The organism is Phycisphaerales bacterium (assembly GCA_016716475.1).
Taxonomy (GTDB): Bacteria; Planctomycetota; Phycisphaerae; order UBA1845; family Fen-1342; genus JADJWG01.
In genome coordinates this window covers 692,057-807,399 of record JADJWG010000004.1, presented here as the reverse complement: position 1 = coordinate 807,399, position 115,343 = coordinate 692,057, and the positions used below count along the sequence as shown (strand labels likewise).

Sequence of the window (115,343 nt, the reverse complement as noted above, 5' to 3'; positions counted from 1 at the left end):
CGACGATCGACTTCAACAGCACGATCCCATCCGGCCGCAAGCTCGGACGGGACGTGTTCCTCGTTTTCTGCCTCTACGAGGGCCGGGGGCAGGATCGGCCCGTGCATAGCCTGAGCCTCGCGCATGGCGATCTGATCAACTGCGACCACGAACTCGCCGATGAGCACCTGAACGTCGCGGTGCACGATTTCGGTTCGTTCGCGGACGGCTTCATCCGCAACCGCAAAATGTACGTCTTTCCGCACCCGATCGCGATTGACGAGAGCGGGCTCGGCCGCCAGCGACTGATCGTGCCGGCTGGTTGGGAGCTTGCGGATTCTCGCCTCCGGCGGGTCCATCGGATCTCGCGCCGGATCGCCGCCGAGACGATCGACCGCTACAGCATCCGGCTGCGCGGGCGCGGCGAAGCGGAAGTAGAGAAGACCCCCGCGCCAAACGCCGGGCGCGTGCTGGAATTCGACGTGTTCGAGGCGGCGTAGCCGCTACGGCTGCTCGGGATCGCTGAACAACGCGAGTTGCCGGCCTTCTTGTCGAGACGAGGCGGCGGGTTTCGTGTCCACAGCCTGCGACTCCCAGACCGTCTCGATGACCGCCTGCGCGTCGGAAACGAGGACTGCGAAGCTGTCCTCCAAATCCCGTGCATCCCGGCCCGCCGACAGATCGACCAGCAGTTGGCTCAGCAGGACAATGCGCACGTCTCCCCGCGAGAGCCGCCGTCCTGCGCTATTGAACCGCGCGACGCTCGCGGCGGTGCTGCGTTGTGCGGCGGCAAGTGCCGCGGCCGGCTTGGCTCGCTGGCGCGCGTCCCGACCTCGTTTTACGCACACCAGCAGCACGTCGAGATCGATCGGCTCCTTCGCCTGACTCTTCGGCGCGGCCACCGACATCTCGGACTTCACCGGTTGGCTCTGGATCAGCGCGAAGCCGGCGCCGGCAATCGCGCCGGCCAGTGCGGTCCACCCCTCTTCCCGCGAGTGGTGGTAGCTGAACACGAGTCGCCCATCGTCGCGCAGCACGCGGCAGCACTCCGTAAAGACGGCCCGCAGCTTGGTCGCGAAGGCGGCCGGGTCGGTGTCCTGCACTTCCGCCACGGCGCGCGTCGTGCCGTTCGTCTTGCCCCCGCGCCGATCGAACAGCGTCTCCTGCCACACATGGAAGAAGTCAGCCAGCTCCGAGTAGTGCACATTGTCGAAAAAGGGCGGGTCGGTCACGACGAGGTCAACACTCGCATCCGGCAAGTCGGTCTGCGCGGAGTCGCCACAAGCGAGATAGAGAGCGCCCGGCGGCAAGCCGGCCGACGGCCAGCGGTCATACACGCGCCCGCCCATGGGTGGACTGAGGCGGAAGACCTTCGAGCCTCGCGCGGCACGGCCGTCGTGCGCCACCGCGACCTCGAACGGCGCCTCGCGGTAGTGGATCGCTCGCAGCACCCGGGAACGATACAGCGTCGAGAACGCTCCCGAACTGGCCGGGGTGCCCCAGACGTTCGCCTCGATCGGCATGCGCTCCGGCTTGAGAACATGGTGCGAGAACATGTGCCGAACCGCACCCGTCCCCTCGCCCTTGTAGGAGGCGAACATGTTGTTGAACTCGAGCACGCCGGAGAACAGGAGCGCCAGCACGTCGCGTTCCGCCCCCGCCGGCAACTCGCGGATGCCTTGGGCCAGTGTGCCCAGCGCCAGGAGCTGCCGATCGTTGAACAGCTCGTGCCAGTAGCGATATCCGTAGTTGAGAATCTGCTTGGTGTTGTAGCCCGCTTCGATCGGCACGCGCGGGATCGGCAGGCCCGACGAACGCAGTTGCGCGGACGCACGCTCGTAAGCCGCAAGGTCGTCGGGCGTGGCTGGCAGGTACTCCTTTTCGCCGTTCTGCCGCAAGACGAGCTTCGCGTAGAGCCGATGTGCGGGAGGGCGTCCTGCCGCCCGCGCCGTGGCGGCCAGAGGAAACTCGTGCGTGCAGGCTCGGCAAACCGCGGTCGTGCGGCGCGCGGGGCCGGCGAGTGGGTCGAACCCCCCCTTGCACTTCGGGCAGCGTGCCCGCTGATCTTGTGCCCCGATCGCGAACACCGCGCCGCAGTCTGGGCACAGGCAATGCACCGGCGCGGTGCGTGACATGGCATGTCGTGTAAACACGTACCGCGGAAACAGATCCACGGCTGCCGCGCATGCCGGGCAGTCCAGCACCTTGACCCAGAAGTAGTACAGCACGTCGCACGGCTGACCGCGTCGATCGGTGCTGCGATACAGCCGTTGCAGCTTCGGAGCGACCGATCGACTGAGGCAGTCGAAGTGCCGGGCGAGCTGCTCCCGGTCGATCGGTCCCAGCGCCGTACGCACCAGACGGTAGGCGACGGGGTTGATGTCGCGGCCGATCGCCGTGCATCCAAGCTTGTGCGCCTCGCCGATCGTGGTGCCGCTCCCCATGAAGGGGTCGAAGACGGTCAGACCGTCGAGCCGTGTCGGGCGGTAGAACCAATCCAGCACCGACTCGCCGCGTGGCAAAGCCGCGGCGAGGATTGCCGCTCGAAACACCGATCCCAGTCGCTGGGCCCACCACTTGTGCAGGTGGTAGACCGGCCGGTATACCTCCTTGCGCCAGCTTTCGGCTTCGGCGATGTCGCTGACTTCCTCGAACGGGAAGCCGTCGTCGATCGCCCGGGGCTGGCCGGCCCTCACCGTCGGGGGTCGCACGATCGCGATGGCATTGTCCGCCGCCCAGCCGAGCTGCTCGCGCAGCGCGATCGCGGCGGCGTGTGGCCGCTTCGCCAGCGCCTCCCGAAGCTGGTCGGGCAACCGGCCCGCCAGCAGCCGAAGCTCGGCGTCGTCGCACACCAAGGCGGCGGCGAGTTTGCCCAGAATCTCGTCCGACGGTGCGATCTTACCCGTCTCCACGCGCGACAGGTACGCCACGTCGCAGCCGACCGCCTGGGCCAGGGCGCGGAGCGATACCGCCGCGGCCTGCCGTCGTTCGCGGATGAAGGATCTGAGTTCCATAACGGGCGCTTGTACCGGGCGTTGATCGAAGAGTCAACGCGGTGGCTGGCGGGTCCGCGTGGGGCGGGTCGGCAGCGCTGCAACATACGTCCGGGCCGCACTTCCAGAATGTGGTCGCTCTCAGCGAGATCGCCCGCGGAGTCGTGGTGGACGCGCTCGGCTCTCCGCGCACGTTCAGAAACGCCGGCGGATGAAGCGGTCGAGGGCGAGTAGAGGATCGGTCCGGCACGCCTTGACCCAGGCGAGGAACTCGGTCACGTCGACCCGCCGATTGGCGGTTTCGCAATTGTAGACGTAGCTCTGCGGCTTGCGGAGCCGCTTGCCCAGCGCGCGCTGCGTCAGGCCCGCCTCTTCCCGCAGCGTTCGCAGGAACGCGGGCAGCGAGCGGTAAGAGGTGGCGTGCTGGGACTTCGTGGCCATTCTGACCCGATCTTGAGGTCAGGCTTCCTTGACACGAGTTCCGTGTCACGAGGTAGAATGGTCACGGCGTCCCTCGATCACGCTCGGCGCCATCGGGGCGTTCCCGAATTGGCGGTAACGGCAGGGCCGGGCGGGAGTCGGGGCAGAATGGCGATTCGCGGCGTCCTGCGAACCGGTTCAACGTCGTCCGCGGAGCCGGGAGCCGCCGGAGCTGCCCGGTTGGGCCGCTTGGTGAAGGCCCGCGATTCGCGGGGACGTAACGCAACACGAACGCGATCTTGGCTTGGATGGCCGGCTGGATCGCGGTAGACTATCGGGCGTCCGAGATGAACCTGCCTACCAGCGTCTCCGCCGCAAGGCAGCGCTGGCGCAAGAGCAAACGGAGGTGGCGCGATGAAATGCAAACCTTGGCCGAGTGCAACGATCCTGTTGGTGGTAGTGGCTGCGTTGAGTGTAACGGGGGCTTGGTCACGCGCCGACGATCGAGGCCCTCTCAAGGCGAGCGAGTTGGGGATCGATCTCAGCACGTTCGCCCCGCAGCGGGCGATGGTCGAAGCCGAGCTGACCAAGGACGAGAGCGGCCGGTTCACGCGGGCCGATTTGTTGGCCATGCTTGGCCGTTCCAGTGCTGCAAGCGGCAACTTCGAGCTGAGCGCTGCGGCCTACGTGACATTCCTGGACGAATTCGGCGCGGATCACCCGTACAGCGAGCAGGTCGCACTACGGTTGATCGACAGTCTGGCGCCGCTCGACACGGAACGGAGCGGCCTCGGCTGCACGTCTCACGGCCCGGAGTTCATGCCTGCTTGGAAGGGGGATGTCGTCGTCGAACGGGCTCAAGTGGCACGAGCGGTCCAGGTGTGCGAATACATCTGTAACGCGAATGTCAGTGCGACAACGAAGCGAGATGCACTGCTGAGGGTGGGTTGGTTGCATCGGGCCCTTGGCGATTGGGTTGCCTCGACCCGCGCCTGGGATCGTTGTGCCGACGCAGGCGCGGGAACAGCAACGGGCGCACGCGCTCGCTGGTTGGCGGCAGAGAATCTCGAACTGCTCGGCGACGTTCAAGGCGGCGTCAGTCGGTTACGGCTTCTGCTCAAAGATGGCGTAACTGGCGCTCGGGCGACCGCGATTGAGCGGAGGATCGCGCAGCTTGAGCTTGAGGCGCGCTGGGGCGCGCAGGAAGGGGGGGATCCAATTGACGTCCTCCAGCAACAGATCAGCGCGGCATCGACAGCGGACTCGCCTCAGCGAATGTACCGGTTGTACCTGGACTGGCTGCGACGTAGAGGTGACGCACAGGCGCAGGCGCGACTGGCACAATGGGCCCTGACGCAGTCGACGTGGTCGAATGAGATGCGAGCGGAGTGCGGCCGGGATCTGGCGCTGGCCCTAGCTGCTGAGTCCGCGGCCCCGCGAGATGCGAAGCGCGCGGCAGCCGTGGCGCTGCAGGTGGCGATAGGCCTGGAACCGAATGCCGAACGCGCCAGGCGTGACGGCTTCCGGCGCATCCAACTGCTGCGAGAGAGCGGCGACATCGACGAGGCGACGAGGGAACTGGCGGGCCTGCGAAACGCGGTGCCTGGCGATGCCCTGTGGGAGCCATTGCTGCTGGCTGAGATGGTGCGGTTGGCAGTAGCCAAGCGTGACTTCGTAGACGCAGCGGACGCACTCCGGCAGGTACGGTCGAAGTACCCGGAACTGCCGACACTTGCAGAGCTCGACGCACTGCTGAGCACCGCAGGGGAGGACAAGTAATGAACACCGCACGTGCATACCTGGCAGCCCTGCTCTTCTCGCTGCTTGCGATAGGGTACTCTGCAAAGGCCCAGATTCACGGCGTCGAAGGCGACGATGTGCTGAACGCGCCCTATCGGGGCACCATTGATTCGCTGCGCGAAGCCACGATGGACATCGGCTACGGTGAGGTCATCAGCCACATCGAGGCGGTCTACTCGAGCCTGAACATTGACAGCACCTACCCACTCTATGTGTGGCATGACCCAGTCGCGGGCGAGCCGTGGGACCGCAGTGTGCTGCGGCTGTACTCTGGCGTAGATGCTTCGGGCATCGAGATCGATTTGACGAATCGTACGGATCAGGCATCGGCCTACCAGATTCAGTCTCCCCTGACGGCCGAGCGGTTTTCCTTCCGCGCCATGAACACGAAGACGCTGGCGCAGCAGCATTTCGTGCTCAAGTTCCGGTATAAGCTGGGCACTGGCAGTCCAACAACGTTCACACGCCATGTGCGCGTTGCACCGACGACGGCGACGTTCTTGAACGTGCCTGCTGAGAGCGAGGCGTTTCACTACGGGACACCGCTGCTGACGGTGGCTGTTGGCAACGCGCGTCTCGTCGTTCGTAGCGGTGTCACTGCCGACATGATCGGGGCCGCGTACGTATACCGGCGCACTATGAGCTCTGCGGTGGCGCCACGTTACGACGTCGTCTTGCCTGGCGCTGCGGAGTCGCTTTTCATTCAGGACGTGCGGCAGTTTCGAAGGGGATCCGATAGCAATCCGTACTCCAAATCGGCGTACGGTACGCCCTGGCCCGGTCACTGGATTGGCTATCGCGTGTGGTCCGGTGATGTCTTCGGTCGGGATGCGACGTGGTTCGACGTGGGTAGCTACCCAAGCGCTACCAGCACCGGCTGGATCGCGCGAATTTGCCCCCTTAATCTGTCGGCTACGCACCCGGCAGCACAGCAATACACGTATGACCAGAACAACCGCGTCACGAGCATCCGCGACGGCGGAACGCCGAACAACACCATCACGCTGACGCGGAATCCAACCACGGGTCATGTGGAGTCGATCTCGACGTCTGATGGACGAAGCTGGGCGGTCCAAAGCGACACCGAAGGGCGCGTTACGGGCATTGTTCCGACTACTTCAGGCAACGGTGCCCGCTACTTCAAATACGTGAACTCCACTGACCCGGCCACCATGTACCGGATCACGCAGGTGCGTCTCGGAGCGGGCACGGGCGGCGACCCCCACGACCCGGATCTCGGTGACGAGATCATGTACAAGTTTGTCTACGATGCCGATGGTGACCTGCGTGAAGAGTGGCGCCACGTCGATGGTGCGCTTCGGAAGGTGGTCGAGCATGTGGTTGCCGACGATCATCATCGATATCGCAAAGACTGGTTCGGCACGGGCGGCAGCTCATATCGCCTCCGCGACTTCCATTACGAAAACACCGGCGATCCGAACCGACCGCTGGCTCACCGCCTAGCTAGCATCACAACCTACTCCGAGCCGGCGGGTGGTGGGACTTCATACACGACGACATTCGTTCATCAGGTTGGGCAGCCCACTGATCCACCGAATTCGGCTGGCACGATGGTGTTGGACCATGTTGATCTTCCGGACGGCACGACAGTCGGGTACGAGTACAACAGCCACATCGGTACGCAGTCCTGCAATTTCGGTTTGAGAAGCAAGGCCATTCACACCGGTAGCAGCGGCACGTTGGTAACCTACGATATCGACTACGAATTCTTCTATTCCGTCGGCTCGAACACGCGTCTGTTCTACGCGCCACGCGTAGTCCGCGAGCGCGACGGACGCGGAGCCGCGACGGAAATTGTGAGTGATTACGAGAACGGCGATAGCGACGAGAATAACGACGGCTTGAAGGGCGAGGACTCAAACCACCTGCTTCGTCGCACCGGTCCGACAATCACGTTGGGTTATTCTGGCACGCGCACGCCCGAGACTCGTTACTTCTATTATGACGACAGTGATCCTGATCCACATGTGAAACGGGTGCTGAAGCGCGTCGAGACCGACTACGCATCGGGCGCCCTCCGCGACGTCAGCTACCAGTACGACTCCTTGCTCCGTCGAACATTCGAGACGGTTGCGCCGGGCGGCAGCGCCCTGGTCACCGAGTACCAGTACGTCGATGACGCCTCGACACAGGATCGGATCGTCATCGATCCGGATGATTACTGGACGAAGACTCAGTTTGATCCTGACGGTCGTGTCTGGAAGATCATCCGGTATCTGAGCCCGGGCGGCGCAACCGGGAACTACTACCAGATCGAGCACGTCTACGATGCCAACGGTCGACTTGATCAGCAGTTAGTCGACAACAAAGACCAGAGTGGTGTGGCCATTTCGGGCGAGACGAACCCGATCGTTACGGAGTACACGTACGATCGGCTGGGCCGTCTCACGCAGATGGTCGTGGACCCCGCGAACATCGGCACGACCAGCCACTTCGCGTACAACTGGTTGGGACAGACGACGCGGCTGTACGACACGTCTGGGCGCGGCGTGAAACGCGTCTTCGACGGTCGGGGGCTGGTCGAGGAGGAGATCCCGCTGGCTGCGGGCCAGGTGGAAGTGCCGGCGCTGACCACGACGTTCACGTACGACGCGGTTGGCCGCCTGCGCTTCACCGATCGGCCTACCGGCGCCCAGGAGGAGATCGCCTACGATGATTTTGGCCGAGTGGACAAGCGGATCAGGCACCCTGGCCCCGACGGTGGCGCGACGATCACGACGGACCACGATTACGATGCCGCCAGCCACCTGACCCGCACCTACGTGTCCGAGTTCGATGGTTCGACGACGTACGGCCTGTCCGACACGACACACCAGTACGACGAGGGTGGGTTCCGGTACGAGACCCGCCAGCGAATCGTAGCCGGCGTGGACAATGGAACCGATCCGATCACCGGACGCAGTGGCGACCCGCTCATGCAATGGAAATTCGACTGGGCTGGCAACGTCACCGAGGAACGGTCGCTCGGCGACGCCACGACGGGTGGCCAGGACCGCGTCATCACGACGACCTACGACGATGCCAACCGCGTCGAAGAGACCACCGATTCGGAGAGCGGCCAGACCATCTACGCCCGTGACGATCGCGGCAATGTGGAACAGCTTCAGGTCAAGCTCGCCGGCGCCGCCTACGCGCTGACCGACACCGTGTACGACGCCCTCAGCCGGCCGACGCGCGTCACCGACCCAGAAGACGCCAGCGGGCTGCGCCACTATCACGAGCGCTTCTACGATTCGCGCGGCAACCTGCGGCGCGAGACGGCGAAGGACTCCGCTGGCACTCCGATCCAGACGACGATCTTCAAGTATGACGCCGCCGGCCGGATGCAGTATCAGGCGGTGCTCGCTGACGCCACGCGCACGACGCTCCAAAGCCGCGCCGTGGATCGCGTTGTCGATTTCGTGTACGACGCCGACGGCCGGCTCCAGATCCGTAAGACTTACAGCGCGAATTCGCCGATAGCGCTTGAGGCGGCAACCGCCTACGACGACCTGGGCCGCGTCGAGTACGTCTACGATGCCAGCCTCGGTTACACGAAGAACCTGTACGACGCCGCCAACGGCCGGCTCGCCGCGCGCGAGATTCGCGACTGGTTGGGCGCCGGTGGCCTGCGGACCGTCACGTTCGACTACGACGGCCATGACCGAATCATCGAGCAGACGGCTGCGGGCGCTGCCGGTGTGGGTGATCTGGTCACTACGTTACAGCTTGACGGACTGAACCGGACCATCCGGGTCACAGACCCGAAGGGAGTCACCACGCGGACCGATTACGACCTCACCGGTCAGCGCGTGGCGGTCGTCGAAAACGAAGGCGGCGACGAGCTCAAACGCAGCACGTCGTACAACTACAACCGGCTCAACCAGCTCATCACGCAGACAGCCGCCAACAAGGCGTCCGACGGCACGGCGCTCGCGGACCAGGTGACGCACTACCGCTACGACACGCTGGGTCGTCTGCTGCGCGCCATCTTCCCCGACAGCAGCGACGATCCGCAGAACGCTGCGTGTACCGACTGCGTCCGGATGACCTACGACGATGCCGGCCGCATGGACACGCGGCGCGACCAGCGCGGACTGGTGACGTCGTACGATTACGACGATCGCGGCCTGCTGCTGAGCCGAACCACTGGCGGAAACGTCGATTCGTTCGGATACGACGCGCTCGGCCGCATGCTCTCCGCCGATCGCGGCAGCGCGCAGGTTGACCGCGACTACACCGACCTGGGCGATATCGATTACGAGACGCAGACCTACGCCGCCGGCACGCCGCGCACCGTGGATTATGCCCACGACCAGGCCGGCAACCGCACTCAGCTTACCTATCCGAACAGCGTGGCCATCGACTACACGCACACGCGCCTCAACGGCGTGAAGACGATGGATATCGGCGGCTTGTTCGACGTCGCGTACAACTACCAGATCAGCGGCGTCTCGGGCGGCCTGCAACCCTACGAGGGCCGCTGGCCGGAGACCCGCCGCACGACCACCGATGCCGCCGGCGGCAACACGGTCTACGAAGTCGGCCTCGGCTTCGACATTCACCGGCGCTCCTCGCGGCAGAATAACCGCCTGGAAGTCGCCGGCTCGCCAACGACGATCGCCGACTACACGTACACGCACGATCTGGCGGGCAACCCGCTGACGCAGAGCACCAGCGGCATGAGCGCGTTTTCCGCCGACGATCGCACGTTCGCGGTGGACGACCTGGATCGGCTGATCGCGACGACGTATGCCGAGACCGCGGTCGACGAAGAGAGCTGGTTCGACCTGCTCGGCAACCGCGAGGCCCACATCGACCGTGCGCGGCAGACGTTCACGTACGGCGCGGTCAACGCCGCGAATGAGTATGCGTCGATCGACGACAACCCGCTGACGTATGACGCGGCGGGCAACCTGACCGTCGATGAGGACGGCCGGCAGTACTTCTACGACGAGTTCAACCGGCTGACCGAGGTCCGCACGAGCGGCAACGCCGTGCTGGTGCGGTACACCTACGACGCCCTGGGCCGACGGGTGCTGAGCGAGTTTTCGCCGAACGATCCGCCGAATGCGTACACGATCCGCTACGTGTATGACGGCCAGCGGATCATCGAGGAGCGCGATGGGGCCGATGCGCTGACGTTCTACCACGTCAACGGGGCGCAGTACATCGACGAGCGGATCGCGACGTACACGGTCACGGGCACGCGCTCGGGTGAGTTCACGTACTACCTGGCCGGGAGCAATTACTCGGTCACGGGCAGGGGCAACAGCGACGGCAGCGTAATCGAGCGGATCGACTTCGGCTCGGGCGGCGACTTCGCCAAGGGGCCGGCGGGCAGCTTCGCGCACGATGCCGAGCCGGACCTTGATATTGACCTGGCCGACTTCGCGAGCTTGCAGATCTGCTTCGGCACGACCGATCCGACCTGCCTGGACATCCACGATTTCGATCTGGACGGCGTCGCCGACGGCGTGATCGATATCGACGACTTCGACGCGTTCGCGCAGTGCATGAACGGGCCGGAATTGCCGCCGCAGCCGGGCTGCGCCGTGGTGCCGACGCTGCGGAACGGCACGCCGCCGCCGACGGGCACGTTCGCCCTGCACGGCCGGCCGATCGACGTGCTGGCGGACGGCAAGGTGCTGCTCTACGTCCGCGCCCGCTTCTACGACCCGCAGCACGGCCGCTGGTTCCAACGCGACCCAGCGGGGTTCATGGGCGGGCTCAACCTCTACGAATCGTTCGGCAGCAACGCAATCGCTCAGACGGACCCGCTTGGCCTGTTCGACCCCGAGTTGATGCGCTATTTCTTCGAGCTTCGGTATGGCCCACATGCCTCGGCGTTCTTGCGCCATCTCGAAGATCGCAGCGTATTCACGGTGTCCGGCTACCAGGATCGCTGGTGGTGGTGGGATCCAGACTGGTCTGTATCTCAGTGGGGTACAGCCGTCGGCACGATCTGGATTCGCGATGCGCTGCCGGATTGGGATGCGGCTGAGGCCCTATTCAACGCGCTGAATGACTCGGACATCCAGTGGCATTACCGCCGATGGATGCAGGAACAAGCGCTCGACGCGGGCGACCTCGATGCGTACGTCGCAGCCTACCAGGAGCATATGCGGGTAGGACTGCAGCAGGGCGCCGCCTTTGCGGCGATGGCTGCGGAACTGTATCTGGCGGGCATCAGCGTCGCGAGCGAGGGCGCCGACTGGGTTGTCACGATCTCGGACATTTCAGCGGGCAAGGCGAACTGGGCGACCGCGGCCGCCTTCCTGCCCTTGGTCAGCGCCGGCACGGTGAAGGTCGTCGGCTCGTCCGGCGAGCTTCTCGGCCGATTCGACACGGGCTCAGGCGCTTTTCGCGCGCTGAGCCGTCAGGGTGAGGAGTTGGGTGAGGCAGCGCGAGGGTTCCACGCAGCCCGAAGTGCCGATGTTGCGCAGAGCGTGCTGAGGGGTATTGATCCAAAGTACTTCGATCCTAAAGCCCGCTTCGGAGCGGCGTTTTACTTGGCGGAGCAACCGGGTACAGCGGTCGCCGAGTTAGCCAGTCGCGGGATCAATGCCACGCACGGCATCAGATACGCGCTCAGAGCACAGGCAATGAGGGTTCTGGACCTGACCGATGCCGCCACTGCAGCGCGGTGGGGTTACGCTGGTGGTGAGATCAGTGAAGCGACTATCGGCATTGGCAAACGAGCCCGAGAAGCTGGCTTCAATGTCATCAGATTTCCGTCCGTGCGCGGCGAGGGTGCGAATCTCGCCATATTTGCGAATTTCGATGACATCCTCGTCCCTCAAATGGTCAGTCCGGTGGCGCCGTGAGATTACCGCTGTATTTATTTAAGTGCGCAAACTGCGGCAATGAAGGCATTGCCCCGGAACTGACGGAAGTCTACGGGATGTTCGTTCTTCGAAGCGACAAGAGTGATCATAGCGCTTACTGCGATGCAATTCAGGATCCTGTATTCGAAGAATGCTCAGAACTCGTCAAGAGCTTCCTATCGGACACGGACTGTACTGACGCGATTCAATACGCATTTGGAGCGACCTGTGATCCTGCGCCAGACAACACGCTCTTTCGCATCGGCCGCCTTCCCCAGTGCCCCTCCTGTGGTCGTCACTATGCATCCTGGAGACCAGCCGACCCTCCGGCGACTGCAGAGGTTCCATTAGTTACGCATGATGAGTGGTTGCGCTTGAACCCCGAGGAGCGACGTGCACGCATTCGCGAGGATCTTCACAAAGGAGGATATCTACGTTCTCCATGATATCGTGAGCACGGTGAAGCCGACTTGTATCGGCATGATATTCGGGAACAGGCGATCAGTGCGCAAGCTCCATGCTCGGTTCGTACTCGTTGGCGTCATCGCCTTCGGCTTGGCCGCGAACGCCGAAGCGCACATCGACCGTGCGCGGCAGACGTTCACCTATGGCGCGGTCAACGCCGCGAACGAGTATGCCTCGATCGACAGCAACCCACTGACGTACGACGCGGCGGGCAACCTGACGGTCGATGAGGACGGCCGGCAGTACTTCTACGACGAGTTCAACCGGCTGATCGAGGTGCAGGACAGCGGCAACGCCGTGCTGGTGCGCTATACCTACGACGCGCTGGGCCGGCGGGTGCTGAGCGAGTTTTCGCCGAACGATCCGCCGAATGCGTACACGATCCGCTACGTGTATGACGGCCAGCGGATCATCGAGGAGCGCGATGGGGCCGATGCGCTGACGTTCTACCACGTCAACGGGGCGCAGTACATCGACGAGCGGGTCGCGACGTACACGGTTACGGGGACGCGCTCGGGCGAGTTCACGTACTACCTCGCCGGCAGCAACTACTCGGTCACGGGCAGGGGCAACAGCGACGGCAGCGTAATCGAGCGGATCGACTTCGGCTCGGGCGGCGACTTCGCCAAGGGGCCGGCGGGCAGCTTCGCGCACGATGCCGAGCCGGACCTTGATATTGACCTGGCCGACTTCGCGAGCTTGCAGATCTGCTTCGGCACGACCGATCCGACCTGCCTGGACATCCACGATTTCGATCTGGACGGCGTCGCCGACGGCGTGATCGATATCGACGACTTCGACGCGTTCGCGCAGTGCATGAACGGGCCGGAATTGCCGCCGCAGCCGGGCTGCGCCGTGGCGCCGACGCTGCGGAACGGCACGCCGCCGCCGACGGGCACGTTCGCCCTGCACGGCCGGCCGATCGACGTGCTGGCGGACGGCAAGGTGCTGCTCTACGTCCGCGCCCGCTTCTACGACCCGCAGCACGGACGTTGGTTCCAGCGCGACCCCAGCGGGTATGTCGACGGCGGGAATCTGTATGAGTCCTTCCGCGGGAATGCTGCACGCCACGTGGACCCGTCTGGCAGGGACGTGTGGGTCACTACCGACGCGCGCGAACTCACCGACGCCACCGGGCGCGAGTGGTGGGAGATCACCTACACGCGGCACCGCAACAAGCTCGACGTGGGCTACGTGTTCACGTTCTACCAGTGGTGGTGGGGCGATTGGAACAACGAGAACTTCAGCGAGAGCGAGCGGATCGTCGAGTACTTCCCGCGTCGGGAAGGTATCAACATCTGGAATCGCATTGCGGCCGAGCAGGAACGGCTGGTTGATGATTTTACAGCCAACGCCGATGCGAAGGCGTATCGCGACGCGATCGTAGTGGCCGCATCAGCCCCGATTCAGATCGCGACTGCCGGAACGGCCCAGACCCTTGTCGCGTCAGGTGCCGCCAAGATTGGTGTAAGCTCATCCACAGCCCTCGGTCGCGTTGCGATCTCGTCGGCAACCAACGCGCTTGTCACCGGTGCTGGCGAGGCGGGGGGCACCGCAGTCCTCGTCCCGTTCGGCGAAGCCACGCTCGGCGAGGTGGGTGAGGCCGGGCTTCGCGGGGCAGCATTCGGTGCGGTTACCGGCGGTGTCGGGCAGGGCATATTTGAACTATCTCCGACGCTGCGGAACGCGACGATGTCGCTTTCTCGCTCAGCGACCAGTCCCGCTGACGAACTGGCAGCCGCCCGATCATACGACCGATTCGCGGGCGTTCGTGAGGCGTCAGCGTATTTGCGGTCGCAAGGGGTCTCACGTGTGCGGCGGGTAGAGATTCTGCAGGCTTTCGAGCGCGGCACCATCAGTTTCCGGCAAGCGGGATCGTCCGAGTTCGGCCTCCGGTACTTCAGCGACCCAGCACGACCTGGAGGAAGCTGGCTATTTGAGACGTTCCCCGCCTCGCGTGCCACGCTGGCGCTGAAGCCTGAATGGAATGCCATGACCGGGTTCCGGCAGTTCCAGATCAGAGCCGGCACACCGATCATCCAAGGCAGAGCTGCACCGCAAGGCCCATATCTACCCGGTGGTCAGCCACAGAAGTTCATTCTGGACTGGCGGGCGAATCTGGTCGAGCCATGAGCACATCGGAACAGATTGCTAAGGTACGGAGTAAGCTCCTGACCGCCCTTGACGCCGTTCGGCAGGAGCTCGCTAAGTTCCGCGCGGGTGAGCCCGCCGTCGGGTCGGAGCGCGAACTGCTCGTTGTTATCGACGGCCTTGAGGAGATGCTGTCCGGATTGACCAATGCTCAACGCCCCCAAGCTCCGGGAGTAGGCCACATTGTCGTTGACACGTGGCCGCTCCACTCGCCTGTGGGCGAGCGAGTTCTGGAGGCTGAGTACGCCTATGAGAGGCTGAAGTAGTGGGGTCCGCTCAGGAGCCGCTCAGACAGCGAGCCTTCTGCGGCTACCGCCCAAGACCGTGTTGTTTCTGTCGGAAGCGACCGTTCCACTGAGCCCTGGAGGCTGGTAACATGGCATCACCCAACCTCCATCTTGCAGCGAACGGAGTTGGCCTACTGGCTATCTGGGGCGCGAGCGCATGGCTCGTTTGGGCGTTCGCCCCCTGGGGCTTTGTCGCACGCGGTGTGTGTTCGTTACTGGCATTCGTGCCTGCAGCGTACATTGCCCATCGCATCCTGCCACGTGTGACTGGGCCAATCCTCGATCGGGTGTTTCCAGATGCGAGTTGACTTGCCTCATTGGCCAGCGAAAACCGGCTGTACGGCTCGACCCAGTGATCGCTGACCCGGCGAGGTAGCATGCGAGAGCCAGTCGGAGTGCGCGTGGAGGCGGCAACCAGCACTGTATATGTTCCGATGCATTCCGTCAGCGATCCACTGCTGGCGCCCGGTGGTTGCTGGATGACCTTCGTGCCGGGGGGAGGCAGACCGTGAGGTTGAGGCGGATCGGCTTCTTCAACGACATGCCTTTGGAGGTCGCTTCCAAGACCTTGGCCGAACTGGTGCGGCCGGTCGCTGCACCGGATGAGGATCGCTGCATCACGTACCTTGAGAGCGGACACATCTTCCTACTATGTCCGGGCATCGCGCGCGATGCAGTTGATGCAGGTCACCCCATCATTGGTCCGCCCAACGTCCTCACTGATGGCACGTGGGCCTGGACGGCGGACGTGCCACACTATGTGCGCCGGCACCACATGCGGCTGCCGGAAGACTTCATAGAGTGGATGGAGCACGTGGGATGGCAAGTGCCAAAGGAGATAGATTTCAGCGCCCTGGAGCTGTAACGACCGTTCGACGATGCGTGCGGCAGCAAACGCCATGACCGGTTCCCGGCAGTTCCAGATCAGGCATGGCACATGCTGCGGTGGCAGCCGTAGCCGGAGGACCCTCGGATACGGGCGCGGCGTAGGCCGCCGCTATTTACCGCACCCCTTGCAGCCACTTCGAGCCGGCGCCGCCTCCGGACGCGCAGATGGGGCCAAGCCGTGCAGTGTCGACAGCAGGACAGCTGCGCCGGAGTAGGCGGCGGCGGAGAAGAACCAGGCCGCCGGGGCGGTGATGCCAGCCGTGGCGGCATACGTCAGGACCGCCGTCCAGAAGGTCTGGCAGGCCCAGCAGCCGAGGAGGTATTGAAGGGCGCGCCACGGCAGCGACGTTCGTGACAGGCGCTGGAGTTCGGCACGGCGGGCGCCTCGCATTCGTCGCTGCACTTGATTCCCAATTCATCCGTTGCAGCCTCCGATGGCGCGGCGCTCCTGCGTGATGGCCGGTCCATCCTGATCGCGGATTTTCCACAGCCCCCAGCCGCACTGCTGCACCGCCTGGCGGGCCGCCACGCTCGGGTAGCTCGCGAAGGTCACCGGCCACAGCCAGCGCGGGATCGACAGGCACGCCTCTCCGCGACACCCGCAACGCCTCCGCTTCGCGGCCGGCTGGTTGCGCTGTGTGCTGTGCTGTCGGTTGTCCTACGCTTGGCGATCCTGAAGAAGAGTAGCCCGTTCCAGTGCGAGCCGGTGATGATCTTGGCGATTGCACTCAGCGAGCGGAAGTGTTGGCCGTCGTACTCGAACCCATCGTGGCGGACTCGCACATGGTACGCCTGGCCGCGATACCGTCGTGTCAGAACCGTGCCCGGTGGCGGCACGCGCTCGTCGAGGACGGCGGGCGCGGGCCCCGGTTCGCCCCCACCGTTCCCGCCTACCGCGACGTTTACGCCGTTTCCCGCGTTGGCGACCGGCGTCCGTGGCGCGGTGGTCCGGAGGTCGGCGTCCCGGGCCAGAAACTCCGCCCGCCGGAGCGCACGCTCGGACAGGTCGCCCTCGGCCAGCGCCTGAATCCGCCACGCGATCCGCTTGAACAGCCAGTCCTTGTTCCCGGCCCGCGTAGGCTCGCCGAAGACGGATTCATACTTCTCGCGCAGTTCGCGAACGCTCATCTCGCGCAGGTCCGCCAGCTCTTTTCCGACGTTCATCGCCATGCGTTCTCTCCGTAACCCTTGCTCTCGCAAGTCGTTAACCACGCCGGCCATCAGGGCTACTTCGGCGGGAAAGCTCAAGGTGAGTTTCGCCAGATTCTGTCGAAATCTGCGACATGCATGCGGCGTGTGGCACGTCCGAATGATGCGGCTCGTCCGCCCGGGCCTGCTGGCCGGACGCCCGCGCGCGGGCGCTGAACGCTGCGCGCATGCGAATCATGCCGGCGGCGAGAATCGCTGCGACTTCGTGTAGCCGTTGCTCGGGTTGGAGGGTGGTAGAGTCAGTCGGATCGAACCGCGCGCGGCGAGCGGCCATGAGCATCTCCATTTGGACGATGCCCACGACGACCTTCGCTTTGCGACCGGCGCGTCGTCTGGCGGGAGCGGGTCAGCACAGCCCGCTATTGGTTACATACGCGGCGTGTTTACAGAATGGTGCGGGGAAAGGGCCGAACCGCGGCGGGCCCTTGCACCACACTACGCTCGGAGGGAATACAGCCAGCGATGGGCGCGGCCAAGCCCCGCTTCCACAGCGTCTTCACCGACCATCGTCGCGCCCTCGACGGCAGCTTCAGTGAGCAGAGATCCGCCCGGAACAAAGACGCTAGCGAGCGCCCCCAAAAAACGAAACCGCTTCATTTTCCTCTTGACTCCAAGCTCATGCTCCAAGACCTCAGCTAGCAATCGCCTACCGAGCTCTGCATCGAATTTCTCACCTCTGCCAAGACTCGACGTGATATCTGCCCGAAGTGATTCGACGTTCCTGTTGTTCCGAATGAACCTAATAACACTGTCAACATTCTTGGGTCGCAGCTGGGGGAGCGATAGCGTAAACAGGCTCCTGGCATGGTACGCGAGCAGGTGGTCCTCTTGGCTATCCCATCTTGCGGCGTACAGACGCTCGTAGTATGGTTGGCTATCATCCCAATCGAGAACCGCTCCTTGGGTCTTGCATCTGAACAAATCCTGAATCACTGTGTGACACACCAGCGGGCGCAGCACCTCCTTGATATAGACAGACTCCTTAGCGTCGAAGGTCTTTCGCCTTGAGTTGATGATCTTCGTGATTGTGCTAACAAGCGTAGCATTGAGCGAGCCATCGATCTTCATGGCCGCATTGACAACCGAAAAGTGCTGTTCGTTTATCGCACGCTTCTCTTGGCTTCCAAATCTCTGGAGAAACGTCTCGCGGTCCGCCTTGAGCACACTCCACTGAGCACGCACAGGACCAAGCCACCCCACAATGTCCTCGCAAAGGGATTCGGTCTTGGTACGTATCTTGTCAATGTTCTCCCCGATGATCGCCTTCCCATCAAAGGTCTCGAGCAGGCCTTCTGCCTTCAGCTTCAAGATGCTCTCAACAAGGGGCGCCAGAAAGCGCAGACGAGATCGTTGTGCTACGAGATAATCCAACGCTTGCTGGTCAAACAGAAAGCCCGTCCCGACCAGCAATAGTGAATAATCTAAATCAATGAAGTCCGATCCTTCGATCCCGATAGGATACACGAGGCTATCTCAAAACCTCTGAAAGCAAGAGAAGCGTACAGGTCATATGCAAGAAGCCGCTGAACAGGCAGCTCGACTTCTCCCAACGGATGCAGAGCCGACGGTAGTTCTGGATCCAGGAGATCGTCCGCTCCACCGTCCAGCGCCGCTTGCGCTGCAGCGGCCGGCGGTCCTGTGTCACATTCTCCGGCTTGCGGTTGCCGCGATGCGGCGCGATCATTTCCATGCCGCGCTGTGCGAGCTCTTCGTCGAGCTTGTCGCTGTCGTACGCCTTGTCGCCGATCACGCGCGGCGGCGTCTCGCGTCAGCACGAAGTCGAACAGCCGCCTGCACGCAGCGGCTCTCGTGGGCGTCCGCCGCGCGGTATCGATCGCCACCGGCAACCCGCGAGCATCGACCAGAACCATGATTTTCACGCCTTTTCCGAGGTGGCCGCGCTGATCCCATCACCGCCGCCCCGGGCCTTGGCGAAGGTGCCGTCGATGAAGCATTCGTACACGCGGTACGCGCCGCGCCGTTCGACCAGGCGTCCGGCGGCCCGCATGGCCTGCTCAAAGAGCCCTTCGCGCGTCCAGCGCTGGAACCAACGGTGCACCGTGGCCCGCGCGCCGAACTCGCGCGGCAGGTCCTTCCACTTCGCGCCGTTGTCCAGCATCCAGAAGATGCCGCGCAGCGTCCGCCGCTTGTCCGCGACGGGCCGTCCGCCCTTCGGACTCTTCGGCCGATCCGGAATCCTGTCCGCCAGCCAATCCAATTGCTCATTTGTGAGTGTCAACATGCATCATTGTACAAAGTCAACAGGTGTCCCGGTTTTGAGATAGCCTCACGGCATGATCTGGTATGTCAGTTATGATGTACGGATTTCCAAGTCCATACGATGATAGCAGGTACCTCATGGCTATTGATCCGTCAGGAACAAAGGATTCTGAGCGAGCCTCCCTCGCCATTGTGAGTAGTGGACGATCTGGTTCACGCCGTACGCAATGTGGTACGGCGGAAGGGTACGTGTCAAGGTGGCGCCCGCACACACATAGGCATGCGGGCCGACGTCAACTCCGCCGATCACTAGGGCATCATGTCCAATGAATGATCGGCGTCGAATGACAGGGCTTGGTTCTGGCTCCTCTCGGTCATCCCAAGGCGATCGTGAATCCCAATGCGTGTGGATAAGCTTACCAAAGGAAGTGCAGTCGTCCTCGACCACTGTATGTTCCGAAACCGAGCCTCCGACGACACATCGTTTGCCAACAAGTGCCTGCATTCCAATAGTCCCACGATACAGGACCAGCGAATCCTCGCCGAGCTGCGCCAAGGGCTCAACTCGGCAGTATGCATCAACAACGCACCCATTACCTAGAACCGCACCGCAACCGATCACCGCAAAGGGTCCGACATAAATGAACTCCGGGAGAACGACAGGACGGTTGAACTCGGCTTCGGTCGGCCAAGGCCGCGCCCCTTGCAAAAACCTCGGGGCGCAATTGAGAATGGCCGTACTATCGACGAATTTGGCCCGCGCGGGCGTCATCGCAATGCCTTCCGAAGAATTGCGCGCAGATTGTGCTGACTGCGCTCGCTCTCTCCGGTCTCGTCATTATGATCCATGTACCCGTGATCCATTTCAGGGATAATTGTGAGATCGATGCCGGCATATCGTGCCGCTAGATCGCGCGAGAGTTCGTGAGGCACCATCGAATCGGCCTCACCATGAAGGATGGCCGTGCGGCTCGCGATGGCCGATAGCTGGTGACCAAGGTCACACATGGCGAACTCGATTGCATTGCGCCAATTCAGCGCTGCACGATCGGATACTGGGACAGTTGCCCCTTCAAGAACGGCGCGCCGATAAAAATCACTATACTTTGCAGTACGCAGCGGATGAGCAGGTTCTATGTACAGTTCACGGTAACTGATCGCCGGGGCCAGCAGAGTCGCATTCCGCAGCGAGCTCTGAAAAAAGCTTGCTGCCATGATGGCGGGGCCCGCTCCAAAACTCGTCCCGAAAACGTGCAGTCGAGAACTGTCGATCTCCTGCAGCAGGAACTCAGCCGCCACTATTGCATCTACGGCACAGTTCCGTAGTGTAAAGCTACTCGCGTTCGCCTTACTCTCGCCGTGGGCTGGGAAATCGAATCGAAGCACGTCGAATCCTGCTTCGGCAAGTTTGGGTGACAGCGTGCGATAGAACCCGAGATACTCATCTTTGTCTACACCAAGCCCGTGTAGCAACAGAAAGCCACCTGTCCGCGGTTGTCGACGCGACCGCTCGATAATGTAGGGAATTCTGTAGCCACCCGGTGAGGGTAGCTCACCTGTGCTACATTGCGCGTTGATGCTCATAGTGCTCTAACACCTCACTTTCAAAGCGCGCGGCAAAAGTGCGAACATCGTCCGACGATACGTCAGCCAATGCAGCCAGCGCCGCCTCGACGGTGTGTTCGTGGCCAGGACATTGAAGTAGCCCTTGAACCCAATCGCGATATTCCTCCATGCAGCCTGCAACAAAATCAGCGTCTTGAAGCATGGACAGGTCCGCGTGGCTATTCTTATGGTGAAATAGCATGGATACAATCAACTCCCCGAATTGCTCCATTGGCACGAGCGCCACTCGTTCCTTCCGTGGCGCGCGCTGCACGACAGTCTGCAGCGGGGTCACCACTGCGCCGCCATGCTTAATCGATGACCAGAAGAATAGCCAGTCTTCGTTGTATATGTAAGGAAAAATACCGAGCCGTGGACTAATCTTGAGAATTACGGCATTGCCGCTAATGGACACGTGTGGCGGTGTGCCTGTCATTGCGCTATACACGCGGTCCAGCGTCGAAACGTCGGCGTGAATCAGCGAATAGGTGCAGGCGATATCAGTCCCATTGCAAAGCACGTGTATAGCTGAGGGGATCAAGGACTGCCGGAAGATGATGTCATCATCGATGAGGAGGATTATGCTGTAGCCAGCGCGTGTGGCGTGCTCCAAAGCGTACATGCGTTTCGACGGCAGATCGAACCGTTGGTTCCACCGACGCGTCGGATTCTTCGAAGAGGGCCGATTCATCAGTTGATGATGAAGGTCAGCCCGAAATAGAACGAACTCCACGCCCTGAAAGCGAGCATCCGTTGCGGCTAGGCATGGGACCGTGTGCAGAACGACCACGTGATTGGCGCAGCGCGACATACGGGCAAGCTGCGTCGGGATATGAGGGCTGTCACCGATGGTTACAAGGTAGGCGCAGTCCACTTTTTCTTGGCCGTTACGGGCCACGTGCGTGTAGTCCGCCGTCTGAAGAATGCTGTCACGGACGACTCCTTTCAACGCTGATACTCCCTCCTGTCACGAGCGGGCGCCGTAGAGATGAGCCGAGAGGTCGGCCCCGCTTCATCGGTGCCAACGGTCCATGCTCTCGCGAGACTATCGCTTCGAACAGCCTCCGCGCGTTCGAATCGAGCTCGTCGAGGGCGAGCAGCAGCATCGAAGGCGATTGGCGAGTGAATTGTCCGTTTCACGTCCATGACGACGATATTCTAATCAAGCCTCGTCCCGATGGGTGATTATCAACCACCCCGCTCTTTGGAACGCCTATCGACCGGGGGGTAGGCCACAGCGCGATGAGACCGGAGTCTGGGTCGAGACTCATGGCTACGGCGTTGCGCCCGGGACGTCGCTGTAAACTCGGCGGTCGGCTGTTAACGAGAAAAACCGAGAGCGCCGGGATCGGAAGGACGCTCACCACGCCGACCGGTCGCGCCCGGTGCCGGGAAACGCACTCTCTCGCCGCCCGGGCCGCTCCGGCCGCATCCGTAAACCCTTGCGAATCCTCGCGTTAAAACGAGCAACCCCGGGCGCTCTCTGGCCCGGGGTTTCGCGTTAACTGGTCGGTCGCCAGACTCGCGACCGTTCGTCGATCTCCCCGAGCAGGACTCGAACCTGCAACCTAGCGGTTAACAGCCGCTCGCTCTACCATTGAGCTATCGGGGACTGGATTCTCTTCACACCGGCGCCTCTGCTGCCAGCATCGGCCACCGGTACCGCCGGGTTGAGCCCGGCTGGCACGGTCGAATCTAGGAAGCGTACCCTTGTTGGGACCAATGTCAAGCCGCCCCCACTTCCCGTGCCTTCAGAACCGGCCGATAACGGGCGCACCGGAAGTCCCCGGGCGGCTTGCTGCGACGGAACGAACTACCCGGGTTGTGGGCGGCCATTCTCCTCTTGCTCCCAAGGGCGTTATCGGTGTTTACCCCCCAAATCCAAGTGCAGGATGAGGCACCCGCCGATATGTTGGAACCGGCGGTCCCCGTGTTCTTCACCTGAACGGGTTGACTTTGTTGACGCACCCACCGAACCCATTCGCTCGCAGAGGCCTGCAGGTATCCGCCCGACCGCGTGCCCTGTGCCCGCCTACTGGCACAACGACGTGAAAATGTTGCCAAGCTCAATGCGGCCGTCGCGTTGGCGACTGTTGAGGGCCACGATGTTGACGCCTTTCGGGATGACGAAAATGAGACCCAACACGGCGGTGTTGTCGTTCTGCAACTGCCGCATGAGGCCGGTGTCGCTGAAATTGAGCATCTGGTTGTAGCCGGCGTCGAGCGGGTTGGGCTCGAAGAAGAGCTCGAAGTACTGGTCATTGTTGCGTGTGACAACCGCGTAATAGCCGGCGAGGGGGTAGAGCTCACCCACATCGTCCGCGGCGTAGTACTGGTTGGTGGTCCCCGTAACGAAGTTCATGATCTGCCCCGGGAGGGAGCGGGCCTGCTGGAGATTCAGGCGGAATTGCATGATGCACATGCCGTCGGGGATGCGCAGGACGGAGACATTGCCGTCCGTCAACGTGCCCGGCGGCGACCAGGCCGACATATCGCCGGTCAGGCGGCCGCGCACGAGCGCGTTACCGGAAACTTCAATCTGGCTGGCGGCCCGGGCGCGATCCATTGCCAGCGGAAACGGCAGACGGTGTTCCGGCCCGGTGAGTGCATAGTCGAGCACGTCGCGCAGGTTGGTGGCCCCGGTGGGCGTTTCCGGCGCGGATTCGCCCGCGGCGAGGCGCGTGCCCGGCGGGGTTTTGGCCTGGTGGTCGGCGACGACCGCGGCCCGGGCATGGCGGCGATACTCGACGAAACGCGGGACGAAATCGGTCGGGACTTCGAAGTAGGCATCAATCTTCGCGGTCGCCGGCAGACTGAGGTTGTTGTCAAAATCAACGACACGCAGGTTGTCCGCCAGCGCGGGCGGATTTACACCGCCGAGAACGACCGGCGCAAACTGCCGCGGAAAACGCAGGTCTTCCGACTGAACGACGTCTCCGACAAGGCGGATCATGGTCGGGCGGAAGAGGTGAATGGCGGTGCGATCGCGATCCCCGGCCGCCGGACGCAACGTAAGCCGCACACCGAGCAGGTGATGGCCTGCTTCTGGCCGGTACTCGAAGGGGGCAAAAGCCGGTGTCGGGCGATCCTCGCTCGGTGCGAGGTTGCGGTAGCGGGTGTAGGCGGACGAAAGCGGCGTAGACTGCGTCCACCAGGACTCCACGGTGATACCATCCTTGAAGCCATCACCCGTTTTGGGATCGCGATAGGGGGCGGGCGTTGACTCGGGCTGAACCGTGTTTCCGGTCCATGCAAGCCATTCCGTGAAGTTGGGATAAACGGCCGCCACAGTTGTTTCGCCCCGCAGACTGCCACCACTGAGGAACTTTCCGAGGCCGGCCGTGAAGTCGTCAGAACGGAGCCAGATGCGGTTGCGATCGATCCGGGCGCGCTCGCCGGGCCGCCGCTCCTCGCCGCGCTGCTCCTCCTCGCGGTTGCGCTCGATCGGCTGGTACATCATGATGCGGCCCCCCCAAGGCAGCATGAGGAAACAGATCAAAAGCATGCCAATGCTGAGCTGCGCGATGATGACGCCGGCCACAGCACCACCAATCCAGTCGGCGAGCATCGGCACGCGCACGTTTCCGCGCAGAAAAGTATCCGCCAGGAAGCGCAGCCCACCGTGCGTCACCGCGAAGAGCAGCAGGTACGCCACGGCTTCCGTGTAAGCCGGGTGCAGGCCGAATTGGCCGGTGGCCCAGAAAGTGAGCGCTTCGCCGAACCCGAAGGTGACCGCGACAGCGACGATGCAGCAGAACACGTTCAGGATGCCGCTGTACAGGCCGAACAGCGAATGCATGAACGTGATGCCGATGACGAAGAGGAGCACGAAGAGATTCAGAATCATCGGGTCGCTCCGTTTGCTGCGACACGTCGTCCGGACCAGGTCGATCTACTTCGCCGAAGCCGGCGGGCGCGACTGCGGCTTCGGTTGTGGGGCGGCAGCGGGAGCACTGTTCGCCTTCACAACCCGCGCGACTTCCTGAATGCTCGTCTGGCCGGCGAGGACCTTCTCGAGGGCCTGGGCCTGCAACCCGATGCCGCCGCGCTTGATCGCGTACTTCTTGACCTCGGCCAGCGAATCGGCAGAGCGAATGAGCTGCCGCAGCCCCTCATCGATCACCAACCAGTCAAAAACGGCGGTGCGGCCGGTATAGCCGGTGCCCTGGCAGGCCTGGCAGAGGATCGGATTGCCGTGCTTGTCGTACTGCGGTTCGGGCGTGCGGAACAGCACCTTGTCCTCGGGCAGGTTGAGGCGGCGCATCATGTTCGAGTCAGGTTTGTAGGCCTGCTTGCACTCCGGGCAGAGCAGGCGGATGAGCCGCTGGTTGCCGACCCCGAGCAGGGCCTTGGTGGCGAGGTTCTTGTCACCGACCAGCTTGAGCCAGCGCGCCAGGCCGTCAAACACGTCGAGCGCCGGCAGGGAGACGTAGACTTTCTGCTTCTCGGAGGCGGACTTGGCGGCAATGGCGGCCGCCTCCCGGTCGCGCAGATCGGGCAGGACAATGATATCGGGATCGGACCGGACCACCTTCATCAGGCGCTCGCCGAAGGTGGTCGTCTCGGTAGGGGTGACCACCTGCTGTGTCACGTTGTCGATTTCGAGCTCGATCTCGGTCTCGAGCATCTGCACATTCTGGAGGAAGCGGTCGTGGTTGCGGACGAAGCTGTAAATCGTGGTTGTCAGGCCTTCCTTGGGCGGGGCCGTCAGCACGATCAGGCCCTTCGAGTCTTCCTTGGTGGCTTGCACGATTTCAAGCTGCCGGGGCGTGAAGCCGAGATCGGGCACCTTAAATTCACCCTCGCGCCGCAGAATCTGGAACGACAGCCGCTCTCCGGCCGTGGACCCGTCCGACCGGACGAAAATGCGGTGCTTGTTGTCGCCGATGGCCGCGGTGATCTGCCCCTTCTGTGGCTTGCGCCGCTCCTCGAGATCGAGACCAGCGATCTGCTTGAGGAACTGGATCATCGCGTCCCCATCGGCGCGTGCGATGGGGTCGCCTTCGATCGGCATTCCATCGACGAAATAGGTGATCTTGGCGGCCTGCGGGCCGGCGGGTGCCACCTCGACCACCGTGGCCCGCCGCCAGAAGGCGTTGAAGAGCAGATCCTGCGTGAGGCGGAACTGCTCGCGCGGCACCTCGTCGGTGGGTATGGGAACGGGTTTGCGGTCAGCCCCGGCCAGACGCACCCGCTCCTTGACTTCGATAACTTTCTTCCTGCGGCTCAGCCCCTCCTCACGAAGCCGCCGGAAGTGGGCCGCCGTGAGCACCTTGTCCACCTCGGGGACAAGGGCATTGCGGTGCAGGACGTAGGCCAGACCCGCTCCCATGACCACGACGAACATGCTGGGAAAGCCAACCCAGAAGATCGGGATGAAGAGCCCCACCAGCAAACCCACCACCCCCGCGCTGAGCGTGATCAAGTTCCAGAGGATGCGGTAGGTGTTGACCGCGACGGCATCCTTGTCGACCCACTGGGCGATAGCCGCCCACGCAGTGAAGACCAGGACCAGCGCCAGCAGCTTGAACGGCTGTATGAGGATGGCGCCCTGCGGAACCTGAGCGAGCAGATCGAGGGATACGATCACAGGCAGCTCCTGCGGCCGCGTGGCACGCGGCCCCGCGATGTCCTACTAACCCAGAATGCCGGCGGAGGCCGACTTGATGCCCTTGAGCGCCATGCGGAGCTCGTCAGGGTTCGGCGCCGCCTCGTAGGCCGTGGCGTGATCGATGAAACCGGAATCGACCAGGCGCCGTATGTGTTCCGTGAAATCCACCATGCCGTCGTTGTACGAAGCGCGGATGACGTCGATGATCTCGTTGTCCCGTTCTTCACGGATCAGCTTGCGCACCGAGGCGTTCGTGATCATGATCTCAACCGCCGGGACGATCGGCACCCCCTCTTTCACGCTCGGAATCAGTTTCTGGCAGATGATCGCCTTCAGGTTGAACTCGAGGGCCTGGCGGATCGAGCGCCGCTCCTCCGCCGGAAACAGGTCGAGCAGTCGCGAGATGGTCTGGGCCGAGCTCGACGCGTGAATCGTGCCAAAGCACAGGTGCCCGGTCTCGGCGGCGTGGACGGCGGCGGAGAATGTCTCGACGTCGCGCATTTCGCCGATCAGCACCACGTCGGGATCTTCGCGCATCAGGTACTTCAGGGCATCGTGGAAGGTTTGGACGTCAATGCCGATCTCACGCTGGTTGATGACCGCCTTCTTGTCCGTGAACAGGTACTCGATCGGGTCTTCGACCGTCACGATGTGGACGGGGAAGCGCTCGTTGATGTAATCGATCAAGGCGGCAATCGTCGTACTCTTGCCCGAACCCGTGATGCCCGCCAGCAGCACCATCCCCTGGTTGAACAGGGCGACCTTCTCGATCGAATCCGGCAGGTAGAGCTGCTTGAAGTTCTTGATGTCGCGCGCCACGCGCCGGGCCGCAACCGACATCTTGCCACGCTGCTGAAAGGCGTTCACCCGGAACCGGTCGGCATCCCCCTGGATGCCGACGTCGTAGGCGAAGTCGATCGCGCCGCGTTCCTCGTACAGCTGCCGCTGCTTGTCACTCAGGAGCTCGAAGATCCCGTCGCGGATCTGCTCGCCCGTCAGCGCCCCCCCCTGCAAGGGCCGCAAATCACCCTTCGAACGAACCATCGCCGGCAAACCGGCCTTCAGGTGCAGGTCGGACACCTGCAGCTTGATCACCGCCTTGAAGTACTTGATGAGCATGCCCCCCCGTTTCTTCGAGTCCTCATCCGCGGGCGTCTCGATCGGCGTCACGCTGTCAGCCATCAGCTTACTACCTCCGGACGGTACGCCCACAGGGGCCAACCACGCGCGCCCGCGCACCGCCGCCGAGCCGAAAAAACGAAGCGGCAGTATAGCATAAGCCAGCGCCACCCGGCCACCCCGGGACTGCCACCCACGCGCGGCTCAGAAAGCGTCCCGCATCCACGGCAGCGGTCCGCCAAACACGGCGGCCGCCGCGGCCAGCTCCGCTTCCGGCGCGCGGAGCAGCCCCGCGAGCACCAGGTCGCTCGGTGACTGGTAACCCGAATACAGCGCTGCCAACCCACGCACATCGATCGCGAGACTCCCCCGGCCGCCGCGTGTCACCTGCGCGGTACCGGCTTCAACCCGCAACGTCCACCGGCCGCCGTTCTCGGGTAGCACGTCATCGGCCACGTCGAAGTGCAGTTCGGCCTGCACCGCCGGGGCATAACCGCGGGCGGCCAGTGCGTTCGCCACATGCACGATCCGCAGCATCCACGGACGGGCACGCGTGAATTCGTAGCAGGGCTCTCCCAGATGCAGAAGCAGCGGGTCGGCCGGGCTTGACTTCCACGAGGCGAATTGCCGGATGGTCCGGTGGTCGGCCAGGAAAGTCAGCAGCCGCCGCGCCGCGGCCGGTGTCAGTGCCACGATGTCGCGCACATCCATGTTCCAGAGCTTGGGTTCCGTCGTGGTCACGAAGTAGACGTACCCGTCGATGCGGTCGCCGTTCGTGACGACATACCCGGTCGCTTTGGAACCCCGCAGGTCAAGGATCCGGTTCCAATGAAACTCCGTGCGATCGACGTTGCCGGGGTGTCGGGCCGCCCATTGCTGGTAGGCCGCGTGCAGCACGGGCTCATCCTCCGGTCGTACCGGCCGCATCGGTGCTTCCCGATCCCGGCAGGTGATCCCATCGAGGTTGACCTTGAGCAGGGCCTCGACGCCGGCACATTCGTAACCGGCGCGGCGATAGAGCTTCACCGTGGCCGGATAGAGTGCGGACAGCGGCATTCCGGCGGCGTGCTGTTCGCTCAAGGTCTGGCGCATCAACTCGCTGGCCGCGCCGCCAGCCCGCTGCGTGGGGTCCACGCAGACCGCGGCCACGCCCACCATGGGAATACGGCGTCCGCCGAAATACTGCCCCTTCGGCAACAATGCCAACCCACCCACCGGCTGGCCGCCGACACGCACAAGTCGGACCTGGTCTACACCGACGCTCTGGAGGTATTCCGCGGATCGCTCGGGGGGGGAGACAAACGTCTCGGCCATCAGAGCGACATAGTAGGCCTCTTCGGACGCATTGGCTGGGGGTGCAACACTGAGGTCATGTTTCACGGTGAAATCCCGCCGGGGACGACCCGTTGTGTGGGGTCCGTGCGCGGCGGCGCTCGCCGCCGACCGGCGGCTAGTATACCACCGTTCTCGGTAGCCCACTCCGCGAGCGCTGCTGCCCGGTTGCGGCTATGATGCCGTTCTATGAAACTGCCCCTGATTGTCATTGTCGGTCGGCCCAACGTGGGGAAGAGCTCTCTGCTCAACATGCTCGCCCGGGACCGCATCAGCATCGTGGATGCGCGCGCTGGGATTACACGCGACCGTGTCAGCGCACTGGTCGAGCACCAGGAGCGCTACTACGAGGTGATCGACACCGGCGGGATCGGGATCGTCGATGATGACAACCTTGAGAGCCACGTTGAAAACCAGATTCGATTCGCGATTGAGCGCGCGGATGTGATTCTCTTCACCGTGGATGTGGCCGAGGGACCCGTGCCACTCGACCAGGCCGTGGCGGAACTGCTGCGCCGGGCGGAGAAACCCGTCATTCTGGTCGCCAACAAGGCGGACGACCCGAAGCACGAAGCCGGTGCCGGCGAGTTCATGCGCCTGGGTTTTGGCGAACCCCTCTGCATCGCGGCCCTGCACAACCACGGCCGCACGGCCCTGCTCAGCCGCGTGGCGGCCCTGGTGGGCGACCTGGCTGGTGATGAGCCGGGACTACCGGTGATGAAGCTGGCGATCGTGGGCAAACGGAACGCCGGTAAAAGCACTTTCGTCAACGCGCTCGCGGGGGAAGAGCGCATGATTGTCAGCGAGATTCCCGGAACCACGCGCGATGCGGTGGATGTGCGGTTTGAGAAGGACGGCCGACAGTTCGTCGCGATCGATACTGCGGGTGTGCGGAAGAAGGCCCGCATGAACGACATCGACTTCTACTCGTACACGCGGGCATTGCGGTCGATTCAACGGGCTGACGTCGTGCTGCTGCTCATTGATGCGCTCGTGCCAATCGCAGAGGTGGACCTCAAGCTCGCCAGCGCCATTCTGGAGGAGCACAAACCGGTCATCCTGACTGTCAACAAGTGGGACCTCGCCCAGGCGCGGGAGGCGAGCATGGATGACTTCCAGGCGTACCTGACACGTGTCCTGCCGATGCTGGAACACGCCCCGATCGCCATTACGACCGCAACAACCGGAAAGAACATTGACGCTGTCGTGGACCTCGCGCTGAGTCTCCACAAGCAGGCCCACACCCGGCTCTCGACTGCGAAGCTCAATGGCGCCCTGCGCGAAGTGCTCGCACTGCGGGGTCCGAGTGCGAAGCACGGCACACGACCGGTGAAAATCTACTATGCCACACAGGTCGCGGTCGCGCCGCCGACGCTGGTCCTGTTCTGCAACGATCCCGAACTGGTGCGTGAAGAGTATCGCCGCTACCTGCTGCGGCAGTTACGCAGCGTGACCCCGTTCACCGAAGTGCCGGTGCGGCTCTGGTTCCGGCCGAGCGGCGCCCCACGCGCGTAATCGCGGTGGCACGCGTGCCGCAAACTCCACGGCCGCGCAGCGCTTGCCCTTGTGCCCGGCTCGTGGATAATGGCCCCGGGTGAGGTGTGGCCCCGCTGCCCGCAAGGAGCACGCATGTCGATTGAGTTTCATTGCAGCCACTGCGGCAAGATGATCAAGACGTCGAATGATGCGGCCGGCGGCAAGCGGGGCAAATGCCCTTTCTGCCATAACACCGTGTACATTCCCATGGCGGAGGCCGAGGTGGAGCCACTGCGGCTGGCGCCGTCCGATGAAACCGCCGAACGTACGCGGCAGCAACTTGAAGAGGATGCCCGCCTGCTCGCCCGTACACTCCGGAGCGAGACCGACGATGTCCCCGACTTGGCACCGCGCCAAGCATTTCCGGTGTCGGACAATGACGCCCGGTTGCCCAGCGACGTAGAAACGCTGGTGATTGAATACGTACTGTCCATGGCGGACGGACGGCTTGATGAAGCCGAGCAACTGGCCGAGGAAATTCGACGCGAACCGGAGCGTGCGGCCGAGGTCGTCCAGCGCTTGACGATGGATGAATTACCGCCGAAGCGGCTGGCCCGGGTGCCGCGGCCCCTGATCCAGGGGTTCGTTAAGCAACTGCACGTCTAGCACCTTCCCGCGGCGGCCGCGCTCCGCCGGCTCAGCCGCCCCGGCAACGGAAGCGGCACCCTACACCCGGTACGATTCCATGGCCGCCTTGAGCTTCGGCCGATCCTGCTCGATGTTGACAGCGGGTCCGGCGGCCTCGAGCAGGTGAATCCGCTCCGCCAGCACATACATGCCCACGAGATAGCGGACCTCGCCCTGCCCGACACCGATCGAGAACTCGAACAGCACTCCGGGGCGACCGCTGCCATTCCGCAGGTCTTCGCGCGCCAACAGCTTCATTCCGTCGAGGTCGACCTTCTGGTGCTCGACCGCGGCCGACCAGAAAGCGAGATCACCGCCGTCCGTCTGGTTGGCGACGGTGCGGGTTGCAAGTACCGCGCCGGCCGCCGAAACCGCCCGGTAGTCGTACCGGAACCCGGCATCACGCAACTGCACGTAACCCTCCGGTGTCTCCAACGCTCGACAGCCGCCCGCACACGCCAGCAGCGCACCGCACAGCGTCATTCCTAGCATCGTTCGCCGCATGGTTCTACTCCCAGAGCTGCGCTGGATCGAGTGAGCGCAGCCAGACGAAGGGCAACTGCCGGAAGTTCTGCACCGAGGGGATCTGCCGGGCGATGCGCTCGAAATACACCGTGATCGTGCTGAACGCAATACGGCTCTTGAGCACGTTGAGCTTACCGATCAGTTGCTCGATCTCGGTATTGACCCGGGCGAGCTCTTTCTCGATCGTCACCGTGTCCTGCACGCTGGCGGCTTTCTCCAGCAGCGCTTCCAGCCGCTTGGCGGTGGCCTGGGCCGTCCGCAGACGGGCCTCCAGGTCGACGTACTCCTCCGTCACGTCGAGCGCATCGATTTCCCGTTCGATCACCGCACCAAACTTGATCAAGGTTTCGAGGGCCGATTCGAACTGGTCCGCGGGTACGCGGATGACAATCGCATCGCCGCGAATCGTCTGCATGTAGCCCCCCCACCGCGCGGCGACGGCCTGCGCATCCTGCAAGGCCTGTGCAACATCGACCACCACGATACGAAGCCGGGCGTTGTAGATCACAAAGCGCGTTGTCAGTTCGACTGGGCGATTTTCCGCGGCGGCGGCGGGCAGCACCGTCGGAGCGTCCGCGGGGGTGGCCATCAGCTCGCGGCCGAGGATCACATTCGGCGTCGCTGCACTCTCATATTCGCCCGGCATCAGGTACGACGTGGATCGAACCGCACAACCCGCGACCATGCCGGAGAGGCACGCAACCAACGCGAGCCGCCCCAGCAAGGCCGCAGCACACTTCCGTTTCCACATGGTGTTGACCTCCCGGGGCGTACCTGCCCTTGTGCAGAAGATACCCGTGCCGAGGCCGCCGGTACAAGTACGTGCTGTCATATTCGGTTGACAACTCCGCGCCAAGGGTCACAGGTCGGTGAAGGAGCAGTGCGCCCCTTTGCATGGCCGTGGCGCCGCACTACACTCCGCCGCTTCGCGAGGCCAAAGGGGCCGACCAAGAATGCCAACTGGTTCGCGACCCGCTGCAGGTCGCGCTGGAGGGTCGACGCGGATGGGTCCGCACCCGCCCACCACCGTCTACCGCCTCGTCATCCGTCACCCCGACTACGACGCTTTCGTAGTGGCACCTCTGTTTACGAATGCGAAGTGCGCCATCGCGGCTGTGGCAACGACCGTTCTCTGCGAAGCGGCACTTGGTCCCATCGTGAGCGTGGTCCTGCAACGCGGCATTGCACGGGCAGAGGCGCGCGGCAGCTACCACTGGGCTCCGGTTGAACGGTGGGATCGTGCGGTCGTCACCCGAATCCTCGAGCAGGTCAGCGCGCCACTGTCCGAGGGCTGTGTGGTGCGGATGCAACGGGCTGTCACCCAGGAGAAACAACCGTTGGTTGCAACGGTCGTGGGTCGGTCCAACCACGAGGTCTCCACGGCCTCGTTTGCATTGGCTGCGCCAAGTAAGGACCTCTCCGCCACGGCCACCCGGCACGCGGCGCGCCACCTCGGCAACACACCCCACCCGGTGAATAACACGCGCGCCCGAGCCACCCGCTCCGGACACCCAGCTATCTTCCCGGCCACGACAAGTGCAGCCCAGCCGCTCCGCTCCGCATCCCAACGAATCGCTGACGGTCTCGTGACGACACCACCAGCCACAGCAGCCACAAGCCCGATGCGGCGCGCTTCGGAGCCGCTTGGGAGTAGCGCCACGGATCCGACAGCCATCGGTTCTGTCGTAACGACCACGGTCGAACCACGAGCCGCGACATCCGTCGTGGTGCTACCCGATCCGGCATTGCACCCCGGCCCCCGGCGCCGACACCGTACGTACGTGGTTCTTGCGGCTGGACTGCTGATGCTGGCATGGGCGGGGATGGCAATGGCTCTTTCGGGTGGCCGCCTGCTGGACCTTGTACGGAGCCCGGGAGACGGGAGTGGAACGGTGACCTCAGTCCCGTTTGAATCGGTTACGCTGGAAGACGCGCCGGCCGCTCCCGTGGGTGAGCCGTCAAACGGACGGGCGGGCATCAGCCCACCCACACGATTGAACCCGGGCACCCTGCAACTCGAACCCGCCTACCGGAATTAAGATTGGCATCATCCTTCCAGCCGGTAAGTATCAACGGTTATCAGACCTCCTTGCTGGGGTAGCACGAATCCACGTGTGGTACCTCCCTGCCAACCCCAGCGTCGCTCGGCTATACCAGGAATAATCGACCAACGTGTGAATACTCCAACCGGTCTATACGTCGTAACAGGTCAGAACCCCGAGGAGAATCGCGATGCGCACAAGAACTTCCGTCTATGCTGGCGTTGCTGCCGCGGGCGGGCTGGCCGTAATGGTCGTGGGTTGCGGCAGTGGCCTGGTGCTTTCGGTGGATGATCTCGGGCTCGGCCGGGTGGAGCGCCCGTGTCGAACCTGCCCCGGCACAGTGGTCGTCGAAGACCGTGTTTACGTTGAATCAGCGGGTCTGTTCGGTAGCGGTTGGCTCTTCGGGGGTGATTACTACGACGTCGGGTACGACACGTACGATGACGGGCCGAGCTACAGCTATGGCGGGGCGTATGAGGACAGTTACTACTCTGACTACGGCGCCCCGACCTCTTACGACGACTACGGTTACTACGACGATTACTACTATGACGGCGGGTATTACTACGACGCCGGTTACTGGGGCGACGACTACGGTGATGCAAGCTGGTATGACGATGATGACTGGTGGTGGTGGTAGCTGCGGCGGTGCCGTTAGGTTCGGCTGAGCCCTGCCTTCAGGCCGCTTCGACTGCCAGTGCGACGGCGTTGCCGCCGCCGAGGCACAGCGACGCGACTCCACGTCGACTCCCCGTACGCCGCAAGTTGTGCACCAGCGTGACGAGCACTCGAGCACCACTTGCCCCGATCGGGTGCCCCAACGCAATGGCTCCGCCGCTGATGTTGACACGCTCCGGCGGCAGTTCCAGACCCTTCAGACAAGCCACCATCTGTGAAGCGAACGCCTCGTTGATTTCCCAGAGGTCCACACTGCCTAGCTCCCACCCGGCCCGTGCGCAGACTTGCTGACAGGCCTTAATGGGCGCGAAGAACAGTTCTCGCGGTGGACCGCCCGCAGTCGCCGTCGCGACTATGCGCCCCAGTGGCGTGCCGCCAGCGCGACGCAAACCGGCCTCGCTCGCAACGAGCACCAGCGCCGCTCCATCCGAGAGTGCTGAGGCATTCCCCGCCGTGACCGTGCCATCCTTGGCGAAGACCGGTTTCAGTGCCCCGAGGGTCTCCATGCTGGTGTCGGCGCGGACTGTTTCGTCGGTGTTGAAGGGGGGTGCGCCCGCCTTGCCCAGGATAGCCACCCGTTCGGCGGCGAAGTGCCCGGCCCGCTCGGCGGCGACGGCTCGTTGGTGGCTCTGCACCGCCCACGCATCCTGTTCGGTGCGCGTCGCTTTGGCACGTGCGGCCGTTTCCTCTGCAATCACACCCATGACGGCCTGGTCATAGACGTTCGTCAAACCATCGTAGAGCATCGAATCGACCAGCGGCACATCCCCAAACTTATGACCGGTCCGCATGCCACGCACCAGGAATGGAGCGTTGGTCATGGATTCCATGCCGCCGGCGAGCACCACCTCGGCCTCGCCGGCGCGAATCACACTGTGCGCGAACATGACAGCCTGTAATCCACTACCGCAGACTTTATTGACAGTCGTCGCTGAAATCGTGTTCGGCAATCCGGCCGCAAGCGCTACCTGCCGGGCCGGATTCTGCCCGGCGCCGGCCTGGAGCACCTGGCCGATGAATACCTCGTCCACCGCAGCGAGGTCGGTGCCCGCCTCCGCGAACAACGCTCGCGCCACATGGCATCCGATCTCGGTCGCCGACATCTTCGTGAGTCCGCCGAGGAACTTGCCGATCGGACTGCGCTTCGCCGCAACGAGATGGGCAATGGGTGCTGGCATGCTGAGCTCCGGCAGAAACGGCCGCCCGGCCCGGCGGCGGATAGTGGCCGCGAACGAGCACGGCGCCCGGCATCGTACGCCTGCGCCACGTGAATGCAACCGGTGAACGGGCCGGTGGGTACGGTGCGGGCGCAGCTATCGGACGTACGACTGCGCGGGTACCCGTTACAGGCGTGTCGCCGTGCGAAAATCGCATTGGGTGTGCAGGGGTCTTACCTTATGATGGAGCACAGCCGAACCCTTTGTCGCTGCCGATGAGTCGCATACGCATCCGGAGTCCCTCATGGGCCTGAAGCTGCACCTGTACTGCGCGGTAGGTATCCTGTTCTTCACGCTCCCGGCCACCCCCGCCCGCGGTGAAGATGATGCCCCACCGGACCTGCCGAACTTCGAAGTCCGCGTGCCCTTGGCCATCGATTCCGGCCCGCTGCGCGCGGACGATCGCGGCGAAGTACTGCTGCTCCGCTTCCAAACCATTGTACGGGTGGCCGGAGCGGATTCGGTGCGGTTGTCACTCACGGGCACAGAGTTGGCGGCACCCGCGGCCCAACTCCTGATCACGTCACTTCTGGACGGCGCGACGCAGATGCACAACGCGGCCACGCTCGCGGAATGGCGTGCGACCAGCGCGTACTTCAACGGTGACGCCGTGCTCGTGCAGCTCTTCGCACCCGGCGAAGAAGCGACGCACCGCATTCTGATCGACGCCGCGCGCGTCGAGTTTCCCGGCGGGGACGATCGTTCGATCTGCGGCTCGAATGATGAGCGCGTGCTGAGCGGCGACCCGACCTCCGGCCGACTGCTGCCGATCGGTTGCACGGGCTGGCTCATCAACGGTCGATCCAACGCGGGGATGACGGCCGGACACTGTACCGACGGTATCGAGGTCATGCAGTTTCACGTGCCCTTGTCCACCTCAAACGGAACAAAGGTGCATCCCGGCCCCGAACACCAGTACGCAGTGCAGCAGAATTCGATCGTGATGAACTCATCACCCACGGAAATCGGCAATGACTGGGCGGTGTTCGGGATGTTTAACAACAGCGTCACCGGGTTGCCGCCCGCGGAAGCGCAAGGGGCGACGGTCCCGCTGCAACCGGTCATCGGAACCGGTAGCAATACCCCGGCCATGATCCGGATCTCGGGCTACGGTACGCGCGCCGAACCGAACCCGCGGACATGGAACCAGGTTCTTACCACGCACGCCGGCCCGTACATCACCCGGCAAATCTACCGCCTGCGCTACCGAGCACACACGACCGGCGGAAACTCCGGCTCAGCGGTGTGGGATGACGACCGTGGTTGGGCCATCGGCGTGCATACGAATGCCGGCTGCACTGCAACCAATGCGACCAGCAGCAACAGCGGTACTGCGATCGATCATCCCAGTATCGTGCAAGCCCTCAGCAATCCGGTGGGACTGGCCGGCCCGCGGGCCTTGCGGCTCATGCTCTCACCGCATCGCCCGCCCGCGGCCCTTTCGCCACGCTCTGCGAAGGTCAATGCCACCCTTGCACCGGATTATGGCAACCTGCCGGCGGCCGGTTCCGGCACACTTCATTACAGCATCAATGGCGGCAGCTTTGCGGAGGTGCCACTCGCGGACCTGGGTTGGACTCTGCACCGCGGCACGCTACCGCCGCTGCCTTGCCTGGCGCAGCTCAACTACTACCTCCGTGCCGAGGACATGGACGGCCGCGCGGTGACGTTGCCGCCGGGCGCTCCGCTGCACACATTCGAGGCCGTCGTGGCGACGGGCTTCGCGCCGGTCGTTTCATACGATTTCGAGGAGGCCGCGGGCTGGACGGTCGTCAACACGGCGTTGGCGGCCGGTGCCTGGGAGCGTGGAACCCCTGTCACCTACACCGTGGGATACGGTCAGCCACCACCGCACGACTTCGATGGATCGGGACAATGCTGGTTGACCGACAACCGGAACGCGGAGTCCGATGTGGACGGTGGCCCTACGACCCTTTACTCGCCGGTGTTCGACCTGAGCACGCTGGTCGACCCGCGCGTGCGCTACGCCCGGTGGTTCGCCAGTGAGTTCGGCCGGACCGACCGGATGCACGTCGAGATTTCATCGAATGGTGGCGCGACGTGGAGCACACTAGAGGACATCCGTCACACGCCCGCCTGGGTGGTGTCCGAGTTCCGACTGCGCGACTTCGTGCCACTGACCAGCGCTGTGCAATTCCGCTTTGCGGTGGCCGACTCGCCCAACGATTCCATGACTGAAGCCGCCCTGGATGCGTTCGCGCTGCTGGACGCAGTCTGTACCCCGTTGGCGGGCGACTTCGACGGCGACGGCGTGCTGACAGGCGCCGATTTTGTCGTCCTGCTTGCTTGCTTCACAGGTCCGGACGTGTTGACGGGCGCAGAAGACGGCGGCTGCGCGGCCGTGTTCGACTTCGACCAGGATGGGGATATCGACCTGCATGATGTCGCCGCATTGCAGCACCGCATGTAGGGGTGGACCAGAAGCTGTTCCAGAACTTCCCTGCCCGCACAGGGAGGGGCAGGATGTATTGGGATAGCTCCTACCGCTCCGGCGTGAGCGCCGCGACGCGCCGTCGGATGCGATACAGGTCCGCCCACAGCCCCACCACCCACGGGCCGATCCGCAAACGCGAGTCCGGCGCATCACACCAGGTGATGCCGATCTCGGCCAACCGAAAACCGTAGCGGGTGGCAACGGCCAGCAGCTCTACATCGAAGAGCCAACCGTCCTCACGACACAAGGGCAGAATGGCGCGCGCAGCAGTCCGGCGCAGCAGTTTGAAGCCACACTGGGTGTCTTCCAACTGTGGCAGCAGGACCCGTCGCCGTGCACGGTGAAAGAGCGCCGCCGCGATGCGCCGCGGCCACGGCTGCGCCCGCTGGAGGACGGCACCCGGAGCACGCCGCGAGGCGAACGCGATGTCGGCTCCGCCTTGCAGCGCTGCGGCGAGCTTGCGCAGTTCACCGAGGTCCGTGGCGAGATCCGCATCACACATCAGCAGCCAATCCCCCGTGGCTGCGAGCAACCCCCTCCGCACACTGAAGCCCTTGCCCCGGTTGGTCGGATTTCGGAGCAGGCGCAGCCCCGGCAGCCCCGCGCGGCGCGCGGCGCGCACAACGGTCGCGGTGTCATCGGTACTGCCATCCTCGACCACAAGGATTTCGATAAGCCGGATGGCCTGCGACTCCTGCTGCCACCATGTCTGTACACGGGCCAGTGTCGGGCCCAGCCGGAGTCCCTCGTTCCAGGCGGGAATGACGATCGAGAGCGTTGGAACCATCGCCGTGCAGCGTAGCGGGCGAGGCACTGGTGGACAATCGGGGGGCTTGAGTTGCGCCGCAGGCGCTCAAATCCGGGGGTGCATTGACGCGCCCCCGCCATGCGATAGAGTGCGATTCCCGGTACCCCCAGCGGGCCCCGGAACTCAGGAGTACCCGTCCGATGAGTCATCACCCCACCCCGCCGCCACAGGATTTGCACTGGACCCGCCGGGACTTTCTCCGTACAGCCGCCGTTACCGGCGCCGGTCTCATGGTGACGCTGCCGACCTGGGCCCAGGAAGTCGGCGCCGCCGCCGGTGGCAACACGGATGAGCTGCGCATTGCCATCATCGGGCCGGGCAGCCAGGGGCGGAACCTGCTCACCAACTGCCTGAAGATTCCCGGGATTCGCTTTACCGCGGTGTGTGACATCTGGCCGTATCACCAACGCTACGCTGCGAACATCCTGAAGCGTTATGACCAGGAGGTGAACGTCTACGCCGACTACGCGGAGATGCTTGCAACGGAGCGGGACCTCGATGCGGTCCTTATCGCCTCGCCCGATCATGTGCATGCCGAGCAGACGCTCGCCTGTCTCCAAGCCGGCAAGCACGTGTACTGCGAGAAGGAAATGTCGAACACGCTCGAAGGTTGCCGGCAGATGGTGCGGGCCGCGCGCACGAGCGGCAAGCTCCTGCAGATCGGGCACCAGCGGCGCAGCAATCCGCGCTATTGGCATGCCCTGAAGATGATCGAGAATGACAAAGTGTGCGGGCAAATCACCAACTTCCAAGGACAGTGGAACCGAGCGCAGCGTTTTGAACTGGGCTGGCCCGAGGGCCAGGAACTCGACGCCGACACCCTGAAGAAATACGGCTACGACACGATGGATCGGTTCCGGAACTGGCGCTGGTACAAGCAGTACTCGGGTGGGCCGATGGCCGACCTCGGCTCGCACCAGGTCGATGTCTTTAACTGGTTCCTGCGCACGCCGCCGGCGAGCGTGATGGCGATCGGCGGACGCTTCTACGACGACCGCGAGTGGTACGACCACGTCCTCGCCCTCTATGAGTACCCATCCGGCGAGAAGCGGATCCGCGGTGCCTACCAGGTTCTCAGCACGACGAGCCACGGCGGTTTCTTTGAGACCTTCCAGGGTACGGAGGGATCACTCGTCGTTTCCGAAGATCCCCGGCAGGGACACGTCTTCCGCGAAGTCACAGCCAAGCGGCGCGAGTGGGAAGACGAGGCCTCCAAGGTTGAGACCATGGGGCGGGAGGCCATTGAACTCAAGATCGGAGAGACCCTCGCACCGGACGGGACACGGACTCCTGAAGCCGAGAGAATGCTGGCCGAGAGCCAGAAACCGATCCACCAGCTTCACCTGGAGAACTTCTTCAGCGCCATCCGGAACGGCACACCGCTGTCATGTCCGCCCGAGGTCGGATACGAGACCGCCGTTGCCGTGCTCTCTGCGAACGACGCGGTCGAGAAGGGCGCCCGGATCGAGTTCAAGCCCGAAGATTTCAAGGTCTAAACCGTGCGTCATCGGCATTGCAGCACGGGGCGTCGGTTCACGGCCTGGGTTCGACTGACGCTGGTGGCCGCGGGGCTCGCCGGTGCGGCGGCACTCAGCGTAGCCGACGAGCCCGGCAGCGATCTGCTGCGGACCGACAGTCAGGCCCCGTACGTGCATCGCATCACGCTGTACGATCACAGCGGCAAAGCCATCGACCCGCGCGCTACGCCCGCGCTGCCCTATTCCCCGATGATGACGTGCGGCAAGTGTCATGCGGTCGGTCAGATCGCCCACGGCTGGCACTTCAATGCCGGGATAACCACGGTTCCGGCCGGGCGCCCGGGTGAGCCCTGGTTTTACCACGACGCCGCGGCCGGGACACTGCTACCCCTGACGGAGCGCCACTGGCCCGGTGCCTGGCGTCCGTCCGACGTTGGACTCGAGAGTTGGGACCTGGTGAAGCGTTTCGGCCGTCACCAACCGGGTGGTGGGGTCGGCACACCCACATCGGCCGAGCAGGAAGCGGCCCGCGTTTTCCCGCGGTGGAATGTATCTGGCACATACGAAGTGGATTGCATGGTCTGCCACAGTGTCGATCAGCAGCATGATCCGGCTGAACTGGCACGCCAGGTGGAACGTGAGAACTTCAAGTGGGCTCCCACCGCTGCGCTGGGTCTGGCGGTCGTACGCGGGGAGGCCCGGCGGGCTCCCGACGAATGGGACCCCTTCACCCCGCCGCACCCCGATTACCCCGACCAGGCCGGTCCCATTCTCATCTATGACCGTACACGCTTCGATCCCGACGATCGTGTGTTCTTCAACGTCACCCGTCGCGTGCCGAACGAGCGCTGCACGTTCTGCCACACGCTGCGAACGGTCGCCGTACCGCCGGCGCCACCAATCGAGCGCTGGCACACCGAGAATGATGTCCACCTTGCGGCGGGGCTGTCGTGCGTTGATTGTCACCGCCACGGCCTCGACCACGCGACCACGCGCGGCTATCCCGGTGAAGTCGATCCACGGAGCGATCCGACCCGCGCCACGCTGTCCTGCCGCGGCTGCCACTACGGCGACAGTGGAGCGGCGGAAGTGCGCAACGCGGCGGTCGCCGGACGGGCGGGCGCGCCGCGCCCGGCTCACGCCGGCCTGCCGCCCCTGCACCTGGAAAAGCTGAGCTGCACCGCCTGCCACTCCGGACCGTGGCCCCAATTGCAGACGCAGCGCGTGCAAACAGCGCTGGCGCATGGGCTCGGGCTGCCGGAGCGCGGGCGCTCGGGGAGCGCTGTGCCACAAATCCAGGAACCGGTATTTGCAACTCGAGAAGGCATGATTACGCCTCATCGGCTCGTGTGGCCCGCGTTCTGGGGGTACGCCGGCGGCGACGATGTCGTGCCGATTCCGGTGGACCGGGTTGAACGAACCGTGCGGCGCCTGCCCCGCGATCTGGTCCCCGGCAGCGACGAGTTTCGCATACAGCTTGCCACTCGGCTGCAGGCGGACGCCCCCGACGGGGCTCGCGTGGTGTATGTCGACGGCGGCTACTTGCATGATCCGACGGATGCCGGCGTTGTGCCGTACGAGCATACCGCCGCAGAACCGTACCTGTGGCCCTTGGCTCACCAGGTGCGGCCGGCGGCGCAGGCGCTCGGCAGCGGGGGCTGCACAGATTGCCACGCACGCGACGGCGCGATGTTTTTCGGACAGGTTGCAGTACCTGCGTTGCAGGCGAATACGGATCTGCCCCCACGGACGATGGCGGATTTCACACATTACGATCCGCGCCTCGCGGAGGTTTGGGCACTGAGCTTCAAAGCGCGCCCGATCTTCAAGCTGTACGGCTGGCTCGCTGCGGCGGTGGTGGGCTTGTTGCTGCTCCGGGCGGCACAGGAGTGGCTCGGGCAGCGGGTGTTGCGGATAGGGACACTCCCTGCGGCAACTTCGGATTCGGCGCAGTGGGGGAGCGTGCGGATGGTGCTGGGTGTGCTGCTGGTGGCGATCGTACTGCAGGCGGTCAATGCGTTCGGAGCACTGAACCTGCGGGGTGAGCTCGCCGGTTGGGCCCTGCTGGTGCATATGGTTGGCGCAGGCCTTTTCATCGCAGCGCTGGTCGGATTCGCCTGGCTTGGCGCGCGGCATCATGTCCCCGGTCGCGCGCGGTCCCGGCTGCACGGCGGACTGTTCTGGCTGGTGCTCTTGCTCGGAACAGGGGTTCTGGGGACGATGCTCATGGCCATGCAGGGACACATGAGCATGGATCAGCAGCATGAGTGGATCGAGTGGCACGAGCGTGGCGCGATCGGTCTCGTGTTGGCCGTGGCCCTGTATCTGCTGGCGGGTCGATGGGCGCGCCCGCAACGGGTGAAAGCAGCGCAGTAGTGCGCCCGCTCTCGGGAGACCGAACCATGGCGATGCATTGGACGGCAACATCTACCGCGCTGGTGGCGTTCGGCGCGCTGGCCCTTTCGGCCCCCCGGCCCATACAGGAAGGTCAGAAGCAGCCCCCGGTCACCGATGCACCGGCTACGACCGCGGAGACCCAGCCGGCACCCGCGACGAAGCCCGGCCACGAACCGCTGAAGCTCGAACTCCCCCGGCCGGCGTTCAAGGGCACCCCGACGAACGCGCCGCCCGGGATCCACCTCGATCCGCCGCGCAAGGGGCCGCGGCCGGAATTGCTCGCACCCGTGGGAGTACGCAACATCGCGCGTAACCGGCCGGTCAAAAGCAGCGATATGGAGCCGATCGTCGGCACACTGAAGTGCATCACCGACGGCGACAAGGAAGCCCGCGAAGGCAGCTATGTCGAACTCGGGCCGGGCGTGCAGTGGGTACAGATTGATCTCGGCAAGCCGCACATCCTGCACGCGCTGGCCGTGTGGCGGTACCACGCCAGCGCGCGGATCTACCACGATGTCGTGATCCAGGTCGCTGACGACGGAGATTTCATCGAGAACGTACGAACTGTGTTCAACAACGACCACGACAATTCCGCCGGCCTCGGTATCGGCAGCCAGAAGGCCTTCTGGGAGACCTTCGAGGGGCAACTGCTGGAGCTCGAGGCCGTGAAAGCCCGATACATCCGTCTCTATTCAAACGGCAGCACGGCCGACGAACAGAACCACTACATCGAGGTCGAGGTGTACGGTCTGCCCATCGAACCCCGCTCCGGTCCCTAAGGGGCACGCATTGGGCCTCCCACGATGACCGCACGAGCACTGGCCCTCACAATCGCCGGAGGGCTCGCCGTCCTGGGCGTGGCAGTGGGTTTGCGCCTGCCGCAACTCGAACGCCGCCCCATGCACGCAGACGAGGCGGTCCACACGATCAAGTTCGCTGAATTGTGGGAACACGGCCGGTATCTCTATGACCCGCACGAGTACCATGGTCCGACGCCGTACTACTCGACATTGCCGGTGGTGTGGCTGACCGGGGCTTCCGATTTTCTCGCGACGAGCGCGACAACCTACCGCCTGGTCCCGGTGCTGTACGGCCTCCTGCTGGTACTACTGGTTGCGCTGCTTCGGGATGGGCTTGGGCCGGCGGGCACCCCTGTCGCAGCTCTGCTGATCGCCGTCTCACCAGCTTTGACGTATTACAGCCGCTATTACATCCCGGAGCCGCTACTGATTGCCTACGCCGCGCTCGCACTGGGCGCGACGTGGTGGTACCTGCGGACGGGACGCGCCACATGGGCGTGCGTGGCTGGTGCGGCGCTCGGTGCCATGCACGGCACGAAGTCCACCTGCCTGCTGCTCTGGTTCGCGGCGGCGATCTCCGCTGTCGTCGTCTTGTACTGGCGACGATCGGGGGAGTGGCATCTGCGGCGGCACCTTGGGCCGCTCATGCTCGCACTGTTTGTGGCCCTCCTGGTCTCGACCGCACTGCTTTCCGGCGGCTTTACGAACCTGCGCGGACCACTCGACGGTTGGTTGACTTACGCCACTTACTTCGAGCGAGCCGGCGACGGGGGGCATCGGCAAGCATGGGCCTACTACCTGCGGCTGCTACTCTGGTTTCGCGAACCCGGCGGACCGATCTTCAGCGAACTGCTGATTGCCCTCCTCGCTGTCGTGGGCGCTTTCGCTGCGTGTCGCAGCACCACGGCCCCGGGATTGCATCTCGGACTGGCGCGGTTCCTCGCACTCTACGCGCTGCTTCTGACCGCGCTCTACAGCGCCATTCCCTACAAGACCCCGTGGAACGCCCTGCCGTTCCTGCACGCGTGGATTCTCCTGGCCGGGGTCGGCTGGGCGGCCCTCTGGCACTTCGCCCGCCGCAGCCCGATCGGCCGTCCGGCACTCCTGCTGCTGCTCGGCCTCGGAGTCGGCCAGCTCGGCGCGCAGGCCTGGCGCACCAGTCACCATCCCGTTTTTCACAATGACCCGCGGAATCCCTGGGTGTACGCGCCCACTGTGGCTGACGCCGGCCGCCTCGCACTGCGACTTACGCAATTGCACGCCGCGGCACCGGCCCAATCCCCGCCCAGCATCCAGGTGATCGCGCACAACCCGTGGCCGCTGCCGTGGTACTTGCGCGCCCTGCCGCGGGTGGGCTATTGGGATACGCCACCGCCCGATCTGTCGGGCGAGGTGTTGGTAGTCGGTATTTCAGAGCAGGGGACGCTGGCGGAGCGACTACGCGGGTGCGAAGATGACTACGTGGCAAGTCATTACGGACTGCGCCGCGACGAGGTACTCCTGGTCCTGGTGCGACGCCCATTGTGGGAAAGCTGGCTCGCAAGCCAGACAGCCGTCAGCCCATGAATCTACCGTCGGCCCCCACGCCCGATCCGCTCCCTTCGCCCGAGCCACCGTTCGCGGCAGCACTCCACGCCGCGAGTGACAAACCGGAGCGTTTTGCTTGCGATGCGATGGCTTGCACGTTCGAGCTGTACCTCTTCGACAAGCCGGCGGGCTATGCCGCACAGGCCGCGCAGGTCGCCTTTGATGAGCTCGCGCGGCTCGAAGGCCTCCTGAGCCGGTTTCGGCCGGAGAGCGACATTGCCCAGATCAACCGCGCGACCCGCGGCGACCTGGTCCCGATCCAGCCCGAGACTCGTGATTGCCTTACGCGCGCGTCCGAACTCTATCTTGCAACGGGGGGCGTCTTCGACATCGCTTTCCGCAGCGATCCCGCGGCACGGCCCAGGCGCGATGCGTCCGGCGTGCCGCCGTTGGTGTTCGATCCGCGAGCGCATGCTGTGCGCATTCAAGCATCCGGGCTGCAGCTCGATTTGGGCGCGCTCGGCAAGGGCTTCGCCATCGACCGCCTCGTGGCTCTCCTGCGCACCTGGGGCTTCGCGCGTGCCCTCGTGCAATGCGGGCAGAGTACCGTCTACGCACTCGGAGGGCCGAGCCCAGGCCGCGGCTGGCGACTGGCTTTGCGCGATCCGGCGGCACCGGACGTCGCCCTGGGCTGGGTGCCGGTGCATGATGGCGCGCTCGCCGGCTCGGGCCAATTCCTCCACGGCGCGCACATCCTCGATCCGCGCAACGGTCAGCCCGTGGCATCCCACCGCGCCGCCTGGGCGCTGGCCGGCGATGCCGCGACCGCTGATGCGCTCAGTACCGCCTGCATGATCCTGTCTCCTGAAGACGTGGCGGCGGTGTGCAGCCGGCAACCCGCTCTCACCGTGGTACTACGCCACACACCAGGCGCCACAACGCTCTCCGCGTACGGGGCAGCTGCGGCGAGTTTCGAGCTGGCAACCCCGCGCGGGTAGCGCCATCTCCAAGGGGGCAGCGCAGCTCTTGCCCGGCGTTTTCACAGACGATTTTCTGATCCCAAGGTTGGTATCGGGCGGGGGCTCCCGGTTGGTTCCGAGAAACAGTCGCCCCGACCCACAGATGCACACCCCGACACGTCCGGGAATCCACAAACCTTCCTCCACACTGCGATCGGTCGTGGTGCATCACCGTTACGAGTCTCAAGGTACGGTGCGACCCGCCCCGATACGGAGGAGCATCCTGCGAGCCGGCGGCCGGTGCCAGCCGGACCCGGCCGGAGGCAGAGTTTCGAGCGAATGTACCCTCCCGTGGGCATGGACGCCGCGGCGGATTCCGAGTGCTCACCCCGCCCCACACCGGGGCCGCGCGTGGACGCGTTGGTGGGCGCCACCCTTGGAGACGCGCCCCATGCCCGAACCGTTGCTGACACGCTATCTGCAACCTTTGCTCGCCGGTCGCCGTGCCGAGTGCTTCGATTTGATCATGGACGCGCTCCGCACGGGCGCGAACAGCACGGACCTGCTGTGCGATGTGATCTGGCCTGCCATGGCGCAGGTTGAACGGCTCTATCGCGACGATCGCATCAGCACAGCCACCGAGCACATGGCCTGCCGCATCAACCGCACGGCGGCAGATCAGTTGCAGGCCCACCTTCCGAACACACCTGCCAACGGTAAACGCGCCGTTCTCATGTGTGCGGATACGGAACACGAGGAACTGGGCGCCCAGATGGTCGGTGACCTGCTGCAATCCGAGGGCTGGGAGGTCTTCCTGGTCGGTGGTGGAGTGCCGGATGACGAAATCCTCGCGATCACAGGTCAGCTCCGGCCGCAGATGCTGCTGATATTCGGCGCCGTCCCCGAGGCGGTGCCGCAGACCCGCGCACTGATTGATCACCTGCACGACATCAATGCCTGTCCGACCATGAACATTGTCGTGGTCGGCGGCATCTTCAATCGCGCTGACGGACTGTGGCGTGAAATCGGTGCTGACGGCTTCGCGGATCACTTGCGTACCGCACTCGAGCTGATCCGGACCATGGGCCCGCGTGTCGCTTCCGCCACCCACCACGGTTTCGTCAAACAGCGTCACCGTCGGCGTAAGGGAACACCGACACCAGCGACCGCCGCGGTTTAATTCTCTGGGTGGGGTCACGGGGGGGCAGGTGAGTCAGCGTGGCCGAAGCGTGCCATGTGCGCTCCGGCCACGCTGGTTTCGCCGCCAGCCGTGCCAAACTGGCAGGGACTACCATCCTGTCAGGCCGGCCCCTCGCCGAAAATCAGCATTCCGCGTGCACCGGGGCTGGCATGGTATATGCAATCCGGCACCAGTGGGTCGCGGCGGCGCGCCGCTGCACCGACAGGAGTTGGATTCTCATGCAGATGGATCGCTTCACCATACGTGCTGCGGAGGCCGTGCAGAGCGCCCAGCACAAGGCGCAGGAAGCCGGCCATCCCGAAGTCACGCCCCTTCACCTGCTGGGCGCCCTGATCGAGCCGGACGCCGGTTCGGACGGGGGGATTGCCGCTCCGCTACTTGAGAAAGCGGGGGCGCCCCCGGCGCAGGTGCGTGCGTTGGTGGCTGGCGAGCTCAACCGCCTGCCTCGCCAGACCGGTGGACAGGTTCATGCTTCGCGGGGGCTCGTGGAGGTCCTCCAGGCCGCGGAGAAAGCCGCGCGCCAGATGCAGGACCAATACGTTTCGGTCGAGCACCTGCTGCTGGCACTGTGCGAAGTCGCCAGTGACGCGCGTGAAATCTTGCGCCTGAACGGCCTACGGCGCGACGACCTGCTGGCCGCACTCCAAGCGGTACGCGGCAACCAGTCTGTGCAGTCGCAGAATCCGGAGGACACGTACCAGCCGTTGCAGCGCTATGGCCGGGATCTCGTGGAACTCGCCCGGCAAGGCAAGCTTGATCCGGTCATCGGACGTGACGAGGAGATCCGGCGCTGCATGCAGGTGTTGGCGCGGCGGACCAAGAACAACCCCGTCCTGATCGGGGAAGCGGGCGTGGGAAAGACGGCGATCGTCGAGGGTCTCGCGCAGCGGATTCTGGCGGGCGATGTGCCCCAGGCGCTGCGGGACAAGAAACTCGTCTCCCTGGACATGGGGGCCCTCATTGCCGGAGCGAAGTACCGCGGGGAGTTCGAGGAACGTCTCAAGGCGGTGGTCAACGCCGTCGTGCAGTCAGCAGGCGAGGTCATCCTCTTCATCGACGAGATGCACACGGTGGTCGGGGCGGGGCGGACCGAAGGTTCGCCCGATGCGGGGAACCTGCTGAAGCCCGCCCTGGCGCGTGGCGAGTTGCGCTGCATTGGCGCGACCACGCTCGAGGAGTACCGCAAGCACGTCGAAAAGGACAAGGCGCTGGAGCGGCGCTTCCAGCCGATCTATGTCGGCGAACCGACCGTCGAGGATACGATCGCGATCCTCCGCGGCCTGAAGCCACGTTATGACGCGCACCACGGCGTACGTATTCAGGATGCGGCCCTGGTCGCTGCCGCGACCCTCGCACAGCGCTACATCACTGACCGGCAGCTCCCCGACAAGGCGATCGACCTGGTCGATGAGGCGGCCTCGCGCCTGCGGATCGAAAATGACTCGCTGCCCAGCGAGCTCGACGAACTGCGGCGTCGCATCATGCAACTTGAGATCGAGCGTGAGGCCCTGCGCAAGGAAAAGGACGAAGCCAGCCGGCGCCAACTTGAAACCAACGAACGCACCCTCGCCGACCTGAAGGAGCGCGACCGCGCCCTGACCGCGCAGTGGCAGAATGAAAAGAGCGCCATCGACGAGTTGAAAGCACTCAAGACCACCCACGGTGCCAAGCAGACCGAGCTTGAGGAAGCCCAGCGGCGCGGCGATCTCGAACGGGCCGCCCGCATTCGCTACGGCGAGTTGCCCGACCTGGAGCGCCGCCTCACGGGGCATGAGCAGAAGCTCACCGAACTGCATGCTACTGGGCAGGGACTGCTGCGCGAGGAGGTCACCGCAGAGGAGATCGCCGAGGTCGTCAGCAAGTGGACCGGTGTGCCCGTGGCGCGCCTGTTAGAAGGTGAGCGTGAAAAGCTCATCCAGATGGAAGAGCGACTACACGAACGCGTCGTTGGACAGGACGACGCCATCCGCGCCGTCTCCGATGCCGTCCGCCGCAGCCGGGCCGGGCTCGGCGATCCGCAGCGGCCGCTGGGTTCGTTCCTCTTCCTCGGCCCAACCGGCGTCGGCAAGACGGAATTGTGCAAAGCCCTCGCGCAGTTCCTCTTCGATGATGAAGCCGCCTTCGTGCGGATCGACATGAGCGAATTCATGGAGCCGCACAGTGTCGCGCGGCTCATCGGCGCGCCCCCGGGCTACGTCGGCTATGAGGAAGGCGGCCGCCTCACGGAGGCCGTGCATCGGCGGCCGTACAGCGTGATTCTCCTGGACGAGATCGAAAAGGCCCACGCCGACGTGTTCAACGTCTTGCTCCAGGTGCTGGACGATGGACGTCTCACCGACGGCCACGGCCGCACCGTCGATTTCCGCAACACGCTGGTGGTGATGACGAGCAACCTCGGTAGCGACCAGATCCAGGCGCTGTCGGAGAGCGGCGCGAGCGAAGCGGAGATCGAGCTCAAGGTCCGCAGCGTGCTGCGTCACCACTTCCGGCCGGAGTTCCTCAACCGGATCGACGAAACGATCATCTTCCACCGGTTGGGGCGCGAGCACCTCCGCGGCATCGTGGACCGGCAGGTTCGGCTGCTGGCCCAGCGCCTGGCGGATCGGGAGATTGCGCTCGAGCTGACTCCGGCGGCGTGTGAGCAACTCGCGCGCGATGGTTACGACCCGGTCTATGGCGCCCGGCCGCTGAAACGGCTGATCCAGCAGCAAATCGAGAACCCCCTCGCCAAGCGCATCCTGGCGGGCGAATTCGGCCCGGGCGACGCGGTTCGGGTCGATGTCGCCGGCGAGGGGTATGTTTTTGAAGCACGCGGCACCACGGCCTCTGTGAGCTGAGGCCGGCCGAACTCGTAGACGGCCGGCACACGGCCCCGCTCGGATGTCCCTGTACGGGGACACGGACCAGCGCGCGCCGGTGATCTTTCCGCGCCCGCCGGCGTCCGCTACGCTGCGCCGGTATGGACACATTTCTGCAAGCCGCTCTGGCCGAGGCGCGTCTCGGTCGCGCCGCGGGCGGCATCCCGATCGGGTCGGTGCTGGTCATCGACGGGCGGATCGTCGGCCGGGGGCACAATCGCCGCGTGCAAAGAAGCAGTGCGATTCTTCACGCTGAGATGGACTGCCTGGAGAACGCGGGTCGGCTGAAGTCCCGCGATTACGCCCGTGCCACGCTCTATTCGACACTGTCGCCCTGCGACATGTGCAGCGGTGCCGTCCTGCTGTACGGGATCCCGCGGGTCGTGGTGGGCGAGCACCGTACGTTCCAGGGCCCCGAAATGTATGTCCGCAGCCGCGGCGTCGAACTGGTGATCCTCGACGATCCCGAGTGCGTGCGGTTGATGACCGACTTCATCGCGGCCGAGCCGACCCTGTGGAACGAGGACATCGGTGTGTAACCGGAGTCATGCCCGACGTGCAGAAACCCTTACATCACCGTGTCGCCATCACATGATCGCGATTGCAGCAGTTGCCGGGGCCTGGCCGTCCACCGCATAAGCCAAGCGGGCCATTGCAACCGCCTTCTTGGCCGCGCCCGCGAGGTCGCCCGTTGATCTCATCGGGTCTTGCTGTGGACTGCTAAGGCACCATCTGCCGCTTGAAAATCGCGAGGTCGTGCTTGTCGACGTCGCCATCCCGATCGAAATCGCACGCGAGATACCCGTCCGCATCGGGCACCAGCGGACCCTCCGGGGGCAGATTCTGCGGATCGTAGAGTACATCCGGTCCTGACATGTAAATCACAAAGATCTCGAAATCCGCAAAGTCGATGACACCGTCCCCGTTGAAATCGCCCAGCCCGGGTGGTGCCGAGAGCCCGACTCGGAGATCGTCCAATCGTAACTCCGCCCGGGGGCCGCTGCTTCCCGAGACGTGGTAGTAGCGCCACAGGAGCTGCACGTACGGCTGATCGAGTGCCGCGCCCGGCAAAGTCACCGGTCCGCTGCCCTGAACATCGCCGTCGGCACCGGCCAGGTACTCGACCGGTTGGCCGTTTGCGAGCACGTCCACAAAGGGTCCCGTGCTCCCCACGCGGTACTGCAACCGCAGTGCATAGAGCCGCGAATTACGCAATACGGTACCCACCACCCATTCGACCGGCACTTCCTCCAGCCCGACCGTATTCACCGCGAGCAAGGCACCACCGAGGTCGCGGTCGAACCCGGTATTGATGAACGAGATGCCCGCCGGGCCCAGTCCATTCAGCCGGGTTCGCCGGGTGTTGTTGTAGGGGAATCCGAGGGTGCCGAGGTCATCATCATGATAGTCATCATGTGGAATGTAATACGGAAATAGCAAGGGTGTGTTCAACACCGGATCGGTGCGGTCGCTCTGTAGAAAGAGCATGTGCGCGGGATAGGCATACTCGGGCATGTCGGGGTCCCACGCCCCGAATTCGTACGCACCCGTGGCGAGCAAATGTGCTTCCGGATAGACCAGCACCCGGAAACTCGTGGCGACGGCCGGATTGTGACCATCATCCGCGGTGATGGTGATGTGCGTGTCGCCACGCACCAGGGGCGTGAGGGTGAGGATGCTGCCGACCACGGTAGCACTCGCGACCCAGGGTCGCGCCACCTGGAAACCGTAGGTCAGCGGATCCACATCGGGGTCACTGAAAACGTCTGCGAGGTTGATCAGCACGGGGTTGGCCGCCTCGACGACTTCTTGCAACGGCGGCACCGCGACAATCAGCGGGGGCGCATTCAGACTACCGGTCGGGCGTCCGTCGAGGGTCAGGTTATCAAACCGATTGTTGCCGACGGTGCTCCCGGCGCCCTGCTCGAACAGGATGCGCAGGGCGAAGTCCGGATTCTCAGCCACGGCCGCGACACCGGTCAAGTCGAAGGCGTACAGGATGGGGTCATCATCCTGCACGACCAGCTCGACGAGCGGGAGGTAGTCCACCCCGTTCGTGGTGTAGGAGACCTGCTGCCGCCCGGCCCCCTGCCCGGAGCGGCGCGTTTCATACTGCACGATGATGTCCTCATATCCCGTGGTCGGGAGCGCGAAGGTCACGGTCGCACCCAGCGGATTGTTCACTCGCAGGTGTGTGCCCGGCGCGTCGCCCTGGCGCGCGTTCTCGCCCCAGAAACCGTTGCCGTTCCCGTCGAGGACGACGGTGAGCGGCCCCGGGTTGATCGTAAAATGCGCCCCGCCGACGGTATGCGTGGGATCGAGCAGTGTCGGCACATGGTTGAAATTCCAGTAATGGACCAGGGCGCGCGGAGTGGTCGGCTCGAACAGGGCTACCACGCTAAGGGGTTCCGTGACACTCAGCGTGACACTGGCCGGGGTGCCGGGCGGCAACCCTTCCCAACCTGCGAAAACATGGTCCGGCGCAGGCAGAGCTGTGAGCTCGATCGGGACAGCTTCGAAGTACACCCCGGTCCAGGGGTACGGCTGGGCACCCACACCAGCGGTTGTCGGGACGATTTCCACCGTGTTGACACGGACATGGCCGTGCGCAGGATTCGAGACGTCCACCGTAACGGTTACATCGGCGCCGACGTTGAGGTGCGTGCGCAGATGGTCCCGCTGGTGGAACGCGCGATTCTCCGCGAAATCCACCCACTGCGTGACCGTGTCGAGGGTGGTGGCATCACGTCGCCAGCGCTGGCGGTACTCGAGCAGTTCGGGCGCGAGCAGTGCGTACTGTTCCTGCACGATGGCGGTGATGCGAGCGGGCTGGAACGTGGTGTTCATGTGGTCGGCGAAGCGGTTGATGAAGCGTTGTCGGAAGCTCGGATTCGTCAGCAGGGCGCGCAAGAGAGCGGTCCGGGACGCCGATCCGAACGCCAGGTTGTCTCCGCCACCGGTGGGGTGCAGCGCATTGCGCAGCAAGTCGTAGGTCGGCACATAGGGTGAAGTGTCGAAGTCCCACACGAGGATGCGCCAACGGCCGTCCTGGTACGGCGCCGGCGACGTTTCACGCACACGCCAGTAGCGGAAGTGCTTGCTGCCGTACCAGTCGTAGTTGTTCATGAAGATGAAAGCTACGTTGAAGTCGATGTAGCTGTCGATGTCGAGCAAGGTGGTCACATATTCGTAATTCGTCGGAACGCCCAGATCCTGCTGCACCGCAAACTGGTACAGGTGGTTGTAGTGGACAATGTCTGTCGGCAGTCCGGCCTCGACCTTGCTTGCGTCGATGATGCCCCACGGCGCGTCAAGGACGATCACGTTCTCGGGGTCGAGGTTGTAGTGGTGCGCGAGGTGATACTCGTCGAAGCGGTCGCGGGCGTACGTGATCCCCCAGTACTCGCCATTCACGAACTGAATCAGGGGACGGCTGCGCTGCGTTCCGACCTGCAGCGGCGCCATGACAAGGTGCGCCGGTACATCCCGCAGGTGATTGCGGACATTCCCGGCGGTTCGCAGCAGAAAGCGGCGAAACTCGTTGACGGGTTCAGCACTGCCCGGTTTCGTGGCACCCGGGAAGAACTCGTAGTGAACGGTATCGCTGGCATCGTAGGCGTTGCGGGCATACACGCGGAAAGACTTGTCAGGGATGGTGCGCCCCCCGCCGCCGTGGATCTTGAGCCCCAGGTTCTGTGAGAAGGCGTGCGTGCCGTCGGCTTCATACAGTTCGACATGGGCGGGCTTCTCCCAGTCCTGGAAGTAGTTTCCGTGGGCAGCCCACAGGAACTCCGTCCCGCCACCGGCAAAATAATGGGTCCCCTCGACATAGAAGCCCTGCGCATAACCGAAGAAGTGCTCCGGGTTCGTGCTAAGCGCCACCACCGGTAGCGTGTAGCGGGCGCTGCCCAGCGGGTGAATCAGGTAGGTGTGCGTCGTTGTGCTGCCGCAATAACCATCCTTGCAGATGCGGGCCCGCACGACCGTACCGCGGAAGCCCTGGGTTGAAGGCCGTCGCCACCAGTAGCTGGGTGCGTTGCGATAAGTTGTGATGATTTCCGAAAGGTCGTTGGCCAGCAGTGATGCCGGCAGAATCGAGATCGGCCCGGTGTACGTGAAGGTGTGGTTGCGGCGCGGCACCAGTACATGCTGCGACGAGACCCCCGGGAAGAAATAGTCCACCTGATACTCCGGCCCACTGCCTGCGAGGTTGAGCGGGTCCGGTTCAGAGCCGTCCAACGTGTAGAGGATCATCGCAGCGGGATCGGCGGTAGCCAGGTGCAGTTCGAATGCGGCCGGGTGCCAGCCACCGGCGTGCGAGAAGTCCGGCGGGTCCAGCAAGGCCGCAAATCCCTGTCCGACATTGCTTGCGCCCGGTGTCGGATCGTAGAAGTAGAGCCAGGCCCCCACACCGTCGGGTTGCCGGCCAACGGACACGTCCCGAGGAATCGCCCGCGGACCCAGCTCATCCACGCGGCTGCCATCGGGGGCCGTCAGCACGATCGCCTCACCGGCCTGTGAGATCGAAAAGTTCGTGTGCAACGGCATGCCGGCTACGGCGCGATTCTTGCCCGATGCCCAAACCAGCAGGAATTCTCCGGGCGCGATCCATACCTCGGGGAACACCCAGCGAAAGGGCTGTCCGAGATTGTCGGACAGACCAAATCCTCCCAGTGCCAGCGGCTCACTGCCGATGTTGACCAACTCGATCCAGTCGGAGTACTCCCCATCCTCATCCGCAATCGTCACACCGTTCGAAGCCATCACTTCGTTGAGCCGCACCACGCCATCGGACCGGGCCCCGGCGGTACCCTGCCCCCAACCCGGCGGCGCCCCCGCAACCAGCACGAGCGCGCCGACCACCCATCCGGAAAATGTCTGCAGCAGAAGTGCCCCTGGTATCCAAGTGGATCGCATGGCCACGCACCTCCAACGTGAAATGAGCAGATGGAGGGCGCCTGGCGGTTCGCGCGCCCCGGGGCACCACATGGCCCCTCCCTCTAGGAATATAGCTGCGTGGCCGCGTCACACCGCGAACTTTCGGCTGAGACTTCGGAAAGAATGTCTCCCGCAGTCATCGCAGGCAATGAGAAGTGCCTTTCTCAGACCTTGGGGGGTTGCGTGACCAGGCGGCGACCAGCGCGGGGCCTTGCACGGCCCCTGCGCTGGTCGTTCGCTGCACCGGATCGACGTTTGCCCAGTCTGCCGCTGGTTAACTTCCGATCGTCACCGTTCCGAAAGTCCCTCGAATCAGTTTCGCTTGCGTGTAGTGCCCGACGCCGGAATAGGTCCCGGGATCGATCAACAGGGTGCCATTGACCGGCGTACCCGAGAATGCCGTCGAGAAGTTGCCGCGGTACGGGAACTGGAAAGTCCCGAGCTGGAGGATCGAGCTGCCGGTCCGCAGCCAGCGGTCACCGGCGAACGGGTAGATGCCGCGGCACGACAACTCGTCGATCAGACTGAAGTGGTCGCGCTGCCCGATGACGTTCTGCCACTGGGCATTCCAAGCCGGGTTCACCGTGATCGTGTCGTTACCATTGCACGAAAATGCCCAGCGGGGGTAGTGCATGAACGAATCGAAGTCATACGGGCCCCACACGCTCGCATCGTTGTTAGTGTTGAAGTTGAAAGCGCACGAGATGAAGTTGCCCTGACTGTTCACGCAGCCCTGGCAGGTGGCGGCATGACACTGGTTGCCGACCACGCCACTCGATCCGCAGATATTGTTCCAGTTGATCGTGACGAAAGTGTCCCGATCCGAGGCGCTCTGCTCGTGCCAGAAGCCGAGCGAGTGGTAGATCTCGTGGATGATGATGATCTGCGTGTTCCAGCTCACGATATTGATGATTTGCATGCCGCCCTGGCGGCCGACCGGTGAATTGTTGAAGCTGCTGGAATTGAAGCGGATCCAGTCCGTCTGATTGGTCCGGGCGACAAACGTGATGCCGGTCCGGGCCGCAATCTCGTTCATCGCGTCGATCGCCTGCTGCTGTCGCGTCGCGTTGACGTTGCCCGCGAAATCGAAGGGGATCGTGGTCCCCCAGAACGTTGCATCGCCATAGACCGCCCGGGTGGGGTCCTCCAGCATCAGCAGATAATCTTCGTACGGAATCTGGATACAGCCCTCGACGACCACGTAGCCGGGTGTCAGGTCATCCAGGAACGGGTATTCCGAGAAGCCCTCGAAGGCGAGCATCGGATCGACCGGTTCGCGGGGGGACTCCAGCCAGCGCTCTTCCAGCAGTTCCGTGTATTGTCGCGTGGCCTCCTCACGCGTGAGTTCTTCCGCCATTGCCCACGGTGCCAGTGCTGCGAGCAGCCCCAGGGCCAGGATCATTGGTATTTTCATGACGTGTCTCCTCTCTCGGGCGCTTACTGGAGCCCGACCAGAACGAGAACGTAGCCGGTCTCGCCCGCCGCGAGTGCTGTCATGGCCTTGCCGATGATCGCACCCTGCGCCCGTGTGTAGTCCTGCACCTTCATGGCGTGCCCCGGCAGGTCCGCGGTGGTGAGCAGGTCGCCGGGCTGAATCGCGCCGTTCTTCGCATCCGCCAGTACATAAACGCGGCCCGTCAGCGCGACGGGGAACGCACCGTCGGCTTCACTGCCCTCCTGCCCCATGACCATGCCGCTGTGAATCCCACCCGCACCACTGATCACGCCTGCCACGGTGCGGTCATAGGACCGCGTACTGGGGACCAGCTTACCGGGGTTGGCGGGATCGATGCAGACGACCATGCCGGGAGACGGCTTGGCCGCCGCCAGTTCCGCCACGTCGAAACGCTCCGACAGATCGGAGCCCCCCATGATGCGGAGCGTATTGGTCCGCATGGTGCCGGAAACGTGCAGCGTGTCCTGGGGCGTGATATTGGCGCCGATCGCAACGTTACCATTGTCGTGGACCAGCAGCCGGGTGGTGCCATTCACCTGCGCCCGGAGTGAATGGGTTCCCACAGGGCTGTTGATGTGCAGCGCATCCGACGGGGTGTGATTCCCACCAATCCCTACGTTCCCGTTGCTGTGCACCAGCAGCTTCGTGGCGCCGGCCACCTGGACCCGGAATGCGTTGCTCCCGTCGGCCCCGTTCACGTGCAACTGCGAGTTCGGGCCGGTCGTGCCGATGCCCACGTTGCCGACACTGCTGATACGGAGACGCTGCGTCGCATCGGTGTACAGCGCGAGCGTATTCGTGGTCGGACGATCCATGCCGACGCCCGCATCCACCATCGACAACCGCAGGCCAGGGCTGGCGACGCCGATGCCGACGTTACCGCCGGCTTCCCCCAGGGTAACGTTGCCGGCCGCGAGCGAGTTCAACCGGATCGTGTTGGGCGAGCCGACAAAGGTCCCGTACGCGTCCATGCGATTGCCGTCAATTTCCATCGAAGCCGACGAGATCAGTGGAAAGGTGCCGAGATTGCGGAAGACCCGCAGTCCAGGGCCTACGGCGTCGGTGCTCCGGCTGATCGCGATGGTGCCAGTCGAGAAGATGCCCCGCCCGTCCGATACGTTCTCAATGACGTGCAGCGGCCAAGTCGGATTCGAGGTGCCGATACCGATGTTGCCAACGACGCCCTTGTAGAGGTGGTCGCCGTTCGCCAGCCAGAAGCCCGACTCGGGCGTGCTCAGCGCGAAAATGGAATAGGGCGCTGAACGTACGGGCTGACGCGGGGCGAGCGTCGTGTACGATCCGCCACCGGCCGGTGACCGCACGGAGATGCCGATCCAGCGCGGCGCCCCGGGAAACGCACCCAAGCCGTAATCCAGTTCGACGGTAAAGAGGCCGTCCACCACCGTAACGTTCGTGCGGGTCAGCGTCAGGCCGATCTGTGAACCGCCCTCCGCCGCCGTGTAAAGCCGGAATTGAAAGTCCGCCGTGCCATTGATCGGCAGGCCCGCCTGCCGCACCTGCCCTTGGAATGTAAACGTGGATGCCTGCGCGGTGAGCGCGCCGCAGACGCCCGCCGCCAACAATGCCGCCATGAATTGCTTGCGCATCTGACACCTCTCGTCGACTTGATGACCCGGCCATGGCTCCGATACCGGCCGGCCGCACGCTGGATGAAATGGCGCCCGGGCCGCGCGGCAGAAAACTTCGCGCGGAAGTCTTTCAGCCGCCCCGACCTGAGCACAACCCGAACACGCCCCCCAGTCTAGGAGATGTGCTTCCCTCGGGCAAGCACAATTTCGGTTGGCGGCCGGACTCCGCGTCGTCATCCAATCGTTCGTTGAACGACTGTGCTAACTCGCCGGTCAGCCCACGACCCGGGTATCATCGCCGTATGGCGAAGTCCGAAGCTCGTCCCCGGCAGGATCCCGACGAGGTGCGCATGACGCTTGGCGAACACCTCGACGAACTTCGTGGTGCGCTCGTGCGCAGTCTCGTGGCCCTGCTCGTTGCCTGCTTGCTCTGTATCTGGCCCGCCAAATTCCTGCTCGAGCTGATCAGCCGTCCGATGGTGCTCGCCCTGCGGCACCACGGGCAGCCGGAGACCTTCCTGCAGACCGGGCCGGCCGAGGCCCTGTTGGTCTACGCCAAGGTTGTGATCATCTTCGGCCTGCTCTTTGCGGCTCCTTATATCCTGTACCAGGTCTGGTCATTCGTTGCGGCGGGGCTCTATCCCCACGAGCGCCGCTGGGTCTACAAGCTGTTTCCCGCCAGCATCGGTCTGTTTGCAGCCGGCGTTGCGTTCATGTATTTCTTCGTGCTGCTGCTGAGTCTGAACTTCCTGATTGGTTTCAGCGGGTGGCTGCCCCTGCCCAGTGCCAACCCGACGGCGTTTGAGGCCGCGGTGCTTGGTATGTCACGGCCCGAAGCCGCCAGCACACAGCCACACGGGGAGGGTCCGGCCGCGGTACCGCTGTTGGTTCGCGACCCGGTGGACCCGCCGGTCGGCGCGGTCTGGGTGAACCAGGCGGAACATCGGCTGAAGGTGCACCAGCCGGACGGGGTCTACTCCACACCCCTCACGCGGGATGACCGTCGCGCGCTGGTCACGACGCACTTCCGCATCGGCGAGTACCTCACGTTTGTCCTTGTGCTGATGATCGCTTTCGGTGCGGCGTTTCAGATGCCGCTGGTTGTGCTGTTTCTGGCGCGGACCGGCATCGTGCCGGTGGCCGCATTTCGCGCTTACCGCAAGTTCGTCATCCTGCTGGTCGTGGTCATTGCCGGGATCCTGGCACCGGCCGACCTGCTCAGCCACCTTCTGCTGGCGGCGGCCATGATTCTGCTGTTCGAATTGGGGCTTTGGCTGGCGAGCAGATCGCCCACGCCGCTGCGGGCGCGTGCCACAGGCGCTGTGCCCGAGCGCTCCCGGCCAAGCGGCGTGCAACCCCGCGACCCGGAGGGCTCCTGAGGCCGGTTTCGTCGTTGCGGTGGCACAGTTTGAGCGCCGGCGGCGGAATCCCGCGTACCCGCCAGAACACCTTGGCCGCGCCAGGGTCACACTCGCCGATACCCCCTTGACGGACCCCCAAGACGCCCGTAGTTTGGACGATCTGCCGCGTAGCACCGCCGCCCGCTGTTACAACAGAGCCCAAGGGCGTCGTGATCGACACGGTCAGGTAGCTCAGTTGGTAGAGCAACGGACTGAAAATCCGTGTGTCGGCGGTTCAAATCCGCCCCTGACCACTGCCTTGAGTTCAGGACAAGTGAAGATGGGGCCGTAGCTCAGTTGGGAGAGCGCTTGCATGGCATGCAAGAGGTCGTGAGTTCGAATCTCATCGGCTCCATTTTTCGTAAACCACGCCGCCCCCGATAGTTGTGGGGACCTGCCGAGAGTCGGCAGCGCGGCCTAAGACGCAAGTTAGCGCGGTCACTGACCGCGCTAAGCGTTGGAGGCGCCGCGATGTCGACCAAAAAACACCGAAAAACCAAGCCCCCCGCCTATCGGTACCGCCCGGATCGCGACCGCGCGGTTGTCACGCTCCGCGACTCCGCCACCGGCCGGGCCCGCGATTTCTGGCTCGGCGAGTATGGCACGCCCGAGAGCCGCGAGCTGTACCACCGGCTGATCGCCGAGTGGGAGGCGCGCGGCCGGTGCTGGCCCCTGGTGCCGGGGGATGCCCCACCGGCCGCCGGGCCTGCGGCGATGACGATTGACGAGCTGCTCGTCGAGTACCGGCGCTGGGGGGAGAGCTACTACTGCCCGGAACACATCAACGTCCTGAAGATGGTCTTCGGCGTTCTGCGAAAGTACTACGGCAGCACACCGGCCGCCGACTTCGGTCCGAACAAGCTGCGAATGCTCCGTGACGAGATGATCCTCGGCGACGCCAGCGCGGACCGGCCGCGCAAGCCGTGGTCGCGCAAATGCGTCAACGCCGCCGTGCAGCGCATTCCTCCTTCTCCGCAACTCCGCGAGCACCGAGTCCGGCGTCCAGGGCGGACACCGCCGCCGAACGGCCGCCGGATCGACACCGGCCGCTTCAAGTGCGTGCTCCCATTTTCCGAACAGCCGCCGGGCGGCGTCGTACAGGCGCGACGCATCGTGCGCTGCCGCTGCGCAGTAGAGCGGCTTTCCAGCTTGCTGCCGTAGCAGGATCCCCTCGACGACCGAGACTTCTGTCCACACGGGCCAGCCGAACCTTCGCGGGATCAAACCCGGCCGCGCGAAGGGCGTTGTCCCAGGACCCGAGGAGCTTTGCGGCTTTCTGCACGGCGCCGTAGTCGGTCTGGATGGCCGACGAGTAGTTGAGGGCCACGCCCTGGCGGTGGAGAGCCCGGATCGTGCGGAGGATGCGGTCGACGGTCCACTTGCGGCGGTTGGCGACCGCCTCAGAGTCGATCCCGGCCGCTCGAAGCGCGTCCCCCCAACGACGGAAGTGCCGGTGAGCAACCGTGAACAGAAGGGGTTGATTCACTCGCACGTCACGTGATTTGAGCGACCTCCCCTCCAGTTCCATTCGGAGGATGGCGCGGACTACCTCGGCGGCCGTGCGCGGCTCGCTGTGTGATCCTCGGCTTGCACATGTTTCTGTTGGCGTTGCCGGTCGGGCCCGCGACCGAGCGGCGCATTGTGGTGACCGACGCCGCGGACGAGGGCGCGCCATGTCGAGGCCTCACAGCAGGTCGAAGAAGCTGTCTCGGCCGAGGTGCGGCAGGTACTTGGCGAGCGCGGGCCCGAGCGGCAGCACCTCCAGGCGGAGCCAACTGCTCTCGCCGCTGAAACACACACGCTCGACCGCGAATCGCCGGTGACGTCGATCCACGAGGAGGAAGCGAAGGAGCGGGTAGTACTGGACGCGTCGCTGGCCACGTTGCTTCTGGCGATCGCGGAACATCTGCACAAGCTCTGGCGGGTACCGCTGCGATAGAGCTTTGGAGAGTGCGTCTGCGAATCCCTCCGCAAACTCAGCGTCGAGGCTCTCAAGGAAGCACTTGCGGTCGTCGGCCGACGCGTAGATCGTGGCTGCCCGGGCATCAATGTCCAGCCGATAAGCGACCGGCCGTTCCCGCTCGAGCGCCGTCCGCAGCAACTTCTGCTCCAGCGGCGTGATCATCGGCGGAGCGCGCTGTAGAAGTCGTAGTGCTTCTCGACCTCCGCCAGTTTGCGGGCGAGGTCGCGCTTCGTGCTGTCGCCCCGTTGCCACGGGTTGGTGCGACGGCGCTTCTTCGATCGCAGGGCCGGTGGTGTGGACAGGATCTGGGCTTTGGCGAACGCCAGGCTCGTGTCCTTCGTCTCCTGCATCAGCTTGACGATCTCGACCTGCCGCTTCGGCGCGACGTATGTGAGCTCGCGCGCCACCGACTGCAGGAGGCGCCCCGAGTCCATCTCACCGACCACGAACGGGTGCAGCTCGCGGTAGAGCGATGTGCTCAGCCGGCCCTTGAGCGACTCGACGCCGAAAGCCTGCGCGATCGTCGCCTCATCGAGCTTCTCCAGCGCCTTGCGGAGCATCCGCACCTCCTCGCGTGGAGAAAGGTGGTTCACCTGCCGGTTCGGCGTATAGAGATCGCGGCCGCTCAGGACGAGACAGGGCACGGCCTCGACGCCGAGTTCGAGCAGCGCGGTGTACCGCAGATAGCCGTCCAGGATGAAGTACTGCTCGCCCTCCTGGCAGACGCAGAGTGGCTCGATCAGCCCGACAGCCTTAATGTTGGCCAGCAACTTCGCGTAGTTCTTCTTGCTGACCGTCCGCTTACGGAGCGGCGTCAGCTTCACGATCGGTACGTCAACGCCTTTGACGTTGGCCCGTTCTGGGCGTGACATGGGAACCTCCTTCGAACACGTGGTTACACGGCGTACTCACCCTTCAACTGGGGGCCATCGACGAGGCCGGCACCCTTGAGGAGTGCCGCGAACGCGGCGTCTTGGCGCAGCCGCTGCATTGCGTCCAGGATGCGCATGAGGCGGTTTTCGCGCTGCCCGGCTTCGTACACGAACGCCTCCTTCTCGCGGGTGATCTTGCGGATGTCGCGCTTGAGCTTGTCGACCGTATAAGGCGATGCGGCTTTGCGTGACCCGAGCGCCTTCCCCTTCTCCAGGCGGTCCTCGATGATCCGCCGCACGCGTGGCAGGTTGGTAGTCGTCACGATGCCGCTGTCGAACGCATCCATCAGCAGGTGCTGGATCGAACGGTTGTTGCTCTGCGCCACGGACATCGCGAAGTTGAGCGAGAAGACGCCGTCTTCGACGCCCTTGATCAGCCGCTCCTCGCCCTGCTCCACCAGGCGCACGTAGTTCTGCACGTACTCCTGGGTCTTGCCGGTGATCGCCGAGAGCTCCCGCCAGCTCATGCCGTGGTCGCGCATCTCCTTGAGCGCGGGCGAACTCGATCGTCTGCGGCGGCGTACGCGCGATGTTCTCGCCGAGCGTCATCAGGTGGGCTTGACGCTCATCGATGTCCCACACGTCGGCCGCGATGTGGGTCCGGCCCAGCTCGATGTGCGCCAGCAGACGCCCCTCGCCACAGATCAGGTCGTACAGGCCGGTCGTTCCGAGGTTGCGGCTGTTCACGAGAATCGGCTTGTACAAGCCGACATCGTTGATGCTCCGGACGTTTTCGAGGAACTGCGTCCGCTCCCGCTGCCGGGAGTTGACGACGTTGATCTGACTGACCGGGATCATGCGGTAGTCGCGTTCCTTCATTCCGCGAATCTCAAGCCCGTTCATGCACTGCTCCCTTCTATCGCAGCAGCTCGCGGATCAGCTCAAGGCCGTTGTGGCCGTGCAGCGCGATGCGCGCGTCGCTGCTGGCGGACAATCGCACCCAACGTTCGGGAACCATCAGCCTCGGAAGTGCCAGGTAGCCGAGGATCTCTGCCGTGCCACCGTCCGCGAGCGGAACGCCGAGCGTGATATCGACCACGGGACGATGGTCGGGTCGGAACGCCCAGAAGGCGCCATACCCGTCGGGCACCGGTACCGACGGCTGGATCAGCACCGTGAAGTCGCGGTTAATGACGATGAAATCGTCATGCTCGTCGACCAGCGCCAGGCCCTGTTGCAGCAACTGGCCACGCTGCGCGACCGGCGGTTCGCCATCCGGCGGGGTGTGGCAGAGGCAATCACGACGCAGCTCGCGGGCCGCATCCGGGTCGGAGTGCGCCAGTCCGGCGACGTGCAGCAGTATGCGGATCTGCTGACCGTCGCGTTGCGAAACGCCCACGTGCGGACCAATACCGTCGTCCCCAAGCTCGTGCAGGCCTTCTGGCCCGATAGGCTGGCAGCGGCTGTGCGGGCAGGCGATCCGCGACCGCTGGTCGAGGAAGCCGAGCTGAGTTCCGACCAGGCCCGCAAGGTGCTCGATGCGCTCGGCGGGAGCGAGACGCTGTTCCAGCTCGAGTGCGTCGATCTTGGGGACATGCCGACGATCGAGCTCAACGACAACGGCGAGTACAAGCCGTCGCCGGCCCTCTCGACCGGCCAGAAGTGCACCGCGGTGCTGCCGATTCTGCTGCTCGACAGCGCCAACCCGCTGTTGATCGACCAGCCGGAGGACAACCTCGACAATCGGTTCATCTTCGAGCACGTCGTCGGGAGCCTCTGCGCGGCCAAGGTCAGTCGGCAGCTGGTGTTTGTGACGCACAACCCGAACATCCCGGTACTCGGGGACGCGGAGCGCGTCTTCGCGCTCGACTCTGACGGCACACGGGCGTTCGTGGCCCGCACCGGCGGCGTCGACGATTGCCGGCACGAGATCCTGACGCTGCTTGAGGGCGGCGCCGAGGCCTTTGCGCATCGCTTCTTCGTGGGCTTGCTCGGCCGCGGACAACTTGCGGTCTTCGGCGGCCATGCGGTCCTGTTAAGGTTGACGATCTTGGGGACGGATCAAAGCACTCGCGGGCGCCACGCGTGCTGCAGGCCGAGGCGCGGTTCGCCGGGGCCGGGGGGGAACCTGTGCGTAGGGTCAGGCGTCGAATATGCGGGCGACCAGAACGGAGGCAGTGCAATGAGACGAGTGAATTGCATTCGGGCCGTGGCCATCTGCGGCGCGCTCCTGGGCACGCTGGCGGCCCAAGCCGACCGCGGTTCAGCGCCGTTCAAGCCGTACGTGCAAATCTTCGAGCCGACACAGCGGGCATTGATTGCGTGGAACGGGGAGGAAGAAATCCTGCTGCTGACGACCGATCTGCGCGCCTCGGAACCGACCAAGGTGCTGGAGGTGCTGCCGCTGCCGAGTGAGCCGAAGGTTGGCAAGGGGGATATCGAGGTCTTCGGCAAGGCGACGGAACTGATCAATCGCAAACTGGCGGAACGGGAGCGGTTGGCGGCCGACGCTTGGCGGTCGCAAACGGCGCTGCTGCCCAAGCCGGCCGGAGAGGTCACGTTCGCGGAGCGGATCGGGCAGCACGACATCCGCGTCGTGAAGGTGAACGACGCGGACGGATTTGTGGAATGGGTAAGCGCGTACCTGCGCAAGGCGGGGGTCGAGAATCCGAAGATTCCCGAGCCGCTGCAGCAGGCGATCGGCGAATATCTCAAGGACGGATACGCGTGGTTCGTTTTCGACGTCGTCGAGTTGGGGACGGACGTGAAGACGAACGAGGCAATTCAGTATCGCTTCAAGACGCCAGCACTGTACTACCCGATGCGAATCTCACGAACGGACGCGGGCGAAACGTCGGTCGAGCTACTCGTGCTGACGCCGCGGATGCTGACGAAGTTCGCGGGACTGCCGATGGAGCAGGTGAAACTGCGGCACGAGCCGATTGCGATCACGGACGAGGAGCTGGCCGAGCTGAATCCGGAGCTGAGCGCGTTGCTGGGCTGCCGCGGCGAGCACAAGCTGCGGATCTGGGAAATTCGGGGGCGGCTGGACTCGTTCACGGCGGATGTGCTGGCGGAATAACACCAAGCAGGAAACGACCGGCCTTTCCTCACGATCCACCATCCCGGTTCCATGGGATAGTCGCCGGCCACCAATCAAACCGTGGAGGTCGGCACAGCGCGACGCTCCCCACCCCACACCCGTCTGATCCACTACTCCCAACCAGCACACCTGGACCCCGTAGGCAGACTCCTTCGTCCCCACTCGCGCCACCGCCGACAAGTCCACGGTGGGTCACTCCTGAGACCGCGCTGCGCGTCGGATGCGGTCCACTGCGCTGATCGGAATGAGAAAAGCAGATGACGCCGTGTGATCAGTTTCCAGCCGGGGACGGCAGGTTCCGAGAGGGTCGCTGGAATCCGGGTTCGGGAGGAAAAAGCGAATTCTGAATGGTCATGAGTTCTTCGCACGTTCCAAGGTCATTGGAGACCGGTATCAAGATGATCGGATTCAGGCCGGGATCGCGCCGCTGCGGCGGGTTGTTGGGCGTGTCCAGAATCGCGAGCGAGGCCCCAATCACGAGCTGCTCCGAATCGTCGATGACGCTGCCCCGCAAACTGCCATCGGAGAAAAGTGTCAACTCGTTCGCGAATATTTCGCGGCGAGCGATGTAAATCTCGCCTTCGATGAGACCGAACAGCTTCACGACCACGGTCACGCCCGGCTTCCCGTCGCTATCGTCATCGCTGATCCGTGGATCGTTTCGATCCATGGAGAGCGGCAGGTTCGGGTCGCCGCCTATCCCGATGAGCGTCGGCGTCGCCGGCCGGTTGAGCTTCCACACGCCATCCTCCTGGTATACGTCGACGACGGCTCCGGGCGGGCGAATGGCCTGTGTGGCCGTGTCCGAGAAGATCGTGTCGAAGGGCTGATTCGAGATGTACTTGGCTTTACAGAAGGTATCGTACGCGACCAGCTCTTCACCTTCGATGACCAGGTCCGTGAAGCCATACGTGACGATGAACGTGGCCAGCGGGCCGTTCGGCGTTCTGCCATCGTAGGCGACGATGCTGTAGTGAGCATAGCGTCCCGCCATGGCGGCGACGGCCGCTTCCCGGGTGGCCGGAGCAACCCAGTTCGGATCGTCGGCGGGGGTCTCGTAGAGCGGACTCTCCGGCCACGGCAGCGGGAGAGAGCAGCCGGTGAGAAGAAGGCAACCTGTGGCCAGCGTCGCGAGGGGCATCATGGGAGCGGTCAATCTCAGCATTCAAACCTCCGGCTGCGCCAATACGGGCTTGGGTCTGGGCTATTATAGTGTCGCTTCCCGCAACCGCCCCCAACGGACCATGTGCACCGCATTGTCAACCTGCGCAACGCCGGCGGGCCGGGGGAGGGAGTGTGATGGGTTCCGGGTGGCGTTGCGGCGTGTTACAGGCGAAGCTCCTGGACGCCCGAATGCAGCGCAATCTCGCGCCCCTGCCACGCGAGCGTGCCCGTAATGGCAGCAGGCAAACTCAGCAACGCACGCCGGCCGGGGGTGTCAAGTTCGAATGCGATCTCACCATGGGGATGTGGCATGGTGCCAGCAATGCGGGGCCAATCACCGAGGTTCGGCTCGATGCGTACGATCTGGAAGCCGAACGCGGCCGGGCGGATGCCGGCCACGGTCGCGTAGAGGTGGAACAACGGCTGGCTGGACCAGGCGTGGCAATCACTGCGGCTGGGCTCGTACGTCTCGAGTGGTGTCCTGCAACCCGCAGCGACCATTTCCTTCCAGCAGTCGAAGTGTGCCAGCACGCGCGCGCCGTGGCCGGTAGCACGCAGGGCCTCGAAGATGTAGAAACTGAAGTAGTAGCTGGCGCGGTGTAGATCGGGGGCTTCGAGCAGGCCCTTGAGCACGCGCTGCGCCCGTGTGCCCGTGACGATGCCGGCTAGCAGGGCGAGCGCCTGGGCATGTTCGCTGAAGGTTTCGCGGGTCGGTTCGTTGGCGATCAGTCCCCGGCCGCGGTGCCAGAAGTGTGCAACGACGGCGTGGCCCACACGTCGGGCGCGCTGGGTGAGACGCTGTGCCAGTAGCGGCTCGCCCATGGTTCGTTCGAGGTCGGCGGCCGCCCGGAGCGCGAGCACATAATGCAGGTTGTTCAGCGACGAGACGCCGTGCTGCCCCTGGGGTGCACAGCCCAGGTCCCATTCGGGCACCCAGTCGACGAAGGACCAGCCGGGCAGCGCTTCGAGCAGGCCGTCCTTGTTGAGGTACGGCTCGAAGTGCTCCAACATGCATCGCAGGCCGATCATGCGGGCGCGAACGAAGTCGGGGTTGTTACGCCACCAGGCGTAGTCGCGCAGCGCCAGCGCCCAGAGTAGTGCATACGTGCAACTATGCTGCAGCTCGCGGCAGGGGTAGCGCTCATTGACAAATCCCCAGTTTACGCGCGACCCGTCAAACAACCGCAGGCACTGCCGCGCGAGCCGGTCGTCAGCGGCGCTCACATAACTGGTGAGCAGTTCGAGCCGTGTATCGCCCACATACATGAGCTGCTCATAGTACGGACAGTCGACGTAAGTCTCGTGGCTGCACATCTGAAGACCGCGGATGCAGAGGTTGATCACAGCAGGCAGGTCGGGGTCGGGCGTCTCGATACGGCTGGTCATCTCCAGCGGATAGCGCGTCTCATCGAATGCCAGCGCGGTGATGGTGAGCGGCGCGTCGGCCGTTTCGACATGGATAACGCAGTAGCGCCCCGCGCGCCACCAGTGCGAAGTAAAGCGGCGTGCACCTCCGTCTGTGATGAAACGGTCGGTGAAGCACACGAAGCGCTTACCGACAATCGCGTTACGATCGCCCTTGGTCCGGTGATCCAGCTCATAGGGCGCTTCGCACCAGCCCCAGGTCATCCGGGTACCCAGGCCGCCAACCACGTCAAGGCGCGGGTAGGCGCAGTAGTACTGTCCGAGATCCCAGACCACATACCACCGCGTGTGCGGCGGTACCGTCACAGGACACGTACCGTCGATCGCTCCCTGCCATGCCGGTAGGTGTTCCCAGTGGAGGGCCTCCGCTGGCAGAGGGTCGTCACGGTTGAGCGTGCCGGCACCGCCGGCCACCACCTGGCCGGTATGTACGAGGCGGTCGAGTTGATCGGGCAGCATCGACGGTAGCAAACGCCAGCCGAGCGTGGCGACACCCCAGGGCTTGTCCTGCACTGGCTCGCGGGCGACAGCCGCATCGACGAACGATGCGCAATCCACGTTGTTGGGCCATGGGTGCGCGCGGGCGTCCCACTCCAGCGCGGCGCCGACGCCGAAACAGTCCGTGTTATCCCCCTTGATCGGCCGGTGGCATTTCAGGCGTGTAACCTTCCAAGATGCCTTGCCGGTTGTCAGTGCGGCGTCGTAGGGGTCCTCAGCCGCCAAGATGAAGCCGCCGTGCCACGAGATTTGCGCGAGCGGCGCTGCACCAAGCAGACGCCAGCACCACGCCTCGAGTGTATGCGCGCCGGGTCCGAGCTCGATGCGGTATGAGGCGTAGTGCCAGTGGTCCATGTCGCCGCGATCCGGGCCGCGGCCGATGCGCTCACCATCGAGCAGCAGTATGTAGCGTTCATCGGCGCTGACATGCAGCACAAGCGGCTCACCGCCGGACGCGAACCGCCGCTGGAAGAGCAGGAAGACCTGCTCGTGGTCAAGCACCTCCGGATGCCATACCCAGGCGGCGGCGTCGATCGGCTGCGTCCGCAGGATGTTCGCATTGCCGAGGTGCTCGCGGGATGGAAGCGGCAGTCTGCAGACACGAAGGGTCATGGGGCGTCCTGCTCACATCATGCACGGGCTTCGGTGTACGGATTGCCTGGCGCGGAGTCAGCGGCTTGAATCACACCGGCCGTACCGCATGGTAAGCCCACTGCGCATGGACAACCAGCCACTTCAAGAGCTTGCTGGGCGTCCGTGACGCCAGGTACTTACACTTCGCATGGAATCCAAGTACATATGCTGCAAGTGTGTGGTAGAGTGATTTTCTCATACTGCGGCCGGATCTGAGGGTGGCGCCAGCGGATGCACTGGGGGTTGCGCTGTTCGAACCGAGCGCGGGTGTGTGGTGGAAGCGGATCAGATCCCGACGTATGTCATATCGTTCAAGGCCCTGCTGTGTTCACTGCGGGGGAGCCAATCTGACCCAAGTATCTATACCGTCCCAAATGAATCCTACTTCTAACCCATACAACTGACACAGGAGGCTATCTCAAAACCTCTGAAAGCAAGAGAAGCGTACAGGTCATATGCAAGAAGCCGCTGAACAGGCAGCTCGACTTCTCCCAACGGATGCAGAGCCGACGGTAGTTCTGGATCCAGGAGATCGTCCGCTCCACCGTCCAGCGCCGCCGCTTAGCGCTGCAGCGGCCGGCGGTCCTGTGTCACATTCTCCGGCTTGCGGTTGCCGCGATGCGGCGCGATCATTTCCATGCCGCGCTGTGCGAGCTCTTCGTCGAGCTTGTCGCTGTCGTACGCCTTGTCGCCGATCACGCGGCGGCGTCTCGCGCGTCAGCACGAAGTCGAACAGCCTGCACGCAGCGGCTCTCGTGGGCGTCCGCCGGCGCGGTATCGATCGCCACCGGCAACCCGCGAGCATCGACCAGAACCATGATTTTCACGCCTTTTTCCGAGGTGGCCGCGCTGATCCCATCACCGCCGCCCCGGGCCTTGGCGAAGGTGCCGTCGATGAAGCATTCGTACACGCGGTACGCCCGCGCCGTTCGACCAAGCGTCCGGCGGCCCGCATGGCCTGCTCAAAGAGCCCTTCGCGCGTCAGCGCTGGAACCAACGGTGCACCGTGGCCCGCGCTGAACTCGCGGCAGGTCCTTCCACTTCGCGCCGTTGTCCAGCATCCAGAAGATGCCGCGCAGCGTCCGCCGCTTGTCCGCGACGGGCCGTCCGCCCTTCGGACTCTTCGGCCGATCCGGAATCCTGTCCGCCAGCCAATCCAATTGCTCATTCGTGAGTGTCAACATGCATCATTGTACAAAGTCAACAGGTGTCCCGGTTTTGAGATAGCCTCAGGTTACATTCGTCACGATCCACACGATAACGATCTGGAGGTGCTGTTTTTTTCTACATTGTATTATCCATAAAGTAGTGCTATGCTGTCGGACGAACGGGGTGGGCAACCACGGGGGTTGCCCAACCAGGTAGCCGTGCTATCTGAGCGAGGGTCATCGTGGGGACTACCAGCACAATCGGCGCGCGGCGCTTGGGCCGTGCATTCCTTCCATTGATTGCAGCGACAGCAATTGCGATTCCTGCTTATTCCGCAAGTTCTTCACAAACGTGTGACGTGACCGGCGACGGTTTCGTCAGTGATCTGGACCTGGTCGCATTTCTACAGGCGGTGATCGATCCTCAGCATTGGTTGTCCACATCCGGCCAGTCGCAGGCCCACCTGGTCGCGGTCGCCGACTTTACCGGTGACGGCCTGGTTACGCCGGAGGATGTCCCCGGCTTCCTTGTGGAGTACGCGCTCCGGACTTCGCAAACGTCTCTCGCTGTCAGTCCGACGAGTAGCACGTTGCATAACGGAACCTTCGGAGTGCTGGGGCTTGGAGATCCTCCTTGTGAGCATGACTACATAAGTGGCATTGATCTCAAGGGCGTGCCCGAGGGTAACCATACAGTCCTTATTAACGACGATGACGACAATGGCGACTTGATCCCAGACTACCTGGATACTGTCCCATCTGCCGCGGAGAACGATTTCACCCCACTGACCATCACACCACAATCCGGTAATGCGCTCTGCCCGTTCGAGCTGGTGACTTACGAACTCGACGGGATCGGCCAGGCAGGTGCGCCTTACGCCAACCTCCGCGTGAGCATCTTCCCGCCCCAAGTCATCGCTGCTCCCGGAAACTGTGAAGTTTTTCCGCCCGCCTATCAGCGCGTAAACCCTGAACCGGACCAGTCGTATGGCAGGATTACCGAGCGCGTCTGGTTGAAGTGCGACCTCAACGCCGACGGGCTCGTCGGATTTGCGGATATCAGTCCATTCATTCATGCGATCCAGCAACCTGAATGCTTTCGCGCGGCAATTGCCGCCGTCTACCCCGACATGTATCACCGGGCCTACGACATCGCGGGAGGTAGCCTGAAATCTTGTGGAAATTGAGAACGTGGGGCATCCTGCTGGTGCGTTTGAAACGAGAGTCGTTTCCCAGGAGGAGCCCGATGGCTACTACAACCGGACGAGGATCGAGCGTCAAGCGGCGGGACGAGGCGGGGGCGGACGAGGCCGTGCAGGTGGTTCGGGACCAGGTCGAGGAACTGGCCCGGCTGGGGCCCGGCAGATGCTGCTGGCGGCGTTGGAGGACGAGGTGAACGTCTACCTCCAGCGCGACCGGTATCAGCGACAGGGCGAGTTCCGCGGCTACCGCAACGGGACCACGCCGCGGCGGCTGACGCTGGGCAGCGGCACGGTGCCGCTGGAGGTCCCGCGGGTGCGCGACATCCCGCCGGGCAGAGCCGTTCGAATCGAAGATCGTGCGCAAGTACCAGCGTCGCAGCGACACGATCGAGGAGACGTTCATGCGGCTGTTCATCGAAGGCCTGGCGACGCGGGACTTCGAGCCGGCCCTGCGGCTGCGGGCGGGGAACGGCGCGGCGGTGTGGCCCGGCACGGTCGGGCGGCTGACACGGCGGGTCCGGTTCGAGTACGCGGCGTTCGACCGGCGGGATCTGGGCGGCCGGAAGTTCGTCTATATCTGGGCGGACGGGATTTACCTGAAGGCCGGGCTGGGTACGGAGAAAGCCTGCCTGATGGTGCTGATCGGGGCGGATACGGAGGGGCAGAAGCACTTGCTCGCGCTGCGGGAGGGGGTATCGCGAGGCGCTCGAGGCTGGGGCGAGTTGCTGAAGGACTGCCGGCAGCGGGGTCTGAACGAGCCGGGCTGCTGGATCGCGGACGGGGCGTTGGGGCTGTGGGCGGCGGTGAACGAGCAGAGTCCGAACTCGGCCCAGCAGCGCTGCACGAATCACAAGACGATGAACGTGCTCGACAAGCTGCCGAAGGCCGAGCAGCCGAGGCGACCCCGCGACTGCGGGCGATCTGGCAGGCGGAAAGTGAGGTGGCGGCGCGGAAGCTGGCGGCCGGTGTGATCGCGGACTTCCGTCGGGCGGGCTACGACCGGGCGGCGGACTGTCTGGGGACGATCTGGATCGCTGCCTGACGTTCTACGCGTTTCCGGAGCCGCACTGGTCGCACCTGCGGACGACGAACGTGATCGAGTCGCCGTTTGCGGGCGTACGGCTGCGGACGAACGCGGCCAAGCGGTTCAAGAAGACCAAGAGCGGCGTGTGCACGGTGCATCAGGTGCTGATGCGGCTGTCGCAGAACTGGCGGCACTTGAAGGCGGCGCACCTGTGTGCCCAGATACCGCTGCCGGAAGGAAAGAACCGCCGGGTGAAGACGAAGGTGAAGGCGAAGGCGAAGACCCATGCGGCGTGAACGAACGTGACGGATGCCCCAGATTCAATTTACACAGGACTTGACACTACCTCCATCGCGGACATGAACGGCGACAGGCGAATAACCTTCGCCGACATCAATGGGTTCATTGCGGCCGTGAAGTCCGGTGGGACAGACTATGTGCCCACGTATGTGTGGTTGGACGGCGCCCATGAGACGGGCGACGCGATCTACACGATTCCGCTCGACAGCAGCCACGCCATCACGGCGCGGTTCGAGAGTCTCCCGGGCTCCGAAGACTCCGTGGAGATTTGGATACCCAACCAGCTTGGCTGCGAAATCGTGGTAAACGGACTGTTGTTGGCCCACACCGGCCCTTCGGCTCCTCCAGGGCATGATTGTGCAGCCGACTTGTTCTCGCCGTATTTCGTGTCGCGCTGCCACAGGCGCCAGGGTGGCTGGGAGGGTTACCCGAGTCTCGCGGCACCAAAGCTTGCCCCTAACCAGTTCAAGAATATTCCCGATCTGCCGCTGCTGAGCGAGAACACGGCCCCCCTTGTCGGCAGTCGAGGGACGCGCGGCTTCAGTTCTGCGGCAGCCGTACGTCGCCCGCAGGAGGGCCTCATCGATCTGACTACCGGAGTACCGCTCCTGAAGTACGTCGACTTCGAGTTGCCGTTTGGCGGAGCCACTTATCGCCATGTGCGGACCTACGGCTTCAACCTGATTCACTTTTTTGTCGGGCTCACCTTAGGATTCAATTCCGATGGTAACGGGGGCGACCCGCGCACCTGGTACGATCCAACTTTCACCGGTGCCTTTTGGGATTGGAACGGCAACGGCTGGATGATGAGTGAGCACCCGGTCCTGTTCGTGGATACGACGCATGTCGGTCTGGTAGGACCGGGCGAGCCGAAGCGGTGTTACTTTTTCCCAGACGCGCACCACTCGATTCCATTCATCTGGAGTGACGTTGAGAACGCGTACATCGCTCCACCGTGGTTCGATGCGCAAATGGTCGTCAGAGAGTGGGTCAATGAGGATCAGACCCTCGGGAGCGCATTTGAAATTTGGCTGGATGCACACAGTGTCAAGTATACGATGCGCCTCCTCCCGCTGGCGCTGCAGGATCTGCAGGCCTATCTGCTCGAGCATGATCCTCCGGGTAGTTTGAATGATGTTACCCGTGGGTTCCCGTATCTTGCGCTCGCCGAGTCGATCGAGGATCGGGCCGGGAACCGAATAGAGTACGCGTACTGCGACTTCAAGCAGGAACCGTGTGAGCGGGAGGATACGGATTGCGTCGACTGCTGCCAGAACTGCAGCGAAAAGGGGCAGCTCAAAGCGATCCGCCTTGTCCCGGCCGGTGAGTCTCAGGCGGCCTGGACGCTGCTCTACGAGCATCGACGCTTCTGGTCCTGGTTCACTCCGCAGATTGCCGGCGAGGATGAGCGCGGAAACCCGCACATGCTGCACGCCATCAACGTGTTCCGTGGGGAGGTGCCGATCCCAAGCGGATGTCTGACGATCGGAGCCACGGCATTGAATCTCGGTACTCTCGCAGCCCTCGAACAGGTTGAACACCCCGATGTGACGACCTTGACGACCCTGGGCTACGAGCGAGTCAAACGCGCCGTGTACACGTATACGGACTCCGGTCTGGCCACACCGGCCGGCGGCGGAGTGCCCTGTGATGCCTGCCCGAACTGCCCGGAGGCCTGCGAGGCGTGCGCAGACTGCCCACCGTGGAGTCTCTTTGCGCACTCAGCTTTCGATGGGTTTCATACCATACAGGACCGGGTTGAACCGGGCCACCTTGTCAAGGCAACGGTCTTTACATCTGACGGGAATCAAGTGTTGGTCGAGGACGTAATCTACCGCTACACCGCCACGGACTTGTTCCACCATTCCGCGTATGATGAGATGCAGAGTCTTCCTTCCATGATCTTCGAGCCGGCGCAGCTTGACCCGCTGTACCGAGCAGTGCCGGGTGGCCGGACGGTAGCGCTGGAGCGGCTTTTTGCCACATCCGACGATGACGAAATTGAAGTGTACGATGGGGCGGCCGATGAGATTGTGCAGTCTCCATTGAGAAAGCTGCCAACCTATCGGTTCGAATACGGCCTCAACAACGATCACCCTGTGCTGGCGGCTTTTTTTGAGGATGAGCTGGGGTGGGAGAATGTGTCTGATCCACAAGCACCCCAGGATTGGACGTATCTCCAGACGAGTGCACTGAAAACGTTCTATGACCGCAAGGCGAATCGCAGGTACGATGTCTGGCATTATCGTGCCCGGATGTATGGGGCGGTGGAACGGACACTGGATACCACCTACCCGTATCGCTGTAAATATCAGGATCAGAATGAGTATACGATTTCGGCGCCACACGATCGCGAGCGCCCAGTCTACGGAACCTGCTTGCGGAAGTCCGTATGGCTCAACGTACCTGCGGGAGCTTTAGGTGAACCCGAGGATGCCAGCTACCGCATCCTGGAAGCCAACGCCGCCGGCTTCGTGCTGCGTGACAGGTCATGGGAGAATGACGAGCCCGCCCCGGGGGCGTCACCGACACTCGGTGTCGGCTACGCTGAAAAGTTCATTTACGACAACCTCGGACGGCTCGTCGAACGCCGCAGCAAGGGGTGGAGCGGCTGGTGCGTCGGACCCGAACTTCAATCAAGCGAGTGAAGGGTTGGTTTACCATTATGAGTACAGTGTTCCGGCGGAAGGGTCATGGCCAGCCACGCGGTGGCCTGGCTACCTCACGAGGACATCGATCAAGCGTGGTGCTGGTGACAATCAGCCGCGCGCGCTTGTGACTGAACTCGATTACTACTCAAGCCAACCGGGACCATTCGCAAGCTATCCCACGATCCTGAGAAACTATGCCCGCGCAGATGGCGTAGGGCCGGACACAATGACGATTCAGTACACGTTTGACCCGCAGTGGAATACGCGCCTGCGCAAAAAAGAGGTCATACGTCCCGCTTCACCCGTGGACGTGGCCGGCACTATGGCGACAAGCCGTGAGGTGGAGTGGTACGATGACAAGGGGCGGCTGGAGTGGTCGGCGCGGGGCTCGTTTGTCGATGAGACGCCGCGCGAGCTCACGCTCACGCGCAACACATACGATGAGTACGGCCGACTCGTGCGGCGGGTGGAGGATACCGCGGAAGCGCATCCCTCGGGGCTTGCGCACGTCTCTACGGCAGGGCTTCCACCGCTCGAGATCGTGACGGAATACAGCTACGGGGAGTTTGGACCGCAGCGCATCCGTTACAACGTCGGAACGAACGGCACCGCCGCGCGCGAGGAGTGGTTCGAGTACATCGTGGACGCGGCCGATCCGACGTGCTTCGCAGTTTGGCATCTCACCGACGTGGTTCCGGTCGGCGGCGACAACTTCAGGGCCCTGTCTCCGGTCAAGATCGTAGTGTCCAACAACGGGAAGCCCATCCGCGAGACGCTTGCGACGGTGAGTGCGCCGCTGACCTATCCGCCCGGAGAGCCGAATTACACGAGCGTGTCTACGCGGGATTACCTGTATGACGAGCGCGGTCGGTTCGCCGGTGTCGAGCTCCACGGGTCGGACGGCGCGTCGCTAGGTGGGCGGATCAGTTCGGATGATTACGGTTTCGGGATGCGACAGGTCGATCCAGACGGCACCATTACGCGGCATGTATTCGATCAGCGCGGTCGACTGGAGCGGGTCTACCGCGGGACAAACGACGTGCACGAGTACTGGCAGACCGCCCCGCCATGCGACGACTGCACGCACCCGGACAACATGCTGCTGGTTGAGCGTCGCGAATACGGTGGCGGCTTCACGGACGCGGACCAGCTGGTTTCCGTGCGTGAGTATCGGACGAAAGTCGCCAACCAATACCGCGCGTGGCGGGCTTGCGAGGAGTGGGATACGGACTGCCTCGCGCAGATCGTCTGCCCCGACGGCGGAACGGAGTGTACGACGGGCTGGCTTGGGGCTGATCCGTTCGTGGCCGAGGCAACCGGTGGCGTCGAGACCGCATACGAGTACGACTGGCGGATGCGTCCAGTCTGGACAACGGTTTATGCCACGGCGGACGGCCTGGCTGAAGCCCCCATCGTGGAGGAACGGGCGACCTGGTACGATAATCTCGACCGGATTGTACTGACGGCAACTTACCCTGCGAACGTCGACGGCGGATCGAGTGCGTCGATTGTCGGTCATTCGGATGCCGACCCGCGCGCGTTTGTCGGAATCATTCCGCCCTCAATCGACACGGTCATCGCGCAGATTCTCGCCGGACCCAACGTTCCGAACGACCTTACGCAATCCATCTACGATGCCCGTGGAAACGTGATCGAACAGCGCATTTATGACCCGGCAACGGGCCAATATACAAGTACGCGCAACTACTACGACCATGCGGACCGCGTGATCGAAACGCGCGGCGCAGGCGGGGTCAGAACCTGCTACATCTACGACGGCAAGGGCCGGCTTGTCGAAACGCGAACGCTTGTCGGTGAGATTGCGGTCACCACTCGCCGCACGACCTATGACGTCAACGACCGCGCCATCATCTCGCAGAGCACGGAATACGATGGCGCCGGGGACAACCCAATCTCCAGCTATTACCCCGGTCACTAAACATTGAACATGTCTACCCTGCGGCGTATTGGACAGGATCGGCTTGGAAGTAGTTTCGGATGATGTTGGGTCGGCGCTGGGTGTCGCGGAGGTATTGTTCGAGATTGAGGATTAGCTCGTCCTTGGTCGCGGGCCGCTGCCGGCCGATGGCGTTGGTCTTGACGTCGTTGTTCAGGTACTCGTCTGGATTGAGTTCGGGGCTGTAGCCGGGCAGGAAGAACATGCGGAGGCGTCGTCGGTTGGCGTGCAGCCAGTCGCGCACGGCGGCCGAGCGGTGCACCGGGTGACCGTCGACGATCAGGAACACGCGCCGGCGCCGCTGACGCAGCAACCGACGGCAGAAGCGGATGAAGACTTCGGCGTTGAACGAGCCGTCGAAGACCAGGAAGCACAGATGGCCACGGTTGGTGATGCTCGACATCATGTTGGCCCGGAAGCGCTGTCCCGTGCCCGGGATCACCGGCGTCACGCCGCGTCGGCCGTAGCTGCGGCCGGCTTGATGATCGCTGCGCGCCCCAAGCTGATCGCCCCAGTGAATCTCGGCGTTTTCGGCCTTGGCCTGCTTCACGATCGCCGGATACTCCGCGCGCTTCCAACGCTCCACCGCCACCGGGTCGCGCTCGTAGGCCCGCCGCAGCGGCTTTTGCGGCGTGAAGCCCCAACGCTTCAGGTAGCGGCCGGCCGTTCGCGCCGAAACCGCCAGACCGGTGCGCTGGGCGATGAGGTCGCGCACCGCCTCGCGCGTCCACAGCGCGAAAGGCAGTTTGAGCTGATCGGGAGTGCGATCCGTGATCTGCTTGACGATCGTGGCGGCCTGATGAGACGGCAGCCGCGGCTGGGCGGGCCGGCCGCGCTTCTTCAACCGCAGCGAGGTGATGTTGCCGCATTCGACTTTCGCCAGCCAAGTGTCGATCGAGGTGCGCGAGACGCCGAAGGTCCGCGCGGCCGCCGACTTCCTCACGCCGCCGCGGATCGCCGTCACCACCCGCACCCGAAGCTGCTCCTGCGCGTCTGGCGAAAGCCTGCGTGTATCGAGTTGACTCATGCATGAACTATATCACAAAGCCACAGAATGTCCAGTATTATGTGTCCGTATTAGTATGTGTATTCCTGGTACGACGACGCTGGTCGACTTATGGCGCATGTGGACTTCGGCACGAATCACCCGGATCACACGTATAGCGCTGCGCCAGCGCCACCGGCGCACGCATCGTTACAGCCCCCCTACACACTTGATGCCAACGGCCGGCTCACCGCCTGTGGCCTGTCGGGGGCGCTCGCGGCGGTGCCCTGCACGTGCTACAGCTACGACGCCGCCGGCAGACAGGAGTATTTCTGGTCCGCCGACGGCACAGTAACGCGCTCAGAATACGACGGACTGGGGCGGCTTGTACTCACGCTCGAAGATGCGACCGACCGTGACGCCGACGGCAACTACTCCATCACGGCATACCGTTATGACGATTCCGGTCGGCTGATCGCGATGGCGGGTGTCCACCCCGCGCACTTCGCGAGTCTCGCTGCGGCGACCTATGCCAACATCAACTGGAATGCAACATCCGACGACAAGACCATTCAAGTCACGCGATTCAGCTACGCCGACGGGAGTGGCGGCGCCCCGGTGATGTCGGCTACCTGGAGAATGGAGACGGACGGCGGTCGGCACTGGCTGCCGCAGACGGGAACCCCGGGTGCTCCCCAGCCCTGGTCCGCGTATAGCGGACATCGGGGCTGGATCGCGCGCGTCGACTACCCCGACGGAGACTTCCTCGCGTTCACCTATTACTCCGACGGCGCGGTGGCGACGCGGACGGCCGGAACAAGCGTCGGCGGCATCGACGAGTTGTTCAGTGCGTTTTACTACTCCTATGACGGTCAAGGGCGCCGCACCGACACCTGGATCGACGATGCGTACTATTATGCCACGCCGACCGCCCATGAACCGGTTGGCCGCATTGCACGCGTGCATTACCACTACGAACCGAGCGGTCGCCTGGCCGGGACGGCAGCGTATGAATTCGGCGGGGCCCTCCTCACCAATGGCACGTTCACATACGACAGCCGTGGGAACTTGCTCAGTGAGACACAGAGTATTGGGTCCGCAGCGCCGCGTGTCGTCGGCTACGAGTGGGAGTACCTGCCGTCCGACATGGTCAACGCCGACAAGCTCAGACGAATCGACTATCCATCACGGCCACAGGGTGGTTCCGTGTCGCTCAGTCTGGCGTACGGCGCGAGCCCAACGAGTGTCGACGCCGCCTTGGCCCGGATTACGGCACTCCGGGACGTATCCACGGGCTATCAGTACGGTGGATTCGAATACATCGGGGCAGGACGCAGGGTCAGGAGTACGCGGGCCGACGGTACGGTACTGCAGGAATTGGGCAGTGCGAACACTTACACCGGCCTCGACGCCTGGGGGCGTATACGGGACCTGCACTACCGCGACGCGACCGCGACGCCGCTCCATCGCTACCAATACGGCTATGATGCGGCCGGCAACAGGCTGTTTGCGCGCGTCACACAGTCGTACCTCTGGTGGAGCGACTACGACAACGGGCGTTCCTATAGGTATACGTACGACGCCCTGGGTCAGTTGCTGTCTGCCGAGTTGGGCCGGCTGGACCCGACGAACTCGCACATCGTGAGTGACCCAGGCGTGCGCCTGCGGCGCACGAACCAGTGGTCGCTCGATAGTTTGGGGAACTGGGCGGGTGCTGGCGCCGTCGCCGGGCTCGCGCGCGCCGATTACCTCGATGGCAGCCAGAGCCCGGCACACACGTTTGCTGTATGGCACGAGCCAAACGTCAGCAACCAACTCGACGCGGTCTCGACGGTGTGGGATGGCGGGACGGCGGTCGATTCGGGCTTGGTTCATGACGCCGCCGGCAACGTGGTGCTCCTCCCGGTCACGACCGCGAACGGCGGAGCGCTACTGTTCCTGCAGTACGATGGCTTCAGTCGCCTGGTTCAGGTCAACCTCGGTTGCGATGGGCCGGATTGCCTGGGACCCGAGCACTTCGACGCCAGCGGTCGGCTGATCGCCGGAGACCCGGCGGCCCCCGTCGGACGATTGCTGGCGCGGTACGGTTACGACGGGATCGGGCGGCTCGTACGTGCGGAGCGGTACGATTCCGCCCATGGTGCGCAGGCCGAGTTGTACTACTACGACGGTGTGCGGCGCATCCAGGAAGTCAGCGCGACCGTTGTACCGGGGAGCGGTGGGCCTGTTACGACGTTCGCGGTTCGCGAATACGTCTGGGGGCCGGAGTACGTGGACGAGATCATCGCGCAAGTCGCGACGAATCCGCTCTTGCCGGCCGCGCCGCCAATGATGACGGCGTACCTTACCGATGCCAACTACAACGTCACGGGATTGGTTGGGGACCTGAACGATGGTGGCGGCCAGGGCGTAGAGCCACTTACGGTCAAACAGTACACGTGGGATCCGTACGGGGCCGTCGTTCTGACCGAGGATCACGATACCGTCGCGATCCCATTCAATCGCTTGGGGCACCAGGGCCTGTGCTTCGAGCGCTTCTGCGTCGACCCCGACGAGCGTATCACCGACGATCCTCTCGCCGGCGAACGGTTCGCCACCGGCACCGGCGGCGTACCCGCCGGCACCCGTCGTCCGACCGTCGGGCTCTACTACGCGCGTAACCGCTGGTACAGCCCGGATTTGGGGCGTTTCGTCACGCGTGACCCGAACGCCACGGCCGCGCCGATCGTGACGGCGACGCCGCTCCTCGACATTCCGAGTATCTCACCGCAGAGCCATTACGGCAACGGGGCGAACCTGTACCAGTTCGCCGGGGCGAATCCCGTGATGGGCCGCGACCCGCTGGGGCTGTTCGACTACTTCGGCGAGGTTGATGACATCGTTTGGGAGCTTCAGGCCGAGCGGGCTCTCGCGCTGGCGGAGGGCAAACGCTTCTGGATAGGGATGGCCGAGCAAGCCGCAATCGCGGCCGTGCAGGAGGCCATCGTCTATGCTACCGGCGGGATCGGCATTCTCGTTGTAGGCGCGTGGAACGCTGCGGAAGCAGGACTAGATATCTACGAGAACGGCCTTAGCTGGGCGAACGGCGCGCAGCTCGCATTCGGTGCGGCGCCGTGGGCAAGGCTTGGGGTCGGTAAGGCCCTTCAGGGTATTGGTGCAGCCGCGAACTCGCTCCAGGCGCACAGAGGTCGGTTCAAACAGGGGGCGTTCAGTCTCCTGAACGTGCAGCGCGTCCCGAGGTCGTCGATAGCGAAGGCGCCGTCCTTGCGCGGCAATGCGCCAATTGGCATTGATGGAAAGCCAATTGAGATCCATCACGTGAACCAGAACCCACAGGGACCATACATGGAGGTACTATCTTCAGAGCACCGACGCCTTAAAACAAGACGACCGGGACTGACGACGGAGGAACGGAGGCTCTTTGAATTGGCCAAGATAAGATACTGGGAGCGACAGTGGGATTTGGGACGATTCACTGACCTGCCTGGGTAAGAAGATGTCCACTATCTATAATGCTCTGTCCTCTCGGCGCCGCGACCTTGTCGGCACACGCGCGGGCGACATCCAAATGAGGCGCATGTTAGAGGTGCTTGGGCCGGCAACGATACCCGGGTTGATTGAGGTGTTCCGCGATCTTCCGGTGTGTGGCATGCACGTTGCCTTTGCGGTTGATAGGGCTGGGTCCCCATCGGCCCCAGTAATGTTGCGATCCGAAGATTACGAGCCCGGGCGAGATCATGAATTCTATTGGATGGCTCCGGAAGATATTGTCGAAGATCTCGTCGCCACGTATACTGGACCCGCGGTGCTGGCGGCCGGATACACTCCAATTGGCATGTGCGCGATGGGCGGAGACTATTATTATCTAAAGCATGATAGCGACCAAACACGACTCTATCAGTTATATCATGACTGGATCGATCCTGCGGACAACGTGCCCATACCGGACGTGGCGATCGGCTTTGTGTCGGCGTCCTTTGCGCACGTCCTTCGAGTCGCTCGCTTCTATCTAGGTCCATAGCGAGAATCACGGTGTGCGTTGGTAAGCGTCCGGCCTGAGCTGGGAGGACGACGCGGACTTCGACGACCTGATCTCCGACCTGGAGGGGCACCGGCTCTACGCGCTCGGCGCGCTGAACGAGGGGGCCCGCTGGGCGTCACTGGGCCTGAACACGGGCCTGAGCATCGCCTCGTCACTGCTCGGCCTGGACGTCTTCGAGTCGGTCTACCTGCTCAGCACCGGCCGCGGCGGCTTCTGGGACGCAATGAACATCGTGGCCAGCGTGAACCCGGCCGCTCGGATCGGGAAAGCCGGGCAGGTGATCGGGAAGGGCTTCGCCTGGGCGCAGAAGGGCGCCCGCACGGCCAGAGTGACCGGCAAGGCAGCGGAGCACCTGTTCAAGATACTGCCGTTTGGCCAAGCCAAGAAGCTGACGAGGGGCTTCAACCATCAGATCGAAGCTCATAAGCTACTGGAGTGGCGCCACATGAAGGGTACGGGAATCTCGCTGGATGATCTGCCGGCCGTGATCCTGCCACGGGAAACGCACAAGCAGATCACGCGCGAACTGATGAGGCTATCTCAAAACCTCTGAAAGCAAGAGAAGCGTACAGGTCATATGCAAGAAGCCGCTGAACAGGCAGCTCGACTTCTCCCAACGGATGCAGAGCCGGCGGTAGTTCTGGATCCAGGAGATCGTCCGCTCCACCGTCCAGCGCCCGCTGCACGCGCTGCAGCGGCCGGCGGTCCTGTGTCACATTCTCCGGCTTGCGGTTGCCGCGATGCGGCGCGATCATTTCCATGCCGCGCTGTGCGAGCTCTTCGTCGAGCTTGTCGCTGTCGTACGCCTTGTCGCCGATCACGCGCGGCGGCGTCTCGCGCGTCAGCACGAAGTCGAACAGCGCCTGCACGCAGCGGCTCTCGTGGGCGTCCGCCGGCGCGGTATCGATCGCCACCGGCAACCCGCGAGCATCGACCAGAACCATGATTTTCACGCCTTTTCCGAGGTGGCCGAGCCCGATCCCATCACCGCCGCCCCGGGCCTTGGCGAAGGTGCCGTCGATGAAGCATTCGTACACGCGGTACGCCGCGCCGTTCGACCAGGCGTCCGGCGGCCCGCATGGCCTGCTCAAAGAGCCCTTCGCGCGTCCAGCGCGGAACCAACGGTGCACCGTGGCCCGCGCGCGAACTCGCGCGGCAGGTCCTTCCACTTCGCCGTTGTCCAGCATCCAGAAGATGCCGCAGCGTCCGCCGCTTGTCCGCGACGGGCGGCCGCCCTTCGGACTCTTCGGCCGATCCGGAATCCTGTCCGCCAGCCAATCCAATTGCTCATTCGTGAGTGTCAACATGCATCATTGTACAAAGTCAACAGGTGTCCCGGTTTTGAGATAGCCTCATGTCACGACTGCCGCAGTCCCTACCAGACGGACGACTGCATGAGGCACTTCCGGTGTACATTGAGGTCTACACACGACACGGGCATCCGGAGTGGGTACGAGCAATAGAGAGGTACTTCAGGTGAGGAGAATGGTGCACATAACATTCTCCGTGCCGAGACAGCACGGGCCGCGTCTGCGCAAGTTTCTCGAGTCGCTGGACCTCCTGGCCGGCTGGGAGCCGGCTGAGGGCTACCGTGTGCGGGCCGCATTCACCGGTGAACTCGACGAGGCCGACCCGCGCCTGGCGCAGCTACGGGAGTTCGGCACCGCGTTCTCACCAGACTTGGGCATCCTCCAGCGCGTCGAAGCCCTCTACACCATCGACGAGCTGCGCGCCGCCCCGTTGCTGGAGTTCAGCCTCAATCGCTCGCCGCGCGAGCTCGGCTATCCCTACGCGGGCCAGTACGACTTCGCGATCGGCTGCCCGCACTGCCACACCGGAGCGCGCCAAGTCGGCCCGATCCGCGTCAACCCGTCGTTCAGCGACCATCCGTCCGGGTTCCCGCGTACGGGCGTCGTGTGCCAAACCATCGACTTCGACTACCTCGTGCGCGGCGAGCTGCACGCCGCACTGGCCAGCGCCGCACTTCGGGGGCTGAAGCTGCTGGAAGCACGCTCGAAACGGGATGAGCCGACCGGCTGGTGGCAGCTCGTGGCCGAGCACACGATGCCCCGCATGAGCCCCGCCACCCGCGGGCTGGTCCGTGGCGACGACCGCCAGGACCTGACGTGGGACATCCTGCTGGGCGCGGGTCTGAGCCTGGCGGGTCCCGCGGGCATGATGGCGGCGAGAGGCCGCGCAATGTTCGCCGATCACGTTGTCCGCGCGGCTGCGTGAAATCCGCCCCAAATCGACTTCCGCGGCGGACTGCTAACAGTCCGTTGAATGAGCCCGGCTCGGTCATTTTCGACGCAGCCGACGCTATAAAACGCGGCCTTTCGAAGTCGAGAGCGACACTGTCAACGGACTGGTAGGCTGACCCTATGCGTGAAACCTGCGAACTGCGCGTCAACGAGGAGTTCGCCCACCTGATCTGCGGCCCGGAGGAGGGGCAGCGCCTCGGCGAAAGGGTGCGCAAGCTGCGGCTGCGCACCGACGATCCCCGCTTCGCCGAGATCTGCCGCCTCGCCCACGAGATCCGCGACCGGCTGGATGCCTCGCTCTTCTGGGGCTGGTACCTGCAGCGCGCCTACACCCGCGATGAACTCGCGGCCGCCGAGCTCTTCCACCTGTCGATCACGGCCGTCTTCGAACCCGCCGGCGAGGAGTGCGGCACGCGCTATGACGAGTCAAACGCCTGCCCGCACGTGTTCGCCCCGGTCATGGACCTGAGCGACTACTACCCGGGCGCGTCGCTGGGCCCGGACCTCTGCGGCGCCGGCCGCGTGCAGGTGGGTGACCTCGTGCTCGACCTGACCCGCGTCCCGCGCTCCAAGGACATCGCCCGCACCATCGCCAACGAGTGGATCGTCTCCCAGCGGCTGGCGGACCTGCTTGGCACGGCCGGGCTGACCGGCTTTGTCCTGCGGTTGGTGCGCCACCGGCGGAAGCCGCGCGACGGCCCGGTCAACCTCAAGACGACGCCGGCCGGGCGCGAGCTGCTACGCTGCTGTGCGGCCGACGGAGTGCCGGACTCCGGGCCGGCCTTTGACGCGTGGATCAACCACCCGCAGCAGGCCGAACTGGTCCGGCGGGCCTGGCAGGAGTACGACGACCGCGCCGCCCGGCGGAGCCGGGGCCGCGTGCCGCCACCGTGGTACCAGCTCGTGGTGACCGCGCCGCCCGTGCCGATCGTGCCGCCCACGCGGACAGGGAGCGACTTGGATGATGCCGACGAGCGCGGCCGGTACCGCTGCCCACACGGGCACGTGCTCGGGCTGAACCTGCTGTCGGAGGTCTTCGTGGACCGCGCGCGCTGGGACGGTAGCGACGTGGCCTGCACGCGTGAGCTGCTCGGCGTGCGTCGCGGCCTGCTCGCACCGGCACCGTGCCTGCTCATCTCACCGCGTCTGCGCAAACTGCTACTCGATAACCGCATCCGCGGCTGGCAGGCCGACGTGGCCTACCTGCGCTAGAGCCCCATGTGGACGGCGGCGGCGCGGAAGCTGGCGGCGGCGGCAATCGCCGACTTCCGCCGGCAAGTCTTTCCATTTCGCACCGTTGTCCAGAATCCAGAAGATCCCCCGCAACGACCGAGCCTTCGACAACGGCGGCCGCCTGCCCTTCGGCTGCGCCTTGTGATCCGGAATCCAGCCCGCCAGCCAGTTCACAATCTCATCCGTGAGTTTCATATACACAGTATACTAGCATTGATAGAATTGTCCAGTTGCGGGATAGGCTCTACTACGACGGTGTGCGGCGCATCCAGGAAGTCAGCGCGACCGTTGTACCGGGGAGCGGTGGGCCTGTTACGACGTTCGCGGTTCGCGAATACGTCTGGGGGCCGGAGTACGTGGACGAGATCATCGCGCAAGTCGCGACGAATCCGCTCTTGCCGGCCGCGCCGCCGATGATGACGGCGTACCTCACCGATGCCAACTACAACGTCACGGGATTGGTTGGGGACCTGAACGATGGTGGCGGCCAGGGCGTAGAGCCACTTACGGTCAAACAGTACACGTGGGATCCGTACGGGGCCGTCGTTCTGACCGAGGACCACGATACCGTCGCGATCCCATTCAATCGCTTGGGGCACCAGGGCCTGTTCTTCGAGCGCTTCTGCGTCGACCCCGACGAGCGTATCACCGACGATCCTCTCGCCGGCGAGCGGTTCGCCACCGGCACCGGCGGCGTACCCGCCGGCACCCGTCGTCCGACCGTCGGGCTCTTCTACGCGCGTAACCGCTGGTACAGCCCGGAATTGGGGCGGTTCGTCACGCGCGATCCGAACGAGTCCGCCCTGCCCCTGCTCATCGTGCTGGCGATGCAGGGCGACGCGCTGGACCTCGTGCTGGGGGCCTTCGACGCGGCCGGTCAGTTCGCCGACGGCGCGAACCTCTACGATTACCTGGGGGCCAATCCGATCAACCGCCGCGACCCGTCCGGCCTGAGCTGGGAGGACGACGCGGACTTCGACGACCTGATCTCCGACCTGGAGGGGCACCGGCTCTACGCGCTCGGCGCGCTGAACGAGGGGGCCCGCTGGGCGTCACTGGGCCTGAACACGGGCCTGAGCATCGCCTCGTCACTGCTCGGCCTGGACGTCTTCGAGTCGGTCTACCTGCTCAGCACCGGCCGCGGCGGCTTCTGGGACGCAATGAACATCGTGGCCAGCGTGAACCCGGGAGGCCGCACGATACAAGTCGTCCGCAAACCGTGTGGTAGTGTGTGTCGGTGACTGGCACCATGCAATCTCGAAGAGGGTCTGGCGCGCACTGGAGAGCCACCCGAAGCTGCGCGAGAAGTACAAGTACCGTGACGCACGCTTCGTGACCCAGGCGAAAGACAAAACTGCACATAATGGGTATGATCAGTTTCACCGGCAGGTCGATGCTGAGGTGGCGGATGAGATCAGGCGGCATCCCGAATGGACAACCAGTGACTTCGAGAGTTACCTGCAGACGCGGTACTCCAGGAATGATGCTGTTGAGCACTTTCCGCATGGATTAGGCAATCATGGCAACAAGTGAACGATTCCATGCCCTGAGGCCTGATGAGGCTAACGCGACGTATCTGCTTGAGCGCGTCGATCCGGCAACGGGATCGATCCGTACCGGGGCGGCCACGACGTGCCCGTGCTGCGGTGCGTTCACGAGTATGCTGAACTGGCTGCCGCCTTACGAGGGGGCATTGGAGTGTAGTGGTAACCGCTTCGGCGACATCGTGGAGGGTGCCGGTGACACCCTGGTGGTGTCTGAGCGCTTTCGCGCGCTCTACCACGAGTACGGCCTTACCGGTCTGGAGGGATTCGACCCCGTTTCGCACATTCGCCTGGCCCGCCGGGGCAACGTAAGAGGCGCGCCACCGCTGTATTACCGCGTGACCGCCACCCGCAGCCGTGCAGCCGTTGACCTGGAACGTTCCGGCATCGTGTGGGACCGGGCGCCAACGTGCGATGAGTGCCGTACCGGTGTCGCACGGCGGTGGGAAGCCATCATCATCGAGCCGGGCACATGGTCTGGCGAAGACATCTTCTATCCACGCGGGCTGCGTGTGCGCCTGGTGTCAGACCGCTTTCGTGAGCTCTGCGAGTCATGGCATGTGTGCAACGCCGTATGCATACCCGCAGAGGAGTACTGGCACGACATGTCCCCTGAGGATGACAGCGCGACCGCATATGCGATTATGCGCAAGCCGCTGGGCGAGCATGTCCGCGAGAAGGTGATCCGTGGCACCTGCACTATGCGCTTGGATGAGACGCTCGGTCACATCGTCATTGCGGAACCGGCCGTGCCTTCGGGCGTGGAGCAGCGCGGAGCTCCGAACATCCGCGGCCACTTCCGCCCACATAATCCCGCCGAGTTCTGGAGCCGACATGTGCCAATCGGATGAGCTGACCCGCGTGATTGCGCCCTCCGGCCGGCGCGGCCTCCACCTCATAGTTTCACCCTACGCGACTGGACGATCGGCGAGCTGCGCCTCGTCACGCGCCGCGTTCGTAATCCTGTGTAAGAAGGCCGCAAATTGGGATAAGGGGCATTTCCAGGAGATAATGCATCAGGCGAACATGGCGATTCAGTGCAGCATAAAGTACAATGCTTGCATTGCAAAGTGCGAGCCGCCGCCAAAGGAAGAGTGCCTCGAGTAGCCGTGTTTAGCGCGTGCGTGAATAATGGGCATGGCATGATGAGTGCCGATCATAACGAGAGCAAGCTCGAAGTGATTATCGACAGGCTCACGAGCGACATTCGGGCGCTGCGCTCTATCGTGTCGCGGGGTGGAAAGCTGCCTCAAACCTCTCTGCACGTGAGCGAGCCTGCTCTATGGCCGTTACTGCTTGAGCTGGGCGCGCCGATCAACGCCGAGGATGAGAACGGCTGGACGCCGCTAGTCAATCGGATCCTCAATGGCGATCTCGCTGGCGTCGAGTGGCTTGTGAAGCACGGGGCCGACGTGAATCGATGGAGTTCGGAAGGAGCTCACGCGCTTATGCAGGCGTGCATAGGACCGCGTACAGACATTGTGGAGGTCCTTCTGCGCGCGGGGGCGGACGTCAATGGGCGCTCTCCCGAAACGGGGCACACCCCACTGCATTCGGCCGCAGAAAGCGGCGCCACCCGTACAGTGCAGCGATTGCTCAAGGCGGGCGCCGATCCTAACGCGCTGTTACCCAGTGGGGATTCGCCGTTGCGGTGTCTGATTGACTCCTATGAGGGAGAGGAGAGTTACTACCGCAAAGCCGTGTTGCTGGTGGGGTATGGCGCTAAGGTATCTAGCGAACTGGTTGGCGCTCTAATGCACGTTAACCCAGATGAGCCGTCTGACTCTCCTGTCGCCATGAGTATTCGACGCACCTGGAAATCCTATGACCGCATGGGAGACTTTCTTCGCAGAGTGTCACGCATCTCATGATCTTACGCAACCGTCCGGTGCACCCCGTTGCTCGGGATTGAGCGCAGGGCGCTGCGGTCGCTCGTGCGGGGCGGTGCGATTGCGTGGGGGTCAACCTGCGGTGATGGGTTGCCAGTGGTCGGGTAGGAGCGTGCCGAACTGGCTGAGGGGGTGGCGGCGATGCGGGTGAGTACGTCGGGAACATAGGCCCACGGTGAACCCTGTTACGGGACGGTGACGCAAGTCTTCGAGAGCCCCGCGCCGGCGACGTTGTGGGTGACGTTCGAGGATGGGCGTACGCTCGGGCTCACTCCGGGCCACGAGGTGTGGACCTTCGAGGCCGGGTGGACGGCGGCCGGGCGGCTTGTTCCCAAGGGCCTGCCGAGGTGGTGAACGTGGCCGTCGCCGAAGCGCTCAGCGCCGGAAAGGTGTGGCTGCTTCCCCCATCGTTCTACGAGACCTGCGGTTATCATGACGGCGGGGATTAAAAAGGGCGCGCAGTACCACGCGCGGTCGACAAGACGGCATACTCCCACTGGTGGCCCGCGCGCTCCTGTGTGCGACACGTTCAATCCTGCACCGGCCGCACCAGCATCGTAAGTATCGGCGGATCGGCCGCCTTGAAGCTTGATTCGGTCACCCCATCCATGCTAGACTCGCGGTGGGTCGACGTGTTTGCCCTCGATCCGAAGGGCGCGCTCGTGCGACGATCACTTCCAACCACGCTGCCCCACGACGTATTCTCTTGCACTCTTCCCCGGGTGGCTTCGCTGCACCCAAGCGGCCGGACAACGTTCCAGTCCGGCCCGGGACACACCAGATCCATAATGGAGATCCGCCATGCACCGTCCACCTCTACACCGCACCCCCATCGGCAACGCCGCGCTGCTTGCTATGCTGCTTTCAGGACTGCTGCTCGGCGGCTGTCCACCCCCCCCGAACCCGGACGATTCACCCAATCCGCAATCGCCTGCCCACGGGGTGCAACAGCGCATGCCGATCGGTGAATTCGAGCAGATCGTCGCGGACGACCCGAAGCTTCAGGAACGGCTGGCGACGGCCAGCGCCCTCCACGGCACCCGCGAAATCCACTCGGCCGGCGTGCTTCGCGACGCGGATGGCACAGAGCTGATCTGGGCCGCGCTCGACCTGGACGATCCTGGGGATGCGGTCATCGTGCGCCATTGTCGAGGGAACGATTGCGTACACGTAATCCAGCGGTTCGTCGGCGGCGAGCAGGAAATCATCTGGACCGGTCCAGGCGGCGAGATCGAGCCCCGGACCGTGCTGATTCCCTTCCTGCTGCGCAAGTACAATGAGACAACCGGCGAGACCACGCTGGCCACACCCAGCCCGGAGCTGCTGGTCGCGGACACCGCGAAGCCGGTCCACCCCGCGGACACCGAACCTCCACGCAAACCCGGCACGAGCGCCACCCCGCGACGGTGCGGCCGGTTCTACGCTTTGTCGGCGTTCGGCAGGTACTTCAATGGCCGGTTGTCTGACTTGGGTATGTACCAGGCGGTCATGGGCATGGCGCAAATCATGCAGAGCGTCGGCTGCACCAACGCGACCGAGAGCTACAACGTCAACCGCGCACAGGTCAACCAGCTCCTCTCCGGAATGGGGCCGAACGACATCTTCGTCCTCTTTGCCCATGGTGACGAGAGCGCGTCGCAGCAGCGCGTGATCGGTATGTCCCTCTCCAACAGCATCTACTGGAACACCAGCGACCATTACAGCGAGACCGATTTCCGCCGGCAGTTCGATGCGAACATCTTCGGGGGGCCCGGGATCGTGTTCCTGGCCGGCTGCGCTTCGGCAGGCATGCTGCCGCAGCTCGACGACCCGGAGAATCCACAGCGCGTGATCATTGGCCTGTCGAAAGATCACTACCAGACGAATGTCTACAACGCGATGAAACTCTTCTTCGAACGTTACGCGGCCTGCGACTCGATCCAGGAGGCGATGGCGGTGGTGAATGCCTCGCCGGGGATGGCACTCAGCAACGTGCGGCTGGTGGCGAATGCCAGCGCGGACCTCTCACGGCGCATGTGCGAAGAAGAATCCCCTCCGGGTCCAGTCACAAGTACTTTCGACTTCGATGATGACGGTTGGTTCATCGGTCCGCGCACCGCCACCTTCGGCAACATTACTGGCGGTGGCGCGCCACTGTACACGGCAACCGGCGGCAACCCGGGCGGGTACGTGCAGTGGGATGATCTCGGCCCGGGCACCTTCTGGTTCTTCCGCTCGCCCGCGAAGTTCCACGGCGACAGGAGCGCGCTGTACGGCAAGCTCCTGTCATTCGACCTGCGCAGCGTCCATGACACTCCCGAGAACGTCGGTGCGGCGCCGTTGGTGGTGCTGTCGAACGGCGCGCAGTCCCTGTGGTACTGGAACGCTCCCAACCCCGAGTCCACCTGGACGGCGTACAGCATTCCCCTCGACACGTCTGCGGGCTGGCTGGTGACGAGCAACTGGTTGTCCTCCACCATCGCAACCGAAACCGAGATTCGTGCGGTGCTCGCGGCGCTCAGCAACATCTCGATCCGCGGGGAGTTCGGCAAGGGTGCCGATACCGGTGGCCTCGACAACGTTATCCTTGGGGCCGACTGACGGCACGGCGCGCTGCTCGACCCGCCCGTCAACGACTTGGCCGGCGAGGTTCAGCCCCGTTCTGTTCGATGGAGCGCAATCGGTCTACGATCCTGTACGTCCGACTCACTGTCGATCCATCCAGTCTCGCATCGCTCATTCGCTCGTGTGTGCGCCGCCGACACGGTCGTTCTCGGCTTCTACAACGGCACCGGCGTGACCCGATTCCGTCGGCGCGCACGTGGCAGTTCCGCATCATCAAGTTGCGCCATCCGCACGCGGTTCTGCTCCGTTTCTTCAGCTCGTGCACCGCCTGCCTTCAGGACTGCCTCCGGGCCGGACCCGGCAACACGGCCACGCTCGCGGTCAGGTAGGCCGTGATCCACACCAGCACAGCCACGGTCCGTCGCCACTCAGCGAGTTCAGCCCGCAGCCCGGTATCCTCCCGCGGCACGAACTGCACCACGCGCGTGTCGATGGCCTGTCCGAGTGCCAGCGTCGCCCCCCAGAGAATGGCCGTGCAACCCAGTGCAATCACACGGACAACTAAGCGAATAGGTAGCTGTACCCGTATCAAGCCAGTCAGGCACAGGCCGATCCCCGTCACCACCAGTGCCAGGAGCGCAATGCGCCGGCCGAGGTCTTCAGGCCCAGCACGCAGCACATACGCAATGAGCACCCCTCCCGCGAGCAGGAGTCCCCCGGCAACCGCACGGCGCAACGTGATCCGGGCGGTCATCATCATCGCCACTCGGCTCCCGGAGGGCTACCGGGGGGCGCCGAGGCAGGTGTCGACGGCCCGCGCCATACGAATCAGGATGTCCTCGGGCGGCACCTGCCGCTGCTGCCCGGCGACTTCGGCAATCGGCACAGTGGCAGTCTCGCCACGCTGGTAAACGACCAGGTGGTTCCACTCGCCGTGCGCAATCATGTCAACCGCCTTGTACCCGAAGTGCGTCGCGAGCACCCGATCAAACGCCACGGGCGTACCGCCCCGCTGCACATGCCCGAGTATCGTCGCCCGTGTCTCCCGGTGGACCTTGTCCGCGAGCTGTTCGGCAAGCACTGTGGCCACGCCGCCGAGCCGGACCGGATCGGGGCTGTCATGGACGATCTTTTCGACGATCTGCTGCCCGCCCTCTGGCCGCGCGCCCTCCGATACGGCAATCAAGGTGGAACGTTTGCCGCGGGCATTGCGTTGCTCGCAATACTCGGCAATGGTGTCCAACTGATAGGGAATCTCAGGGATCAGCACGACGTCGCAGCCGCTGGCGATGCCGGCATGCAGCGTGAGCCAGCCGGCATTCCGTCCCATCAGCTCGACCAGCATGATGCGGTGGTGGCTCGACGCGGTCGAATGCAGCTTGTCGATGCACTCCGTGGCGGTCTGCACCGCCGTGGTGAAGCCAAAGGTGATGTCGGTGTGCATCAGGTCGTTGTCGATCGTCTTCGGGACCCCGATGCACGGCACCCCGGCCTGGATCAGGTCGTAGGCGCCGGTCATGGTGCCGTCGCCGCCGATACAGACCAGGGCGTCGATGCGACGTTCGGCGATGTGCTCCAAGACCCGCGGAATGACGTTCTCGAACACGAGCTGACCCGCGGCATCTTTACCCACGGCAAAACGGGCTGGGTTCGCCTTGTTGCTGGTGCCGAGGATCGTTCCGCCGGCCGTCAGAATGTTCGAAACATCGTCGAGCTGGAGCGGTCGCATGCGATTGCGGATCAACCCGAGGAAACCGTCCTCAATGCCCAGAACCTCGAGCCCCAGTTCGGTGATGGCCGCCTTCGTCACAACACGGATCACCGCGTTCAGACCCGGACAGTCGCCGCCGCCCGTCAGGACGCCGATCCGCCGTACCCGCTGCTGATTCGCCACGCCACACTCCTGTCGGTGCGCGCTGTGCCACGAGCCCCCGACCACCGCTTACATGTAGAGACCGCCATCGACCACGAACACTTGCCCGGTGATGTAGCTCGACTCCGGACCGGCAAGGAAGGCCACCAGCCCGGCAATCTCCTCGGGCTGCCCGAAGCGCTGCAAGGGAATGAGCATCTTCACACCATCCTTGAGCTTGTCCGGCAGACTCGCAGTCATGTCTGTCTCGATAAAACCCGGTGCCACGACATTGCACGTGATGCCGCGCTTGCCGAGTTCCTTCGCCGTCGCCTTCGTCAAGCCGACGACACCCGCTTTGGAAGCCGAATAGTTGGCCTGGCCGGGATTGCCCATCAACCCGGAAACACTGCCGATGTTGATCATGCGACCGCGCCGTGCCCGGACCATGTGTCGGCTGGCCGTCCGCATCGCGGCAAAGACCGCCCGCAGGTTGGTGTCGATGACCGCATCGAACTGGTCGTCTTCCATGCTCATCAGCAGCGTGTCGCGCGTGACGCCGGCATTGTTCACGAGAATGTCGAGCCGGCCATATTGCTCGGCGATGTCGTCGATGAACTTCGGCAGGGCCCCGCGATCGGTGACGTCGAGCGCCGCCGCGACCAGTTGGCCCTCAAGACTGCCGGCTTCAGCGATCCAGGCCTTGGTTTTCTCGACCGAGCGCGAAGCCGCGATGACTGTGGCCCCCTGCCGCGCCAAGGCGATACAGATCGCCTGGCCGATGCCACGCGAGCCCCCGGTTACGATCGCCACCTGTTCCGAAAGGCGTGTGCTCATGACAAGTCCCCTTGTCTCAGGGGGCCGCCGCCACGTCTGCCGCGGTGCTGACGTTGACCGCTTTGACGCTGCGGTCGATCTTCCGCAGCATGCCGGTCAAGTGCCGGTTTGGCCCAATTTCCCAGAACTGCTGCACGCCATCGGCGATCAGCCGCAGGACGCACGCATGCCAGCGGGTCGGGTTTACGAGTTGCTCATAGAGCGACGCCCGAATCTCATCCGGCGTCGTATGATACTCCGCATTGTTGTTCGCGACGACCCTTGTTCCGGGACTGCGGATCTCGCAATCAGCCAGCATCTGGCGTAACCCTTCCGCCGCCGGTCGCATGATCTCGCTGTGAAACGCGCCCGCCACCGCAAGCGGAACCGCCCGTAGATCGCACTCCCCCGCCACCGGTACGGCCGCTTCACAGGCGGCTTTATCGCCGGACACCACGATCTGTCCAGGGCAGTTGTAGTTCGCCGGCCAGAGCCGCCCGTGCGGTGCCACCTTCTCGCACAGCGCCAGCACCCGGTCCTCGTCAGCGCCGATCAGTGAAACCATCCCGCTGGGCGTCGCCTCCGCCGCGGACTGCATGAGTTGCCCGCGTCGGTAGACCAATCGCACCGTATCCGCGAACGAGAGTGCACCGGCAATGTGCAAAGCCGTGTACTCGCCCAGACTCAATCCCCCGAACGCCACGAAGTCCGCCGCTTTGAAGCGACCAGCGTCCAGCGCTGCCCGGTAGAGCGCCACACACGTCGTGAAGATGGCCGGTTGCTGAATATCCGTACCATTCAGTCGCTCGGCAGGACCCTCAAAGCATAACTCCGACAGTGGAAAGCCCAGCACGGCATCCGCCTCGGCAAACGTCTCCGCTGCAACCGGATACGCCGCCGCGACATCCCGCCCCATACCTACGAGCTGCGCGCCTTGTCCCGGAAAGATACCCGCAGATGTTTTCACGTCAGGCCCTCACGAGCACTGCACCCCAGGTCAACCCCGCGCCAAAGGCCAGCAGCAGCACCCAGTCACCGGGCTCGATTCGACCGGCTTGCCGCGCTTCGTGCAGAGCCACCGCTACGGACGCCGCCGAGGTGTTGCCATAGCGCTGAATGTTCACAAGGACCCGGTCCATCGGCAGGCCGCACCGCTCACACGCCGATTCGATGATTCGAAGATTGGACTGGTGCGGAATCGCAAGCTTCAGATCCGCCGGGGTGATCCCCGCGGATCGACACGCATCCATGATTACGGCCTGCATCTGCGTGACCGCGAACTTGTATACCTCCCGCCCCTGCATGTGCATGAAGTGCAGGCGCTCCTCGACGGTGGCTTGCGTGGCCGGCTGCCGAGCGCCGCCCGCGGGAATATGAATCATCTCCGCCCGAGTGCCGTCCGCGCCCCATTCAACCGCGTAAATGCCGCGCCCCGGTGTCGTGCTGGGCCGCAGAACCGCCGCTCCCGCCGCATCGCCGAACAGGATACAAGTCGCACGGTCCTGGCGATCGGTGATGTTACTGAGCGTCTCGGCCCCGACGACAAGCACGTTCCGGGCAACGCCCGTGACAATGGACTGCGCTCCTTGCAGGAGCGCCCAGACAAAACCGCTGCAGGCGGCCGCTATGTCGAAGGCCGGAATCCAGCGACAACCGAGTTCCGCCTGCAGCAAGCAGGCCGTGGCGGGCAGAGGTAACTCCGGCGTTGCGGTCGCAATCACAATCTGGTCAATGTCTTCCGGCGCGAGGTTCGCCTGGGCCAGGGCAGCGCGACTGGCCGCGGCTGCAAGCGAAAGCGTGGTTTCCCCCGGCTGCACCCAACGGCGCTCGTGAATGCCGGTCCTTTGCACGATCCAATCATGGGAGGTATCCACGACCTTGGAGAGCTCGTCGTTGGTGACCACCCGCGGCGGCACGCACATCCCTGTGCCGCCGATCTCCACCGGCCACTCGACTTTCATGCAGCATCCCCGTGTTGCGGTTCCGGTTTGAGATCCGCGATCAGTGCTCCCACCAGGTCATGACGCACCTGCTCCACGGATACCCGGATCGCGTTCATAATGGCCTTTCGATCGCTGCGGCCGTGACAGATGATCGATACCTTGCCCACGCCGAGCAGCGGCGCACCGCCGTACTCCGCGAAATCATGCCGCTTCCAGATCCGGTCCACGATGGGCTCAAAGCGCGGAACAAGCTCCGGACTCTCCACCTTGATCTCGTGGATAATGGTCTTGAACAAACCTTCAGCGAGGCCCTCCGTCAACTTCAGGATCACGTTGCCGACAAAGCCGTCGCATACGGCGATGTCGCAGTGCCCGCCAAAGATATCCCGACCTTCGACGTTGCCTTCGAAATGCACCGCCGGATCCTTCTCCATCAGGGCGCGGGCTTCCTTCACCAGGGGGCTGCCCTTGGCCGCCTCTTCGCCGATCGAGACAATGCCGACGCGCGGCCGTTCGACCTTAAGGATCAGCTTGCTGTAGCACAGGCACATCCGGGCGTAGTCGTACAAATGGTGTGCCTTCGGCGTAGGGTTAGCGCCAACATCACAAATCAGCACCGGCCCATGGAACGTCGGCATAACAATGGCTATGCCAGGTCGTGAAATGCCTTCGATAACCCCCAGCTTCAGTTGGCAGGCGCCTGCAAACGCACCGGTGTTTCCCGCCGAGATCACCGCATCGAGCTGGCCCGCCCCGGCGTCCACAGCCAGTCGCACGATGCTCGAGTTGCGCTTGGTCTTGATCGCCTCCATCGGGGAGTCGTCCATACCCACGACCTGCGGGCAATGGACGATTGCAATCCGTGGATCGGTAAGGCCGATCGCCCCCAGTTCCGCCTGTACGACCTCCTCCGGGCCGTACAGCACGAGCGCGTCGTTGTCACCGAGAAACGCGAGTCCGTCCCGCACGCCCAGGAGAATCTCCCGTGGTGCAAAGTCGCCCCCCATCGCGTCCATGCCGATCCGCATGGAGTCATCTCCCAATGGCATCGTGCCACCGCGCATCGTACACCGCCGGGAACCGCCGATCGGCCGCGCGCCGACCCTTCGCGGTCAGGCCGCTCCGAGCGGCCTACCCTTCCGTCGTGCCGATGTCGATCCGGGTATGACTATTCACGTAGCCGCAATTGCCACACGCCACATGCGACCGCTTCGCCCGCCCACATTGCGGACAGGCCAGCAGTTGCGCCGCGGTCAGGGCTTGATGCGCTCGCCGGGTGCGTTTCCGCATCTTGCTCTTCTTGGTTACCGGTAACATGCCGAAAATCCTTTCCGATGCTTTACACCGGGAGCGCAACCGACCCCCAACCGGTACGCTAAGACCCGGCGAGTGGCCCGCGGTCGTATTTTGAATGGGTGAAGCTACGCCGGGTCAGCGGTGCTGTCAAGGCCGCACCCGATTCTGGCGACACCACCTACGCCTTCCACAGGTAACAGGTCTGATTCCCCCGGCCCCTCCCTCACGCTCCCGACAATCGATCGCCCGCAGTTACCGGGCGTGCAGCTCTCGCAGGAGACCTGCGACTACGGCCTCCGTGCCACGATCCAGGTCATAAGCGCGCGCACGAATGCGCTTCCGGAGTTGGATCACGCCACCGAGCAGTTCCCCGGAGACGCCCGCAGCCCACTCCTCGCGCCAGTGACTCCGCAGCCGGCCGGAATGCCACCATTCCGCTGATACCGCACTGGACCACCGCGGCAGCATGTGTCGGACGGCATACGCTACCCGACTGCGACTCCGCCACTTCGACCGAACTCCGTTCTTGTTGGATGGCGACATGACTCGTTACTCCCTTCGGCGTTCAACCATCCTTAGGCCACGACTACACCACGTTTGACGCAAGCCGCCGCCCAAAGGCACAAATTCAACTCCTCAAAGGACTTATCGGCAGTGCAACTTGTGCGCCTTAAACGTATCCGGCAATTGTTGCAGGGTACCCGGGCGCGGACACCCCCGGCGCACCCGCTGTTCAATTACCGTGAGCGGTGCGTTCAGGTAATATTCTCGATGAGTCGAGGGATCTTGTAGACGGTTATTCGTCTTCGCCCCGACCTTCCCGGATCGGCGTTTGTCGCCCCTTCGTCAGTTTGAATTCACCGACCGGTGCCACCTTCCGGTAACCAAGGTAGAGCAACAGGTCGAGCACTTCCGTCAGGGTGGGGAACGGGCGGTCGTTCACTCGCTTGTACTCGTCCACGGCCTTGAGGAAATCAAGCTGCTCGTCCGTCATGTGGCCTTCTTCGGCCGCACGTCGGTAGTCCGTTCGTCTACGCCCTGGCCCACGCCGGCGGTCGAGGTCCGACCTTTGATCGTCGCTCTCGCGGCGGTCCAAACCGCTCCGGCGATCCAAGCCACTGCGCCGATCGTCCGTTACGGAGGGGTCATCGTCTCCCCGCTGCTCGTTGGGATCTGTGACATCCGGCTCTTCAGACAGTGCCTGCGGCAGGTCTAGGGCCGCCGGGATGACGGTCGTTGCATGGCGTTGTCGCGCTGTCATATCTGGTGCTATCGACGGTTCGCCCCACCCCGCTGTAGCCCGATTGTTTGGGTCGTTTCCGGGAATCGTCGACCGGTCGTCGACACGCCCCCGTCATGCCAGCACGGCGTTTAGGCGGCCCAACGACCGTCACGATGGACGGCTGTTACCGCCCCCAGTGGGCAATTCTTCGCCCAGCCCCCCCGTACATGCTTAATACCTATGCTTCTTCTTCATCATCACCGCCAACGGACTCGAGATCGTCATCCTCGTCGTAGTCCTCGTCGTCGTCGAAATCGTCGTCGAGGTCATCATCGAGGTCGTCCTCGTCGTCGCCGAAATCGTCCTCCTCATCGACGACATCATCGTCTTCTTCTTCCTCGTCATCATCCCGACGCCGGGCGTCTGCCCGCAGCGCCGCAGCCCCATCGCAGAAATCATCCTCTTCGGCAGCATCTTGCCAATGGGGTGCGAGGTCTATCTCGCCAACGTCCACCACACCTGCATCCTGTTCAGCCGTGGTCGTTGAAACGCCCACCAGCTCCAACTCATCCCGGTCGTATTCCCGCACCATCGACTCGCTCCTTCTCGCGGAACCAAGCGCACTTCTCAGGAAGTTGCGCGGCTTGATACTTGGCCCCGGCGGATTCGTCAAGATGCAATCTCGGCCATTTTCTTCAGGTCCCTGAACCGCGGCCGCAACCCCCACGGCGACCCGCCGTCGTTGTGTTCGGCCTGTTATAATAGCACTCACCCGGAGAAAGTCTGACACCCGTCAGGAGGTGCACCATGTCCGACCAGTTCAAGAAGCACTTCGACCGCATCCAGGAGCGTAAACGACAGTCCTCCGATGTCGTTGACCCCGACGCCCCACCGCTGCCGGATGAGCCCGTGGAGCAGGCCCAGGCAGGCCGAACAACCGGCCGTAACGATCCTTGCCCCTGTAACTCGGGCAAGAAATTCAAAAAATGTTGCGGGAAGGCATCGTGAGCACACCTGCTCCGAGTGCTCCCTGGTACGCCGACGGGCTGCGCTTCGCGTGTACCCAATGCGGCAACTGCTGCAGTGGCGCGCCGGGCTATGTGTGGGTCAATTCCGAAGAAATCGAGCAAATGGCTACCTTCCTCAGTCTGACACCCACCGAGTTTAACAAGCGGCACGTTCGCCGTGTCGGCCGAGGCCGCAGTCTGCTGGAGCACCGCAACGGCGATTGTGAGTTCCTCGACCGCCACTCTGACGGCAAAACCGCCTGCCGCATCCATTCCGTGCGCCCGGTCCAGTGCCGCACATGGCCATTCTGGTCGTCTAACCTCGGTACCCCACAGGCCTGGCGGGAGGCGTCCCGGGGATGCCCCGGCATGGACACAGGGGCCCACTATCCCCTACCTGTCATCCAGGCCGCCCTCACGGAAAACGGCACCCGTCCCCTGTAAACTGCACTAAGCCGGCTGCCGAACGCGGTCAGTCTTGCAGTGCCCTGGCCAGCGCGCGGTCCAGATAGGCCTGCCAGGCGTGCAGAGTACGCTCGTCGATCCCGTACGTAGAAAACCAAAGCCACGCCTCTCCAGCGCCCCCCATGCGCTCGACTTCAAAACGGAAATAAGCGTCCTGAAGCGCCGCAAACGTGCCCGCGAACGAGGCCGGCAGCCCGCTCACGCAGACCTCACCCACCAAGGTCGCACAGGGTGGCGCACTGCCCGCAGCGACCCACTCCCAGGAGTACGTACTCCCTTCGACAAGCCCATCCAACGCTCCACGCAGCACCCGCCCAGCGGGCCCCAGAACTCGCCCGGCAACTTCAGTTGGAGAAAGCTCTGTGGCATGCCGCGCCCAGACCACCCGCCGGGGCGTACTGCGGTGCCGTTCCAGGTAGTGCCGCAACCCGCGCAGCTCGAATCGCCAGCCCCGGCTGATCGAGTCAATGTACCCGGACCAGTCGGCATCCGCGGTAAATCCTGCCTGCACCACCCGGATGGCAGTGCGGCTACCGCGCGGCTCGAGCGTGAATTCTGCCGTAATCCGGGCCGACGGGCTGGTGGCATCGCCATTCGGCCGTACGTTCTCCGTCCAGCCAAACCGCCGTGGCGGTTCCCAGGCAGTAATCTCTGCTTCACCCTCGCAAAATGCCCCCCATGATAGAAAAATTCGCCCCCCCAGTCCGGGTGTCACGCGCGTGGAGCGGAAACCAGCGTGTAATCTCTTCCTCATCCGTAATCGCCCGCCAGACGTCAGCCACGGGGGCGGCAATCTCCACCACCGTTTCAAATCCGAGGCCGGGGGTCTCTGACAATGTCATGTTGCATTCCTGTGAATTGCCATCGGCCCATACGTTGGCTTACATGCTATGTGACTCATGTACCTGAACAGCAAGTGCCACGGCCATGCAACGGGCCGTCAGGGGCGCGCCGGATCAAGTACAACTGTTCAGCTTTCTGCTGAACGACAAACGTCCGGCAATTAATCCCGTCGAGCCGCTGCGGGCATGCTCGATCCGCAGCGACTAACCCCCCAGCATCTCCCGCACATGCGCCAGCCGCGCTGCGTACATGTATTGCAACTCCGCCAGCAGTTGAGCTGCCGGCTCACCACCGGCATCCAGCACTTCAAGAAACCGCGGTCCCGCGCTCTCATCGAACGGCGGCGCCGAAAGCGCGGCCAACGCCTCGGCCGGCAGCCCCGCCGCGATCACCGCTTCCCAGGTCTGCTGCAACCGAATGTGGTTGTCCCCCGAGCACAGCGCGGGCACCACGGCAGACACGATCCGCGCGTGCCCCGCAGCTTCCTCCGCGTTGAACTCGAGCCCGAAATTCGCCTCCAGCGGATTTCCGGTGATCGTCAACTGCGACGCTGGCCGTGCGTACACCGCTGGTCGGATCGGGAAATGGTACAGGGGCTCACCATAGGGTCTTTCATCACTCGGCGCCATTGCCCAAAGGACCTGCCCCTCCTCGCTCAGCACGAACTCGACGAAGAGTTGCGCAAGCTCCGGATCGCGCGCCCCTGCCAGTACGCTGATCACATCCGGCGTCACGGCGGTCGCCCCGACCGGGTCCACATACTGCACGGTTCCCCCGCTGTCCGCTGCAAGCCGCAAGCCGTCGAAGTTCACCGCGAGAGTGGCAAGCGACACGCCGTTCTGTACCTGCTGGAGCGCGTCCGCGCTACGCATGCTCAGCGCACGGCTGTTCGCGACGATGCGCGTAATCGTGCGCCAGCCGGCGTCCCAGCCCTGTGCCTGGAGGATGATGGCGAGTGACTCGCGGTGGCTGCCACTGCCGCGCGGATCGGCCAGCGCAAGCCATCCGTACATGCGCGGTTCCGCCAGGTCTGACCAGGTTGCCGGCACCGGTAGGCCACGTTGCACCGTGGCACGCGCGTTATACGTGATGCCGAACGTGCTCAAGCCCGTCGCATGCCAGCGACCTTCCGGATCGCGCGTTGACACACCATGCACGCTCAGCGGTAGACCGACGGTCGCCGCACCGAGCTCTACCGGACGTGACCAACCCTCGGCGGCCAGCACCATGTGGTCCGGCACACCTCCGCCAAACATCAGGTCGGCGACTTCATAGCGCTCACCACGGGCCTGCCGCTCGGGACCCTCGCGTACATATGCGACGCACTGCGGCGTACCGCGGTAGATCCACTGAATGCGCACCGGTGTTGTCGCGCGCGCGGTGTACCAATGCCAGAAGCCCTCTGCGAACGAATTCCGAATCGGCTCGCTGTGCGGCGTCAGAATGACAAGCTCGCGCGCCGTCGGCGGTGTTTGCAGCGCTGTTTGCGAAGCGGGACGCTCACAGCCGGCTCCAATCACTAGCCCCGCGACTAATCCTGCCAGCCCCCCGCACAACCACCGGGCTCGAATCATTCTCGGCTGCATGCTGACTGCTCCCAGTTCTCGTCGTACCACCAGCCATGGTGCAACCTGCAAGGTTGGTTCTCCACCTTGCGGCTTACCTGGAGCCAAGCCCTCCGGCCTGCGCACGATACTGCCGCCGCCTTTTACCGCAAGCGTGGCACCGACAAACCTGTCGCCGGGTTATCAGACGGCACCCGCCCATGAGCCCGCCATTCAAGTTTCGTCCAGGTCGCACCGAGCCCTCCGTTTGGCCAGAACGTTGCGTTCCCGGAAAGAATTCGTGGCCTCACGACGCCACACACCCGTGAACAATCCTTCATGTCCTGTTCACCACCCCCTCCTACCCGATCCCGTGCTTGAATCGCCCCCGACCCGGCCGTAGCATCCCGTGCGGGGTTTGTGCCGCCTCTGTCGGGCTCGCTCCGCAGCCACGCGCTGCGGGCACCCGTCAGGTTGTTCGCTCCGCGCCCATGTGATTCGGGGCAGTCGGTCCCGTCCTGAATACGATATCCAGCCGCGCCTATGCCGTGACGGTCACCCCGCACGACAGGCGCCATTAGAAGGAGTTGGAGGATGAACGCAATGACCGGTGGACGGAATGCAACACGTGGACGGCGTTCAGTCGTCGGCATCGCGGGCTTAGCCGTGGCCGCAGCCCTTTCAATCCTGATGATCGGTGGCTGCCCGACCGAGAGTGGGGGCGAGTCACCCGAAATTACTCAATTGATCCAACAGCTCCTGGACGAGCGGATTGCTCAACTCGAGCGCCCCGCCACCAGCGGACAGCCGGGCCCCCAAGGGCTACCGGGTGTCGCCGGCCCGCAGGGTACCGCCGGGCCAAAGGGTGATACGGGAGATCCCGGGCCACAGGGTCCCGCTGGTCCCGCCGGTGCACAGGGTAGTGCTGGGCCTGGCGGAGCACAGGGTGAAGCCGGTCCGGCCGGTCCCACCGGCCCGCAAGGGCCTCCCGGTGTCCAGGGGCCACAGGGCCCACCGGGTGAAGGCGGCGCCGGCGGTCCTGGCAGCGGTTTCGGGCAACTCGCAGCGTACGGTCTCGGCCAGGACGGCAGCGCCACGATCGCTGCCAACACCCATCTCAACGACTTTGCCGCGAACAACAACATCACCGCGTTCGAGTTCGTGGACTTCACGATTAACGCCGGTGTCACCCTCACGGTGCCGAGCGGTACCGTACTGCGACTCACCGGCACCTTCACCAACCACGGTACGGTCATCGTAGAACCCGGTGCACGCGGCGGAAACGAGACCAACCCACCGGAGCTTGGCATCGCCGCCACACTACCGACCCGCGGCGCCCCAGGTGCCGCCGGCACCGATCTGCCCGGACTCGGCGCCGGTGGCGTGTCGTTCCTGACAGAAGACGAGGCCCGCTGGTCCCTGTTCCGGCCTGGTTTCCCAGGTGGCGGTGGTGGTTTGCGGTATCCCGGCAGTCCGACGGCCGATTTCGTCGGCGGCTCGGGCGGTGGCACGCTGCACATTTTCGCCCGCGTGGCGATTGTGAACAACGGAACCATTAGCGCGGATGGCGGTAGCGGGGCCCAAAACCTTGCCGCCCAGATTCAGGGCAGTGGCGGCGGTGGCGGCATCATCGTGCTCGCAGCCCGTGGCAGCATCACCAACAACGACAATGCGGTGATCTCGGCACGCGGCGGGAATGGGCACCAGGTGACCGCAACGATTCCACCCTCGGGTGGCGGCGGCGGCGGCGTCATCCGCATTGTCGCGCCAACGCTCGACATCCGTGGCACGACCAGCGTGACGGGCGGCCTGGGTGGTCCGGCCGGACAGTTCAACCTGTTGCCGGATGCCAGCGTCGCGGGCGGTGTGGGCGGCGGCGCCTCGTACGGCATGGGTGGCAACAGCGGCGAGGTGGAGCTGTACCAGCCGACGGGCGGCGACCCGCCGACAGGCTTCAATGCGATTTTCTCGGTGGGACAACGCGGTGGTGACGGCACGGTACAGCAGAACGCAATCGATCCGACGCCCCTGCTGTAACACCTGCGCCGCAGTAACGCGCCGCGCGGATACCCCATAGCCAGGGCATCCGCGCGGCGACTCATTGCGCTCCATTGGAGTACCCCGCTTCCGCCGGGCGACGGCTTTGCTATGATGCCTGCGCGGCAACGTCACCCGCCGCCTGGAAGGAACAACCCGTACCATGAACCGCATTCGTCTGCTGGCCCAGCGTGCAACCCCCGCCCTGATGTCCGACCTTGAAGCGCGTGGTTTGCTGCGCCGTTTGATTCCATCCGCAGCCGCCCGGACAGTCCCGCAGGGCCAGCAAGTCGTCGAGCGCGTGGAACTCGCGGAGCAAGGCACCGGTCCCTGGCAGATGCTGGTCGTCGCCTGCAATCGCACCCGGCTCGACCACCTCGCCGCCCACGGCGACATCGAAAGCTGGCTGTTTTTCGCCGACCCTGCGAGTAAACCTCTGTTGTACATCGTGGCGACCTGCGGACTGGACGATTTTCGCCGCAAGCTGGCCGAGCGCAGTCTGACGGCCGCGGACATCATCGTTCTCGAACTGCGTCCCAATGACCCCGACACCAGCTACTTCACCGTGCCGGGCGGGGTGCTCCATGATGAGTTGACCTACGATGGACCCGGACGCGCTCCCGTGTTCTATGTCCCCGAACCCAGCGTAATGGGGCACACCGAAATCCCGCTCGAAGGGTACGAGTTCGAAATCGTACCGGCCTGACAGCACTCGACACCGCCGGCCATCGACGGCAGCACAACCGGTAACCGAGACACCACCCAATCTCCTGCGCGGATCTCGTTCCCGGCGCTACCAGCTCCCGATCCGGAAGTTGAAAATACTCTGGGAACCTGTCGCCCTTGATGCGCGTCTAAGAAGGCATCTTCAGGACCACCCTCAAGGGAGATCGCGATGTCTATGATCCGCTGCGCCGTCGCACTGCTCTGCGCGTGCACTCTGTCCCCCCCCTCCACTGCACAGTTGCCCGAACCTCCTCCAACACCGCAAGTGCCCACCACCGGCGGCCTGCTGCTCCTTGACGACTCGGGCGCTCCCGTGGGTGCTTGTCCGCTCAAACACACGGACGTACGAGCCGAAATCATCGGCTTTGTCGCCCGCACGACCGTCCGACAGATCTTCGAGAATGACACCGGTCGCAAGATCGAGGCGGTATATACATTCCCCCTACCGCAGAACGCCGCAGTCGACGCCATGGTTCTCGAAGTCGGCCCGCGCCGCATCGTCGGGGAAATCCGGGAGCGTGCCGAGGCCCGGGCGATTTACGAAGCGGCCGTCAAGGCCGGTCACGTCGCGGCCCTGCTCGACCAGGAGCGGCCGAACATCTTCACCCAGGCCGTCGCCAACATCGAACCGGGCGCCACGATCACCATCGAGATTCGCTTCGCCGAGATGCTGAAGTTCGACGAGGGCTTCTTCGAGTGGGTCTTCCCGATGGTCGTCGGACCGCGCTATATTCCCGGCGGGGGCAGTGCGCCGGCACCCGGGGAGCGCGGCACCGACACCCCGCAAGTCCCCGATGGGTCGAAGATCACACCACCCGTGACACCCAAGGGTACCCGGGCCGGTCACGATATCGCCGTGCAGGTGACGATCGATGCCGGGCAGCCGATCTACGACTTGAGCAGTACGCAGCACGAGATCGACGTGGTCGACGCCACGCACAGCGCCGGTGCCGCGGACGAAGCGCCGCACCGTGTGACAATCCGCCTCCGGAACGAAGCGGAGATTCCGAACCGGGATTTCATTCTGCGGTACCGCCTCGCAACCGACAAGATCGGCGACGCCTTCCTCGTGCATGAGGACGAACATGGCCGCTTCTTCACGTTGGTGCTCCAGCCGCCACAGCGTGTCGCACCGGCACAGCGGGTGCCACGCGAGCTCATCTTCGTACTCGACACCTCCGGGTCCATGCACGGCTACCCGATCGAGAAGTCGAAAGAACTGATGCGCCGCATGCTGGCGACGATGGGGCCGCGCGATACTTTCAACATCATCACCTTCGCGGGTCACACCGCGATCCTCTGGGACCAGCCGCGCCCGGCCACGCGCGAGAACGTCGCCGCCGCCACGACCTTCGTCAACACACTGCGCGGCGGTGGCGGTACCGAGATGATGAAGGCCATTGAGGCGGCCCTCGTACAGACCACACGCCAGTCGGCCGCACCGCTTACTTCCACGGCGCTGGCCGCACTGCCTGCCGACGACCGTGTAGTCACCGTGCTCGTGAACATCGACGACATCATGAACTGGCCGCCGCCCAACTTCCGTTCGACGTGGGCGGGACTCGCGGTGCGCCTCCCAGGCGACGAACTGCGCATCTTCGAGATCACGGGCGTACCCGCCGGTGCCGACGGCCAGGGCCGAAAGCACTTCCTCGCGAGCGGAACCTGGTCCGCGGCCCCGCAGCGCAACCGCTTCGATGTGCAGCGGTTCGAGTGGGTGGACGACGGGTACGGCACCACCCCCATCCGCATCGCCAGCTTCCTGACCGACGGCTACGTCGGCAACGACATGGAAATCATCGCCGCCATCCGGCGCAATGCCGCCACGACGCGGGTCTTCAGCTTCGGTGTCGGCAGCAGCGTCAACCGCTTCCTGCTCGATGGCATGGCGGCAGCCGGACGCGGCGAGGTCGAATATGTGACTCTCGAAGCTGGCGCCGATGAGGCCGTACAGCGGTTTCACGACCGGGTCCTGGCCCCGGTGCTCACCAACATCCGTATTGATTGGGGCACTCTGCCGGTCGAGGAGGTTTATCCGGCCGAAATCCCCGACCTCTTCGCCGAGCGCCCCGTACTGGTCCACGGCCGGCTGACGGGGCCCGCACAGGGCGCGATCGTGCTTGCCGGGCAGCGGGCGGACGGCCCGTATGCCGAGCCGATCACGGTGGCCTGGCCAGTGGCACCGCCGGATCGCAGCGTGTTGCCGGCGCTCTGGGCACGCGCCAAGGTCGAGCACCTCATGATGATGGATTACCTCGCTGCGCAGGTGCAGAACATGCCTGATGCCCGGCGGGCGCAGATCGTTGAACTGGGGGTACGCTACGGAATTCTCACCCAGTTCACCAGTTTCGTCGCCGTCGAGACCCTGACCGTGACGACGGATGGTGAGCCGGTGCGGATCGATGTGCCGGTGGAGATGCCACAGGGCGTGAGCTACGAGGGTGTATTCGGAACCGAACGGTTCGCCCGCGCTCTGCCGCATCTTGCAATGCCTGCCGCTCCCACAGCGGGGCGACCGGCCACGGCAGGTGGCGGCGGTGGCATGATGCCCAGCGGCCAGCCGGTCGCTGCGCGAGAACCGGCGCGGGCCCGCGGTGGGACGAGCGCCGCCAACGGCGAGGATGCTGTGTCCGCGCCCGGTGACAACGAGGCAACACCGCGGTCCAAGGACAAGGATGAGATGGCCGCGCTGCGCGCTGCCCGAGTGCAGGGGCGTCTCGCGCTCGCGCTGCATGGACTGGCGGCGAAGGTGGCGGCGGCGAACCCTGACGGCGACTACACCGCCGACAGAATCGTCGTCCAGAAGTGGCGCCTGGGCGTCATCGTGACCTTCCGCACACTGAATGCTGAGGTTCGCGCTGCGCTTGCCGATCTGGGCTTTGAAATCCAGTACGAAGCCACTGCTGCCACACTGCTGGTCGGCCAGGTCGACGTGCGCAAACTCGATGACCTCGCGGCACTGGACGCCGTTCTCGCAGTGCGGCCGCTGAGTGCCGAAGTGAAGCCAGAGGCACCGGCGGTGCAGCCGTAGCTGGCGCGCATGACCTGCGTCGGGACAGGCCCGGGGAAACAGGATGCCCGCGCCCACGCGCGGGCATTCCATTATTCCCGGGGCCATGTCGGTCGACACCGCAATGCGGGGCCGGTTCATACGCTGCCCGTGAGCTTCAAGAAGCCAACGAGCACCACACGACACGTCCCCCCAAACACCGCGGGCGGCGGTTGGTGTGCTCACCAACCGCCGCCCGCATTCTCAAGGGCACCACGCGAAGCGCGCTCCAGCACGCCGTAGTGATTACGGCAGATTTGCCAGGCGCTGCGCCTCGATCAGAATATCGCGCACGTAGGCCGGGTTGTGCATGCCCAGACTACCGTCACTCTCGACGTAGGAGATCAGGTAGCGGGCCTTGCGGATGTTCTCCGGCAGCGCTGCCTGGCCGGCCGCATTCGGACCACCCGAGGCCGTGTACTGCCAGGTCGCAGGGTCACCCAGGGCGGCCTTCACGTTCGCGAGTCGCGCTGCAATTTCGGCCTGGAGTGTAGCCCACACTTGCTCCGACTGGCCGCGCGACGGGTGGCAACCCGAAGTCGCACAACTGTCGAAGTCAACGGCGAAGCTGTGACCGGAAATGGCCGGAGCGATGTCGCTCTGGAAGTCCTTCCGGTACATGTGGCAGGTCGAGCACTGCTCGGAAGCGAAAGAGTGCACGGAGACGCGGCTCGGCACGAGCAACTGCGGATTGTCGTTCTCGTCCACCGGTACGGGCATCTCGCCGAGGTAGACGTTCATCTGCACGCTGTGGTGCGGCCCACGGGCGCTCGCGAGCCAGGTGGTTCCGCGATCGTGGTGGCACTGGCCGCAGAGGTTGAAACGCGTCACCTTCTGGACGCCATCCACCGTGTTGACCGGCGTGGGGGTCGCGAGTTGCGGGTAGCGGAGCTGGTAGTCGCGTCCGTCCTCCGGCGCGGCCGCATTGCCCGTCTTGGCATGCGGATTGTGGCAGACTGCGCAGGTGATTGTGTTGAGACTCTCGGGCGCAACACCGAGATAAGCGTCGTCGGGCACCGTGTTGTTCTTCAGCACGATGCGGTAAAACGCGTCGCCCGAATGGCACACGCCGCAGGTGTTCAGGCGGCCGGCCTGTCCGGCGATGATGCCGTCGCGCACACCTTCATACATGCTGCCGTGGCCCGAACCAGCCCAGTCCTCGAAGGTCGGGTGGTGCGTGCCGGTATGGCACCGGCCACAAACGTCCGCGCTGATGTCGGCGGGCGGGCGCAGGGTGCGGTCCACGACGTTCTCCGCGTGGGCGCGGGCACCGCCATGGCAGGACTCGCAGCCAACACCAGCGAGATCCGCAGTCGTCGCCAAGTCGACGAAGCCACCCGGCTCACCAAACCCGACCACGTGGCAGCCGATGCAAACGCTGTTGTTCTGTTGGCCGATGTTCACGAGTGTCTGGTAGGCGCGGGCGTGCAGGGTGTCATTCCAATCGCGATGCGTGGAGACGTGGCAAAGTCCACAGCGGCTCGATCCGACGAACTTGCCTCCGATCCCGGAATTGCCCGTCGTGGGAGGCGGGGCGTTGTCATTCGCATTGTCGTTCGCATTGCCGTTGCTCGGGGGAGGTTGTACTTGTGGACAACCACCGGCCGCGAGCAGGAGCACCACCCCGAACGCGGCGAGGGATGCTATGAGGGTTCTTTTCATCGACATGTCCGCTTCTCCTTCTGTGACGCCACTTCGACTTCGCGTGATGGACCTTATCGGCCTATCGCGTGTCCCCAATGGCCTGCGAGGTGCGTCTTCGAACGCGCCACGACGGGTCGAGGGCACTCGAACCAATCGCCAACATGCCTATCAGTTTCGACCAGGTTTCGATCCTGCACAATCGTCGGAAGGGAGAGTTCTTCCCCCCCGGGGGGGGAGATGATGCGCAACCTATTTCAGACAAGATGGTTACGTATTGCGAAACTCACCGCTTCCGCACGAGAATTCAGATTCAGCTTCCGATAAAGACTTTTGAGATGTGACCGCACGGTGGATGACGAAATGCTCGTCTCACCGGCAATTTCATCGTTTCCGAGCCCACGTCCAACCATCCGCAGAATGCGCAACTCCTGCTGTGTCAGGTTCTTAACGGGCTCAGGCGGCATGTGCCCCCCGGTCAGATCCAGCAACCGCTGTGTCACCGCCTGCGATAGAGTGATGTGTACCTGTCGTTCCGCCGTGATGTCACTCAGGATCAGGGCCCGGCTGATCTCCGCCCCGTTGTTGTCCCGTCCGCATACCAGGGAAACCTTCAACTCAAGCTCTTGCGGGTAGCGAACAGACAGGGCCGCACTGTGTTCGCCACCCACCTCCGCAGCATCCTGGCAGAATGCCGAGAGCACCGGATCCATCCGCATTTGTTCCATGGGGCGTCCGAGACACTCCCTCGCCTCGATCGCAAGCATGGTTTCGGCCGCGGCATTGATCCAGAGCACACGGCCACTGGCCGAAGTGAGAATCAGTCCGACGGGTAAGCGGGCTACGGCTTGGGCGAGCAGGCAGTCGACCGGACAGACACCATCGCCGTTGCGATGTCGCAGCGGATGCATTGAGAACTCCGGTGGCTTCATTCCGAGTACGCCGTGAAGTGCGTGGTCAGGCTAGCCAGCGCCGCTCGTCGGGCGCCGGCATCGTCACTACCGCAGTATCGTTGCCCGAAAATATAACCGGTCGCGACGGCCGCGAGCCAGCGCGAAGTTTTTCCCCGCGAAAGCGCTTCGCATCCGGCCCGGAGCAGTTACCATTTTCACACCAGTTTATCGATTGGTGGTCGTATCCCCTCGCGGAGGCCGTGCGCTGATGTCCCGTAGACGAAACACGGTTGCGGCCGACCGGCTGCAGCACAGCACCTTGCATCGGCGATGTGGCACCCGTTGCGCGCTGCTGCTGGCCGGTATGTTGTGGTTGGGCCTCGCGCCGCAGGCGCTCGGTGATGACCCGGACAACTGCCTGTTGTGCCACCAATACCGCGGGCTCTCGCGCTTCGACCCGCAGACCGAGCGCATCCAGGTGTACTACACGAGCGCGGCCTACCATCGCTTCGGGCTCGGCGCGCACGCCCGTGTCGCGTGTACCGACTGCCACGAACGCAGCGAAGTAGCCGTAATCCCGCACAAACCCATCAGTCGGGTGGACTGCACGCGGCAGTGCCATCTGCAAGACAGCGCCGGTACCGCCCGGCGTTTCAGTCACGAGGGCGTCGCACGGGCGCTCGATCTCAGTGTTCACGCGCGCGAGAAGCTGGACCAGCTCGAATTCACGGGCGGCCCCCTGCTGCAGGCGGGCCAGTCACAGTGCCTGTACTGTCACGATGAGCCGTTGTTTCGCTCGCTGGACGATCTGTCGCCGCACCTGCGCCTGATGCCGCGCCACGGCTTCGATCGCTGCGATACCTGCCATGCTGAGCAGGTTCCCGTCGACGTCGGTTACTACCTGAGGCATGTCGGGGCGCGCCTGCAGGCCGCGCGACCTCCCCTGGACCAGGCCCAGGTGTGCGCGGTGTGCCACGCGGACCCACTCGTGCTTCAGCAGCACAACATGCCCAACGCCGTGGCGAGCTTTGTGCGCAGCTTTCACGGCAAGGCCGCCCTGCTCGGGGACAACTCGACCGCCGACTGCGTGTCGTGCCACGTCGGCCCCGGGGAGAATACTCACCTGATCCTGGCCCAATCGCACCCGCGTTCGGCGGTCCACCCCGACTCGATCGCCAACTCCTGTCGCAGCACACGCTGCCATCCCGGCGCCGATGTCGGCATCGCGGCGGCCGCTGTCCACCTCGATCTGCCCAGCGCGCAGGGCACGCTGGAATTCTGGGTCGCCGTGGCCTTCATCGTGCTGACGGCCGTGTCGTTCGGCCCGTCGCTCGTGCTTTGTCTGCTCGAGCTCTTCCAGATTGTCATCGGCCGCCAGCACCATGCCGGCCATGCAGCCCAGGCCCTGACTGAGCGCGTGCTCTCCCACCCGCAGGGACGGGCACGACTCGCGCGCTTCACGGTCAACCAGCGCCTGCAGCACTGGCTGCTGGTCGTGCTTTTCGTACTGCTGGCGCTGACCGGGTTCCCAATGAAATTCGCGGATCACGGTTGGGCGCGGGTGACGATCGAAGCATTCGGCGGTCTCGGCGCCGCCCGGCAGATTCACCACTGGTCCGGGATCGCGCTGATCATCGGGTTCTTCGCCCACTTCGTGTACGCCCTGACCACGATGTTCCGCAGCGCGCTCCTCCGGCTGCCGGACGGACGGCAGCGCGGGCTGCTGCGCGCGATCTGGGAAATGCCGATGCTGGTGCAGCCGGGGGACCTGCTCAAAGCGCACTACTACCTGCTGTACCTGCTCGGGCTGCGGAAGGATCCGCCCAGCTTCGGCCGCTTCACGATCAAGGAGAAATTCGAGTACATCGGCGTGGCCTGGGGCACGACGCTGCTCGGCATCACCGGCCTGATGCTGTGGGCCGAGCAGGTCACGTCGCACTACTTCGGGGGCCGAATCCTCAACATCGCCCTGATCGCACACACTTACGAAGCGTTCCTCGCCATTATCCACGTCGGCATCCTGCACATTGTCAACGTCATGTTCAGCCCGCACGTCTTCCCCCTTTCGCTCGCCACCATCACCGGTCAAACCCCGGTAGCGGAACTGGCTGAGCAGCATGCCGACTTCGTTCGCGACGCCGCTCGCGAACTGCACGTGCCGGAGGGCCCGCACCATGACTAAGGCCGCTACGCGCCACCGTTCCGGCGGACTCACACGCATCGTGCTCGAGCTCCTCAAGCGCAGTTATGCGGTCGCCGTCATCCTCCTGGTGGCGTACCTCAGCTACGGCGCGTTGCGCTACCTCGTCGTGACACTCATCTATCCCGCCGAAGCCCCCGCCCAGATTACCGGCATTCCGACGCGCCTGACCGAAGATGTGTTACGCACGCGCCGTACCGACTGGCTCGGCGTGCAGGTTGCTGAATCGGCCCGCACACCGATCGCGCACTACCACCAGATCGACGGCTGGGTTCAGCCCGACCCGCTCAACAACTGCACGCAGAGCGGCTGCCACAACCCGCTGCCGCACGGCCGCAGCAAGGAAGTACGCGCCTTCCTCAACATGCACGCGACCAGTATTCACTGCGGCGTCTGCCATTTGCAAAGCCCGACGACACCCCTGCCTCTCACCTGGTACGATTTGCAGACCGGGCGGCGCACCGGCACTCCCGCCCTGCTGGTCCTCTACGAGTGGCTGACCTCCTCGGCGGCCCAGGACGCCGACCGGGCGCCCACCGCCGCCGACCAGCGCTGGCTGGTCGATCACCTGCGGCAAGCGGCGCGCGAGGCCGACGGTGAACCCATGTTGCTCGCCTTGGCTGACCAGGTGGCCGCCCCCCGACACACAAGCAAACTCTACCAGGACGCCGTCGCGGCCGTACGCGACGAAGTACCACGCCACTTCCGCGGCGAATACGGCGCCAAGCTCGCCCTGCTCGATGCACGCGCCAATGCCCCGCTCCTTGCCCACCCCGATACTGCGGGCCCGGTGCGGGAGTTCCTCAGCCGCGGCGCGCAGCTGTCCGCAGACGAGCGGGCTACACTCCTGGCTCGGATTCACCCCCTGCGCCGGCCGGCCACGCTCAACTGCACCCACTGTCACACCACCGCCACGTCGCTCATCGATCTTGCCCACGTCGGCTATCCCCCGGCACGCATCGAAGCGCTGCACGCGGGCTGGATCTTCCGCGCGATCGAAGACATCATGGCCGGACGCCCCCTGTTTCTACCAGGTTTTGTGACGCCTGCGCCGTCCGACACCCCTGCTCCAGACACCCCCCCCGGGAATTCGCAGAACTGATGGACGCAACGCCCCGCATTCCGATTCCGCGTACCCGGCTCCTCCGCCGTGCCCGCTGGATTCTCACCTCCGTCGGCCTCGCAGCCATACTCCTTGTGATCGGCGCCGGGCAGAATTCACCCTCCGACCCCGCGACCACCGCGCGCGCGCAGGACGCCACGGCCCGCTTCCGTGTGCAGTCCGTACGCAGCTACACCGGCCCCGCCGATACCCCGCTGTTCATGCCGACAGGCGTACGCGTTGCGGCTGACGGTACGGTGTACGTTGTGGACGGTGTGTATGACCGGATCGTGGTGCATCACCCGAGCGGTGCAGTCAGGGAGATCATTTCCAGCGTCGAAGACCACGCCTTGGCCGCACCGCTCGACGTGTGGCTCGACAGCCGCGGACAACTCTGGATCGCCGATACGGGCAACGAATGCATTGTTGTACGCGCTGAAAACGGCACGCTGGCGGCAAGATTCACGCCCCCGGCGGAGCTGCGCCCGACGCGCGGCTTCGACCTCGCGGGACTGGCCCTTTCCCCCGATGAACGCACGTTGTGGGTGGCGGACAACAACCATCACCGCCTCCTCCGCTGTGACCTCACTACCGGGGCCTGGGAGACCTTCGGGCAGCGCGGCGGCTCGCGCGGCGAGTACCAGTACCCCTTCGGACTCGCAACACTGCCAGGCGGCGCGCTGCTCGTCGTGGATGTCATCAATGGCCGTTTGCAGCAGATCTTTCCCGACGGTACCGCCGAGGCCGTCATCGGCGCTTACGGTGTCGATCTCGGCCAGTTCTACCGACCGAAAGCCGTTGCAGTCGATGCCGCCGGACGCATCTGGGTGGCGGACGGCACCCTGGGCGTGATCCAGATCTTCGCAACCGAT

Annotated in this window: 95 protein-coding genes, 3 tRNA genes and 2 pseudogenes (2 of these 100 running past the window's edge); 49 read left to right on the top strand and 51 right to left on the bottom strand. The window is 64.1% G+C overall.

The window, feature by feature from the left end:
• Positions 1 to 479, top strand: the 3' portion of a protein-coding gene (locus IPM18_17330) for a hypothetical protein (GenBank protein MBK9121344.1). 223 nt of this gene lie to the left of the window's left edge; only the last 479 of its 702 coding nucleotides appear in the window; its start codon lies off the left edge, out of view; it ends in the stop codon at positions 477 to 479.
• 3 nt (positions 480 to 482) lie between these two features.
• Here IPM18_17330 and IPM18_17325 read toward each other — a convergent pair whose 3' ends face one another.
• Positions 483 to 2,993: a helix-turn-helix domain-containing protein gene (locus IPM18_17325; GenBank protein ID MBK9121343.1), complete on the bottom strand. Its 2,511-nt coding sequence runs from the start codon at positions 2,991 to 2,993 to the stop codon at positions 483 to 485.
• A gap of 174 nt (positions 2,994 to 3,167) precedes the next feature.
• Positions 3,168 to 3,413, bottom strand: coding sequence for a helix-turn-helix transcriptional regulator (locus IPM18_17320; GenBank protein MBK9121342.1), 246 nt, complete (start codon positions 3,411 to 3,413; stop codon positions 3,168 to 3,170).
• Between the two features lie 393 nt (positions 3,414 to 3,806).
• Here IPM18_17320 and IPM18_17315 point away from each other — a divergent pair, with 393 nt between their 5' ends.
• The 5 genes from IPM18_17315 (at position 3,807) to IPM18_17295 (ending at position 15,787) form a co-directional block, all read left to right on the top strand.
• Positions 3,807 to 5,171 (top strand): hypothetical protein, encoded by a 1,365-nt coding sequence (locus IPM18_17315; protein ID MBK9121341.1) that lies wholly within the window; start codon positions 3,807 to 3,809, stop codon positions 5,169 to 5,171.
• Positions 5,171 to 12,019, top strand: coding sequence for an RES domain-containing protein (locus IPM18_17310; protein MBK9121340.1), 6,849 nt, complete (start codon positions 5,171 to 5,173; stop codon positions 12,017 to 12,019). Before IPM18_17315 ends, IPM18_17310 begins: the two co-directional genes overlap by 1 nt.
• Positions 12,020 to 12,523: 504 nt before the next feature.
• Positions 12,524 to 14,617 (top strand): hypothetical protein, encoded by a 2,094-nt coding sequence (locus IPM18_17305; protein MBK9121339.1) that lies wholly within the window; start codon positions 12,524 to 12,526, stop codon positions 14,615 to 14,617.
• Positions 14,614 to 14,901, top strand: a complete 288-nt coding sequence (locus IPM18_17300) for a hypothetical protein (GenBank protein MBK9121338.1) — start codon at positions 14,614 to 14,616, stop codon at positions 14,899 to 14,901. Before IPM18_17305 ends, IPM18_17300 begins: the two co-directional genes overlap by 4 nt.
• 529 nt (positions 14,902 to 15,430) lie before the next feature.
• Positions 15,431 to 15,787 carry a hypothetical protein gene (locus IPM18_17295; protein MBK9121337.1) on the top strand — a complete coding sequence of 119 codons (357 nt, stop codon included), beginning with the start codon at positions 15,431 to 15,433 and terminating at the stop codon, positions 15,785 to 15,787.
• Between the two features lie 132 nt (positions 15,788 to 15,919).
• On the opposite strand, the gene IPM18_17290 is transcribed toward IPM18_17295, so the two are convergent.
• The 14 genes from IPM18_17290 to IPM18_17225 form a co-directional block, all read right to left on the bottom strand.
• The gene (locus tag IPM18_17290) at positions 15,920 to 16,201 is read right to left on the bottom strand and encodes a hypothetical protein (GenBank protein MBK9121336.1); all 282 of its coding nucleotides are present in this window, start codon (positions 16,199 to 16,201) and stop codon (positions 15,920 to 15,922) included.
• A 158-nt stretch (positions 16,202 to 16,359) separates the two neighbouring features.
• Positions 16,360 to 16,980, bottom strand: coding sequence for a DUF2924 domain-containing protein (locus IPM18_17285; GenBank protein MBK9121335.1), 621 nt, complete (start codon positions 16,978 to 16,980; stop codon positions 16,360 to 16,362).
• Between the two features lie 34 nt (positions 16,981 to 17,014).
• On the bottom strand, positions 17,015 to 17,293 hold the full coding sequence (locus tag IPM18_17280) for a hypothetical protein (protein ID MBK9121334.1): 279 nt from the start codon (positions 17,291 to 17,293) through the stop codon (positions 17,015 to 17,017).
• 161 nt (positions 17,294 to 17,454) lie between these two features.
• Positions 17,455 to 18,327 carry a hypothetical protein gene (locus IPM18_17275; GenBank protein ID MBK9121333.1) on the bottom strand — a complete coding sequence of 291 codons (873 nt, stop codon included), beginning with the start codon at positions 18,325 to 18,327 and terminating at the stop codon, positions 17,455 to 17,457.
• A 160-nt stretch (positions 18,328 to 18,487) separates the two neighbouring features.
• Positions 18,488 to 18,769, bottom strand: a complete 282-nt coding sequence (locus IPM18_17270; GenBank protein ID MBK9121332.1) for a transposase — start codon at positions 18,767 to 18,769, stop codon at positions 18,488 to 18,490.
• Positions 18,770 to 18,895: 126 nt separating this feature from the next.
• Entirely contained in the window at positions 18,896 to 19,261 is a 366-nt protein-coding gene (locus tag IPM18_17265) for a transposase (GenBank protein MBK9121331.1), read from the bottom strand.
• Between the two features lie 120 nt (positions 19,262 to 19,381).
• Positions 19,382 to 20,011: a hypothetical protein gene (locus IPM18_17260; GenBank protein ID MBK9121330.1), complete on the bottom strand. Its 630-nt coding sequence runs from the start codon at positions 20,009 to 20,011 to the stop codon at positions 19,382 to 19,384.
• Positions 20,008 to 20,823, bottom strand: a complete 816-nt coding sequence (locus tag IPM18_17255; GenBank protein ID MBK9121329.1) for an alpha/beta fold hydrolase — start codon at positions 20,821 to 20,823, stop codon at positions 20,008 to 20,010. The genes IPM18_17260 and IPM18_17255 overlap by 4 nt, the downstream gene beginning before the upstream one ends.
• On the bottom strand, positions 20,801 to 21,793 hold the full coding sequence (locus IPM18_17250) for a hypothetical protein (GenBank protein ID MBK9121328.1): 993 nt from the start codon (positions 21,791 to 21,793) through the stop codon (positions 20,801 to 20,803). The genes IPM18_17255 and IPM18_17250 overlap by 23 nt, the downstream gene beginning before the upstream one ends.
• A 591-nt stretch (positions 21,794 to 22,384) precedes the next feature.
• Positions 22,385 to 22,456, bottom strand: a tRNA-Asn gene (locus IPM18_17245).
• Between the two features lie 420 nt (positions 22,457 to 22,876).
• Positions 22,877 to 24,691: a CvpA family protein gene (locus tag IPM18_17240; GenBank protein MBK9121327.1), complete on the bottom strand. Its 1,815-nt coding sequence runs from the start codon at positions 24,689 to 24,691 to the stop codon at positions 22,877 to 22,879.
• A 45-nt stretch (positions 24,692 to 24,736) separates the two neighbouring features.
• A complete protein-coding gene (gene tadA / locus IPM18_17235) occupies positions 24,737 to 26,434 on the bottom strand; it encodes a Flp pilus assembly complex ATPase component TadA (protein ID MBK9121326.1) in 1,698 nt (565 codons plus the stop codon).
• 45 nt (positions 26,435 to 26,479) lie between these two features.
• Positions 26,480 to 27,574: a PilT/PilU family type 4a pilus ATPase gene (locus IPM18_17230; GenBank protein ID MBK9121325.1), complete on the bottom strand. Its 1,095-nt coding sequence runs from the start codon at positions 27,572 to 27,574 to the stop codon at positions 26,480 to 26,482.
• Positions 27,575 to 27,778: 204 nt separating this feature from the next.
• Positions 27,779 to 28,954, bottom strand: a complete 1,176-nt coding sequence (locus IPM18_17225; protein MBK9121324.1) for a GNAT family N-acetyltransferase — start codon at positions 28,952 to 28,954, stop codon at positions 27,779 to 27,781.
• Between the two features lie 141 nt (positions 28,955 to 29,095).
• Between IPM18_17225 and der the strand changes: the two genes are divergently transcribed.
• Both der and IPM18_17215 read left to right on the top strand, forming a co-directional pair.
• Positions 29,096 to 30,421 (top strand): ribosome biogenesis GTPase Der, encoded by a 1,326-nt coding sequence (der, locus tag IPM18_17220; GenBank protein ID MBK9121323.1) that lies wholly within the window; start codon positions 29,096 to 29,098, stop codon positions 30,419 to 30,421.
• A gap of 114 nt (positions 30,422 to 30,535) precedes the next feature.
• A complete protein-coding gene (locus tag IPM18_17215; protein MBK9121322.1) occupies positions 30,536 to 31,048 on the top strand; it encodes a hypothetical protein in 513 nt (170 codons plus the stop codon).
• A 60-nt stretch (positions 31,049 to 31,108) separates the two neighbouring features.
• Here IPM18_17215 and IPM18_17210 read toward each other — a convergent pair whose 3' ends face one another.
• Positions 31,109 to 31,573 (bottom strand): hypothetical protein, encoded by a 465-nt coding sequence (locus tag IPM18_17210; GenBank protein MBK9121321.1) that lies wholly within the window; start codon positions 31,571 to 31,573, stop codon positions 31,109 to 31,111.
• Positions 31,574 to 31,577: 4 nt separating this feature from the next.
• On the bottom strand, positions 31,578 to 32,345 hold the full coding sequence (locus tag IPM18_17205) for a DUF4349 domain-containing protein (GenBank protein MBK9121320.1): 768 nt from the start codon (positions 32,343 to 32,345) through the stop codon (positions 31,578 to 31,580).
• A 253-nt stretch (positions 32,346 to 32,598) separates the two neighbouring features.
• On the opposite strand from IPM18_17205, the gene IPM18_17200 reads away from it, so the two are divergent.
• Together IPM18_17200 and IPM18_17195 are read left to right on the top strand one after the other, a co-directional pair.
• A complete protein-coding gene (locus tag IPM18_17200) occupies positions 32,599 to 33,633 on the top strand; it encodes a hypothetical protein (protein MBK9121319.1) in 1,035 nt (344 codons plus the stop codon).
• A gap of 193 nt (positions 33,634 to 33,826) precedes the next feature.
• Positions 33,827 to 34,276, top strand: coding sequence for a hypothetical protein (locus IPM18_17195; GenBank protein MBK9121318.1), 450 nt, complete (start codon positions 33,827 to 33,829; stop codon positions 34,274 to 34,276).
• A gap of 37 nt (positions 34,277 to 34,313) precedes the next feature.
• Here the strand turns inward: IPM18_17195 and IPM18_17190 are convergent, their stop codons facing one another.
• The gene (locus tag IPM18_17190) at positions 34,314 to 35,492 is read right to left on the bottom strand and encodes an acetyl-CoA C-acyltransferase (protein ID MBK9121317.1); all 1,179 of its coding nucleotides are present in this window, start codon (positions 35,490 to 35,492) and stop codon (positions 34,314 to 34,316) included.
• A 283-nt stretch (positions 35,493 to 35,775) separates the two neighbouring features.
• On the opposite strand from IPM18_17190, the gene IPM18_17185 reads away from it, so the two are divergent.
• Positions 35,776 to 37,962 carry a hypothetical protein gene (locus tag IPM18_17185; GenBank protein ID MBK9121316.1) on the top strand — a complete coding sequence of 729 codons (2,187 nt, stop codon included), beginning with the start codon at positions 35,776 to 35,778 and terminating at the stop codon, positions 37,960 to 37,962.
• A 70-nt stretch (positions 37,963 to 38,032) separates the two neighbouring features.
• Here the strand turns inward: IPM18_17185 and IPM18_17180 are convergent, their stop codons facing one another.
• Complete coding sequence (locus tag IPM18_17180; protein ID MBK9121315.1) at positions 38,033 to 38,773, bottom strand: glycosyltransferase family 2 protein; 741 nt, start codon at positions 38,771 to 38,773, stop codon at positions 38,033 to 38,035.
• 161 nt (positions 38,774 to 38,934) lie between these two features.
• On the opposite strand from IPM18_17180, the gene IPM18_17175 reads away from it, so the two are divergent.
• From IPM18_17175 to IPM18_17140, 8 genes are all read left to right on the top strand, one after another.
• Positions 38,935 to 40,290, top strand: coding sequence for a Gfo/Idh/MocA family oxidoreductase (locus tag IPM18_17175; protein MBK9121314.1), 1,356 nt, complete (start codon positions 38,935 to 38,937; stop codon positions 40,288 to 40,290).
• A gap of 3 nt (positions 40,291 to 40,293) precedes the next feature.
• Entirely contained in the window at positions 40,294 to 42,648 is a 2,355-nt protein-coding gene (locus IPM18_17170; GenBank protein MBK9121313.1) for a hypothetical protein, read from the top strand.
• A 26-nt stretch (positions 42,649 to 42,674) separates the two neighbouring features.
• Positions 42,675 to 43,448, top strand: coding sequence for a hypothetical protein (locus tag IPM18_17165; GenBank protein ID MBK9121312.1), 774 nt, complete (start codon positions 42,675 to 42,677; stop codon positions 43,446 to 43,448).
• A 24-nt stretch (positions 43,449 to 43,472) separates the two neighbouring features.
• Positions 43,473 to 45,035, top strand: coding sequence for a TIGR03663 family protein (locus IPM18_17160; GenBank protein ID MBK9121311.1), 1,563 nt, complete (start codon positions 43,473 to 43,475; stop codon positions 45,033 to 45,035).
• A complete protein-coding gene (locus tag IPM18_17155; protein MBK9121310.1) occupies positions 45,032 to 45,994 on the top strand; it encodes an FAD:protein FMN transferase in 963 nt (320 codons plus the stop codon). Before IPM18_17160 ends, IPM18_17155 begins: the two co-directional genes overlap by 4 nt.
• Before the next feature lie 412 nt (positions 45,995 to 46,406).
• Positions 46,407 to 47,135, top strand: a complete 729-nt coding sequence (locus tag IPM18_17150) for a cobalamin-dependent protein (protein MBK9121309.1) — start codon at positions 46,407 to 46,409, stop codon at positions 47,133 to 47,135.
• 239 nt (positions 47,136 to 47,374) lie between these two features.
• Positions 47,375 to 49,993 (top strand): ATP-dependent chaperone ClpB, encoded by a 2,619-nt coding sequence (clpB, locus tag IPM18_17145; protein MBK9121308.1) that lies wholly within the window; start codon positions 47,375 to 47,377, stop codon positions 49,991 to 49,993.
• A 122-nt stretch (positions 49,994 to 50,115) separates the two neighbouring features.
• Positions 50,116 to 50,553 (top strand): nucleoside deaminase, encoded by a 438-nt coding sequence (locus tag IPM18_17140; protein ID MBK9121307.1) that lies wholly within the window; start codon positions 50,116 to 50,118, stop codon positions 50,551 to 50,553.
• 181 nt (positions 50,554 to 50,734) lie between these two features.
• On the opposite strand, the gene IPM18_17135 is transcribed toward IPM18_17140, so the two are convergent.
• The 3 genes from IPM18_17135 to IPM18_17125 all read right to left on the bottom strand — a co-directional run bounded on the left by IPM18_17135 (position 50,735) and on the right by IPM18_17125 (position 58,015).
• A complete protein-coding gene (locus tag IPM18_17135) occupies positions 50,735 to 54,931 on the bottom strand; it encodes a CotH kinase family protein (GenBank protein MBK9121306.1) in 4,197 nt (1,398 codons plus the stop codon).
• A 295-nt stretch (positions 54,932 to 55,226) separates the two neighbouring features.
• A complete protein-coding gene (locus IPM18_17130; protein ID MBK9121305.1) occupies positions 55,227 to 56,366 on the bottom strand; it encodes a hypothetical protein in 1,140 nt (379 codons plus the stop codon).
• 23 nt (positions 56,367 to 56,389) lie between these two features.
• Positions 56,390 to 58,015, bottom strand: a complete 1,626-nt coding sequence (locus IPM18_17125; protein ID MBK9121304.1) for a hypothetical protein — start codon at positions 58,013 to 58,015, stop codon at positions 56,390 to 56,392.
• A 284-nt stretch (positions 58,016 to 58,299) separates the two neighbouring features.
• Here IPM18_17125 and IPM18_17120 point away from each other — a divergent pair, with 284 nt between their 5' ends.
• The 4 genes from IPM18_17120 to IPM18_17105 all read left to right on the top strand — a co-directional run bounded on the left by IPM18_17120 (position 58,300) and on the right by IPM18_17105 (position 60,558).
• On the top strand, positions 58,300 to 59,376 hold the full coding sequence (locus IPM18_17120) for a twin-arginine translocase subunit TatC (GenBank protein MBK9121303.1): 1,077 nt from the start codon (positions 58,300 to 58,302) through the stop codon (positions 59,374 to 59,376).
• Between the two features lie 202 nt (positions 59,377 to 59,578).
• Positions 59,579 to 59,651, top strand: a tRNA-Phe gene (locus tag IPM18_17115).
• A 28-nt stretch (positions 59,652 to 59,679) separates the two neighbouring features.
• Positions 59,680 to 59,752 (top strand) — tRNA-Ala (locus IPM18_17110).
• A gap of 116 nt (positions 59,753 to 59,868) precedes the next feature.
• A complete protein-coding gene (locus tag IPM18_17105) occupies positions 59,869 to 60,558 on the top strand; it encodes a hypothetical protein (GenBank protein ID MBK9121302.1) in 690 nt (229 codons plus the stop codon).
• Between the two features lie 523 nt (positions 60,559 to 61,081).
• Here the strand turns inward: IPM18_17105 and IPM18_17100 are convergent.
• The 4 genes from IPM18_17100 to IPM18_17085 are packed head-to-tail and all read right to left on the bottom strand — an operon-like array spanning position 61,082 to position 63,475.
• A complete protein-coding gene (locus IPM18_17100) occupies positions 61,082 to 61,522 on the bottom strand; it encodes a hypothetical protein (GenBank protein MBK9121301.1) in 441 nt (146 codons plus the stop codon).
• A complete protein-coding gene (locus IPM18_17095; protein MBK9121300.1) occupies positions 61,519 to 62,232 on the bottom strand; it encodes a ParB N-terminal domain-containing protein in 714 nt (237 codons plus the stop codon). Before IPM18_17095 ends, IPM18_17100 begins: the two co-directional genes overlap by 4 nt.
• Before the next feature lie 36 nt (positions 62,233 to 62,268).
• Positions 62,269 to 63,135, bottom strand: coding sequence for a ParB N-terminal domain-containing protein (locus tag IPM18_17090; protein MBK9121299.1), 867 nt, complete (start codon positions 63,133 to 63,135; stop codon positions 62,269 to 62,271).
• Between the two features lie 13 nt (positions 63,136 to 63,148).
• Positions 63,149 to 63,475 (bottom strand): hypothetical protein, encoded by a 327-nt coding sequence (locus IPM18_17085; GenBank protein ID MBK9121298.1) that lies wholly within the window; start codon positions 63,473 to 63,475, stop codon positions 63,149 to 63,151.
• On the opposite strand from IPM18_17085, the gene IPM18_17080 reads away from it, so the two are divergent.
• Positions 63,440 to 65,314, top strand: coding sequence for a DUF2330 domain-containing protein (locus IPM18_17080; protein MBK9121297.1), 1,875 nt, complete (start codon positions 63,440 to 63,442; stop codon positions 65,312 to 65,314). The two genes, IPM18_17085 and IPM18_17080, sit on opposite strands and share 36 nt — an antisense overlap.
• Before the next feature lie 292 nt (positions 65,315 to 65,606).
• Here the strand turns inward: IPM18_17080 and IPM18_17075 are convergent, their stop codons facing one another.
• The 6 genes from IPM18_17075 to IPM18_17050 all read right to left on the bottom strand — a co-directional run bounded on the left by IPM18_17075 (position 65,607) and on the right by IPM18_17050 (position 70,239).
• Positions 65,607 to 66,500 (bottom strand): hypothetical protein, encoded by an 894-nt coding sequence (locus tag IPM18_17075; protein MBK9121296.1) that lies wholly within the window; start codon positions 66,498 to 66,500, stop codon positions 65,607 to 65,609.
• A gap of 161 nt (positions 66,501 to 66,661) precedes the next feature.
• Positions 66,662 to 69,034, bottom strand: a complete 2,373-nt coding sequence (locus tag IPM18_17070; GenBank protein ID MBK9121295.1) for an alpha-L-rhamnosidase — start codon at positions 69,032 to 69,034, stop codon at positions 66,662 to 66,664.
• Positions 69,035 to 69,468: 434 nt separating this feature from the next.
• Positions 69,469 to 69,600 (bottom strand): hypothetical protein, encoded by a 132-nt coding sequence (locus IPM18_17065; GenBank protein ID MBK9121294.1) that lies wholly within the window; start codon positions 69,598 to 69,600, stop codon positions 69,469 to 69,471.
• 16 nt (positions 69,601 to 69,616) lie between these two features.
• Entirely contained in the window at positions 69,617 to 69,754 is a 138-nt protein-coding gene (locus IPM18_17060; protein MBK9121293.1) for a hypothetical protein, read from the bottom strand.
• Positions 69,751 to 69,966 (bottom strand): transposase, encoded by a 216-nt coding sequence (locus IPM18_17055; GenBank protein ID MBK9121292.1) that lies wholly within the window; start codon positions 69,964 to 69,966, stop codon positions 69,751 to 69,753. The genes IPM18_17060 and IPM18_17055 overlap by 4 nt, the downstream gene beginning before the upstream one ends.
• Positions 69,967 to 70,017: 51 nt before the next feature.
• Positions 70,018 to 70,239, bottom strand: coding sequence for a transposase (locus IPM18_17050; GenBank protein MBK9121291.1), 222 nt, complete (start codon positions 70,237 to 70,239; stop codon positions 70,018 to 70,020).
• Between the two features lie 206 nt (positions 70,240 to 70,445).
• Here IPM18_17050 and IPM18_17045 point away from each other — a divergent pair, with 206 nt between their 5' ends.
• The 7 genes and pseudogenes from IPM18_17045 (at position 70,446) to IPM18_17015 (ending at position 77,319) form a co-directional block, all read left to right on the top strand.
• Positions 70,446 to 71,390, top strand: coding sequence for a hypothetical protein (locus IPM18_17045; GenBank protein ID MBK9121290.1), 945 nt, complete (start codon positions 70,446 to 70,448; stop codon positions 71,388 to 71,390).
• Positions 71,391 to 71,449: 59 nt separating this feature from the next.
• The gene (locus IPM18_17040) at positions 71,450 to 71,599 is read left to right on the top strand and encodes a hypothetical protein (GenBank protein MBK9121289.1); all 150 of its coding nucleotides are present in this window, start codon (positions 71,450 to 71,452) and stop codon (positions 71,597 to 71,599) included.
• Positions 71,569 to 71,727: pseudogene (locus IPM18_17035) on the top strand (transposase). Before IPM18_17040 ends, IPM18_17035 begins: the two are co-directional and overlap by 31 nt.
• A 34-nt stretch (positions 71,728 to 71,761) precedes the next feature.
• Positions 71,762 to 72,376: a transposase gene (locus IPM18_17030; protein MBK9121288.1), complete on the top strand. Its 615-nt coding sequence runs from the start codon at positions 71,762 to 71,764 to the stop codon at positions 72,374 to 72,376.
• Positions 72,377 to 72,425: 49 nt separating this feature from the next.
• Positions 72,426 to 72,536 (top strand): annotated as a pseudogene (locus tag IPM18_17025) (hypothetical protein).
• 252 nt (positions 72,537 to 72,788) lie between these two features.
• Positions 72,789 to 75,377: a hypothetical protein gene (locus tag IPM18_17020; protein MBK9121287.1), complete on the top strand. Its 2,589-nt coding sequence runs from the start codon at positions 72,789 to 72,791 to the stop codon at positions 75,375 to 75,377.
• A 229-nt stretch (positions 75,378 to 75,606) separates the two neighbouring features.
• A complete protein-coding gene (locus tag IPM18_17015; protein MBK9121286.1) occupies positions 75,607 to 77,319 on the top strand; it encodes an RHS repeat protein in 1,713 nt (570 codons plus the stop codon).
• A gap of 13 nt (positions 77,320 to 77,332) precedes the next feature.
• On the opposite strand, the gene IPM18_17010 is transcribed toward IPM18_17015, so the two are convergent.
• A complete protein-coding gene (locus tag IPM18_17010) occupies positions 77,333 to 78,364 on the bottom strand; it encodes an IS630 family transposase (protein ID MBK9121285.1) in 1,032 nt (343 codons plus the stop codon).
• Positions 78,365 to 78,454: 90 nt separating this feature from the next.
• Between IPM18_17010 and IPM18_17005 the strand changes: the two genes are divergently transcribed.
• The 3 genes from IPM18_17005 to IPM18_16995 all read left to right on the top strand — a co-directional run bounded on the left by IPM18_17005 (position 78,455) and on the right by IPM18_16995 (position 82,917).
• Positions 78,455 to 81,814, top strand: a complete 3,360-nt coding sequence (locus tag IPM18_17005; GenBank protein ID MBK9121284.1) for a hypothetical protein — start codon at positions 78,455 to 78,457, stop codon at positions 81,812 to 81,814.
• Between the two features lie 85 nt (positions 81,815 to 81,899).
• Complete coding sequence (locus tag IPM18_17000) at positions 81,900 to 82,343, top strand: hypothetical protein (GenBank protein MBK9121283.1); 444 nt, start codon at positions 81,900 to 81,902, stop codon at positions 82,341 to 82,343.
• A 253-nt stretch (positions 82,344 to 82,596) separates the two neighbouring features.
• Entirely contained in the window at positions 82,597 to 82,917 is a 321-nt protein-coding gene (locus tag IPM18_16995) for a hypothetical protein (GenBank protein ID MBK9121282.1), read from the top strand.
• On the opposite strand, the gene IPM18_16990 is transcribed toward IPM18_16995, so the two are convergent.
• Positions 82,880 to 83,671 (bottom strand): transposase, encoded by a 792-nt coding sequence (locus IPM18_16990; protein MBK9121281.1) that lies wholly within the window; start codon positions 83,669 to 83,671, stop codon positions 82,880 to 82,882. The genes IPM18_16995 and IPM18_16990 overlap by 38 nt on opposite strands.
• Positions 83,672 to 83,849: 178 nt before the next feature.
• On the opposite strand from IPM18_16990, the gene IPM18_16985 reads away from it, so the two are divergent.
• A complete protein-coding gene (locus tag IPM18_16985) occupies positions 83,850 to 84,599 on the top strand; it encodes a hypothetical protein (GenBank protein MBK9121280.1) in 750 nt (249 codons plus the stop codon).
• A 146-nt stretch (positions 84,600 to 84,745) separates the two neighbouring features.
• The gene (locus tag IPM18_16980) at positions 84,746 to 85,837 is read left to right on the top strand and encodes a hypothetical protein (protein ID MBK9121279.1); all 1,092 of its coding nucleotides are present in this window, start codon (positions 84,746 to 84,748) and stop codon (positions 85,835 to 85,837) included.
• Here the strand turns inward: IPM18_16980 and IPM18_16975 are convergent.
• A complete protein-coding gene (locus tag IPM18_16975; protein ID MBK9121278.1) occupies positions 85,784 to 86,053 on the bottom strand; it encodes a transposase in 270 nt (89 codons plus the stop codon). The genes IPM18_16980 and IPM18_16975 overlap by 54 nt on opposite strands.
• 35 nt (positions 86,054 to 86,088) lie before the next feature.
• On the opposite strand from IPM18_16975, the gene IPM18_16970 reads away from it, so the two are divergent.
• The 5 genes from IPM18_16970 (at position 86,089) to IPM18_16950 (ending at position 91,871) form a co-directional block, all read left to right on the top strand.
• On the top strand, positions 86,089 to 87,099 hold the full coding sequence (locus IPM18_16970; GenBank protein MBK9121277.1) for a hypothetical protein: 1,011 nt from the start codon (positions 86,089 to 86,091) through the stop codon (positions 87,097 to 87,099).
• 278 nt (positions 87,100 to 87,377) lie between these two features.
• Complete coding sequence (locus IPM18_16965) at positions 87,378 to 88,253, top strand: hypothetical protein (protein MBK9121276.1); 876 nt, start codon at positions 87,378 to 87,380, stop codon at positions 88,251 to 88,253.
• Positions 88,254 to 88,544: 291 nt separating this feature from the next.
• The gene (locus IPM18_16960; GenBank protein ID MBK9121275.1) at positions 88,545 to 89,273 is read left to right on the top strand and encodes an ankyrin repeat domain-containing protein; all 729 of its coding nucleotides are present in this window, start codon (positions 88,545 to 88,547) and stop codon (positions 89,271 to 89,273) included.
• 213 nt (positions 89,274 to 89,486) lie between these two features.
• Positions 89,487 to 89,645 carry a hypothetical protein gene (locus IPM18_16955; GenBank protein MBK9121274.1) on the top strand — a complete coding sequence of 53 codons (159 nt, stop codon included), beginning with the start codon at positions 89,487 to 89,489 and terminating at the stop codon, positions 89,643 to 89,645.
• A 447-nt stretch (positions 89,646 to 90,092) separates the two neighbouring features.
• Positions 90,093 to 91,871, top strand: coding sequence for a hypothetical protein (locus IPM18_16950; protein ID MBK9121273.1), 1,779 nt, complete (start codon positions 90,093 to 90,095; stop codon positions 91,869 to 91,871).
• Between the two features lie 298 nt (positions 91,872 to 92,169).
• On the opposite strand, the gene IPM18_16945 is transcribed toward IPM18_16950, so the two are convergent.
• The 10 genes from IPM18_16945 to IPM18_16900 form a co-directional block, all read right to left on the bottom strand.
• Positions 92,170 to 92,595, bottom strand: a complete 426-nt coding sequence (locus IPM18_16945) for a hypothetical protein (protein ID MBK9121272.1) — start codon at positions 92,593 to 92,595, stop codon at positions 92,170 to 92,172.
• A gap of 21 nt (positions 92,596 to 92,616) precedes the next feature.
• Positions 92,617 to 93,729, bottom strand: coding sequence for a 6-phosphofructokinase (locus IPM18_16940; GenBank protein MBK9121271.1), 1,113 nt, complete (start codon positions 93,727 to 93,729; stop codon positions 92,617 to 92,619).
• Positions 93,730 to 93,777: 48 nt separating this feature from the next.
• Positions 93,778 to 94,524: a 3-oxoacyl-[acyl-carrier-protein] reductase gene (gene fabG, locus IPM18_16935; GenBank protein ID MBK9121270.1), complete on the bottom strand. Its 747-nt coding sequence runs from the start codon at positions 94,522 to 94,524 to the stop codon at positions 93,778 to 93,780.
• Between the two features lie 16 nt (positions 94,525 to 94,540).
• Positions 94,541 to 95,470, bottom strand: a complete 930-nt coding sequence (fabD, locus tag IPM18_16930; GenBank protein MBK9121269.1) for an ACP S-malonyltransferase — start codon at positions 95,468 to 95,470, stop codon at positions 94,541 to 94,543.
• A gap of 1 nt (position 95,471) precedes the next feature.
• Positions 95,472 to 96,464, bottom strand: coding sequence for a ketoacyl-ACP synthase III (locus tag IPM18_16925; GenBank protein ID MBK9121268.1), 993 nt, complete (start codon positions 96,462 to 96,464; stop codon positions 95,472 to 95,474).
• The gene (plsX, locus tag IPM18_16920; GenBank protein MBK9121267.1) at positions 96,461 to 97,474 is read right to left on the bottom strand and encodes a phosphate acyltransferase PlsX; all 1,014 of its coding nucleotides are present in this window, start codon (positions 97,472 to 97,474) and stop codon (positions 96,461 to 96,463) included. Before plsX ends, IPM18_16925 begins: the two co-directional genes overlap by 4 nt.
• A 103-nt stretch (positions 97,475 to 97,577) precedes the next feature.
• Positions 97,578 to 97,763 carry a 50S ribosomal protein L32 gene (rpmF, locus tag IPM18_16915; GenBank protein ID MBK9121266.1) on the bottom strand — a complete coding sequence of 62 codons (186 nt, stop codon included), beginning with the start codon at positions 97,761 to 97,763 and terminating at the stop codon, positions 97,578 to 97,580.
• 231 nt (positions 97,764 to 97,994) lie between these two features.
• Positions 97,995 to 98,285 (bottom strand): hypothetical protein, encoded by a 291-nt coding sequence (locus IPM18_16910; GenBank protein MBK9121265.1) that lies wholly within the window; start codon positions 98,283 to 98,285, stop codon positions 97,995 to 97,997.
• Between the two features lie 253 nt (positions 98,286 to 98,538).
• A complete protein-coding gene (locus IPM18_16905; protein MBK9121264.1) occupies positions 98,539 to 99,003 on the bottom strand; it encodes a hypothetical protein in 465 nt (154 codons plus the stop codon).
• Positions 99,004 to 99,202: 199 nt separating this feature from the next.
• Positions 99,203 to 99,553 (bottom strand): hypothetical protein, encoded by a 351-nt coding sequence (locus tag IPM18_16900; protein MBK9121263.1) that lies wholly within the window; start codon positions 99,551 to 99,553, stop codon positions 99,203 to 99,205.
• Positions 99,554 to 99,771: 218 nt separating this feature from the next.
• On the opposite strand from IPM18_16900, the gene IPM18_16895 reads away from it, so the two are divergent.
• Together IPM18_16895 and IPM18_16890 are read left to right on the top strand one after the other, a co-directional pair.
• Complete coding sequence (locus tag IPM18_16895; protein MBK9121262.1) at positions 99,772 to 99,972, top strand: SEC-C domain-containing protein; 201 nt, start codon at positions 99,772 to 99,774, stop codon at positions 99,970 to 99,972.
• A complete protein-coding gene (locus IPM18_16890; GenBank protein MBK9121261.1) occupies positions 99,969 to 100,415 on the top strand; it encodes a YkgJ family cysteine cluster protein in 447 nt (148 codons plus the stop codon). The genes IPM18_16895 and IPM18_16890 overlap by 4 nt, the downstream gene beginning before the upstream one ends.
• Before the next feature lie 28 nt (positions 100,416 to 100,443).
• On the opposite strand, the gene IPM18_16885 is transcribed toward IPM18_16890, so the two are convergent.
• From IPM18_16885 to IPM18_16875, 3 genes are all read right to left on the bottom strand, one after another.
• Entirely contained in the window at positions 100,444 to 101,151 is a 708-nt protein-coding gene (locus IPM18_16885; protein ID MBK9121260.1) for an SRPBCC domain-containing protein, read from the bottom strand.
• Complete coding sequence (locus tag IPM18_16880; protein ID MBK9121259.1) at positions 101,093 to 101,278, bottom strand: SRPBCC family protein; 186 nt, start codon at positions 101,276 to 101,278, stop codon at positions 101,093 to 101,095. Before IPM18_16880 ends, IPM18_16885 begins: the two co-directional genes overlap by 59 nt.
• A 204-nt stretch (positions 101,279 to 101,482) precedes the next feature.
• Positions 101,483 to 102,853 carry an extracellular solute-binding protein gene (locus IPM18_16875; GenBank protein MBK9121258.1) on the bottom strand — a complete coding sequence of 457 codons (1,371 nt, stop codon included), beginning with the start codon at positions 102,851 to 102,853 and terminating at the stop codon, positions 101,483 to 101,485.
• Positions 102,854 to 103,417: 564 nt separating this feature from the next.
• On the opposite strand from IPM18_16875, the gene IPM18_16870 reads away from it, so the two are divergent.
• The 3 genes from IPM18_16870 to IPM18_16860 all read left to right on the top strand — a co-directional run bounded on the left by IPM18_16870 (position 103,418) and on the right by IPM18_16860 (position 108,617).
• The gene (locus IPM18_16870) at positions 103,418 to 104,860 is read left to right on the top strand and encodes a collagen-like protein (GenBank protein MBK9121257.1); all 1,443 of its coding nucleotides are present in this window, start codon (positions 103,418 to 103,420) and stop codon (positions 104,858 to 104,860) included.
• 163 nt (positions 104,861 to 105,023) lie between these two features.
• Entirely contained in the window at positions 105,024 to 105,566 is a 543-nt protein-coding gene (locus IPM18_16865) for a hypothetical protein (protein MBK9121256.1), read from the top strand.
• Between the two features lie 189 nt (positions 105,567 to 105,755).
• Positions 105,756 to 108,617, top strand: a complete 2,862-nt coding sequence (locus IPM18_16860; GenBank protein ID MBK9121255.1) for a VWA domain-containing protein — start codon at positions 105,756 to 105,758, stop codon at positions 108,615 to 108,617.
• Positions 108,618 to 108,881: 264 nt separating this feature from the next.
• On the opposite strand, the gene IPM18_16855 is transcribed toward IPM18_16860, so the two are convergent.
• Both IPM18_16855 and IPM18_16850 read right to left on the bottom strand, forming a co-directional pair.
• Positions 108,882 to 110,303, bottom strand: a complete 1,422-nt coding sequence (locus IPM18_16855) for an ammonia-forming cytochrome c nitrite reductase subunit c552 (protein ID MBK9121254.1) — start codon at positions 110,301 to 110,303, stop codon at positions 108,882 to 108,884.
• Positions 110,304 to 110,533: 230 nt separating this feature from the next.
• Positions 110,534 to 111,187 carry a PAS domain-containing protein gene (locus IPM18_16850; protein MBK9121253.1) on the bottom strand — a complete coding sequence of 218 codons (654 nt, stop codon included), beginning with the start codon at positions 111,185 to 111,187 and terminating at the stop codon, positions 110,534 to 110,536.
• A gap of 250 nt (positions 111,188 to 111,437) precedes the next feature.
• Here IPM18_16850 and IPM18_16845 point away from each other — a divergent pair, with 250 nt between their 5' ends.
• The 3 genes in view from IPM18_16845 to IPM18_16835 are tightly spaced (each overlapping or abutting the next) and all read left to right on the top strand, a layout consistent with a single transcriptional unit that may run on beyond the window.
• Positions 111,438 to 113,351 (top strand): hypothetical protein, encoded by a 1,914-nt coding sequence (locus IPM18_16845; GenBank protein ID MBK9121252.1) that lies wholly within the window; start codon positions 111,438 to 111,440, stop codon positions 113,349 to 113,351.
• Complete coding sequence (locus tag IPM18_16840; protein ID MBK9121251.1) at positions 113,344 to 114,471, top strand: hypothetical protein; 1,128 nt, start codon at positions 113,344 to 113,346, stop codon at positions 114,469 to 114,471. Before IPM18_16845 ends, IPM18_16840 begins: the two co-directional genes overlap by 8 nt.
• Positions 114,471 to 115,343, top strand: the 5' end (the start) of a protein-coding gene (locus tag IPM18_16835; protein MBK9121250.1) for an SMP-30/gluconolactonase/LRE family protein. 2,379 nt of this gene lie beyond the right edge of the window; 873 of the gene's 3,252 nt are visible here — the first part of the coding sequence; its start codon is at positions 114,471 to 114,473; the stop codon falls past the right edge of the window. The genes IPM18_16840 and IPM18_16835 overlap by 1 nt, the downstream gene beginning before the upstream one ends.

Excerpts from the sequence above, each read along its gene's own strand:
- IPM18_17325 (MBK9121343.1), bottom strand. The coding sequence starts at position 2,993 with ATGGAACTCAGATCCTTCATCCGCGAACGACGGCAGGCCGCGGCGGTA.
- IPM18_17320 (MBK9121342.1), bottom strand. The coding sequence starts at position 3,413 with ATGGCCACGAAGTCCCAGCACGCCACCTCTTACCGCTCGCTGCCCGCG.
- IPM18_17315 (MBK9121341.1), top strand. The coding sequence starts at position 3,807 with ATGAAATGCAAACCTTGGCCGAGTGCAACGATCCTGTTGGTGGTAGTG.
- IPM18_17310 (MBK9121340.1), top strand. The coding sequence starts at position 5,171 with ATGAACACCGCACGTGCATACCTGGCAGCCCTGCTCTTCTCGCTGCTT.
- IPM18_17300 (MBK9121338.1), top strand. The coding sequence starts at position 14,614 with ATGAGCACATCGGAACAGATTGCTAAGGTACGGAGTAAGCTCCTGACC.
- IPM18_17290 (MBK9121336.1), bottom strand. The coding sequence starts at position 16,201 with ATGCGAGGCGCCCGCCGTGCCGAACTCCAGCGCCTGTCACGAACGTCG.
- IPM18_17285 (MBK9121335.1), bottom strand. The coding sequence starts at position 16,980 with ATGGCGATGAACGTCGGAAAAGAGCTGGCGGACCTGCGCGAGATGAGC.
- IPM18_17280 (MBK9121334.1), bottom strand. The coding sequence starts at position 17,293 with ATGGCCGCTCGCCGCGCGCGGTTCGATCCGACTGACTCTACCACCCTC.
- IPM18_17265 (MBK9121331.1), bottom strand. The coding sequence starts at position 19,261 with ATGTTGACACTCACAAATGAGCAATTGGATTGGCTGGCGGACAGGATT.
- IPM18_17260 (MBK9121330.1), bottom strand. The coding sequence starts at position 20,011 with ATGACGCCCGCGCGGGCCAAATTCGTCGATAGTACGGCCATTCTCAAT.
- IPM18_17255 (MBK9121329.1), bottom strand. The coding sequence starts at position 20,823 with ATGAGCATCAACGCGCAATGTAGCACAGGTGAGCTACCCTCACCGGGT.
- IPM18_17240 (MBK9121327.1), bottom strand. The coding sequence starts at position 24,691 with ATGATTCTGAATCTCTTCGTGCTCCTCTTCGTCATCGGCATCACGTTC.
- IPM18_17230 (MBK9121325.1), bottom strand. The coding sequence starts at position 27,574 with ATGCTCATCAAGTACTTCAAGGCGGTGATCAAGCTGCAGGTGTCCGAC.
- der (MBK9121323.1), top strand. The coding sequence starts at position 29,096 with ATGAAACTGCCCCTGATTGTCATTGTCGGTCGGCCCAACGTGGGGAAG.
- IPM18_17215 (MBK9121322.1), top strand. The coding sequence starts at position 30,536 with ATGTCGATTGAGTTTCATTGCAGCCACTGCGGCAAGATGATCAAGACG.
- IPM18_17210 (MBK9121321.1), bottom strand. The coding sequence starts at position 31,573 with ATGCGGCGAACGATGCTAGGAATGACGCTGTGCGGTGCGCTGCTGGCG.
- IPM18_17205 (MBK9121320.1), bottom strand. The coding sequence starts at position 32,345 with ATGTGGAAACGGAAGTGTGCTGCGGCCTTGCTGGGGCGGCTCGCGTTG.
- IPM18_17200 (MBK9121319.1), top strand. The coding sequence starts at position 32,599 with ATGGGTCCGCACCCGCCCACCACCGTCTACCGCCTCGTCATCCGTCAC.
- IPM18_17195 (MBK9121318.1), top strand. The coding sequence starts at position 33,827 with ATGCGCACAAGAACTTCCGTCTATGCTGGCGTTGCTGCCGCGGGCGGG.
- IPM18_17190 (MBK9121317.1), bottom strand. The coding sequence starts at position 35,492 with ATGCCAGCACCCATTGCCCATCTCGTTGCGGCGAAGCGCAGTCCGATC.
- IPM18_17185 (MBK9121316.1), top strand. The coding sequence starts at position 35,776 with ATGGGCCTGAAGCTGCACCTGTACTGCGCGGTAGGTATCCTGTTCTTC.
- IPM18_17180 (MBK9121315.1), bottom strand. The coding sequence starts at position 38,773 with ATGGTTCCAACGCTCTCGATCGTCATTCCCGCCTGGAACGAGGGACTC.
- IPM18_17175 (MBK9121314.1), top strand. The coding sequence starts at position 38,935 with ATGAGTCATCACCCCACCCCGCCGCCACAGGATTTGCACTGGACCCGC.
- IPM18_17165 (MBK9121312.1), top strand. The coding sequence starts at position 42,675 with ATGGCGATGCATTGGACGGCAACATCTACCGCGCTGGTGGCGTTCGGC.
- IPM18_17160 (MBK9121311.1), top strand. The coding sequence starts at position 43,473 with ATGACCGCACGAGCACTGGCCCTCACAATCGCCGGAGGGCTCGCCGTC.
- IPM18_17155 (MBK9121310.1), top strand. The coding sequence starts at position 45,032 with ATGAATCTACCGTCGGCCCCCACGCCCGATCCGCTCCCTTCGCCCGAG.
- IPM18_17150 (MBK9121309.1), top strand. The coding sequence starts at position 46,407 with ATGCCCGAACCGTTGCTGACACGCTATCTGCAACCTTTGCTCGCCGGT.
- clpB (MBK9121308.1), top strand. The coding sequence starts at position 47,375 with ATGCAGATGGATCGCTTCACCATACGTGCTGCGGAGGCCGTGCAGAGC.
- IPM18_17140 (MBK9121307.1), top strand. The coding sequence starts at position 50,116 with ATGGACACATTTCTGCAAGCCGCTCTGGCCGAGGCGCGTCTCGGTCGC.
- IPM18_17135 (MBK9121306.1), bottom strand. The coding sequence starts at position 54,931 with ATGCGATCCACTTGGATACCAGGGGCACTTCTGCTGCAGACATTTTCC.
- IPM18_17130 (MBK9121305.1), bottom strand. The coding sequence starts at position 56,366 with ATGAAAATACCAATGATCCTGGCCCTGGGGCTGCTCGCAGCACTGGCA.
- IPM18_17125 (MBK9121304.1), bottom strand. The coding sequence starts at position 58,015 with ATGCGCAAGCAATTCATGGCGGCATTGTTGGCGGCGGGCGTCTGCGGC.
- IPM18_17120 (MBK9121303.1), top strand. The coding sequence starts at position 58,300 with ATGGCGAAGTCCGAAGCTCGTCCCCGGCAGGATCCCGACGAGGTGCGC.
- IPM18_17105 (MBK9121302.1), top strand. The coding sequence starts at position 59,869 with ATGTCGACCAAAAAACACCGAAAAACCAAGCCCCCCGCCTATCGGTAC.
- IPM18_17100 (MBK9121301.1), bottom strand. The coding sequence starts at position 61,522 with ATGATCACGCCGCTGGAGCAGAAGTTGCTGCGGACGGCGCTCGAGCGG.
- IPM18_17095 (MBK9121300.1), bottom strand. The coding sequence starts at position 62,232 with ATGTCACGCCCAGAACGGGCCAACGTCAAAGGCGTTGACGTACCGATC.
- IPM18_17090 (MBK9121299.1), bottom strand. The coding sequence starts at position 63,135 with ATGAACGGGCTTGAGATTCGCGGAATGAAGGAACGCGACTACCGCATG.
- IPM18_17080 (MBK9121297.1), top strand. The coding sequence starts at position 63,440 with ATGCTCGTCGACCAGCGCCAGGCCCTGTTGCAGCAACTGGCCACGCTG.
- IPM18_17075 (MBK9121296.1), bottom strand. The coding sequence starts at position 66,500 with ATGCTGAGATTGACCGCTCCCATGATGCCCCTCGCGACGCTGGCCACA.
- IPM18_17070 (MBK9121295.1), bottom strand. The coding sequence starts at position 69,034 with ATGACCCTTCGTGTCTGCAGACTGCCGCTTCCATCCCGCGAGCACCTC.
- IPM18_17050 (MBK9121291.1), bottom strand. The coding sequence starts at position 70,239 with ATGTTGACACTCACGAATGAGCAATTGGATTGGCTGGCGGACAGGATT.
- IPM18_17040 (MBK9121289.1), top strand. The coding sequence starts at position 71,450 with ATGGCTACTACAACCGGACGAGGATCGAGCGTCAAGCGGCGGGACGAG.
- IPM18_17020 (MBK9121287.1), top strand. The coding sequence starts at position 72,789 with ATGAACGGCGACAGGCGAATAACCTTCGCCGACATCAATGGGTTCATT.
- IPM18_17015 (MBK9121286.1), top strand. The coding sequence starts at position 75,607 with ATGACGATTCAGTACACGTTTGACCCGCAGTGGAATACGCGCCTGCGC.
- IPM18_17010 (MBK9121285.1), bottom strand. The coding sequence starts at position 78,364 with ATGAGTCAACTCGATACACGCAGGCTTTCGCCAGACGCGCAGGAGCAG.
- IPM18_17005 (MBK9121284.1), top strand. The coding sequence starts at position 78,455 with ATGGCGCATGTGGACTTCGGCACGAATCACCCGGATCACACGTATAGC.
- IPM18_17000 (MBK9121283.1), top strand. The coding sequence starts at position 81,900 with ATGTTAGAGGTGCTTGGGCCGGCAACGATACCCGGGTTGATTGAGGTG.
- IPM18_16990 (MBK9121281.1), bottom strand. The coding sequence starts at position 83,671 with ATGTTGACACTCACGAATGAGCAATTGGATTGGCTGGCGGACAGGATT.
- IPM18_16985 (MBK9121280.1), top strand. The coding sequence starts at position 83,850 with ATGGTGCACATAACATTCTCCGTGCCGAGACAGCACGGGCCGCGTCTG.
- IPM18_16980 (MBK9121279.1), top strand. The coding sequence starts at position 84,746 with ATGCGTGAAACCTGCGAACTGCGCGTCAACGAGGAGTTCGCCCACCTG.
- IPM18_16975 (MBK9121278.1), bottom strand. The coding sequence starts at position 86,053 with ATGAAACTCACGGATGAGATTGTGAACTGGCTGGCGGGCTGGATTCCG.
- IPM18_16965 (MBK9121276.1), top strand. The coding sequence starts at position 87,378 with ATGGCAACAAGTGAACGATTCCATGCCCTGAGGCCTGATGAGGCTAAC.
- IPM18_16960 (MBK9121275.1), top strand. The coding sequence starts at position 88,545 with ATGATGAGTGCCGATCATAACGAGAGCAAGCTCGAAGTGATTATCGAC.
- IPM18_16950 (MBK9121273.1), top strand. The coding sequence starts at position 90,093 with ATGCACCGTCCACCTCTACACCGCACCCCCATCGGCAACGCCGCGCTG.
- IPM18_16945 (MBK9121272.1), bottom strand. The coding sequence starts at position 92,595 with ATGATGATGACCGCCCGGATCACGTTGCGCCGTGCGGTTGCCGGGGGA.
- fabG (MBK9121270.1), bottom strand. The coding sequence starts at position 94,524 with ATGAGCACACGCCTTTCGGAACAGGTGGCGATCGTAACCGGGGGCTCG.
- IPM18_16925 (MBK9121268.1), bottom strand. The coding sequence starts at position 96,464 with ATGAAAGTCGAGTGGCCGGTGGAGATCGGCGGCACAGGGATGTGCGTG.
- plsX (MBK9121267.1), bottom strand. The coding sequence starts at position 97,474 with ATGCGGATCGGCATGGACGCGATGGGGGGCGACTTTGCACCACGGGAG.
- rpmF (MBK9121266.1), bottom strand. The coding sequence starts at position 97,763 with ATGTTACCGGTAACCAAGAAGAGCAAGATGCGGAAACGCACCCGGCGA.
- IPM18_16910 (MBK9121265.1), bottom strand. The coding sequence starts at position 98,285 with ATGTCGCCATCCAACAAGAACGGAGTTCGGTCGAAGTGGCGGAGTCGC.
- IPM18_16905 (MBK9121264.1), bottom strand. The coding sequence starts at position 99,003 with ATGACAGCGCGACAACGCCATGCAACGACCGTCATCCCGGCGGCCCTA.
- IPM18_16895 (MBK9121262.1), top strand. The coding sequence starts at position 99,772 with ATGTCCGACCAGTTCAAGAAGCACTTCGACCGCATCCAGGAGCGTAAA.
- IPM18_16880 (MBK9121259.1), bottom strand. The coding sequence starts at position 101,278 with ATGACATTGTCAGAGACCCCCGGCCTCGGATTTGAAACGGTGGTGGAG.
- IPM18_16875 (MBK9121258.1), bottom strand. The coding sequence starts at position 102,853 with ATGATTCGAGCCCGGTGGTTGTGCGGGGGGCTGGCAGGATTAGTCGCG.
- IPM18_16870 (MBK9121257.1), top strand. The coding sequence starts at position 103,418 with ATGAACGCAATGACCGGTGGACGGAATGCAACACGTGGACGGCGTTCA.
- IPM18_16865 (MBK9121256.1), top strand. The coding sequence starts at position 105,024 with ATGAACCGCATTCGTCTGCTGGCCCAGCGTGCAACCCCCGCCCTGATG.
- IPM18_16860 (MBK9121255.1), top strand. The coding sequence starts at position 105,756 with ATGTCTATGATCCGCTGCGCCGTCGCACTGCTCTGCGCGTGCACTCTG.
- IPM18_16855 (MBK9121254.1), bottom strand. The coding sequence starts at position 110,303 with ATGTCGATGAAAAGAACCCTCATAGCATCCCTCGCCGCGTTCGGGGTG.
- IPM18_16850 (MBK9121253.1), bottom strand. The coding sequence starts at position 111,187 with ATGCATCCGCTGCGACATCGCAACGGCGATGGTGTCTGTCCGGTCGAC.
- IPM18_16845 (MBK9121252.1), top strand. The coding sequence starts at position 111,438 with ATGTCCCGTAGACGAAACACGGTTGCGGCCGACCGGCTGCAGCACAGC.
- IPM18_16840 (MBK9121251.1), top strand. The coding sequence starts at position 113,344 with ATGACTAAGGCCGCTACGCGCCACCGTTCCGGCGGACTCACACGCATC.